Consider the following 101,931-nt stretch of genomic DNA (forward strand, 5'->3'; position numbering starts at 1 on the left):
TACTCTTTTTGTTTGGCGACATTAGAATACCACCAACAGGCAGTTGATCGTCTGTCACCTCTTAACCATGAGTGGTGCACTTATTATCTGAATTCGGGGATATTAAAATTTTCCGTTTATTCTTTAGGCCTTCATCATTGTCAATCTTGTTTCTAAACTCTTCTAATGTATTCAAAAGTCCCTCGATAGTTCAAAGACACATAACAGCTTATTAGCGTGCATTTCGGGTTAAGCCAAAACTCAAACAACAAAAAGTGAGTCGCACACTTTATATTTATAAGTAATTTCATAAAGTTACCAGAGTGAATTGGTAATGTCTAAGCTGTATTGGTTTGTTAAAAACGAGCATTGAGATATCCGAGCTTAAAATGGCACGATATATAAATATCGAACTTCAACACTTTCATAGGGTTAACTTTAGTTTCTACTTATTCGAGCCAAAAACTGGTGTATATAACGAGCCTTATTTTACACTCTTGGCCTATTTCCGCTCTGATGAGCAACCGCGTTATTTACACAAGGCAAGTAGCCTCTTTGATGATCGCTCATCGCATTTTATTGGGTGTGAATGATGGCCACTTACCACAATGGCGAGGTTCAGATGCGAGGCGGCTGATACACCGCCTCACACCTAATTAACCGGTATTGCGCATACCCGCTGCGATCCCAGCCATGGTGACCATTAAGGCTTTATCTAATGCCTGCGAGCTATTAGTGCGGGCTCGTTTCAATAGCTCTACCTGCAGGACATTAAGCGGATCTGTGTAGGGGTTGCGCAATGCAATAGACTCACGCACCCAAGGCTGATGCCCTAATAAAGTGTGCTCTGGGCTTAGTTCTTTGATCAGCGCCACTGATTGCGCTAACTCTTGGCGTAAACGTTCGCCAAAGTGCTGTAACTGCGGCGCCACTAAGTGCTGATCATAATGCGCACTAAGCCAACTATCCGCCTTACAGAATACCATTTCCAACATTTCTAATCGGGTGCGAAAGAACGGCCACTCCTGACTCATAAGTTGCAATGTATGTTCACCGTATTCACTAATCGCCGCTCCTAAACCTTGATAGGCCCCCAACCAAGCAGGCAGCATCAGACGGTTTTGCGACCAAGCAAAGATCCATGGAATGGCCCTTAAGCTTTCCACCCCACCATTAGGGTTGCGCTTAGAAGGCCGCGATCCCAATGGCAACTTACCCAACTCTTGCTCTGGTGTGGCACTGCGAAAGTAAGGTACAAATTCAGGGTTCTCGCGCACAGTCGCACGATAATGCTGACACGATGCATCGCTAATTTTAGCCATAACGTCACGCCACTTAGGCTCAGGCTCTGGGGGTGGCAGCAGATTCCCCTCAAGTACTGCGCTGGCATATAAATGCAGGCTTTGCTTTGCGACACTGGCCAGTCCGAACTTGAAGCGGATCATCTCACCTTGCTCAGTCACGCGCAGGCCATTTTTCAAACTCCCTGGCGGTTGCGAGCGCAACGCTTGCGCAGCTGGGGCTCCTCCCCTACCAACAGTACCGCCGCGCCCGTGAAATAGCACGAGCTCAACGCCCTGCTCCTCACTAAGCTGCACCAAGGACTCCATAGCGCTATATTGTGCCCAGCCTGCGGCCATCATCCCTGCGTCTTTGGCTGAATCTGAATAGCCAATCATCACATACTGATGAGTGCCTAGGTGTTGGCGATACACATCATCGCTATATAAAGCCTGCATCACTTCAGGTGCACGATTAAGGTCATCCAGAGTTTCAAACAAAGGTGCAACCGGCATGTTAAACTGACAGCCTGCTTCTTGTAGCAATAACTTAACCGCCAGCACATCTGATGCCTGACGAGCCATGGAAATAATGTAAATGCCAAAGTTCTCGGCGCGATTTTGGGCAATCACTTTAAAGGTGTCGAGAACCTCTTGGCTTTGTTCACTTGGTTGCCAATTGCGAGGTAATAACGGCCGCTTGCTGGCCAACTCTGCTTTGAGAAACTCTTGTTTGCCTTGCTCATCCCACTGGCAGTAATCACCTAGGCCTAGGTACTCGGTCAGCTCACCGAGCACCTGTGCGTGTCTGTCACTGTCTTGGCGGATATCCAATTGCGAGAGCTGCAAACCAAAACACCGACAGCGGATCAGCGTATCGCGCAGCTGCCCCTGGGCGATGATGGCCATATTATTGGCCTCTAACGAGCGCTCACAGGCCTTTAACACATCCGTTATCTGATTGATATCCGTGATGATGTTTTCGCCGCGTGGCGACTGCCCGGTTATTTTGGCCTCGAGATACTCATGAGTGAGCGTCAGCTTTTCACGTAGTTGCTTTAATACCGCACGATAGGGTTCATGGGCTCCTTCAGCCTGTTTAGCTAAAGCATCATCGCAGGCGAACATCGATAATTCACTGATCAACAGGTTGATGTCTTTAATATACAAGTCCAATGCCATCCACCGGCCATGGTCGAGTACGCTCTGTGTCACAGTCGACGTTACAAAAGGGTTGCCATCGCGGTCGCCGCCCATCCATGAGGTAAAACGCACCGGCTTTGCATCACTTGCTAAACCAACACCCAACTCTTGAGTCAGCGTGTCATCGAGCTCACGCACATATTCTGGCACCGCTTGCCACAGGCTATTTTCAATGACCGCGTAACCCCACTTCGCCTCATCCAAAGGCGTTGGCCGTTGTTGACGAATTTCATCGGTATGCCACGCCTGTGCTATTAGTTGACGCATGCGCGCGTGGAGTTTTTGTTGTTCCTGCGGCAGCAAGTCGCCCAGCTCTAACAGGTTTAAGCAATCACTTAATTGCACGTGTTTGTTAATCAGTGTGCGCCGTGTCACTTCCGTTGGGTGCGCAGTTAATACCAAGTTGATATCTAGCCGTGCGATGGCCTCTTTGATGGTGTGCTCTTGCACATGGCTTTGCTTGAGGCGCAGTAAAGTCTGCTTTAATGGGTCAAGTTCGCAAAAACCCTGGTTACCCGAGCGCGACACAGTATGGTACTGCTCAGCAACGTTAGCTAGGTTGAGGAATTGGTTGAACGCGCGCACAACAAGCAGTAACTCATCGTCGCTTAGGGATTGTAACTCGCTGATCAGCGCCTCACGCGCCTGCTCATCGCCACCGCGAGAAGTTTTTGCCAACTGACGAATTGATTCAACTTTGGCCAAAGCCGAATCACCCAATGCCTGGGCAATGGTTTGTCCTAGCATCTGCCCTAATAAACCCACATTACTGCGTAGTGCCGCGTATTGATCACTCATATCCTCACTCCTGTGTCTTTATTTTTATCTTTTGTAGCATGGAAGTGCCTCGCTTTGAAAGGCTAAGAAAAGGAGAAAAACTAATTTGATAATAATTCCTATTTGCACTTGACACATTAAGCTATGCTAGTAATAATCATTATCAACAAGACGAAACGGAGTCTTTTGCTTTCTCTAGGTCTTGTTCATACGCACTCAATGCGATGAAAACTTTACTTGCTACATTGCTCATATCGGTGACGGTAGATATGACCCCAAAAACCCAAGCCTTGCTTGGGTTTTTTTATGGCTAAGCTTTGGACCCATACCAATAAACAGGCTAGAATCATAAAGATACGAGCCATACGCGGAGAACACAGATGTTGCGATACACACTATGCGCACTGACACTGAGCAGTGCACTTGCACTCGCGCCCGCAGCACATGCGGGGTTAGAAGAAGGCATTGCTGCGGCCAATGTGGGAGATTTTGAAACCGCTCTCAGCGAGTTTCAATATTTAGCAGACATGGGCTATGCCCCTGGAATCTATCAACTGGCGCAAATGTACGAAAGCGGCCACGGTGTAGCGAAGAATCAACGTAAGGCTGCTCAGCTATATCAGCAGGCCGTGGATAAAGACTATGCAGACGCGATGTTTTCCTTAGCGGTCATGTACCAAGAAGGCCGAGGAGTGAAGCTAGACTTGCAACGGGCGGTCAGTTTATTCAAAGGGGCTGCCGAAAAAGGGCTGGCTGCTGCGCAATTTAACCTTGGCGTTATGTACACCAATGGCGAAGGCGTTATTAAAGATTACCAAAGCGCAATCGATTGGTATCGTAAAGCAGCAGCGCAAAATTATACCTTGGCTCAATTTAACCTTGCGCTAATGTACTATGAAGGCCTAGGTGTAGCTAAAAGTATCGAAAAGTCTTATATCTGGAACACCATCGCGGAATATAATGGCAATGACGATGCCAGTACCAGCCGCAAACTCGACGAGAAAAAATTGCAGCCTGAAGAAATTGAGCGGGCAAAGCAAAAAGCCGACGACATCTATGAAAAGATCCTCGCCGGCCGTTATGCTGGAGAAGGTCGTCGCCTATAAGTAAGCTGAGAGTGACTTGTTAATCGAGTCACTTCGCTCTATTAGCTTCTGCGCTGTACGATACATGCGCTTTTGCATTAATGCATGCGCCTTCGACAAATATGCAGAAGCGAGCGATTTCTTCAGTTTTACCATGGGCTGAAAATCTTCTGGCACTTTTTCTGCCAACGTGTTCACTTCTTCTTCCAGTGCAATCAGCTCTTTATGGTCATCCATATTAGTGATGGATACTTCCCAAGCATCAAACTGATCTTGGTAATACGCCGTGGCAGCCTCGTAAGGATACGGTGTATCCGGGTTACTCTCACGTTTATTGAAGTACTGTGCTAGCACCGTCATGGCTTCGCGTTTCGCTTCACCTTGTTGCAATAATTGCGCAATCTGTTGGTTTTGTGCAAATACGGCCTCACCGACTTCGGCTAAGGTATCTAAAGTCGCAACGTCGTCTGCTTCAACGGCTGCTTGGTATTGCTCAAGATATAAAGTAACCCCAGCTTCCATCGGTTGATAATTAAATTCAGGAGCAATGAAGGCTAGATCTTCAGAAAGCTTAACCAAAGAGTTGTCACCGCCCTCGGTTAAACGTCCTTGACTCAATAGCAAGTCAATTTTTTCAACCACACCGTCGAGCACCGATTGCTGCTCTGTTCGCGTATCTTGAATAAGTTCAGCCAACGCCAGTGAGTCAGGGAAACGAGGTTTGGCTTGATCGTACACGTTAATAATTGCAGTGAAGTTCTTGTATTCTTGCTCTTTATTCTGGCCTGCTAACTTCGCTTGTTGCTCCAACTGTGCCAGTAACTGGGGCTGGTTTTTAACCACCAAGCCTTGTTTTAGTACTTGGTACTGTGGCGGAATTTCACCTAGTTTACTGAATAGGTTACTTGGCCCCCATCCCATCCACTGGTTGAGTTGCTCGTTTTTGGCAACGGCATTGTCGTATTTAGCTTGCAACAAAGCGTAATCACTTTGCGCTTGGGTATGATAAGTAAATCCTAACCCAGCAACTACAGCCACAGTTGCCACCGCAGCCACTGCCGGCATGTGGTTGACAGTCAATAATTTCGACTTGAGTTCGCTAAAGCTTTTAAACCCTGGCTGCGAAATTGATAATGCTTTTTTCAGCGCGCCCCAACGTAGCATCGGCATCGACGCTGGCTTTTTCAGAGTATAAGTCGCTGGCACCTCATTGGCGGCAACACGGTCATAAGGGTGGTTACTCGAGATAAGTTCATAGGCGATACACGCGAACGAAAAAATATCATCTTGCGGTGTCGGCTCTTGGCCTTCTAATTGCGATGCGCTGGCGTAAGCTGGGGTGTACCCGGCAACACCATCTTCTGCCTGAGCGCCTTGATAAGCGTAAATATCATCGCCGCGATGGGCACGAGCAACACCAAAATCTAGAATTTTTACGTCACCTTGGCTGGTGACCATAACATTGGAAGGCTTCAGGTCGGTGTGCACAACACCGTGGGCGTGCGCATAAATTAGCGCATCAATCATTTGCGTGAGAATGGGTTTGGCGTTGGCAAATTTCATGCCCGTTGGCCGTGAACGCTTGATAATTTGCTCAAGTGTCTCGCCCTCAATCCACTCCATAACGATGTAGTGAATCCCAGCCACGCTTGCACAATCATAAACGCGGACAATATTTGGATGCGATAATTGCTGACAGCGCTGGGCTTCTTTTTTCAACAGCGCCAATGCTTGCTCTGATTCTGCAAACTGCGATTGTAACACTTTAATAACGACGTGATGTTCGCCATCACTGGTTGAGAGGTGTAGGTCTTTGGCGCGGTAGATATCACTCATACCACCTTGGCCGACAAGTTCCTCCAGCAGATACCGTGCACCTAATTTCAGGCCCTGAAGGTTGGCGCTTTGAGCATTCTTTTGTGGGGCGTTACCTGAGTTTGCGATACCAGCGATTTGCGTTTTATCTTGCTCGCTTGCATTTTGCGGCTTGTCATCCATATTGGCTGTCCTTTAATGCGTTCATCCATTCACTGAGCGTTAATATATTAGATTATTAAATAAAAGGCTATAACAGATTGCGGTTTAAATGACCTTTTATACGGTTCAATAGTATAACCATCAGTATAATTGCAAAAACCACCACAATCTCTTAAGGCCACTACAATGGTTACTTGAACTTATGCCACACCGGAGTAAATGTAGCGCTATTAGATACCGTCACTTTTATTGACAAAATCTAACTTAATATTTATCCTCGTGAGCTATTAACGTCGTCTTATGGAATAGAGTAAAGCAAATGGAAGCGACCTTTAACGTTATCAGCTACCACCGCCTATCCCCTGAAATAGAAACATCAAAGACTACCCAAGATAGCTTGGTATTTGGTCGTTCACAGGAGTGCGACTGGCACTTGCCAGATCCTGAGAAAATAATTTCCAGCACCCATGGCCGTATTGAACGTTCTGGGTCGAATTTCGTTGTTCATGATTTATCAACAAACGGCCTGTTTGTTAACCACAGCGTGACCCCTGTAGGCAAAGGCAATCAACAAGCATTGCAAGACGGTGATGTGCTCAGTATTGGCGATTATGAAATCGAATTTAAACTGGCGCAAAGCGCCGTCACCGCGCAAAGCGCACCAATAGCTCAGCCATCGCAGCCGAGTATACCTGCGCAGCAAGCTGCACCTGCTGCGAGCACGAATAACGATGATTTGTTTGCAACGCAGATGCAATCCGCAAACGAACTTGACCAATCTTTCCAGATGCCCGGTCTAGAAACACCAGCGAGCGCCCCAGCATCCGGCTCTCAATCCGCAGCCGAAACCATTCCCGAAGACTGGGGGTTAGACTTAGCATTCGGCCAACCTGAGAGCGCGTCCCCTGCGAGTCAGCCAGCGCCTGCGGCTCAACCAGAGCCACAACCAGCTCCTGCTCCTACGCCGGCACCAACAGCGCAAACGCAACATAGTATCGCTTCAACCCCAGAGCCAAAAGCGCCACAACAAACTGCACCACAAGCTTCGGCTGCGCCGCAGCCAGCTCAAGCTCCAGCAGCTGCAGGGCAAGGTGAATTGGCAGCTGCTTTTTTGCAAGGTTTGCAAGTTGACGCGCAGCTTGCGAATGAATTAAACAACGCACAAACGTGGCAACAGATGGGGGAGAGTTTACGACTTCTATTGTTGGGCTTAATTGAATCACTTAGACAACGCTCCTCGGTGAAACAACAACTGCGCTTGAATCACACTATGTTCCAAGCACAACAAAATAATCCACTGAAGTTTTCAGCAACTTTAGAAGATGTAATCCAGAACTTATACACCCGAAATAGCGCCAGCTTTTTAAATGCTGAGCAAGCTATTGCCGAGGCGTTTAAAGACACTCGCGACCACGATACGGCAATGATGGCCGGGACCGTGGGAGCCATTGAAGGATTACTCGATACACTTTCACCAGAGCGCCTGAAAAGCCAAGCAAACGAACAAGGCGGTCTGAAAAAGGTTTTACCATATCAATTAGAAGCGAAAAGCTGGCGTTTATTTAGCGCTATGCACCAAGACATGGAAAGTGAAATTGAGCGCAAAGGCAGTGGCGCGCTCGCTGATGATTTTGTTAAAGCTTACGATAGTAAATTAAAAACGCTTTAGATTAGTTATCCTAGAGGAAACAACATGAACAACAAATTATTGTCCGTATTGGTCGTAATTTTTACCTTAGCACTGAGTGCGTGTACTGCGGTGAACAAGATAGTACCGCCCTCCACTGACGTTACCTTTAATGTCGCGGCTGATATCAACCCAGATATTAATCAACGTCCTTCGCCTGTTGTGGTTAAAATCTTTGAGCTGAGTTCACGGACAGTATTTGATAATCAGGATTTCTTCACCCTTTATGAAGATCCTGAGTCGGTGTTGGGCCCTGATCTGTTAAAAAAGGACGAGTTAGAGCTGCAACCTGGAAGCAAACTTGAGTACCCGATGTCGCTAGATAGAAATACGCGCTATGTCGGCTTTGTTGTAGCCTATCGCGATATTGATCAAGCTCGTTGGCGTGCAGTGTTAGCGGCCGATCCAACTGGCTATGATGATGTAACTGTTAATGTTGAGGAAATTGCTGTTTACGCTAAAGACTAAACAGCACTAAGAGGGAATTTACATGAGCGACCACAGCGCAATCGCATGGACCGAGGGGATGTTCTTACGTCCCCAACATTTTCAGCAAGCTGAGCGCAGCATTCGTCGTGCGATCAACCACAGCAGCCAACATGTCCACCACTACCCGTGGGGGACTGTGTCGTTGGAAATAGACCAATCCTTGCTACCTTTAGGGCAAGTTCGTTTAAGCAAACTGACCGCCACTCTAGCTGATGGCACCGCCGTTGATATGCCTACGATCGACCCGCTACCACAAGCGCTGTCGTTAACCAGCGAAGTACGGGACGAAGTTATCTATTTGGCGATTGCCAGTGATAAAACCAATGGCACAAATATCAGCGCTGATGGTGACGGTATGATCACCCGATACCGTTTCGCTGACCATACTTGTGCTGATGTAAGCTTAGGCAGCGATGCTCAGGAATCAGTGCAAATTGCTGCGCTGCACAGCCAACTTAAACGCCATAACGATGATCGAGCTGGTTATATTTGTTTACCTATTGCACGGGTCATCGAAGTATCCGACGAGGGCAACATTAAACTTGATAGCAAGTTTATTGCTCCCACCTTGAATGCCAAAGCGGTTGCGCCATTAACCAGTGTGGTGCGCGAAATTCATGGCATGATAAAGCAGCGTGCAGAAGCACTTTCTGCGCGATTAACTCAAGGGCAAGCAGGTTCCACTTCGGTGGCTGACTTTATGATGCTGCAAGTGCTAAACAAGTACCAACCGGTGTTTAGTAACTTTGAAAATATGGATATGTTACATCCATTTATGCTTTATAACCGGGTGATTGAATTAGTCGGTGAGCTCAGTACCTTCAGTACCCGTGATAAACGAGTTCCCGAGCTGCCACATTACAACCACAGTGAGCTGACTGCTGTGTTTGGTAATTTAATGGTATTAATCAACCAAACGCTGAGCCAAGTACTTGAACAAACTGCACTGGAAATCCCCCTTGAGAAAAGCAAGTTTGGTATTTATTTTGGCGCAATTAATGATAAGTCTTTACTTGATAATGCTCACTTTATACTGGCTGTAAAAGCGAACCTACCTAACGAAGAAGTGCGTCAGCGTCTACCCGCACAGACGAAAATAGGTAGCGTCGAGACAATTCGCGACTTAGTGAATAACCAAATCCCAGGAATTACTCTTGCGACCTTGCCTGTCGCACCTAGGCAGGTGCCCTATCATGCTGGCTACCATTACTTCCAGCTGGAAAAAGGCAATGAGCACTGGCTTAAGTTAAGCAGTAGTGGTGGTATTGCACTGCACATTTCTGGCAACTACCCCGAACTACAAGTGGCACTTTGGGCCGTTAAGGGATAACTAACCAACAGGATACAATCATCATGGACAAGACGATTTTAAAGCCCCGTCCAGGAAGAAGAGGACTGGCACAAAATAATGGCGAGCCAGCTCCTGCAGGTGCTGGTGCTTCAGGCGCAGCAGCTAGTGCAGACACCTCTAGCGGGGATAAGACTGTAGTCAATGTGAACCAGTCAAAGCCTGTTGCTCGAGTGCAAGGGAACGCACCTATTTTTCAGTCCAAGCTAGTCGATTACGGTGCTGATATTTTTTCGCTGACAGTGGCAATCAATCGCATGAGTCATTGTGATGATGTCGATAAGCTTAAACAACAAAGCATTGATGCTGTTAAGAATTTTGAACAGTCTTTGCGTAATGAGCACCTCGATAGTCAACTTATTGAGTCCGCACGATATTGCGTATGCGCGCTGTTGGATGAGACCGTGCTCAATACGCCGTGGGGCAGCGAAAGTGTGTGGGTGAATGAAAGTCTCCTATCCATCTTTCATAAAGAAACCTTTGGTGGTGAGTACTTCTTCACTTTACTTGATGAGGCACTGCGCCAGTCGAGTCATAATATCGACCTACTCGAACTACAATATTATTGTTTGAATCTTGGGTTCCAAGGCAAGTATCGTGTCAGTGCACAGGGACAATCTGCGGTCGATGATTACCGTGATAAGTTGTATCGCGAGATAAGCCTGATCCGTGGCACTGGCTCAAGCCAGCTATCAATTAATTGGCGCAAACGCATTGCTAACGGCCTAGAGCTACGTCAGCAATTTCCACTCTGGGTTATATTAACCTTATTTGCTGCCCTCGCCCTGGTGGTTTACACCCTTTTTTCGTACCAACTGAATCGTTACTCCGATAATGTTTTCACAGAGCTTGATGCCTTAGTTCCCTATCAATTAGGCGAACAAACCACTGGTGATAGCATAGAAGCCAGTGTGCTGAACCAGTTGTTGCAAACAGAAATTCAACGTGGCGTGCTCAGTGTCACGTCACAATCTGACCGCGTACGTATTCGTATATCCAGTGAGTCGCTGTTTGATTCCGGCAGTAATATTGTTCGTGCGGATATGAAGCCGATTATTGCTAAAATTGCCCGTGCCCTTGAAGGCACGCAAGGTAAAGTGCTGATCACCGGCCATACCGACAACACGCCGATTTCAACGCCTGAATATCCCTCTAATTGGCACTTATCATTAGCGCGGGCAACGCAAGTTGCCAATGCAATGGCGCAAAATGCGTCGTTAAGTGGCCGCTTATGGCCAGAGGGGCGTGGCGAAGCGGAACCAGTTGAAAGTAATGATACCGCCGCACAGCGAGCCAAAAACCGCCGTATTGAAATTGATCTGCTGTTTTAAGTTTCAAGGAAGAGATTATGTCTATCAAAGAAAAAGCGAGGCTGCTCTCGTACAAACTTAAATCTCGAGTTGTAGTAACAACTTTGGGCTTTTTAGCGCTTGCCTTATTGATATGGTTTGGCGGCCCACTCATTGCCATCGCCGGTGCCGTTCCTTTGGCTTCAGCAGCATGGCGGTTAGTGTTAATTTTATCCATTGTCGTCGTGTGGTTGCTAGTGACTTGGTCGAAACGAGTCAAACAGAACAAACGCAATGAACAAATGGCCAATGAGCTCATTGATGGAGATGCCGACGCCAACAGTGATGTGAACGAGGAAATCGACACACTGAAAAAGCGTATGAGTGATGCCATTGATACGCTAAAAACGGCAAAGCTATACAAAAACCAAAATGTATACCAGCTGCCTTGGTATATTATGATTGGCCCTCCGGGTTCAGGTAAAACCACCGCTATTAACAACTCAGGCCTTGATTACCCACTGCGTGAATCCATGGGTATCGACATGATCCAAGGGGTTGGCGGTACTCGCAACTGTGATTGGTGGTTCACCAATAAAGCCGTGCTCATTGATACCGCTGGACGCTACACCACACAAGACAGTCATGCCCGACATGATGCTCGTGCATGGCAAGGTTTTTTGGGGTTATTGCGTAAAAACAGACCATTACGCCCCATCAACGGCGTAGTTATTTCCATGGGCATTAGCGAATTAATGCACCAGACCAAGACCGAACGAAATCTCCACGCGCGCGCCATTAAGCAGCGTTTGCAGGAACTGCAAAACCAGCTTGGTATGTCGTTTCCTGTGTATGTTATTTTGTCAAAAGCTGATTTGATTGCTGGCTTTAATGAATACTTTGAGTATTTAACTGAAGAAGAAGCAGAACAAGTTCTTGGTGTCACTTTTGAATTGAATACGGCGGATAATGAACAAGCACCGGTGAATCACTTTAACCGGGAATTCCATGCGCTTATTTCTAACCTTGCAGCCAAGCTCAACCAACGCTTGATGCATGAGCGCGACCCGAAACGTCGTGGCATTATTTTTGAATTTCCTCGTCAATTGCGTGTACTGCAAGGCATCGCCGACACCTTCCTAAAGGAAATTTTCACCCCTAACGCCTACGAGCAACTGCCTATTTTAAGGGGCGTTTACCTAACCAGTGCGACACAAGAAGGTGTACCTGAAGACTTACTGGCCCATAAGAAAGGTTACAGTGCTAACACAGGCGGTGAAAGTAGCCGTGCCTTCTTCATTAAGCGACTATTAGAGGAAGTGGTCTTTCCGGAGCAAAACTTAGCCTCAACTAACCGTCACCACGATAAACAGAACAAGTGGATGCGTATTGGTGCAATATCTACCGCTGCTTGTGCCACTTTAGCGCTGAGTATTAGCTGGTACCTTAGTTATTCATGGAACAAAGAACTCATCAAGTCAACGCAAGGCGCCATTGATGAGTACCAGCTGCTCACGGCTGGCGGGCTGAACGGACAAACTGATTTACTTACTCTCACAAAAGCGCTAAACCGCCTGCGTGATCTGCCTGCAGGATATAGCGACCATATTCCGCTTGCAGACCCATCAGCCGTAGGCTATGACAAAGGCAGCGATCTCAAGCAACCATCGGTTGAGGCCTATAAGCGCGCACTATTCGCACACCTCGCGCCTTATATGGGCGAGGCGATGACCACAGAGATGAGTGAGCACAAAGAACACTTAGGTTATCTGTATGAAACCTTACGCGCTTATCTTATGCTGTATATGCCAGAACGCTTTAAGGCCGAAGATATTCAAGCTTGGTTCGCCGCGTACATTGAACGTGAGATGCCGGGCGATGCGTACATTGCTGACCGACAAGCTCTTAACTCTCATATTGCAACGCTCTTAGCTGAAGGCTTTGAAGGTGTCGACCAAGACCTTGCTGCGGTTAAAAATGCCCGTGTAGAGCTGACTAAACTCCCCTTGGTTGATCGCGCCTACCAACGCCTAAAGACCGACTTTATCGACTCTAGCGTGGCCGACTTCAAACTCAGTGATGTGATCAGCTACAACAGTATGTATGCGTTTAGCTTTAAAAGTGGTCGCGACATAAACACAGGGATTCCGGGGCTCTATACCCACAGTGGTTTCCATGGCATTTTTAACATTGAGAAGAAGAAACTATTGAGCAACTTACTGCATGATAGTTGGGTGTATGGTGATAATCTCAGTGAAGTCGGTGACGATGCCAAAGCACGTATAGAGAAAGACTTGGAGTATCGTTATTTCCGCGACTATATCTACTATTGGGAAGAGTTTTTAGATGACTTAACGCTGCGCCCTTACAGCACCACAGAAGAAGGTGTGCGCGTTACAGAAATACTTTCTGGTCCAGAAGCGCCCATTAAGAATATTCTTGCTGCTGTGCAAAAAAATGTCGCGCTCACCAAAATGCCGGTGTCAAAAAACCAAAAAGCAGCTGCGGCTGTAGCGGCTAATGCCGCCGATGTGGCACTGCATAGTAAAACGTCGCGATTAAAGCGCCTACTGCCAAATGAAATGCCAGATATCGAGATGCAACTCCCTGGTGCTGAAGTGGAACAAGCCTTTGCAAAAATCCTCGAGGTTGACCCGGATTCGCTTGAAGATATCCAAACCAACCTGCGTAGCCTTAATCGCTATCTTGATAAGCTCGCCAATGGCGATCAGCAAAAGCTAAGCTTTAAAACTAAGGTCGCCAGTAATACCGATCCGAAATTTATTGCGACACTGCGCTCACAAAGCCGTTCTCTGCCCTACCCGTTTGATAACTGGCTAGAAGGCATGACTCATAATGCCGATCGCATTACCAAGGCAAGCGCTAATCAGCACTTAAATGAGATTTGGCGCTCGCAAGTGGTTCGTGAGTACCGAGTTGCCATTGCCGATCGCTATCCGTTTAACCCTATTTCTTCGCAAGAAGTACGGATGCGTGATTTCAGCCGCTTCTTCGGCCCAGATGGTACATTGGATAAATTCTTCAAGCGCTACCTAGCAGCTAATGTTGATACCAGTACCTCTCCGTGGCGCTTTGAGCGTGATATCGGGGTTAGTCAACGCAGCCTAGCGATGTTTGAGCAGGCCTCGAAAATTCGCCAAGCATTTTTCAGCGGTGGCAGTGATAAGCCCAGCCTACAGTTCGGGTTGAAACCTATCTCACTGGACAAAAAGGTCAGTAACTTCCGCTTAGAAATAGATGGGCAAGCGCTTAACTATCGTCATGGGCCGCTGCGTGTAGTCAATATGACCTGGCCAGGGGACAGTGCAGAAAGCGAAACACGCATCGTGTTTACGCCTCCAGAGGGCGGGCGCTCAACGAATACCACCTACTCGGGTGAATGGTCACTGTTCAGAATGCTTGATGATATGAGCCAGAAACGTCCAGAAACTAAGGATGATCATCAGTTACATATCGCTTTAAGCGGTAACGAAGCTAAAGTACAACTGCTACCAAGTAGCACCATTCACCCATTTTGGAGTGCCAACATAGAGAGTTTCAGATGTCCGACAAAGCTGTAAATATGGGCTATTGCGGAAAGGTCCCCTCCCGTGGGGACTTTATCGCACATCAACTTGAGCGTAGTTTTCAGGTACCTTGGAACGAGTGGTTACAATCAGTGGTGGCGGTAAGTAAAGAGCAGCTTGGTGATATGTGGACTGAGCGTTACCTCACCTCTCCAGTGTGGCACTTTGCCCTATCAAGCGGCGCCTGTGGTGCCAATGCTATGTGTGGCTCGTTTATTCCCAGTGTTGATGCGGTTGGGCGTCACTTCCCGTTTACCGTCGCTGCCATTACCAATAGTAAGCCGCTGGATTGTTATAACAATGACTTTGCAACGCAAGAGTACGAAGATGCGGTGCTCAATGTGCTAGAGGACTCGGTTGATTTGCCCAGTTGGTTTAAATCAGTTAGTGAGCAATATCAACAACCTAAAGCAGACATTGAAGAGCTTTTGCTGACACGCTCTGGCGATCCTAGCAAAGAGTCGTTAAGCGTCATGCTGGCTCCGGGTGCAGACGTTAACACCTTATTACACAATTTACTGAGCTCACGGTATGCGAACTATTGTCTATGGTGGACACATGGTTCCTGCTTGGTTGAGCCTTGCTTACTGGTTACGCCTGGATTACCGGCGATAAGCCAATTTTCCGCCATGCTTGATGGACGATGGCAGCACTGGGATTGGAACCATAGTCAAAAATTAGACAGGGAAACTGCATGAGTATTACCAGTTACGCGCAGAGCCATCGAGGTGTAGTGCGAGAGATAAATGAGGATGCGTTAGTTGAGCTTCCACAACATAATGTTTGGGTCGTCGCCGACGGTATGGGCGGCCACGCCGCTGGCGATTACGCCAGTCAGCTGGTTGTTGATGTGCTAAAGCGCCACCTCGATAGTGTGGGTAGTGGCAACGTCAATTGTAATGTCATCATCGCGGCATTAGAAGATGCCAATACTCAGTTGTACCAGCACAGCCAAGAAAATATGGATGGTAAAACCATGGGCTCGACAGCGGTGGTGCTATTTCTTCACGAACAAAGCTATTACTTCGTATGGGTGGGCGATAGTCGCGGCTACCTATTACGTCGCGATCGACTCGAGCAGCAAACACGTGACCACAGTCAAGTGAATGAGCTAGTCGATGAAGGTGTTATTACCGAAGAACAGGCTGCTGTGCACCCACTGTCGAATGTCATTACTCGCGCTGTAGGTGTAGCACCCGAAGTACAGCCAGAGGTTATGCAAGGCAAGTTGCAAGATAAAGATGTGTTCCTACTCTGTAGTGACGGGCTCACTGGAGAAGTCTCTGATCTCGAAATAGAGAGCTCCTTATCCCCACTGAACATTATTGATGCCGGCATGGCACTTATGCACTCTGCGCTGGTGCGAGGAGCGAAAGATAATGTCACCTGCATTTTAGTGAAAAATAATGAAAATCATGTACAAGAGACGAATCAGTGCGATCAGGGTGACAAAACCGTACCGCTCTTCTAACATTTAACTATTGCCAAAAGATAAATAATCACATTTGTGCTATATAACCTTGTTTTAGGCACATTTATTATTTATCATGCATAAGACGCAATTAAGTTAAGCAATCAAGGGATTTTGAGCGTATATGTCAGGGACCGATCTTTTCGATTTATCACCACTTGTTAACGCTATCAGCGACGAGCAACCAACCGGGGTGGACCCGCGTGAGGATGTATCGCCGACGTCGACGTACTACACGTTAAAAGACTTACGTAACACGCTGCGTGCGGATGAACGTAATGCTCTCATTGACGATGAAAGTATTATTGCTGTTGCGCGAGATTGGCGCCCCTTACTTGAGCAAATCCCAGACGTCCTTGCACAACAGTGTAAGGACTTAGAGCTAGTCGCTTGGTACATAGAAGGGCTTTGTCGCCTACATGGTTTTGCCGGTTTAAGTCATGGCTTTGAACTTGCCGCACAGCTTATTGAATTATATTGGGATACCCTCTACCCCACCCCTGATGAAGATGACATTGAAGAACGTGTAGCACCGATTATCGGTCTCAATGGTATCGACAGTGAAGGCGCACTCATCATCCCATTAAAGAGCATCGCCATGACCGAGGGAATGTCACAAGGTCCATTCTCGTTATGGGAATATGAGCGTGCTGTTGATTTAGAGCGTCTAGATGAAGAAAAGCGAGAGCGCCGAGTTGAAGAAGGTGCGGTATCGCTAGAGCAAATCACCACCGCCGTCAAAGAAACTCCAACCGAGTACTTTGTTGCTCTTGATAAAGAGATTGATGACTGTTTACAGGCTTTCACGCACCTAAGTGAGGCCATGGACGAGAAAGTAGGTTCGCCCCAACCTACCAGCTACATCACTAAGACTCTCGAACAATGTAGAGCCGCTATCAAGCACCTGGCTGGAGATCGTATCGAAGCCGCAAATGCTGTCGATGAACCGGCTGCTGATGATGAGCAAGCAAGCGATGGCGGCGCAGCCGATAGCGAAGAACAGAGCACTTCTGGCGGCAGCAAAGACGTTATTCAGGCGAGCATTAACTCACGCCAAGACGCCATAAAACAGCTACAAAAAATATCCGATTTTTTTCGTAAGACAGAGCCTCATTCGCCCATGTCTTACACCATAGAGCAAGTAATCCGCTGGAGTGAATTAACACTGCCGGAACTACTTAACGAACTGATATCTGACAATGATGCACGCACAGGTTACTTCAAGTTGTCAGGCATCAAAGTCGAAGATAGCGAAACCTAGAATAATCTGAAAGGAGTTCTCGATGAGTATCCATGATAAGTTGAAAAGAGTAAGGAAGCCTCGCGTCCACATTACCTATGATGTCGAAACTGAAGGTGCAGTGGTCAAAAAAGAGCTCCCTTTTGTTGTTGGTGTTGTCGGTGATTTTTCCGGCCACAATAAAGAGGCACTAAAGCCATTAAAAGATCGCCGTTTTATTCAAATTGACCGCGACAACTTTAACGATGTGTTGAAGCGCATGAGCCCAACGTTGAATCTTAAAGTTGATAACACTTTGGCCGATGATGGCTCCGAAATTGGTGTTGATCTAGAGTTTAAATCGCTGTCTGACTTTGAACCCGCAGCCATTGTGAACCAAGTTGACCCGCTGCGTAACCTTATGGACACGCGTAATAAATTACGTGACTTAATGACCAAGGTTGACCGCTCAGAGGAATTAGAAAACATCCTAGAAGACGTACTGAGCAACACTCAAAGCTTGGATAAACTTGCCAAAGAGTTAGACGTTGAGGAGAAAGAATAATGAGCACGGACGTTCAAGAACAACAACAGGAAGGCGTAGAAGAGCAAAGCTTTTCACTGCTAGAGCAGGCAATTGGCGCTACCAAGCAAACTGAAAGCTCACGCGCTCAGGAACTTATCAAAACCTTAACTGAAGAAGCGCTAAAAGGCACAGTACAGTGGAATAAAAACCTGACTGTCACCTTTAATGAAGCAATTAAAGTCATTGATGAAGCGATTTCTAAGCAGTTATCGGCCATTATGCACAATGATGAGTTTCAAAAGCTTGAAGGCTCTTGGCGTGGTTTGCACCACTTAGTGAGCAACTCAGAGACCAATGCCACACTCAAAATTCGTGTAATGAGCTTGAAGAAGAAAGAGCTACATAAAGATCTCTCTAAAGCTGTTGAATTTGACCAGTCGCAAACCTTTAAGAAAATTTACGAGTCTGAATTTGGCACCCCAGGTGGTGAGCCCTATGGTGCAATCGTAGGTGACTATGAGTTTACTAACCACCCAGAAGACATTGAAACTTTAAGCTTGATGTCAAACGTCTCTGCTGCTGGCTTCTGTCCATTTATTTCAGCGTCGTCACCTTCACTATTTGGTTTTGACTCATGGACAGAATTAAGCAAACCGCGCGACCTTGAGAAAGTATTTGAATCGCTAGAATACACCAAGTGGCGCTCATTCCGTGACAGTGATGACTCACGCTTTGTGACGCTTACCATGCCTCGTGTGCTAGCGCGTCTACCTTATGGCGAATCGACTAAACCAGTTGAAGAGTTTGGCTACGAAGAATTTGACGTCGATCCGTCGACTTCTCGCTCTGGTAATACTGAGCATGATAATTATTGCTGGACCAATGCTGCGTATGCAATGGCAACGAATATGACTCAGGCCTTCTCAAAATACGGCTTCTGTACTGCTATTCGTGGTGCTGAAGGTGGCGGTAAAGTTGAAGGCCTTCCTACGCATATTTTCACCAGCGATGACGGCGACCCAGATCTCAAGTGTCCGACAGAAATCGGTATTACCGACCGTCGTGAAGCTGAGCTAAGTAAGTTAGGCTTTTTGCCACTGTGTCACTATAAAAACACTGACTATGCAGTGTTCTTTGGTGGTCAAACTTGTCAAAAGCCAAAGGTTTACGATAACCCAGACGCAACCGCCAATGCGGCAATTTCTGCTCGCTTACCTTATATGATGGCAACCTCACGTTTTGCCCATTACCTCAAAGTCATGGCGCGCGACAAGATTGGTAGCTTCATGGAAGCAGAAGATGTGGAAATGTGGTTAAACCGTTGGATCCTGAGCTATGTCAATGCTTCAGAAGGGGGCGGTCAGGAAATTCGTGCTCGTTACCCACTTGCTGATGCAAAAGTAAGTGTTAAGGAAATTCCTGGTGCGCCAGGTTCTTATAATGCTGTGGCATGGCTCAAGCCATGGCTACAAATGGAAGAGCTAACCACCTCTTTACGTTTGGTAGCAAAAATTCCAGAGGTGGGCTAAGCCCTCCTCTTTATAAGCTCAGTATTTTTGCAAAGGATGATGTGAATGAGTGCTGGTGAGTTTTCATTTGTTAGTCAGGATGTGTTCGAGCAGCAGCAGGAATCTGCTTCTCGACGCCTGCCAAATGATGTCTTTATGGAGCGCTTCGTGCGCCAAAAAGATGCAACTCATGCACTGCTTTTGTGGCTTGAAAACGCCCCTGATGCTCCGTTGCAACGCAGCAATGAAAAAGTGGGGGCTTATTTAAGTCGCACTATCGCACTGATTGATGAGCTGTTACAAAAGCAGCTCAATATCATCCTTCATCACCCCAAATTTCAAGCGCTCGAGTCCAGTTGGCGTAATGTTAAATACCTCACAGAAGAGGCTGAGCAATACGACAAAGATGGTAAAGTCAAAATCAAGCTACTGAATTGTAGTTGGCAAACTCTGACCAAAGATGTCAGCAAAGCCATTGATTTCGACCAAAGCGACTTTTTTAAACAAATTTATTCCAACGAGTATGATAATCCAGGCGGTGAACCTTTTGGTGTCATCATCGGAGATTATCGTATTTCTCATAAGCCACGACCTGGCGTTGCTGGTAACGATATCGATACCTTGCAAGAAATTGTGCGCACGTGCGCAGCTGCTTTCTCGCCCTTCATTACCTCTGCAGAAGCAAATATGTTTGGCGTTGATAACTTTTCCGAACTCGGCTTTCACGTTGACCTGAGCTCCCAATTCGAGCAAATCGAATATATTAAGTGGCGAAAGCTGCGCAATATGGAAGATGCTCGGTTTTTAGGGATAGCCGTGCCTCGCGTGCTAATGCGTGCCCCTTATGTTGAAGATGGTCAGCGTAGTGAGGGATTCAAATTTCGTGAGGTCATTAATAACCCCGATGAAGATAACCTCTGGGGCAATGCCGCTTACCCGTTTGCAGCAACGCTTATTCGTGCGTTTTGCAATTCAGGTTGGTTCGGACAAATTCGTGGAATGCAGCCTGGTCAAACTAACCAGGGAGTTGTAACGAACCTAGCACAGAGCCCTTTTGAAACGGACTTGTATCAAAAACAGCCGAAGCCTCCCGTTGATTTACTGATTACTGACCGAGCCGAAAAAGCACTTTCTGATAGCGGCTTTATTCCGCTTTCGCCACTGAGTAAAAGCGGCAACTTGGTGTTTTTCAGTAATGCATCTGCCCAGCAACCGGCCAACTACGATAGCGTTGCTGCGCGTATTAACGCCAAGCTGTCCTCGATGATGCAATATATTTTATGTGTTTCGCGCTTTGCTCACTACATCAAGGTGATGGGCCGTGACCGAATTGGTTCTTATGCGACTCCACAAGCCTGTGAGCGAGACCTGCAGTCGTGGATAAATAATTACACCACCGCATCAGACTCTGCGTCTGATGAAGTGCGCTCTCGTTACCCGCTTTCGAGCGCCCGGGTCAATGTTAAGGAACACCAGGCCAAACCTGGACATTATTACTCAGTGATGCAGCTTCAGCCCCACTTTCAGCTAGACCAGATGGTGTCCAGCATCAAGTTAGTGACCGAGCTCTCACCCACTCACTACGAATAAGGCAAATAGACAGGATTACTATGAAGGAAATATTCGATTACATTCAACAAGGCAAGCTACTTGAAGCGATCAGCTACTGTGAGCAACAGTTGAAAGATGATCCCGTGAACTTTGATATACGCAGCCAATTCATAGAGTTGCTTTGCCTTAACAATGAGCTTGAGCGCGCTGATAAACAGCTTGACTACATGGTTCAGAAAAACCCTGATTTTGCTGTTGGCGCTATGAACTTGCGTCAATTAGTACGTGCTGAGCAAGCGCGTCAAGACTTCTATCAAGGTAAAGCTGCACCAAAACTATTTCATGATAACGATGACCTAGATGCTATTTTCTTGGAGCTACGTATCGCGTTAAACGAAGGCGATAGTGATACTGCACAGCGCCTAGCCAAACAGCTCGAAGAGCAGCGTGCCAACCCGACTCTTGCGATCAATGACGCTCCTTGTACTGATTTTAGAGATCTTGATGATAGCCTGAATAACTACATCGAACTGCTCGGCACCAATGGCGAGTTTTACCTCGCTCGCAGTGAAGAAATTCTTAGCATCGAGTTTAAACAACCCGAGTCACTGGTTGAGCATCTTTGGTTGCGCGTCGAAATTGATATTAAAGATGGTCCAAGCGGAGAAGCTCATATTCCTGCTATCTACGGTGGTGATAACAATGAAATCGAGCGTCTGGGACAAGCGACAGAATGGCAACAGTTAGGTGACGAGCTGTACATAGGTCGCGGTCTGAAAATGTGGTTTGTTGATGGTGAAGCCGTGGCTATTAATCAAATCACCACGGTGGCTCAACAATCTGAGCAAGCGGCCTAAAGGAATAAACGATGCGCGTTCGCAGTGACCATCAGCTACAAGCTTCTATTTTAGACAGACTCATCGATGATGAGCCTGATAATCAGCTGAGCACTAGCCGTGGAATGGCAATTAACCTAAAGACTCTGCGCGCTAGTGTGCGCCGAGACTTAGAAGCGTTGCTGAACGCGCGGATCCATTGGCATACGTGGCCAAGACAGTATGAAGAACTTGCCACCTCAGTGTTGACCTACGGCTTGCCTGATTTTTCAAACATGCCTGTTAGCAGCACCGAAGGCCGGGAGCTACTGTGCCAAAAAGTGCGCGACACGATTTTACGCTTCGAACCTCGCTTTATTGAGGTCGAAGTGAGCTGCCTAGAAGATGACTTGCCGCTGGATAGAATCATGCGTTTGCGCATCAATGCGCTGCTTTGGGCAGAGCCAGAACCAGAGCTCATTAGTTTTGACTCAGAAGTGGAACCGATTAATTTGGGAATGACAGTCCAAGAGACCAGCTTATGAATGACGAATTACTAAAGTATTATAATCGTGAACTGGCCTATATTCGTCATATGGGGGCCGACTTTGCCGACAAATATCCAAAGATTGCCGGGCGTTTAAAGCTTTCTGAAGAACAGATTGAAGACCCGCATGTATCGCGCTTGGTTGAGTCTTTTGCATTTATGACTGCACAGATCAGGCAAAAACTAGACGACAGCTTCCCAGAATTAACTGACGCCTTGATGGGTCAACTCTACCCTGATTATCAAGCCCCTATTCCGTCAATGTCTGTCATTAAGATGACCACTGAGAACCTTTCAACAACCGGGGTGGTGCTACCGCGCGACAGTGATGTTGAGTCTGATGTTGAAGGTATGAAAACCTGTCACTTTCGCACCTGCTATGACAGTTATTTATGGCCGGTCGAAGTTAATAACGCGCAGTTTAACAACGCCCCTTTTAGTGCTCCGCGCCCAATTTGGTCTACCACTGCCAAATCTGTAGTAAAAATTGAACTACAGGGTGAATACAAAGAGGTCGGCCTTAAAGAAACCGAATTAAACAAGCTACGGTTTTATATTAATGGTCAGTGGCACCATAGTTTGAGCATTTATGAATTACTCTTTAAAAGCGCGATTGGCTTTGCCATCGAGGCTGAGGGTCATGAAGCTAAATTCTTCTCAACGCGTCACCTGCAAGAGGTCGGTTTTAGCGACCAACACGCCACCATTCCCTACAGCGACAAATCAGCGACCGGCTATCGCCTGTTGGCAGAGAACTTTATTTTCCCTGAGAAGTTTCTATTCTTCGACTTAGAGGATATCAACCAGTTTCTACCTGAAGATAAAGCAAACTGTAATCTGTACATCTACTTCGATGAAAGCTCTCAAGAGCTTGAGAAACAACTCGGTAAGCAACATTTTCAACTCGGCTGCACGCCTATTGTTAACCTGTTTGAACAGGAACTAGAGCCTGTTCGCGTATCACTCAGCCAGTACGAGTACAAACTGGTACCGCGCTATATGGACGCGGATATCTCAGAAGTGATTCAAGTTGGTGAAGTCAACGCCTACGACCACAAAGATAACAGTTATCAGGTAACACCTTTTTATGGGCAAACTCACCCGGCTTATCGCGATCAAGATCGACTTTTTTGGCATATTCGCCGAGAGTCTGCATATTGGGCTGGCGGATTTACCGAGCAAGGAACCGACACCTTTTTCAGCTTGGTTGATAGAGAGTTTGAACATTTTGAGCCAGACAGCGAACATGAAAGTTGGTTAGTTACCATAAAAGCACTGTGCAGTAACCGCAACTTGCCGGCCAATTTGCCTTTCGGCGGTGATGAACCGCAGATGCTGGTACCAGAGCGTGCGGATATTATTAAGAAAGTCCGTTGTTTAGTTGCTCCCACGCATGCAGTTCGCCCTGAGCTTAGCGATGCTACACGGTGGCAGTTAGTGTCCCACTTGTCTTTGGACTATTTCTCTGGCCCTGATGCGCTTCGCAAGTTAAAAGAAACGTTACGCCTGTATGATTTTAAGAATGCACCTGAATCGAAAGCGCTTATCGACAATATCCATGGTGTCAGTATTGAGATGACCTCGGCGCGGCTTGTGCAAGGTGGGCGTACGTGTTTTGCCAGTGGCAGCGCTATTACGTTGACCTTTGCAAAGGATGACTTCTCCGGCAGCGGCATGTTCTTTTTTGCTTCGGTGTTAGATCATTTCTTCGCGCAATTTGCCGCCATTAATAGTTTTACTCAGTTGCGCATACGTTTTAAGGATCAAGACAGTATTTATCATAGCTGGCCACCTCGTTCGGGTAAGGTGCCGCTGTTATGAGTATCGATAGCTTATATAAAACCCCCGGCCAATTTGACTTCTATCAAGCGGTGTTTATGTTGCAAAACCGTGCTGGAAGTCGTGGTCAGAAAGTAGGAGCTGATGCCTTACCTAACCAAGAGTTAGTGCGGTTCAAGTCTGTACAGCACTTAGGCTTTCCCGGCTCCCCTGTTGCTAAAGTCAAACCAGTCGCTTGCGAACAAGGCGGACAGTATCATCAAGTGGATGTGACGTTTATGGGGCTCACAGGCCCAAGCGGAGCGCTGCCCCAGCACTACAGTGAACTGGTGCTTTCTCGTATTAAGCAAAAAGACACCACAATGGTGGACTTTTACGACATGTTTAATCATCGCTTAGTGTCTTTGTATTACCGCGCCTGGGAGAAATATCGCCAAGCAATCAATTATTCTACGCATAGTGAGCATTTTGACCCATTTACTCGCGTATTAGGTCACCTCAGTGGCGGCAATGCACCTTACCGTTTGCATATGGCGGGTTTATTTAGCCGCCGAGTGCGCAGCGCGGTACAGCTAGAGCGTTTGCTCACTCACTATTTAGAACTTGATGTCGACGTAAAACAATTTGTCGGTACCTGGCGACCGTTAGCGTCATCAGAGCAGACACGCTTAGGGACAAGAGAAAACCCCGAAGGGCAATTTGCTCGCCTTGGCTCTGAGGCTGCGGCCGGCAAATCCGTATGGGATGTAAATAGCGCCATTGATATTACCTTCTATTGTAAAGATAAAGCGAAAGCGCGCGCGCTGTTACCACAAGGCCCGTTAAATGGGTTACTCAAAGATATGCTCCATAGCTATTTAGGCTATGCCGTCAAAGCTAACATTAATGTAAAAACGCAATTAAAAAACCTACCTGTTATGAGGTTGGGACAACAGTCTTCAGCCTTGGGCCATGGGGGCGTAACCCTCGCTCGGGAACGGGTACTATCGCGTGATGTTTGTATTCAATTACGCGGACAATAAGGAAAAGGAAAACACCTATGTCATCTATGACCCTCAATAAACTCGTAGAGAAGCTCTCGCCAGAATGTCGAGGCTCCTTAGAAGCAGCGGCTGCGCTTTGCCATAGTCGCAGCCACTTTACTGTGGAGCTTGAGCACTGGTTGCATGCCATGCTGGATAAAAAACTTGATGATGTGCGTATCATATTGGCGAGTTTCAGTATCAATGCTGACAGATTAATGGCCGAGCTAAACCAAGCTTTGGAAAGCTTTAAAACCGGTAACGAGTCTGCACCCAGCTTATCACCACATGTGATCTCTTTATTGCGTCAAACCTGGCTTAACACCAGTATCGAGTTTAACGATACGCAAATACGCAGCGCTTATTTACTTTACACGCTGGTAAAAGACGACACGCTTGGCTCTTTAACAATGCGCCATGCACCGCAATTGGAAAAAATTGACCCTTCTCAATTACTGCATGCGTGGCCCGAATTGGCCGGTCAATCAAATGAGAGTAATCAGCTCGCTGCATCTACATCAAACTCTGACAAACCAGCAACGCAAGCTTCGGGTAAGACGCCAAGCTTAGATCAATTCACCATTGATCTTACTGCGCAAGCAAAGTCTGGCAAGATTGACCCTATTCTAGGGCGTGATGACGAAATTCGACAAATGATCGATATCCTGACACGTCGCCGTCAAAATAACCCTATTCTGACTGGTGAGGCAGGTGTGGGTAAAACTGCTGTTGTGGAAGGGCTTGCGCTTCGCATCGCCGAACAAGATGTGCCAGAAGCAATTAAGAATGTGCGTATTCATACGCTGGATCTCGCGCTCCTTCAAGCTGGCGCAGGAATGAAAGGTGAGTTCGAAAACCGCTTAAAGTCACTAATTAGTGAAGTGAAAAACTCGGCGCAGCCCATCATTTTATTTATTGATGAAGCCCACACTATGATCGGCAGTGGCGGTCAGGCAGGTCAAAATGATGCCGCCAACTTGCTGAAGCCCGCGTTAGCGCGCGGCGAGTTGCGCACGATTGCGGCAACGACATGGGCCGAGTATAAGAAATTCTTTGAAAAAGACGCCGCTCTAACTCGACGCTTCCAAGTCGTCAAAGTCGATGAGCCTGAGCCAAGCAAAGCCATCGCCATGTTGCGCGGACTTGTACCCGTCATGGAAAGCCACCATAGCGTCTTCATATCAGAACAGGCACTGGAAAGTGCAGTGAATCTATCGCACCGCTATGTAAGTGGCCGCCAACTCCCCGATAAAGCCGTTGGTTTGCTAGACACAGCCTGTGCTCGCGTTGCTATGAGCCAAGCTGCTACGCCTGGCCCGGTGGAAAACTTAAACCGCAAAGTGCAGCGCCTTGATGATCAAATGGCCATGTTGACGCGCGAAGCGAATGCGGGCTTAGACCATAGCGCTAAAATTTCCGAATTAGAACAACAAAAGACGGATATCGAAGCGCAGTTAGCCCCGCTCAAAGAGCAATGGCAGCAAGAACAACAAGCTATAGCCCGTGTTGGAGAAATTCTCAGTGAACTACAGCAAGAACAAGCGGATAAAGAGACGCTCGTTGCTGAGCTCAATGATATTAAGGCCAACCTAAGTGAATATGAGCAAAATATGGTTCACTGGCAGGTCGATGAAGCTCTCATTGCCCAAGTTATTGCTGATTGGACAGGTATTCCTGTCGGTAAAATGCATGAAGATGAGATCAATGCGGTACTTAACTTAGCCGACAGCATGAAAGAACGTGTGGTCGGCCAAGATCATGCGCTTGACCTTATTGCTAAAACCGTTCAAACATCACGCGCCCAACTTGCTGATGAGAACCGCCCCAATGGTATTTTCATGCTTACCGGCCCAAGCGGGGTAGGTAAAACTGAGACGGCGCTTACACTAGCAAGTGAGGTATATGGCTCAGAAGAAAACGTCACCGTTATTAATATGTCTGAGTTCAAAGAAGAGCATAAAGTGTCATTGCTATTAGGCTCACCGCCGGGCTACGTTGGCTATGGCGAAGGTGGTATTTTGACCGAGGCGGTGCGTCGCCAGCCATACAGTGTGGTACTACTTGATGAGATGGAAAAAGCACACCCTGGAGTACAGGATATTTTCTATCAAGTGTTTGATAAAGGGATGATCAAAGACGGTGAAGGCCGTGACATCGATTTTAAAAATACCATTATCATCATGACATCAAACGTCGGCACTGACACCACCATGAACTTGTTCGACGATCCGGAAACAGCTCCTTCTATCAAAGGACTGCAAAAGGCGCTACGTGATGATTTACTAGAAGCGTTTAAGCCTGCTTTCTTAGGAAGAATTAACATTGTTCCTTATGTACCTCTGACTGATGAAATGCTCATCGACATTGCCAAAATTCAGCTCGCGAAAGTCGAAAAACGCGTCGCCAAAAACTATGGCGCAGAGTTTAGCTTCGAAAAAGAGCTTACAGATTATATCGTACAACGCTGTCATGAGCCTGGTTCAGGTGCTAGGAACATTCATAATATTCTACAAAATGAAATATTGCCGAAACTGAGTGAAGAGTTACTCAACAGCATGACCAGTAAAAAGGACATTAATTCAGTATCATTGACTATCGAAGGTGATGAGTTAGTGATTGAGGTGGCTTAACCCACCTCAAATCGAATTGCAAAAATCAGAATAATATAATTTCTTATTAATTATATTCTTGTGTTAGATATCGCAATTAAATATAATTTACCCAGCGCATATAAAGATGCACTAGAGAAGGAATTATTTTTTGCTGACAAAGGGATTTATCAGTACCCACCCTTTACTTGCAGTTCAAAAGATAATGAAGTCGAAGCTATAAATTTCCGGTTCGCCGGGAAGTACCCTATCCATTTATGGATGTTAGTAAAATGCAAAAAGGAGCATAAGAAATGCAAGCAAATACTTACCTTAAGTATGGTTCAATCAAAGGCGAAACAACTGCTGAGTCTTTCAAGGATTTGATCACAGTACTATCTCTAGACTGGAATATCAGCCGTGAAATTTCAGCTCACACTGGTACCGCTATGGACCGTGAAGCAAGCGCGACTCGCCTAGGCGATGTGACTATCACTAAACTTCAAGATAAAGCGTCTCCGGACCTTTTCAAAGAAGCTACGATTGGTAAAGGTCAACCTGCGACTTTCCACATCACTAAGCAAGGCGACAAAGTAGAAGAAATCATGAAAATCGACCTAACTGATGCCATGATCTCTAGCTACAGCGTGTCTGTACAAAACGACCGTCCTATCGAGACAATCACCATCAGCTACACAGAAATGATGATGACTGTAACTCCAACAGACGACAAAAACAGCATCACTGCGCCGCTTGTATACGGCTACAGCGGTGTTAAAGGTCAACAAATGTAATTTATTTGTTGCCCAACTCAGCTTCGGCGCTCACGCGTCGGAGCTTACTGTATTTTGGATAACAATTGAGGCATGGAATGCAAAAAGCGACACAAGACAAGAATGTAATTAAAATCACCACAGCGGCTGGCAAGGATGCGTTTTATCTCACTAGCTTTAATGCTGCGGAGAGTATGTCCGAGCTGTTTGTTATCTCTGCCAATATGTTTACCATTGGCTCGCAAGTAAGCCATGATGCCGTAGTAGGTAAAGCGGCTGTTATTGAGTTACGCAATGCTAAAGGCGGCGGTGCGGCTCGCCACTTTCATGGTATTGTAAGTCAAATGGTGTCCTTGGGCACACGCACGGCTGATAAAGATGAACAAAAAAATTACATCGATTATCAGGTTACTATTGTGCCTGTTGCTGCGACTATGCAACATCGCCAAAATTATCGAATCTATCAGCAAAAGAAGGTTACGGAAATTGCCGCTGATTTATTTGGTCAACATGGCGTTGCTTTTAGCGATAAAACTAAAAAGAGTTATCCAAAGTACGAGTATTGTGTTCAATATCAAGAGAATGACTTGGAATTTATCCAACGCTTATTCCAGCAAGAAGGTATTTACTTCTATTTTGAACATTCACAAGGCAATCACACTTTAGTTTTTGCCGATGATGAAACCGTCTATGCTGATGTAGCGGATTCACCCGTAGCCCACTCCTCGGGCCATCTTAGTGAATCTCATATCAGTGCTTGGCAAGGTGGCCTCTCGCTGGCTCCGGGTAGTTATAAACGTTTAGGTTATGACTTTGAAAAGCCGAGCAAATACCCAGACGGTGAACAGAAAAAGCCTGAGCTGCCGACACAAAGTAGCGGCGAGGTATTCGAGTACACCGGGGAGGCAGAGTGCAACAAACGCGCCTCGGATCTCGCTTCAATTCAACTGCAAGCATTACAAAAAGACATGAACCTGAGTAGCGGTAAAAGTGACTGCCGCTCGTTTGTGCTCGGTGGTATCTTTGCGTTTAAAAAGCATGAAGACCCCCGCCTAGAAGGTAAAAAGTTTGTCGTTACAAAATTACGTACCTCTGCCAATGTTCCTAACCAATCAGGTGCTGGCCAAAGTGAAGGCTTAGTCTACTCCAACAGCTTTAGCTGCGTACCTAAAGATACTGTTTATCGCCCTACCCGCAGTTACCAAAAACCCTTAGTTCAAGGTATACAAACTGCACTCGTAACCGGTGATCCAGGTGATGAAATCCATATCGATAAGTATGGCCGTGTAAAGGTGCAATTTGATTGGGACCGCGAGGGTAAAAAAGACTCCAAGAGCTCGTGCTGGATCCGTGTAGCTCAAAACTGGGCGGGGAAAAAGTGGGGCGCGTTCTTCTTCCCTCGTGTTGGACAAGAAGTCTTAGTTGAATTTATTAATGGCGACCCTGATCAACCCATTATCAGTGGTGCGCTCTACAATGCCGACTTGATGCCTCCTTATGCATTGCCTGCGGATAAAACCCAAAGCGGTATTAAATCAAGGTCCACCAAAGAAGGTGGTGCCGATAACTTTAATGAAATACGCTTTGAAGATAAAAAAGGCAGTGAACTCCTCTACTTACAAGCAGAGAAAGACCATCACTTACATGTTAAAAACGATCAGAAAGACACCATACTCAATGACCGTTTAAGTGATATAACCAACAACGACACGATCAAAGTCGGCAAAGATCGCAGTACAGATATAGGTAAAAACGACACCCTGAAAGTAGGTGACGCACTTAATATTGAAGCTGGTAAAGAGATTAATATTAAAACCGGCGGCGCGTCTATCACCATGAAAAGTGATGGTAGCATTGATATTAAAGGTACCAATATCAAGATCAATGGCAGTCAAATTGCCCTTAAAGCTGGCGTGATTAAGTTGAATTAATATGAACGCTTACCTTGGCAGCCACAACCAAGAAGCCTTGTTTTCACAAGGTATCGTGGTGTACTGCTGTTTTGGCGAGCCTCACTTAATATGTCGTCCAGAGCATATCCCTGATGATCCTATGCTGGCGCCAGCAATGGCCGAGTTCAGTGCAGGGGTAGTGTTTGCAGAGCAGTTCCTTCAAGACTTGGACCCGTGGCGAAATAATCACCTTATCATTAGTGCGCTTTACGACTATTTAAACTTAACCTTACTAAATGGCGGGTCAAAGCCCTTGCATGTACAGTTGTGCGATGTGGCGCAGGCGATGACAGACGGCCGGCTAGTTGTTTATCCACTAGAAGATATTGCCCAGCATCCAAGCGTTTTAAAACGTCAGCTGCAAAAATCTGACAAGACTCGTTCACAGCAACCCAGCGTTGAGCAACCAAAACGTAGTAGTGGTGCAGATTTGGCCAGTCCTCAAGGTAAAAGCACGCCTTCTAGCTCCAAAGCTGCAGTTCCAGCCTCAAGCTCGGCCGGTGTAATAGACGGGCCTTCTACAAACACCCCATTACCCCAAGTGGCAGAGGCCCCTGAACAGTTTGATGCTGTCGCAGCTAGGCAACAACGTTATCAGCAAAGAAAGACTCTAATTGCCGATACCCGCTCGCTACCTGGAGCAGAGCCTGCAGCGCAGCGTCTTGACTTTAATAATGACAATGTCGTTCGTGCTGAGGCCGCTCAGTATGTTTATCGCGTTGATGAATACAACCGAGGACATATAGACACGCTGCCAGAACCGCCTGTGGGTTTAAAACACCTTAACGCAGAAAATACACCTAGTCTTGCGTCAGCAAGATTTACAGACAAGAAGTCGGGCTTTGGTGCTGCTTTATTTGAATCTGATATTACCGGCGAAAAAATGTTAACGTTCAGAGGAACGAATAATGGTGTAACCGGTGCTGCGGATTGGAAAACCAACTTTATGCAAGGCAGTGGTATGGAAACAAAGCAGTACAACCAAGCAATGAAATTAGCGCGCTCAGTCTCTAGGGTATACGAAGATGATGTTGTTATGGTTGGTCACTCTCTCGGTGGCGGGCTGGCGACATCCGGGGTGGCTGTATCGGGAAATAAAGGCTATACCTTTAACTCCTCAGGCTTACATCCAAAAACGTCGGCTCGTGAACAAGGGTTGCCTTTGGAAGAAGTATCAAAACTGATTGTTTCTCAAGCGGTTGATGGTGATGTTCTCACTATGGCGCAGAGCTTGCCAGTAAAAGGCATACTCACTGGCGCTGTGGGATATCTCGGGGGCCCTGTCGCGGGCCTTGCTACAGCTGCGGCAATTGCCGGTTTAGACCTAATCCCTAAAGCGTCTGGTGATATGCGCAGTCTGCCAAGCCTTCAAGGTGGCACACCCATAGACCGCCATGGAATGGACCAAGTTGTTGAGGGAATTGAATCGCAAAAGCAAGAAGATATAAACACCCTTAATACCATTAAAGACAATTACTTAGGCTAGGTGAACATGAAGCTTCTTTTTATTGCTGTGCCTTTGGCACTGATACTGTTAGCCTGCATGGCATTGCCTACTCAAGGAAAAAATATGAAAGCTGAACAATTTTTTGAGCCCTCCCATGTAAAGTTGCTCAACGCCATTAAAGCGGGTGACAAGCAATCCGCGCAAGCTATCATTGATAATGGCGTTGCACTGGATGTACGCGGTGAACATGGTATTACGCCACTATTTTGGCTCGCTATGGAGACGGACAAAGAATCACTGAGGCTTGCGCTAGAACTTGGCGCTGATCCTGACTTTCCAGCTTTTGTAACCTTAGATCGAAATGGACCGACTGAAGAGCAATTATTGGCAGCTCTAGCCGGTAGCGACAAAACCGATATGATGCAGGTTTTGCTTGAACATAATGCCTCTCCCAACGCAGTAGATGCAGGCTTAGAGCCGGCATTATTCAATGCGGTTGCTAATGACAAAGATGAGCAAGTAAATTTGTTATTAACTCATGGAGTTGATCTTAATGCCACAGACGCGATGAACAATAACGCCGCCAATTATTCAGCGCTTATGCTAAAGTATAAATACGCTTTACTATTTATTACCAAGGGAGGCGACTTCTCTGCGCCTTCAACCACAGGCGGCACGGTTGCCAATAGTATAGAGAGAGACTTGCGAAAGAAATTACTTCGCCCTGGAACGAGTAATTACGATTATGCGATGAAAGTGAAAGAACTATTAATAGAAAAAGGCGTTTCTTTTCCTCCACCCTCACCGAAAGAAGTTAGAGCGGCTAATTAAGGCTTTGTGTAGCTAAAGGCCGCAACCGTATCACCGCCCGCTCTACTTTGCTTGCTTCCGAAAAGGAGTGATAAATTAATGAGCTTATTAACCTTGTCACACTCATTGGCTCAGACTTCGCGTAAGACTGACATTGACGTTCTCCAACTTTAACTTGGCGCGCATATCGCTGTATGCAGCGCTGCTTATATTTATGGACATGTCCATATTAGCGCAAGGTATGAAAGCTGAACAATTTTTTGAGCCCTCCCATGTAAAGTTGCTCAACGCCATTAATGCGGGTGACAAGCAAGCCGCGCAAGCTATCATTGATAAAGGCGGTGCACTGGATGTACGCGGTGAACATGGTATTACGCCACTATTTTGGCTCGCCATGGAGACGGACAAAGAATCGTTACAGCTTGCGCTAGAACTCGGCGCGAATCCCGACTACCCGGCCCTAGTTAAAAAAGACCGTAACGAACCAAAGAAAGAACAGCTCCTCGCAGCTTTAGCGGGCAGCGACAAAACAGATATGATGCAGGTTTTATTAGAGCATAATGCCTCTCCCAACGGCGTTGATGCCCATAAAAAGCCAGCTCTTTTCAATGCTATTGCCAACGATAAAGACGACCAAATAGAGTTACTGCTAAAGCATGATGTTGATCTTAATGCCACAGATGCGATGAACACCAACGCCGCCAACTATGCGGCGCTCATGCTAAAGTATAAATACGCTTTACTATTTATTTCTAAAGGAGCCAACTACTCTGCGCCCTCAACCACTGGTGGCACGGTTGCCAACAGCATAGAAAAAGACTTGCGTAAAAAATTGGTTCGCCCTGGCACTGACAATTATGAGTATGTAATGGAAATCAAAGAACTGCTGATAGAAAAAGGCGTTTCTTTTCCTCCGCCCTCACCGAAAGAGGTCAGAGCAGCTAATTAATATAAACGAAACTTAAGTTATTGTCGCCTTAATGAAGCCTCACACCTAGATCGTGCGGTAAGATGAGTAGTGCAAATAGTCACATAATCACTTAATACCGTTTATTTTACTCTTTGTAAAAATACTGACGCTAGGTATTGATCCGCCCTCTATTTCACTTAATATGCTACCTTAGCAACCAAAACCATTATATAGGGACATAAGCTATGGGCATTGATATTAAATATTTACAACGAATCGTCGATGAGGTGCTAAAAGCGTCAGCACTAAAAGGCATTACTTGGTCAACCTTAGCTTTGGTTCTTACTCGAGAAGATAAGGGGTTTGCAAACGCTGGCTTCTACTACCAAGACGATGGTTCAGCCACGCCATTTTACGTCAACTCCAATGAGCATTTGGTTCTCTCAGATATGGTGCAGGATATGCAGCAGGAAATCACTCGCCAAGGCCCCTTGCAAATTCAGCAATTATTGGTACAAATTCAACAAAAAAGCGGCTTTTTCAAAGCAGACTTCGAATTTAAAAACCATCAGCGCTGGGACTTTAATACCACGGAGCTTGAGCCACTACAGGCCTTGTTGAAACCTGACTTTTCAGAATAATCAAGCTGGGCATTCAATATACTTGTCGACGCACTATTAATCGGCGATAATATAGCCTTTCAGCGATTAAAAGGATGTGATCATGGGAAAACCCGCTTCCACTTTGACTCATATGCATGTATGCCCCAAGACTAATCCCGGCCCAGTTCCCCATGTCGGTGGCCCTATAATCATGGGCTCAGGCAATGTATTGATTGGTGGCCTGCCAGCGGCCAGAAAAGGCGATAAACTTATTTGCGTAGGTCCGCCGGATACCATTAATTCAGGCTCAGGATCTGTAAAAATCAATGGTAAACCCGCCGCACGTATGGGCGATGGGACCGCTCACGGCGGGAAAATAGTAGTTGGTAATCCAACTGTATTGATTGGTGGCTAGGCTAAAGGATTGCACTCACGCATGGAAGCTTTGAATACCGCTCAACGTTTGCAAGAACTGGTGTGCTTACAATCACATCCTCTGGCTAATCGTGCCAGCTTTTTAAGCGCCGTTAACCGCTTCACCGTCGAATTGCGCCAGGCCAGCGCGGGTTTGCGAGATTTTTCTGATCCACATTGCCCTTTTTCACTGAGCATCGGCAGCAAAACGCTGCTCGATGCAGCTTTTATAGTTAGCGATGAAACCAGCTTTGAGCAACGAGTGCTTTTTTGCCAACTATTGATTAGGCTACAACGATTAAGTCTGAAATCTGCATTGAACCAGCTATTGCTTAGCGAATCACCAAAGCATCATGCCATCGCTTTAGAGCTGGCTTGGCGAGAGGGGGTGTTAACACATATTCCCGAGTCGGTGTTGCAGCAAATCGACACGACAGATTACAGCGACTATCGCGCGTTGCTCACGGGGCAAACCTTAAGTTGGCAAGCAAACGATAAACAAGACATATTGACTGCTTGCGAAGAAATACTGGCCCGTTATTCGCTCACGCACCCTTTAGCCCAACTATTTTTCTTGACCTGTTCCAATGATGGTATTCAGCGTATTGCCAATACCTGGTCAAAAAGCCACAGCCCACAAGACATTGCACACCTATTCATGCTCGCGGGGCTGACAAAGCAGCTTCCTTTGATTTACCAATTACTGTGTGAGGAGCCCAATAACGAGCTTATCAACACCTTCATGAACTGTTACGGCGAGCATGTAGAAACGCTATTTACGCAAGAGCAACTCACGGAAGCTTGGCTTGCTCCCGATACCTTGGGCGACTTTCAAGAGCAACTATCAACACAGTGGCCAACCTTTTGCGAGCAGGTCGATTTTGCCAATCGACTACTGGCAGGGAAAGACATCTACACGCATCCGCTTAAAGACTATCAGTTCGATGCTATTACGCCTTACTTGGTGGCGCAGCTGTTTAATTTAATGCACAAAAAAGAGAGCCATATAGTTCATCCACTCTCCTTGGGGGTCACATGGCAATAACACTCACAGAGTTCGATATCGCCCTTCCTGGGCTCGAAAGTACCGACGCGGCACTTCTTCTTAGCGAGCCTATGCCTGTAAGCGAGCAGTCGCAACAGAGCGAGGCAATGCCCTGGCCTATTTCTCTTATTGCACCACTAAACCAGTTTTTAGCCCGCTTTGAGTTTGACTCCGAGGAGCCTATTTTTTGGCTGCTGCCTAACCTCGCTTATGATGAGCAACGCCTAAATACGCTTATTTCAGCCTTAAACGAAGTGGCTCCCAATGGCCGAGCGCAACCAGGCCACTCCCACCCAGTAAACGAGTTTTTCGCGCATGGTGAATCGGCATTGCACTGCGCACTCATTAAAGCGATGCAGCTTGCTAAACATGTCACATTCATTGCTCTAGATGAGCAATTTTTACATCTAAATGAAGGTATCACACACAATAATGGCGCCGCATTCGCATTAGCACGAATACAGTTTAGTGAAACGGGGCTGCACGTGCCCTTTTGTCATGGTGAACCTTGCTTCGATATCGAACAACACAACCCCTTCCCTACTTTACTCAGCCAAGCGGTAAAAGAAGTGCCCGCCCCAATAGAGCACATTGTAGCCCCCGCCTTAGGGGAAGAGCCTTGGCCTAGTGCCTGGCTTGAGGGGTATTTACAACTAAACGGTAAAGTGGTTGAGCAACCAAAGGTGACTCAAAGTGAATACGTTCATGGTCAGCTCGGCGCAGTGTTTGGCCTTTATTCATTTATTGGTATCTATAATGACTACAATTCGAGCATGCATCGTGATATTATTTTACACCTTGGCAGCACGCCCAAGCTCTACCAAGCAGCTTCTGTGTATCAATGGATTGATTAAGGAATAACGTAAGAATATGGATATTCGTTCAATTGCCTTTCGCTCAAAACGCGGCTCAGTGTTAATTACCCTAGCCAATGATAAAGCCCCAGGTGGCTACGATCCGGTGGCGATAGACACCCCAGATGCGGCAGGCGCCCAAGTCAATCTATTGGCCGAAGATCTGGTCGGCGATATTCATAAACGAATTCAATGTGTGCATATGCTGCGCGCTGCGGGCGTGCATTCGGTTAACACCGCCACCGCGCGGGAAGTCGCCCATGGCCTAAGCTCGGCGTTAGCATCAGGCTCCTTACTTTGTTATAACCAAAAACCCAAGCGCAGCATTCAAGTTAGCGACAATACCAACTCGGCCAGCGCCAGTGGCGGCGCCAAAGCACAAAAAGATAAAAAGTCCCAACCCAGCGTGGTCAAAAAAGGCGGTCAATCCGAGGGCAACCCAAACAAGGCCCAAGTCAATGACACGGCCACTGAGCAAAGTGTAGATGAACAAGAGTGCCGCTCTGATCCTATCTCCATGCTAAGCGGTGAAGAAATTCTCCCATTGGTCGATTTTACCCTTAACGCCCCCATGCCTTTAAAGTGGCAACGGCTATACCGCTCCAGTAAAAGCGATGCCAATGTGGGCTTGGGTTTTGGCTGGCGCCATCATTTTGCTCTCAGCATTTTTGAGCGCTACGAAGCGCCACCCAAAGTTGGCCCGAAAACACCCGGGCGCTACTGGCTAGAACTTGTTGATGAGCAAGGCCGCATACATGAGTTTGAGAAGGTAAAACCAGGGCAAACCAGTTATCAGCTCAGCTCACAACTTGCTTTACACTACCAAAACGATGGCAAGCAAACCTTAGTACGCCCTGATGACAGCCATTACACGTTTTTTGCTGGTTCCAAGGCTTGGTTGCTCGAGAAAATCACCGACGCCAAGGGACAAACACTCAGCTTTTTCTACGATGCCAACGAACGCCTTAGCCGCATTGCTATTAATGATAAGCGCGGTGTAGTGCTGCAATATAACGGCGATGATTTATTAACTAAGATTGCCGCTTATCACATGGATGACAAAGATAAACGTCTCATCCATGAGCCGCTGCTTGCTTGTTATCAATACAACGACGCTAAACAACTAGTGGCAGTGACCGATAGCCAGGGCAATATCGAGCGTTACAGCTACCGTGGCGATAATGTTATTAGCAAGCGTACCCGCGCCAGTGGCTTTAGCCACCACTTTGAGTGGCAAGGTGCAGGCGTTGATGCAAAATGTATTCGCCAGTACGGTGATAACAACACCTACGAATACAGCTTTGAATACCCACGAGAGGGAGTGAGTAAAAGTACCGATAGTCGCGGTAATACCGAAACCTTTGTTCACAACAGCGACGGTAAGCTGGTTGAATACACCGACGCGCGGGGCCACAGCTGGCGATACCGCTATGATGCCTTCGGCAATCGTACTCACACCCAACATCCAGATGGCAGCGAAGAGCGCAGCGAATACAATGATCGTGGCCAAAAAGTGGCCCACTACGATGCTCAAGGCAATAAAACCACCTTTGCTTACAACCAACTGGGGCAGCATGTACTGACTCGCTATGCCGATGGCGGCGAACTCAAGCGCGCGTTTACTGCAATGGGTCTGCTGCAATCGCAAACTCTGCCCGATGGCCGCACCAGCCATTATCAATACAATGATAATAACCAACTGACCACGGTGGTGCATGACAATGGCCGCAGTGAACAATTTAGCTGGAGTGCCCAAGGCGAGCTCTTAGCACATCAACAAGGCGATGTCCTAACGCGCTTTAGTTACGACGAACTAGGCCGCGTTAATGCAACTCTAACCAACACCGGTCTATTAACCCAATTCGAGCGCAATGCCGCCGGCCAACTGAGCGCCAAAGTCATGCGCCAAGAAGGCGACGAGCACGCGGCGATTCGTATTGAGTACCATTACGATGCTGCTGGTCGCTTAACGGCGACCACCAACGGTAATGGCGAGCAAACCAGCGCTGATTACGCTGGATTAGCGCAGCCCGAACAAGTGCGTTTTGCCGATGGCAGCCACTTACGCTACCGCTATGATAAAGAGCGCAACCTGATCGGTATTACCCGCAGTGATGGTGCAGAATACCGCATTGATTACGATGCCAATGAAAATCCAATTCGCACCACGGGCTTTGACGGTCGCGTGCAGCGCTTTGAGTTTGATGCTCATAACCGTGTGGTCGCACTCAACGATGCCGACGAGCGCTTCATTAAATTAAAACGAAACGCGCTCGGCCAAGTCATAGAACAACAGGCTGCCCACCCCAATGCCAAAGACAGCACCCTGTGTAACCTGTCCAACTATTTTAGTTATGACAGTCAAGGACGCCTGCAGCGCGCCCATAACGGCGCCACCACTCTGACACAAGGGTTCGATCAAGCCGGTAAACTACTGGTAGCGACCCAGGGCCAACATACCCTTAACTACAGTTATGATGCCTTTGGCCGACGCAGCGCCTTAACTTTGGCCGACGGCCAAATTCTTAATTATCATTATGACGCCCAAGGCCAACTGGCGCGCATCGATCTCAATGGGCACACCCATGTTGAGCTCAGCCATCGACATGGTCAACTCAGTGAAATTCACTACGCCAATAACATCACCACCAAGCAAGAGTTTGATTGTTTTGGCCGTCTTTGCGAGCAAGAGTTATCGCACCCAGAAAATGCGCTCTATGCTAAACAAAGCTACCAATACGATGGCAACAACCAACTTATAGCCAGTCAGCGCGAGAGCTCAAACAGCGAGCTAAGTAGCGATAAGCAATATCAGTACAACGCCATCAATCAGCTTATTGAGGTCAACGGCGATCAATCGGCGCGCTACCACTGGGACAGCTTTGGCAACCCGGATCAAGCGACCGCATCGGATGAACCAGCACTGCGTCCAGTTGATAAAGAGCACACCTCCCCTGCCCTTAATAACAGCGCCGAGGATGTATTTACGGGCACAGCCTGTATTGATGACCGCCTGTACCACCTTGGTCAAGACGAGTTTGACTATGATGCCTGCGGCAACCAGGTGCACGTACTTGGCAAAGGGCAGCGCCAACGCTTGGAATACAACGCCTTAAACCAGCTCGCAAGCTTTTATCATAACGACCAGCTGACTCGTTATGAGTATGACCCACTCGGTCGACGCTGCGCCAAACTGACTGAGCAAGGTCGCATTGACTATATTTGGGACGGTAACCAACTGCTCGGCGAGTGCCAAAACGGCCAGTATACCTGGTATGTATCACTGCCCGGCGAGTATCAGCCATTACTGCTAATCAACAACAGTGGTGTGTATTATTACCATTTAGACCAACTCGATACCCCGCAGTTTGTGACCAACGCCCACGCCGAGGTGGTGTGGCAAAATAATACCGATGCCTTTGGTTACAGTGAGCAAATCGAGCTCAGCACAGAGCACATTACCCAACCCCTGCGTTTTCAGGGCCAGTACTTTGATGAAGAAAGCGGCTTGCACTACAATCGCTACCGCTATTACAGCCCCAAACAGCAGCGCTTTATTAACCAAGACCCAATTGGCTTGGTAGGCGGTATTAACCACTACCAATATGCACCCAACCCCATTAACTGGGTGGACCCACTGGGGTTGAGTTGTAAGGAAGAGGGCCCCAAAGGGTTTGGCCAATGGTTGTTAGAAGATGCGAATGAACAAATTAGTGCATCTGGTGGTTGGCAAGCTGAGGTTTGGAGCTTCTTCGCTGAAGATGGTATTAATGCAACAAATCAAGTTCTTGAAGGCGACTTTTCCGGTGCACTAACAAGTATCGCTTTGGCGGTAGTAAAGCCAGTGAAAGTTGCAGACAAGGTACTTGATAAGGTGCCCGACTCCGTCAGTAAACCGCTCGAGAAAACAACCAAAAAGGTTGTCAAAAAAATGAAGTTACACAAGGTAGCTTGCTTTAAGAAGAATAAAAAAGGCACCGATGCAGAGTACGACCGGCAATTGAAAGGCCAGCAAGATGGCATTAATGATATGACGGTCAAGGAATATTTAGATAATCGTGAGGCATACAAAAAAATTGGCCGTAAAGGAACGGGGGCTGCGCAGCAAAAAGCGAGAGATGATTTCAAAGAGAAATTAGTTAAAAAGTATGAAAAAGAGCTAGCAAGACGTGGAGAATACTTTGGTGAAGAAGCACACCAAAAAGCCCAAGAGCTTGCGAGTAATGAAATGAGCACTCTTAATGCTCTTCATAACCCTGACATGATTGCCGGTGGCTATGATAACGTAGTGGACTTGGGTGATGCGAGTGTGAACAAGTCAATCGGTTCGCAGTGGAAGTATAAAGGCGTAGATGCGGCAGGCAATAAATTAGATGGAAGCCGTGTCGCAAAAATGGATGCGCAGGCTGAACAAGCATTAGAAGAGTTAGGGCCAGATGCTAAGATGAATGTGGATTTACATAGGTGTAAATAGATGAATAAATATTTTGATAATTTTTACAATTTTAAAGGCTTTGGTCCCGCAATTAAAGCGACAATGCCAACACAAGAAACACTTGATTTTTTCAAAGGCAAATTGCCTGACCGTTTGTTGGAATACTGGCAAGAATACGGTTTTTGTGGGTGGGGTGATGGCATTTTTTGGTTAGTAAACCCACTAGATTACCATGATATTCTACAAACTTGGCTTGAAGGCACCGAATTCGCTGAACGCGAAAAAAATGAAATTGATAAATATTATGTAATTGGTCGCGGTGCTTTTGGGGATCTAGTGGTTTGGGGGAAAGCATCAGGGCAAAGTTTGGATATTAATTCAAATTTCGGAATGCTATTTCCAACTGATAGTACAGAAGACTTGGTTGAGGATGGAGAAACGCTAACCGTTGATTTGTTTTTTGCAACTATGAATAAAACTCCCCTAGATCAAAAAGATGTTGACGAAAAGCCTTTGTTTGAACAAGCACTTAAGAAGCTTGGGCCTTTAGAAGCTGATGAAATGTATGCGTTCGTTCCCGCGTTGGCGCTTGGTGGGGTAAATAAACTTGAGAATTTGAAAAAAGTAAAAGCGATTGAGCATTTGAACTTTCTAGCTGAGTTGGGCGAGAAACGTATAATGGCAGATATTGTCGCTATGTCTAATGAACTACATAAAGATTAATGCTTCAAGCGATTAATTACTCAAAAAAATTAATTATAAAATGAATATTTATCGAGGAAGTAAAAAAGCATTTCATTGAACGTTAATATGATATGGCTTTAAAATTATCGTTTAAACACAAATACATGAAAAGGAGTTTCATATGTCAGCAATGAGACTAAATCAATCCGTTGGGATTGGTGCAATGAATAACCCGAACGATGTGAAAGCAGTCCAGAATGCAATTAATTCCCTGATAAACTTAATTGCTCCAACGAGAACACTTGTCGTTGATGGCCGAGTTGGTGCAACACCAGAGAACTCTAAGACTGTTGCTGCTATCAAGGCATTTCAAAGCAAAGTAGCAGGCATGGTGCGCCCAGATGGAAGAATAGATGTTAATGGACGAACTCACCGTAAAATAAATGAGAAACTGCTCCAAGCACCAGGTCAAGTTAGCTTCAAGCTGCCAACAGCATCTTCTGATGTAATAAACTTATCAAACTCTGACTATGTAGATGTTGCCAACGAACTAAGCTGTAAAGTTGCCGCAATTAAAGCCGTTGCAGAAGTGGAGTCATCAACGGATGCTTTTCTACCTAACGGTAAGCCTAAAATCTTATATGAAGCACACATATTTTCTCGACTAACGGGGCATATTTATGATGCAAGCCACCCGTCCATTTCAAGTAGGGCTTGGAACCGAAGCTTATACATTGGCGGAGCTCAGGAGTACACTCGGCTGGAGCAAGCGATGGCATTGAATGTGACTGAAGCGCTCAAGTCTGCTTCATGGGGACGCTTCCAAATTATGGGCTTTAACCATCGAGCAGCCGGCTTTGCTAGTATAGAAAACTTCGTTAAAGCGATGTTTACGTCTGAAAGGAAGCAGCTCGATGCATTCGTTAGTTTTGTAAAAAGTAAGGGATTAGACCAGCACTTAACCACTTTGAATTGGGCTGCATTTGCTCGAGGTTATAATGGTTCTCAATACGCGAAAAACAAATATGATGTTAAATTACAACAGGCATTTGATAAGTATGACAACGAGTAAAGTCCTAACCACATTGCCACTATTTCTAATAGCTTCATGTCAAGCAACAGAAAGTGACACAAACACCGTATTTAAATGCTACGTAGATAACCCAGCCCCAATTTATGTCGTTGCAAGCAAAATGGGTAATACCTATGCACTCACCCAATTTGAGCACCCACAATTACAGCTCGATATCGGGTCTACTGCTGATAGCGTCAATAAGTCGAGTTACCACCGTGCGTTGGTTTCGGAGCACAGTATGCATTTTAGTTACGATGAAAATAAGGTTGTTATCAGCGACTATCACAGTGAAGAGCTTGGAACGCTAACCCAAGAGTACTCGGTGACATTCACCCAAGGTGATAACAAGCAATACTGGCTTTGCAACGACAAAAGTAAAAGTACACTGCCAGCAATTGAGGATTTTGATTAAACAATAACTAAAAGACCACAGAAAGTGCCAACCTTAAATTTACTTCAGGAAGGCATAAGTAAGTGATAACTATATAAGGAAATAGCATGAATAAAATAAACAAGGATGTAGATTACAGAAAGATGGCGGGTAATGCTCGATTAGTTTTACTTGCTGAATCTAGCCATAGCCCTATGTCCTACAAATATGAAGCTATAAAGGCTCTCAAGCAATTAAAGGCTATAGGCATCAACTACTTTGCTATGGAAATGCTTCCTATTAAATTAAAAGAGGAAATAGATCACTATCAGCGTACAGGTATAGGCTTGAAAAAAATTAAAAACTTTTTGGATAAAAACTGGAATTGGAATATAGCTTCTGTAACAGGTTATGTTGATCTCATAAAAACCGCTAACTCTTTAGGGATGAAAATTTTACCTCTAGATATTCCTTACGAATTAATGGACGAATACGATAAAAATTGCGAATGGGAAAAAGCCGCCGCAAATAAGTGTGATGACTCTCATATTCGCAGGAACGACTTGTGGGCAGATATTCTTGCTAACAAATTAAAGAGTGACAAAAATATTAAAATCGTCGCCTTCATGCATCGCTATCATGCTTTTAAAGCTAGCGATGCCCACTTAGGAATCGATGAGCTAATGCTTACTTTGAATATTAGCCAAATAAGAATTATCGATTATGTAGGGGGATTAACCTGTTCGACCCTGACTGCATGCGAGGGCGAATCAAGTGAGGAAGAACCATTATCACAAATGTACTTTGTCAGAAAAGGTGCTTATGTAGACTCGAGGGTTCCCTCTTTTACTGTACATATTCCAGAAAAACGCCTCACTGCCAATAGGGGGCTTACATGGTAAAAAAGCTAGTGTTGATACCTATTGTATTTTCTCTCAATGTAACAGCTGCGGGCCCTCGCTGGGATCACTCTATCAAGATTGACGACCCTGAGCTCACCGTCGAAGTGGCTGCGCAGCAGTGCCATAAAAGTTTAATAAATGCACCAGAACTCTTAGAAGCATGGTGTGAAACAGCCTATGAGATGGGTTACTGGTCAGCTTTGGTACCTATAAGTTTGCATACAGGTGACGGTACTAGGCTGGTAGCAGAGGCCAAAGAAAGGCTAAAAAATAAAGAGCCTAGCGCTTATACTACGTTAGCTTGGCTTTATGGGTCAGGCCAATTTGTGAAAAAGGATATCGCTAAAGCAATAGCACTTCGTGAGGAGTTATTGGTCTTAGATAAAAGTTTTACCCCTAACCAAATTGCTGCAAACCATATGAAGTTGGCAGATTTATATATACAAGAAAGAAACTGGAAGAAAGTAGCTATCCACGCTAAACATGTTCTAAAACATACCCAATCAAACTTTCAGAAAAAGTATGCTAAGAGACAGCTGGAATCTGCTGAGCAGCATTTGTCCTCAAACGAGCTCTAAACTTTTTATGAAGCACGTTCCCCTGCTAGTGTGGCGTGATAAACGCTTAGCTAGCAGGGTACACTTAGTTTAACAGCTAAAATAATACGCATTTCATTATTTCAGGCGCTAAATTAAGCATTCACAAAGAGATAACCTAAACACGACTTATCGCTGAGCGTTTATATAGTAGTCACCCAAATAGTAAATCTATAAGTCTGCTCTATCGTCATAAGTATATAGCTTGTATTTGCCCGTGCACTCAGAGCCAAACCTTACATTACCTCACCCATTATTTGCGCTAGATCAAAGTCTTTGCTGAGCAAAGTCTTCAGCGGGTCTGGACCTGATATAGATCAAATTTTTACTGGCTGTATTTGCTAAAGTTTGACCAATACATATAAGAACTCCAAGGACAGACAATGGCGCACTCAGACTTTCATACCCCAGTTGAACCTATGCCGCAGGCTACCGTAACTCCTATTGGCCAAAGTAGTGGCGAGCCTTCCCTGAGTGAGCAACTGCACCTTTACAAGCAACTGTTACAAGAAAAAGAGCGGCAAATTAAACAGCTAGAACAAGCTCATGCCCCTTTAGTTCAGCAGATAAACCAAGCGGAATCATTAAATAAAAAAGCCCTTGCGCACATGGATAAAATGGCAGAGCAGATGCAACAAGTGCAAATGCAGGCCAAACGCGATGTGCAAATTGAAATGGCCGAGCTTGAACAGCAACTTGAGGAAGCGAGCACCAGTAAGCATGTAATGAAGCATCATTGCCGTGACTTACAAGAGCGCAATAAAGAATTACATGAATTACTTAAAGCGTCGAACAGTCAAGTTGATGAACTACAAAGTCGATTAGATAGCCAAAGTATTGATGTAAAAAACCTGCGTGAAGAAAAAGTAAAACTGAGCATGCAAGTTATTGAACAAAGTGAACAACTTAAACGCTGCGAACGGCAATTAAATGAGGCACTGCACGGTTATTACTCGGGTGTAATGAATAAGAATAAAAAACTCAGTAAAAACTTACCAAGATAGCTAACACGCCCCCGATAAAGGCTCTTGCGGTCATTACCTACTTGATGGCTAAAAGAGCCTTTGCTATTTAAAGTACAGTTGCGCTAGTGCGATGGTGTTGTTTACAATAGTGGCTTAAGGATAAGTTCACTCCCGAACAAGGATATGTCATGCTAAACATTGAGCGCCCTACTACAATTTCTGAAATTGACGAGAAGATAAACACCAGCCGCAAAAAGTACCAAGACACCCTTAACTTCGTGCATGTGCAGCGCGATAACCTGATGTGGCTCGCTAATCACGCACTCACTTTAGCGCAGTACCTTTCATATGAGCAAAGCCCAGAGCACAACGCAGAGGCGAAGCAAGCCATTGCTCACTGTGCGCAGGCCTATGCACTATTATTTAGCCTCGCGAACGACCCTGAACGTATTGTGGAGCTAGAATTTAACGGTGAACAGCACGACACCCAGTACAACGGCGTCGGCCTAGTTGAACAAGGCCGGATCAATGCACAGAATTGGCAAGAAGCCATCTTTTGTGCGCTCACAGTACGCGACCACGATGCCCTTTCCTCACTGTTAGCGTTTGATTTGTCTCACTTAAGAGAGAGCCGTGCCGTGTGCCCGGAGGTTGAGCTTATGTTGGCCGAGCTGCTGCAAAAAGTGTTGTTGGGAGAAGAGGTCTCGCAACCAGAAATCATCGCTTTGAGCCAGCAAATTGCCGCCGACACTAACCCGCTAGTTCAACATTGCACCAATGCAAAATTAAGCCTGATTAATAATGCCTTGATCAGTAAAGCAACTGATCTAGATGAGACCTTCCTAGGTGCATTAAATCACTATTGGCAATACCAAGGTCAGCACCTTTACACCGACCATGCCCACACAAACTTCTACATGCCTATTGAGCTTTTAGGCACAGCCTGTTTAGTGCAAGACCAAGGCCGCAGTGTAGATATTGATACCGATTTTATGCCACGTTTTTATATTGTTAGTTAGCGTATATTTTTTTGGATTTATCTCAACTGCGTTGACTATATCGCTGTGAGTAAGCTACAGTGCGCAGCTGTATCTAAAATTAAACCATTAACGAAGAGATCCCTGAAAGTTCGTACGAACCTACTAGGAAGTGAAGCCACAGTTAAGGAAAATCCATGAAAAAGCTATCTGTCCTTGCCCTGAGTTTAATGCTTGCAGCGTGTCAAAATACCCAAGCGCCAGCACCTGCTGAGCCACAGACTAATACCGAGCCAAAAGAGCAAGTTGTTGAGGTAGTCAAGCCTGAGATCACGCAGTTAACCGTGAATACCACCCCTTCGGATTCACGCGTAAGAATTATGAATATTCGTCCGAAATACCACGATGGGATAGAGCTGCAACCTGGTGAATATGAGGTTGAAGTGAGTAAACCCGGCTACGAAACCTTCCGCGAATGGGTCATGGTAGAGAATAACACCGTGATTGATATCGAAATTAAACAGCTATAAATACGCTTAGGAGGGGTAACCCTCCTATTTTTTTAAGTAAAGCCAAGTCACTATTTTTAATAACCAAGGCGAGCGATGTAACAACAACTTCGCACGCGGCCACCAATGGGGTGTTTTGAGAACCGAGCGCGCATGGGAAAAAGTATAAAACCCCTCAATACCATGATACTGGCCAAATCCCGATGCTCCTACCCCGCCAAAAGGTAAATCAGTTGCACTGACTTGCATGAGGGTGTCATTCACCGCCAACGTACCACTTTGTACTTGCTCACTCACTTTTTGCCAATGGGCCCGCTTGGTCGCGAACAAATACAATGCCAATGGTTTGGGCTGCGCTTTTAACGCTGCACAGGCGTCTTCAACATGCTCATAAGTTTGGATAGGCAGTAACGGCCCAAAGATCTCCTCTTGGCAAACACGCATGCTATCATCGACATTTAAAAGCAGGGTTAACACATGTTGATCCCCCCCATTAATGAGCTCCAACGCCTTGGCTCCTTTGCTGATTGCATCCTCTTTTAACGCCTTTAGGCGATTAGCCTGAGCCTGATTAATCACCTTCGTTGGGCGGTGGCCTAACTGCGCCACCTCGGCTTTGATGCAAGTGATAAAAGAATCTAATTGTGAGGTATGTAAAAGGACAAAATCCGGAGCTACACATATCTGCCCAGCATTAGTCGATTTACCAAAGGCAATCTGGGTTGCCGCATGATTGACCTGCGCACAAGGCAACATCACCGCCGGCGACTTACCGCCGAGCTCTAGGGTTAACGGTGTGAGATTCTCAGCAGCGCTGCGCATTACCTTTTTGCCGATATGACCAGAGCCGGTAAACACAAGGTGATCCCAAGGCTTAGCGCTAAACGCGGCCCCTACTTGTGCATCTCCTTCAATGAATGCCACATATCGCTTCAACTCAGAGCTAAGCAATGTTTTTAATACTTGATTCACAGCAGGGGTATATTCGCTCAATTTCACTACCACTCGATTACCCGCTGCAAGGGCAAAAGCAAGGGGCGATAACGCCAAATTCACTGGATAATTCCAAGGCGATACAACGCCCACCACGCCTTTGGCCTCATAATGTACGTGTAATGACGAGGGAAAGTGCGCAAAACCACCCTGGCGCTTTTCCGGTTTAGCCCATTTAGCGAGGTTTTTACGGCAGTAGTCCAATACCTCTATCGTAGGAAGAATATCGCTCACCAAGGTGTCAAAACGCTCGCGATAGCCAAAATCTTCGCTGGCTGCTGCAATCAATGGCTCTTGTGCATCAAGTAGTGCATGCTTCAGCGCTAATAGCGCCTGCTTGCGTTGTACAAGACTCATTATTGGCTCTTGTTCATGGGCTTGTTTAAACTGCGAAAACACCTTATCAAGCACACACAACTGCTCGCTCACTAGAATATCCCTGCTCTTTAAAACTGATAAGTATAGGTTAGACTGGACTGACGTCCGTACCCGGGTACGCGGCCATCAAACACGCGCGCATCGAAGGTATCGTAATCTTTATCGGTAAGGTTTTCTACTTTTAAGCTCAGCCGTGTATGTTCATCCATCTGCCAATGCAGCGCTGCGCCGAGCAACACATACGCATCTTGATAAAAGCGCTTATCATTAGCACCGAATACTTCAACACTATCGCGCCACAGGGCATTCGCGCTAAGTGTCAATGTCTCAAGCTGCATATTCACCGCCACACTGGCAAAGCGCTTAAAGCTTGGGCTAATGGGATCATCAAATAGCTGGGTATAATTGATTTGCACATCACTATATTGGCCTAGCTGCGATTGAGCACTCATCTCAATACCCTGCATAGTGGTGCTGAATACATTCGCAAAGGTAAAAGCTTGCTGCTGCTCGTTGACCATCACCAAATCAATAAAATCCTCTAGGGCGTTATCAAACAGCACCACCTCACTTTTCCACTGTGTGCCTTGAGCTAACCACACCAACTCGGTTGTTTTGATCACTTCAGAGGATAAATTGGCATTACCTGAGGTGATATCATCGTTAGAGTAAAGCTCATTGGTGACCGGAGTACGAAACGACTCGCCGTATTGCGCTTTTAAAACATGGCGAATGTCGCCGCTGGGCAGCTCGTAAATAAGCGAGGCTCGTGGTGACCAACGTGCATCAATACCATTGACATGATCATAGCGCGCCCCGAAAAAGGCAGTGAGCCCAAAATCTGGAAGCTGTTGTTTCACTTGCACATAGCCTGCTTGAGCATCAAAGCGATGTTCTAAATCACTGAACTCACGATAGCGACTCAGTACTCGCGAAGGGTTTTCATAATACTCACTATTGAGCTCAATAAAGCCTGATTGGTCATTGAAATAGCTGGTCACAACGCCGGCTTGAGTTTGTTCGTCTCGGCGCAGCTCAACACCTGCAAATAACATACTGTTGGCATGAAGCTGATGCTGATAATCGCTGACAAACTTAAGCTCAGAGCTTTGCCAGTTAGGACCAACAAAATACGGCATGTTTTCAGGTAGATTAAGGCCCTCTACTAAGCCTTGCGCTTCAATATGATGCTCGGCATAACTCAACTGGGAGGACAAATCGTGGTCGCCTTGCAACCACTGATAGGCAACACTGGCGGCGTAATTATCACTGCGATGACGATTATCAGGGCTGTACCCGCCTAAATTCAAGAATTCATTCAGCTCAGTACGCTGATAGCGCGCATTGATGGTTAAGCGCTCGGTACTAAACTGGGTATTGGCAAAAACAGAATACAGTGGGTCACGAACATTATCGGCAACGTCGTAATCTTGACCATTGGTTTTTTCCACCGCGATATTAGCAGAGAATTGCCCTAGTGACGTCGCTTGATGCCACTGCCCTGTTAATTGCTGGCGAGCATTCTCACCTATGCCAACACTCAAGGCATTGTTATCGTCACTTAGGATAATATTCATCACCCCTAAAAACGCATTGCTGCCATACAATGCAGAGCCAGGACCGCGAATAAACTCTACTCTTTCAATTAACTGCGCCGGAATATAAGGTGTGTACACTGAGGCCTTACCGAAGGAAACTTCATTTAAGCGCTCACCGTTAATCATCACCAGAATATTGCCACTGTCCAAATGCACACCGCGTGCATGCTCTTTTGGCACGGCCCCGACCCAGTCGCCCCGAGTCAGCTGCATGCCGGGCACATAATTCATTAATTGATAAGCATTGTGGACACCCAACTGGGCAATTTGTTGGCGGGTAAATAAGGTCACCGAAGAAGGGGCCAGAGATTGGCTTTCTGCACTTTTTGATGCGATATCTACTTGAACATCAAGCAGTTGTTCAAAGCTTAGAGAAAAGAGCTCATCGCTGCTCGCTTGTTCAGCCAAGGCTGGAAAGACAAACGAGCCTACGAGCGTAAAATAGAAACAAAAACGGAACATCGCACATACGGTGTAAATCACTCATAAATTAAATAATTACACCATATTTACATAAAAACAAATGAAGTTTCACGCCAAGGTGTGTTTATGAGGCGGAATGCGCTGCTGAAAGCTTACTGGCTTTACGCGCTTTAATGTATTTATAGATACCAATGAGTGACGCCGCTATCCAGAAAATTTCGATAACGAAGCTGGCCAAGTTAAAGTTATAACAAAGGCTTATTAACAATAAAATGGCGCCTGATAGGTTCATTAGGTTGTAACCTAAGCCAGTTGCAGGCAGCTTATTCAACTGCAACAAAAAAAATGCACCTACCACTAAAAAGGTGCCCGACATGCCAATAACATCGAACAAAATATCCATTGTTTACTCCAGATGAAAACCAAACCGGGTGAGCTTAACAGTGGCCATTCATACACTTTAAGGACAAATGCCCGTATCTCTTGCAGGCTTATTTCATAAATACTTTTTGGCCGATCATTTTCAATGCGGGGGTGCCCCTGATCATAGTCTCTCGTGCGAAAACCTGCTGACATTGCGGACAGGTGGCGAGCTGCTCAGTGAAGTCCTCAGTTATGCGCTCGATAAAACATTTAATAAGCGCGCCCTTGCCGCCTTTGCGGTATTTGTAGAGTTTAGTGCGGCACTGCGAACAATGAATATTCACGGTGCGAACGGGGCCCTTTTTGTTCGGTTTAGCCATGCTCCCTCCCTTAAGACAACACAGCCTAGTCTACCATTGTCAGGCGCGATGCTCTAATGCCACAAGCCCAGAATAAGCCCCATCAAGGTAAACTGCACAGTATGGTATCCGGCATTAACTAAAAACAGCTTTAGAGGTCGCTGCTCGAAAACATAGCTAATCCCAAAGGACGTAGCCACCCACCCTAAACCCGCAGCAAAGCCTGCACCTACCGCAAACCCGAGCTCGGGCCGAGGGCCTAAAAATAACGCAAAGATAAAAGCAGCCAAAAGAGAGAGTATAAAGGCGATGGTAAAGACCCTTCCCATTGCCGCATTTTGCAAATCTATGTCCGTTAACCCGCACCCATCTAACCAAGCATTTTTAAACATCAGTGGTGAATACCACACGCCACCTAAGATAAACGTGACAAGGGCTGCAATTAGCACCGCGATAAAATTAAAATCTGCAAAATTCATAGCGTGGCTCACAAATAATACACCCTACTAAGCGTAGCTCGCGAACACCGTACCAGCAAAATTCGTGCGTTGATCACTGGAGTGCGACATATTGCCGCACTGTGTCGGTTTGTTATTGCACCTCGTCCCTAAGCAATTGAAAATTCAGACATGCTTTTCAATTCTCAGTGGATATTATGAAGATAAAATCAGCCCTTGGCGCAACCATCACCGCACTTCTCGCAGTCAATAGTCAAGCCATGGAAGTGATCACCGTGCACTCGCAACACCATGATACAGGTGCCCGTTTAATGCAAATACCGGCACAAAAGTTTGCAACCGACACGGCCGATTGGCTCGATGGTGTTGTTGGTGCGGGTGTAAACAAAAATGGCCCGATAACAGGGTTAGCGCAATACCGAGGTATGTTTGCCCAGCGCATTAATGTTGCCAGCAATGGCCTCAACTTTAGTGGTGCAGGCCCCAACTCAATGGATACACCGCTCAGTTACACCCCCGCCATCATCATTGCGAACATGGACATCTATCGCGGTATTGCCCCGGTCAGTGCCGGTATCGACACGCTTGGCGGGGCCATTGACGTAAACATGCGCCGCGCTGAGCTCGATAGCCCATTGACTGTAAATGGCCGCATCAATGCGCAAGATAATGGCTCAGGATTCAATGCTAGCCTCGCTGGGGGCGCTGGCAATAGCCAATTTGCTTGGCTTGCCTACGCAGATACGCGTAACAGTAATGAGCAAGACGCCAAGGAAGGTGCAATTCCGAACAGTGATTACCAGCGTCACCAGTATGGTGTGCTTACCAAGTCGGCCCTAAATCAAGGGCGCCTCTTCGCCAATATTCATCGTACCGATACCAAACAAAGCGGCACAGCCGCGCTGCCTATGGATATTGATTACATCGACACCACACGATTTGAGGTATCGGGTGAGCACGAAATCAGTGACACAACGCTATTATGGGGTGTGGGCTTTCAAGATGGCGAGCATGGTATGGATAACTACCAACAGCGCGCCCTCAGTACCGCACAAAAAGCACGTTATACCTTGGCTTTAGGGCGCAGTACCAGCCTCTTTGCCCACATACAAACAGGGGCTTGGCTATGGGGCTATGATGGCAGTATCAACCGTCATGATGCGGACATCAGTAATCCAAACAATGACGCGTTTTTCGTGGAAAACTTAAATAATGTTGCTGATGACCGCCATAGCCTATTCACCGAGTACACTTTTAGCCACCGCAAGCTCAACACAACAGTAGGCGCACGGTTGAAATACAATGTTGCCGATGCCGATAAGGTAAGCTCCACCATGGCCATGATGATGCCAGCGGTTGCAACCTTACAAACTCGTTTTAATGATGCAGACAAAAGCGTCAGTGATACCACTTTCGATGTGGTCATCAATAATCGCTATACGTTGAATTCACACTCAGACCTCAGTTACGGTGTCGCTATCAAAGAGCGGGCTGCAAGCTATCAAGCGCGTTATTTATGGCTTCCCATGCAAGCAACCGGGGGCCTTGCGGATGGTAAAACCTATGTCGGTAATATCAACCTTAAACCTGAAACGGCGTACCAGGCGAATTTAGGTTGGTCATACACCAATGAGCGGCTCTCGATAAAGCCTCAGCTATTTTATCAACGTATCGATAATTACATCCAAGGCACCCCCAGTGAAGACAGTGTGGTGAATATGGTGGCGATGATGATGTCTGGGCAAGGCGCGCTTCGCTTTAGTAATATTGATGCTCACCTTTACGGGGCTGATATGAGCGCCGAGTATCAACTCTCTCGTCAGTGGCAAGTTAATGCTCAGGTTAGTTATGTGCGTGGTAAACGCAGGGATGAGGTAAACGACGATCTCTATCGTATCAGCCCACTTAACGGCCAACTGAGTGCCCATTACTATGCCAATGATTACCAAGTGGCTGCGCGTTGGCGCTTCGCCCAGTCGCAAACGCATGTGTCGCACTATAACAACGAGCTGAGCTCACCCGGCTATGGTGTTGTTGATGTGAGTGTAGATTATGATATCAACAGCCATTGGCAGTTCAATGCAGCGGTTAACAACCTGTTCGATCATAGCTATGCGCCGCATCTTAACGGTATAAACCGTGTTGATGGCCGTGAGTTAGATAAAGGACAGCGTTTACAGGCACTGGGCCGCACTCTCCATCTGGGCATTAGTTTCTCTTTGTGATAGCTACCAAAGGCCACGTTGTTAATGGCCTTTTTTCTTTGCTAAAGCCTCCTCAGCAAGATTAATTTGCCACCGGTTTTTTCTGCAACTTACGTTGCAAGGTCCGTCGGTGCATGTTGAGTTGACGCGCTGTTTGCGAAATATTGCCATTGTTGCGCGTCAACACCGCTTGAATATGTTCCCACTCCAAACGCTCAGGAGACATGACCTCATCGTCGTGCGAAACGTGTGAATGCACAATATCATCCTCCAGAGTGGCCAGTAAAAGTGCCATAGACACAGGCTTAGCGAGGTAATCATCAGCGCCGAGCTTCACTGCTTTAACAGCAGTGGCAATACTGGCAAACCCAGTCAGCAATATGATGCGCGCACTCGGCAGCAAAGAGCGCAGCGGTGCAAGCAGCTGCAGTCCAGACTCATTATTTAAATTCATATCCAAAATAATGTGACTGGGGCGCAACTGTCGTGCTTGAAACAGGGCACTTTGCACACAATCAGCATGAGCCTGCGCTTGGGTGTGCGCTTCTAGGCGCCGCATGAGTGTTTGCGCAAAGGCCAGATCATCTTCAATCAGTAACAGCTTCATAGCGCCTCTTAGGAATAGTGATATCAATGCATGCACCGTGTTCATTGTTGGCCAATGCCAAAGTGCCACCAATGCGCTCTATCGTGGCGTTGGTTAGCCACAGCGCCACACCAAAACCATCGCTACTCGCTATCACTGCGCTGCCCAAGGAGGCCTGCATCTCAGCGCTAAACCCTCGGCCCTGGTCCTCAATTCGCCAATGCAGAGCAGAGTCAGAGTCGCGAATGGTAATAGTGATACGCTCTGCCCCAACCTCTTCGTTTGCCCGCACAGCATTGGCCAATACGTTAATCACAGCGGCGCTCAACAATGGGTCACTAATAATTTCAATATGTTCACCTTGATGTGGGAGCTGGCAATGCAGTTGCTGAGACGGATAATTCAGCGTGAAGGCTTGGCGGATCTCATCAACGAGCTGTAATAGCGGCTGGTAATGTGGCGCTCTTTCATGAGCATCACGCAGCTGCTGCGCCCGAGCACGAAACAAATCCAACTGCCGCTGACACTGTGCCAAAGGCACCGCCATATCATCAACCACAGGCTGTAACGTCGAACAGTCGGCGCTTAGCTCCCTTGCTTCATCATGCAACAACGCCAAATTTGCAAGCGGTGTGGCTAATTGGTGGGTCGCTTGCGCTGCAGCGCTGCCCAAAGACACAAGCTGCTCAGCGCGAAGCTGCTCTTCTCGGCTTTGGGCAATAGCGCGCTGTTGTTTTGCCAAAGTGCGAGATAATGCGCTGACTAAAGTGGCGACCACAACTGCACTGAGTACGAAGTTTATCCACATGGCGATAAAATGATGGCGCATTTGCATGCCATGCTCACCTTGATGATGCAATGGCATCATAATTACTAAGGCCGAGTAAGCAGCAATTGCAATCACGGTTAATAACACCGTTAAACGCCCAGGTAAGGTCACAGCAGCAATCATAACCGGCAACAGCAGCAACGACACAAAGGCATTGGTCGCCCCACCACTGTGCATAAGCAGCAAGGTTAAAAACAGGATATCAGCTAATAATTGCCACACTACGGTGGCGGCACCCACTGGTGCGCGACTGTGGATGCGTCGTCGTAGCACCACCACACTCAGCAGCTGAAATAGCGACTCCACGGCGATGATGCTCAACAGCGGCAAAAGTGCTAACGTAAAATCAAGCACATAGTAAGCAATGAGCACCGCCAGTAACTGCAGTGCAATGGCGACACTGCGTAGCAATAACACACGGCGAATACTGGATTGTAATAGCAGGTCCAAAATAACAGCGCTAAGAGGTGATGAATAACGAAAGTCTATCGTTATTCTGGCGCTGAGAAAAGCTCTGAGTGGGTGACTACGGCGACGTTACCGGCTTAACTGGAAGGCCTCACAAGGCGTGCCTTGGTGGTAAACTAAACGCCAATCTTGGTTGCTATTTAGACACCATATCGACATCCTTACAGAGTAGTGCCATTGCCCTCCTTTGATGCGTCTAAGCGCACCTCGGTAAGAAAGCTGGGCGACATCAGCGCACAGCATGCGCCCTTCAAAATCTTGATTGTGAAAGGTGGGTTTTCGTCCCTTGGCTTGCTCTTTTGGTAGCCGAGCCAGCACATTGTCCTTATCAAAGCGCCTGCCGTCGGACGACACCTCGATAAAACGTTCATCAAGCAACTCATTTAATCGCGAGGCATTGCTGCGCACCTCCTCACTCATTAAAGTTCTTTCTAACTCAATCAGTTGCGCCAACGTTTGCGCTTTAATCTTGCTCATGATGTTTGATGACTTTCCCTTCTTTCATGACAAAGGTCACTGCGCTTAGTTGCGAAATATCCTTTAATGGCGACTGCGCAACAGCAATTACATCAGCGTAGTATCCGTTTTGTAATTTGCCAACTTCCTTGCTCATATTCAATAGCTTAGGTGCTTGTTCTAAACTAGTCGCCAACGCTTCACGGGGCGACATACCATACTCGACTAACAACGCAAATTCGCGAGCATTATTTCCATGGCGGGATACCCCTGAGTCGGTACCAAATGCGATATTCACGCCTTCATCTAAAGCCCGTTGGAATGATGCTTTCACCACCGGGGCAACCTGCGTTATCTTGTCTACAATAGCCTTAGGAACCTTATGATTGTGCTTCACTTCCTCACTCACAGAGATCCCTGCTAACAATGTCGGCACTAAGTAAGCACCCGTACTTTTAAACAGCGCCACTGTTTCGTCACTGGCATAAGAGCCGTGTTCGATAGAGTCGACTCCGCTGCGAAGTGCAGCTGCAACCCCCTGGGCGCTGTGTGCGTGAGCTGTCACAGGGCGACCAAGATTATGAGCGGTATCAACAATCGCCTTCATTTCCTCATCGGTCAGTTGCTGATTGAGCCCCGCTTGAGTGTTACTCAATACCCCGCCAGTGGCCGTGATTTTGATAACTTGCGCCCCGGCTTTAACAATCTCGCGCACCGCCCGTGTGCAATCATCGGCACCATTGCACACGCCCATGCGTGGAGCAAACGCATCAAGCACCTCTTGTCTATACCCATGTAAATCACCGTGGCCACCTGTTGGAGTCACCGCCTCACCTGCAGCAATAATACGTGGCCCCTGTATTACGCCACTTTCTACTGCTCGTTGCAGCGGAAAAATCACCTCGTTATAACTGCCCAAATCACGTACGGTAGTGAACCCCGCGTTGAGGGTATTGCCAAGAAACTGCGTAGCACGTAACGCCTGATCGGCCTCGACCTCCTTCAACCACCTTTCAGGGTCAGCCTGGGGATCACGTTCAAAACTAATATGCACATGCAAATCTATCAGCCCCGGCATTACAAATTGCTCTTTAAGGTCAATAATATGCGCGTCGGCCAAGCCTAATGTCTGAGCACTAACATAGCCTTCATGAATGCCCTGGACACGTCCGTCTACTACTTCCAGGGTTTGCCGCTCAAGAACATCGGCATTGGCCGCTGGGAGTATTTTACCGGCATAAATCAATGTACTTTGCGCCCAAGCGCTTGCGCTTGATAACGCCAATAGTAAGCTTGCACATGTGATGAGTTTCATTGTTTTTCCTTGGTTATTATTTTCTTTTACCTGAACATACTTTGCCGGTGCAAACCAGTATAACTCGACCAAAACGCTGCATTTTGGTATAAAGTTGCCATAGCAAAGAGATCGGGCCAGATGAATAAACAAACGTCCGACGCAGCAACCTTAGGAATTTTTATGCACTATGCAGAGATCACTGGCTGGGGCAAATGTATCCCACCAGCACGCATTACTAACGATGACATTGCCACCGTGGTTGATACCTCAGATGAGTGGATCAGCTCTCGCACCGGTATTAAAGCCCGCCATATTAGCCACGTAAGCACTGCCGAGCTTGCAACCGTGGCCGCTCAACGCGCGTTAGATTGTGCTGGCGTTGACGCCGAGCAGCTTGATCTCGTGCTGGTTGCCACTTGCACACCGAGTACCATGGTCGCCAACACAGCCTCGGAAGTACAACAACGCCTAGGCGCCAAAGGGGCCGCTACCTGTGACAGTAACGCCGCCTGCTCTGGTTTTTTATATGCGCTGCAAATGGCCACGGCTCAAATCCAGGCCGGCATGATTAAAACCGCTGTTGTAGTCGCCGCCGAGCGCATGCTGTGGTATGTCAATTGGGCCCTGCGTGACAGTGCGGTGTTATTTGGCGATGGCGCCGGTGCGGTGGTACTGCAAGCCAGTGAGCAACCATTAGGGTTACTCGCGAGCAAAAGTGGCTGTGACAGCAGCGACCGTTCAATTTTGCATATTAGTAACTTTGGCACCAACGTGAATAAATACCAGACCATTGGCGGGTCTGATTTAAACTTTGTTGGCCCGGAAATCTTCAAACGTGCCGTCAAAGGCATGAGTGTAGCCTGCGACGATGTGTTGAGTCAGGCACAACTTAGCCTCGATGACATCGATGTATTAGTACCACACCAAGCGAACTTACGAATTATCCAATCAATTCAACAGCGCTTAAAAGTAGACGATGACAAAGTGATGGTTAATATCGATGAATACGGCAATACCTCCGCAGCAACCATTGCCATTGCCTTGTGTGAGGCTGTAGAAAGAGGGATGGTCAAACCTGGCGCGAATATCATGTCAGCCGCCTTCGGCGCTGGCCTGACATGGGCAGCCAGTTACATAAAGTGGGGTGAGCGTGTAACTCCAGTGCGTGACAGTCAAGCGGCGTTACCTGAGTGCTCGCAAACTGGGTTAGAGCTCATTGCCGAGGCGGTAACGGCCTGCCAACAAGGGTAACGCGACTATGGGCTGCAATGGTGGCCCAATTACTTTAAAACTTTCATAAATGCCGCTATGGTTACCTTGAGCGTAAGCTATATAGGAACAGTGTTATGGCTAAAGACGGTTTGAAAGTAGATATAGAGCGCCACCAACAGCGCATCTATATCGCCTTAGTACTGACCGGTACGTTGAATCATGAGCATTATCAACTACTGACGCCATTATTCGCTTCGGCCTTGGCTGATATTGACGAGCCCATTGTCGATGTTTTCATCGACGCCAGTCAGCTAGACGGTTTTACGACACGAGCTATGTGGGATGACTTCAAGTTAGGGGTTATTCATCGTAAGCAATTTAAACGCATAGCCTTGTACGGCCATAAACGGTGGCAAAGCTTCGCAGCAAGTGTTGCAAATTGGTTTGTCAGTGGCGAAGTTAAATATTTCGACGACCCCCGCGCGGCAATCGCCTGGTTATCTGAACATTAAAAAGGCCGCTTACGCGGCCTTTTGTGTAACTTTTTTGCTTAGCTACCAAAGCGCTGTTGCAACATGGTGTATGCAGCACGAATACCAAAGGCCTCACCACCAACCGGGCGACCAGGTAGTGCGCGCACATTCCACGCCATAACATCAAAGTGCACCCAAGGTGTTTCTTTAGCAACAAACTCTTGCAGGTAAAGCGCTGCGGTAATGGCGCCGCCAAATGGCCCTTGTGAGCAGTTGCTCATATCCGCCACATCGCTTTTCAACAAGTTTTTATACTGAGCAAACAGTGGCATACGCCATACTGGGTCTTGGCTTTGATAGCCAGCCTCTGTCAACGCCTGAGCGATGTCATCATCGCTACTGAAAAAACCGGGTAACTCGGTGCCAAGAGCAATTCGCATAGCGCCGGTGAGGGTGGCGAAATCCATAATAAGATCGGGGTTATCTTGCTGCGCTTCATCAAGCGCATCGCACAACACTAAGCGACCCTCGGCATCGGTATTGTCAATTTCAACGGTAATGCCTTTACGAGTTTTAACCACATCACCTGGGCGAAACGCATTACGTGATACCGCATTTTCGACTGCAGGAATTAACACCCGTAGCTGCACGTTCAACCCAGCTGCCATGATCATATTAGCAAGGCCCAATACATGTGCCGCACCGCCCATGTCTTTTTTCATTAATCGCATACCCGCCGCAGGCTTTAAATCTAGACCGCCGGAGTCAAAGCATACGCCTTTGCCTACTAAAGTGATTTTGGGCGCTTTTTTATCACCCCAGCGCAAATCAAGCAATCGCGGCTTGTTTTCACTCGCACGACCGACCAAATGAATGGTCGGATAGTTTTGCTCTAATAGCTCATCACCGATCCACTGTGAGAATTGGCCATCGTAACGCTCAGCTAAGTCGCTCATGACTTCACTCAAGTGTTGAGGCATCATATCCGCCGCAGGCGTATTAACAAGATCGCGCACTAAGTTTGTCGACTCAACACTGGCTACCAGCTCATTGAACAACGCCTTATCGGTTATGAGTAAACGCGCTTTCGGTGCATTCGTTTGTTTATAACCGGTGAATTGATAGCCACCGAGCGCAAAACCCAGGGCAATATCACGTTCGTTGGCGCAGTCAGTCAGTTGATAATCGCCCTCTGGCAACTTGTTCACACTGTCTCCAGCGGCCCACACACTTTGCTCATTATCGCTGACTAAGACTGCCAGTTTAGGTTCGCCATTGTCGGTATTTGGTACAACACATAGACCTTGACCTCCACCGAGTGAACGCAATACCCAAGTTCGGGTAAAGTCGTCCTGTTGCTCAGACCATGTCTCTAAGTTGTTTTGATTGATAACATAAAAAGGGATTGGCGCGTTATCCTTACGCGGCGTATTTACCAAAAGATTCATTGCAGACTCATCGTTGGTTGCTGATAATATTCAGCATATCAAGTTCGCCTTATAATTGGTATAGGATGAGTAATGGCGTCTTCACTTTCCAGCCGACGGTTGTTTTTTGCTCTGGGTTTAAGCAATGAGGCAAAGTCTTCACTCGCGCACTGGTTACAACACCATGTCATTGCCGATAAAGCCTTTACGCAACCACGAAACTGGCACTTAACCCTGTTATTTCTTGGCTGTACCTCTTTGAATACAGAGGCTGCGCTGATTAAAGAAGTGAGAGCCCTGCAGCTTAGGAAGTTTAACTTAAAGGTGGCTGACATCGATTGGTGGCCCAGTAATGGCATTTTTCACCTTCGCCCCATCTCACCACCTGATGCGTTATTCACACTGCACAATGACCTCAAAGAGATAGCACAAAAACATCATATTGAAGATCCGCACCGGCGCTATCGCCCCCACATCACCCTAGCAAGAAACTGCAAAGCGATGCCCACAGTTGCTCAACCGATGCCAGCTTTTGATATGCAAGTGCATAGTTTTACATTGTTTGAGTCGACCCGTGATGAGCAAGGCTTGGTCTATCGCCCGATTGAACATTTTACGCTGTATTAGCGTGCTTTTAAGCAAATACATTGAGACTCTAAGGATGGCACACTATGCTAAAGGTAACCGGTTCCCTACATCGCATTACCAGTCAGAACCTCGACTTTGAATTATCTATTTTCAAGGATCCATCATGACGCGATTTATTTACTTTCTTTTACTTTTTTCTTTCGTTGCCCACGCAGAAAATGTGCATGTCGGCGATTTCGGCGCCACAGCCGATGATCAACAAGATGACAGCGTAGCGATACAAAGCGCCCTCGACTCACTGGCCAAAGGTGACACGCTTATCTTTGCTGAGGGCACTTACGATGTGTGCTCCACCTTAGTGTTGCAACACAGTGAGCAAATCACTTTGCGCTCTTTTACACAGAGTAAATTAAAAAAGTGTGCAAACTTTTCTGGAGAATACTTGCTTTACGTTAAGCCAGCGCAAGACTTCACCTTGAGCTCGTTACATTTTCAAGGACTCCATAACGGTCACCAAGTTAGCACCTGGGGCAAACAAGGCGTGTATATCGCCTCAGCTACAAACGTAAAAATTATCGGCAATGAGTTTAACAACTTTGGTGATGCCGCTTTGCGCGTGACCTCCGGGCCTGAAGCCGATTATTTTACCACCAATACCCGTGAAGTCATGATCGCCAGCAACCGCTTTAGTCAGTGTCGGCAAGTGACAACAACACAAGCACAAACAAACTCTTACGTGGGAGGGGTGAATGATATTGTGGTGTTGGACAATGAATTTGAGAGTTGTACCCTTAAGCTTTCAACTCGTGCGCCAGCACAAACTGCGAATGTGTTGTTCAATACCTTTAGGGATATTAACAAGACCGCATTTGAGGTGAGCTACTACTCAGATTTGTGGGTCGCTCATAATCGCTTTATGAACATTGATGGGTTTGTAATGAACTTATACCCGAATTCTCAAGCTCCCCGACAAATTCCGTGGGATAACATTATGTTTGAGAAAAACTTTATTCATAACACTCGATTTGGTCTGCGCCTAAATAGCCTTGGCAGAGAGCAACTGCGCCCTGTGCACGCGTTGACCGTGCGCGATAACCGTTTTGAGCAAGTCCACTTCGCCGAGGAAACTAACTGGCGTGATATTGTGCGAACCTACAGCTACTCTGATCACGCTTCTTTCGATGGAGTACATATTTCTGGAAACGAATATGAACTCGCCCCGGACAGCGATTTTCTTTACATTGATCCCCTTAGTCGCAATGTGTATATCGACAACAACACAGCCCTGCCCACCCAACCGGGCAGTTAGCTGAGCGCCGCCTAGTTGGGCACGCCAGTGTCTAAACTAGTCCTGAGGAGGGGGACTGTCGTCGCAGCGGGATGAATTCTTAGATGGTGGTTTAGGGTGACTGAACGAGCTAGGTAACACCTCAACCCCTACCAGCTTGGCAATTTTAACAACAAGGGGGATGGTAATAGGTGCAAATGGCAGTATTGCAAACACGCCTAAACCCAGCCCCTTTAAAATATCTACAAACTGTTCATTCGCCACTTTGAGTTCATGCTTCGTGGCGTTACCACGCGTGTAGCGTCGGTAAATATCCAGCATCTCTTTTGTTTCTTGGCGTTCTTGCGCCAAGGCCCACTTCACCGTCACCATCGCGCGACGTAATTTCAATTTTTGTCGCCGCCGAGAAATAAGCAGCACGCGGATTGGAGCGCGATGGAATAAACGATAGATGCGCATAAGGTCTTCACTAAGTAGTTACTGAATGATTGTCACACAGATAACTCCTAGACGCTAGCACCATGGATTTTATCCCACTTAGGTCTAATATTTCGTAACAAAAGTTATTGTTGTGTTGAATCTATTGTAAACAACATGTATAGATACCTTATACACAATGACAACAAAGAATCATAAATCTGTATACTAACTGGGGGATACAATATGAAGTTGAAATACAGAACTCTGCAAGCAGCCGTTCGCTGCGCACTTCTTTCCACATCAACGGTAGCGCTGCTACACACCGGTAATGCACTTGCTGAAGACGAGAGCAACGCTGAAAAAACGAAAAATATTGAAAAAATCGCCGTCGTAGGGTCACGTGCTGCGCCACGCTCTATCGGTAGTTCTCCTGTTCCGGTTGACATCATCGGCGGTGAAGAGCTTAGTAAGGTGGGTAATTCCGATATGTTGGAAGTGCTTAAAGGCACTGTTCCATCATTCAATGTACATAGTAACCCTATCAGTGACGCAGCAACGCTTGTGCGCCCTGCCAACTTGCGAGGTCTCCCCTCAGATAGCACACTAGTCTTACTCAATGGTAAACGCCGCCATCGCGCCTCGGTCATCGCATTTTTAGGCGGTGGTATTAACGATGGTGCACAAGGCCCTGATATTTCAGTGATCCCAAGCATCGCGCTGAAACAAGTAGAGGTATTGCGCGATGGTGCTGCGGCGCAGTACGGGTCGGATGCAATTGCTGGGGTAATGAACTTCGTGCTGAAAGATGCCAGCGAAGGGGGTACGTTTGAAGTACGCCATGGGCAGTACTACGAAGGCGACGGTGATAGCACCCAAATTGCGGGTAACATTGGTTTACCTTTCACTGATAACGGCTTCGCTAACTTAAGCTTCCAATATAAAAATGCTGACGCGACAAGTCGCAGTACTCAGCGCGCTGACGCGATTGCGTTATCAGCGGCGGGCGTGCCGGATATTGACGACCCAGCACAAATTTGGGGTACCCCGGAGATTGAAGACGACATTTCCATTTTTGGTAATGTTGGCTTAGAGCTAACCAATGATGATGAGTTCTACATGTTCGGAAACTATTCTGAGCGTGATGTTCGTGGTGGCTTCTATTATCGTAACCCGCATACACGCCCAGGTGTGTACTCCAATGATGGCGGTGAAACGCTGCTGGTGGGTGATTTAACTGGCGATATGAGCGGCAACTGCCCAACCAATATCCAAATTGACGATAACGTACTGGACAACCCAGAGTACATTAATGGCGTTGCCAATAACCCTGATTGCTTTGCCTTTAATGAAATTCTTCCTGGTGGTTTTACGCCAAACTTCGGCGGTAATATCGTTGACACCTCATTCACGGCAGGTGTGAAAGGTGAGTTTAGCGATGGCTGGCTCAAAGGTTGGCTCTATGATGCCAGTGGCTCAGTGGGCTATAACGCCTCACGCTACTTCCTCTATGACACCGTAAATGCCTCTTTAGGTCCGCAAACACCGCGCGATTTCTCACCAGGTAAATACGAGCAGCTAGAGAAAACATTTAACTTCGATATCACCCGAACCTTTGATTGGGGCTTGTATTACGATGCCAACGTTGCCGGTGGTATTGAGTGGCGTGAAGAAACCTTCACCGTGATCGCTGGCGATGAAGATTCATTTGAAATCGGCCCGCTAACAGAGCAAGGCTTCAGTATTGGTTCTAACGGCTTCCCTGGCTTTAAGCCTTCACAAGCCGGTGAGTTCACACGCCGCAACTATGCTGCCTATATTGATATCGAAACACCATTTACTGAGAACTTTTTAATGGGTTGGGCGCTGCGCTATGAAGACTACGATAGCTTTGGTTCAACAACTAACTACAAAGTAACGGGTCATTACACTATTAACGACATGTTCTCATTGCGTGGTTCATTAAGCACTGGTTTCCGTGCGCCTACTGTGGGGCAAGCGAACGTTAGTAACGTGCAAACGAACCTAAGCAGTGGCGTGTTGGTTGATTCGGCGCTGTTACCACCAACTAACCCGATTGCGGTTCAGCTCGGTGGTGAAGAACTACAGCCGGAAGAGTCTGATAGCTATACCTTCGGTGCGGTTTACCAAAACGGTGATTTCTATCTAACCATGGATTACTACAACATCGATGTAGAAGACCGTATCAGTCAATCAGAAAAAATCGTGCTTAGCGATGAAGATAAAGACATCTTAAAACAAGCAGGTGTGCCGAATGTCGACCAACTTGCACAGGTCAGTTTCTTCACCAATGACTTTGACACCACCACTGAGGGTGTTGATATTGTAGCCAACTACAGCACTGATTTACTCGATGGTTTCTCAACCTTTAGCTTGGCGTACAACTGGAATGAAACTGAAGTGACCAGCTTCAGTGATATTACCGGTGACTTTAAAGTACAACGCCTAGAAGAAGACCTACCTAATCATCGTGGTACAGCAACTTGGTCACAACAATGGGATTCATTCTCTGGCTTTGTGCGCGTGAATTACTTCGGTGAGTACCAAGGTGTTCATGTTGACTTCGACCAAACAGCTAAAATGGCCGATGCCGCAGTAACAGTTGATGCGGAGGTGACTTACTACCCCACCGAAGCCATCGGTCTATCTGTGGGTGCACAAAACATCTTCGACCAAGAGGCAGAGCCTTTAGATTTCGAGGACCGTACAGGTATTCCTAATAACAATTGGGGTGGCTTGTACTATGAAACCTCGCCGTTTGGTTTCAATGGTGGCTATTACTACGTAAAAGCGACTTATAGCTTCTAATAGAAGCACATTAACCACATCACAGGCGGGCATAAAGCCCGCCTTTTTTATGCTTGCGTCGACACAGGCCGCACGGTATGTTGAATTAAAAACCTTTACCGAATCACTATGACTATTTTAGAGCGTGCTAATCAGCTGCTAAGTGAAAACAAACTGAAGGAAGCCGAGTTTCATTTTAAATCGGCGCTTGAAGCCGACCCGAATCAAGGCGAAGCACTGTTTGGTTTGGGTCGCATTGCCATCCGCTTAGAGAAGTACCCTCAGGCAGTCTATTTGCTACAAAAAGCCTGCCAAAGGCTTCCTAAAGTACTCGACCCTTTATTTGCGCTTGCCGATGCATTTGACGGCCTAGAGAAACGTAGTGATGCTTATGAAGTACTGCACTACTGCACCAAAATTGCTCCTCATAACGGCGAGTCCTTTTATCGCTTAGCCCTGCACCATCTTACCTATGGCTATATCAAAAAAGCTAAACAGGCTCTGCTCAATGGCTTGGGCTGCCCCGACCACCCGGTCACCCCATACATATACTATGAGTTAAGCCAACTGAAAGGTAATAATGTCACTTCTAAACAGATTGCTCATATGCACACTCTGCTTAGCGCAAGCCGTAGCACGCAAGCCAAAGTGGTGCTGCATTACAGCTTGGCAAAAAGCTATCATAACAGTGGCGACAAAGCTCAGGCCTTTGCTCACTATCGTTTAGCCAATGAAATGCAATATACCTTGTGTACGCCTTTAGGCGAGGGCTTCGAGCAGTACATCAACACGCTCATAGCGCAGTTTTCAACAACCTTCATTGCTGAGCAACAAGACACCTTAAAGGCCAGCTTTATTCCAGTGTTTATTGTTGGCATGCCACGGACGGGTTCCACCCTGTTAGAGCAAATGTTGTGTCAGCACCCAAGCATAGCAAGCCTAGGTGAAAACGACGTTATTAGCGCCAAACTGATGGCTTATTTGAGCGCGGCCAACGAAGCTCCTTTCCCACAATGCATGGCCAATACGAACACCGATATTCGTAACCGACTGCGGCAGATGTACGTTGATGAACTGACCAAGCATCAACTCGCTCACCGTGTCGTGATCAATAAACTCCCCGCTAACTTTCAGGCTCTCGGAGCTATTCAAGCACTGATGCCGAATGCCGTGTTTATCGATTTGAGACGTAATTTCCAGCCCATGGCTTGGTCGGTATTTTGTCATTACTTTGGCGCCAATGAGCCCTTTTTCTGCCATATGGACACCTTAGCTCGTTACTACGAAGGCTATGATATTTTGATGCAACACTGGCGAGACACGTTGGGTGAGAACCTAGTCACGATACATTACGAACAATTAGTGCAAGAACCTGAACAGTCGCTACGTAAAATATTCAGTAAATTGGAGTTAAGTTACACACAACAATGCTTGCGCTATTTTGAATCACATCACGCGGTGACGACCTTGAGTCGCCATCAAGTGCGTGAACCCGTCTATAAAGATGCGAACAAAGCTTACAAAGAATATGAGCAAGCCTTTAGCGAATGCTTTAGCCGTAGCGTGAAAACCAGGCCAGTACATCCTGAAACTGATCCCGCTGCGCTTGGGGATGAGTAAGCATGTCAATATGACCATAGTCATGGTGATGGCCATGACTGCGCCCGTACAACTTAAATTCTTGGATCCCACAACCTGACTCTTGCATAAACTTCTTTATATCTATGGGTTGTGCCAGCGCTTTATCCTTAACCCCTGCGATGTGCAACGTTGGCGGTAACGCTAAGCGTTTAATAGCATGGCCATAATCAAAACCATCGTCGCTATCAACCCAAGGCCTGACCTTTGCCCACTGCATACTTTGGTAATGTGATTTAACGGTTTCGTCATCACTGCCCCACTTCAGTTTACGCGCAGGCAAATAGCCATATTTTTTCGCTTTTTTTGGTGCCAACCAATACCACACCAAATTACCTTTAAGGAATTTACTAGGGTGACGGTTATACAATGAGCGCTTGGATCCAAAGTACGCACAGGCGCTGACTTTCTTTATATACTCAGGAAAGCGAGCAAAGACACTGTTGAATAACACGCCGCCCCAAGAGTGAGCGACCCAAAAGCGAGGGAATTCACCGGCATGCTCCGTAATTTTGCTCAAAAACGCTGGGATTTCATGACATATGGCCTCGGTTTGCCCATAACTGGCCCCAGGGCCTATTGATGGCTTACTTTCACCACGACCACATAAGTCGGCGACATAACATCGATATCCATGTTTAGCTAAAAAAGGCGCTAATCCTTTATTCGAATGCGTATAAAAAATCTTGCCATTTTCAACAGCACCATGCATAAAAAAGATGGCTGGACCTGTGGCGTTATCTTGCGCAATATAACGCAAATGCAGGGTTTGCTGCTCACTGTAATCAATATATACCGACTGTTGAATAATATCGCTCATACTTGATGTTGCTTATTCTTTTTTACTCATCGTACCAGCATCAAATGTTATCAACAAGTAACATAATTCAGTCACTATTTAGCCACAACAGCTATGCTCGCGTGATGAATAGGCCAGTGGTGTAAAGAAAAGCAATGAAACTAAAGATGAGCAATATGAGCGCATGTAGCGCTCTTCGTCAGTCATAAAGCACTACAGCAACAGAGTGATTTTCTCTATAATGGTGCTTTTAGCCGAATAGAGTTTGCCCTTGCATCCGAAGAACCGTCACGCCAACGGCTATGATTTCGACGCATTGTGTCGAAGCTTACCTAGCTTAGAGAACCACATTATTACTCGGCGCGATGGCCAGCCAAGTATCGATTTCAGCGATCCAAACGCGTTAAAAACACTTAATCAAGCACTGCTCAAGCACCATTATCACATTGATATATGGGATTTACCCAGCGGCTTTTTATGCCCCCCGGTTCCCGGGCGAGCCGATTATGTGCACCACTTACACGACCTACTTGCCAACGACAGCGGCTTAGATGTCGCGCATCATAAAGTAAGAGTATTGGATGTGGGGACCGGCGCATCGCTCATTTACCCTATCTTAGGTCATAAACTATTTAACTGGCAGTTTGTTGCCAGTGATATCGACCCCCAGTCTGTCAAGCTCGCTAAGCAGTTAGCACAACTCAATCAATTACCTATCAAGGTACAACAACAAAAACGTCCAAGTAGTTATTTTAACGGCATAGTTAAAGCCCAAGATACCTTAGTCGCCACCCTGTGTAATCCGCCTTTTCACGACAGCGAACAAAGCGCACAGGCTGGGAGTGAGCGCAAATGGCGTAACCTTAAAGGCCAAGCAAAAGGGGCACACCTCAACTTTGGCGGTCGTGCCAATGAGCTATGGTGCCATGGTGGCGAACTTGGCTTTGTGCGCGATATGATTTTAGAAAGCAGCCATTATGCCGAGCAGGTACTGTGGTTTAGCTCATTGATTTCAAAAAAAGACAACCTCAGGGCCCTCAAAAACACCTTGCGTAAGGCTGGGGCCATCAATATTGAGGTGGTGAATATGGCCCAAGGGCAAAAAGTCAGCCGCTTTCTTGCTTGGAGCTTTATGCCACAGAGTGAACGTCAAGCACGCTTAGAACAATTGCTTTGCTGAGTGGTACTCGGGTCATTGAGCGCTTGCTTATAATGTTTACGACACACGGAAACATAGCGCTCGTTACCACCAATTTGCACTTGGTCGCCACTGGCAACCACCGCACCTTCGCTGTCATAGCGCAATACGTGGTTGGCTTTACGGCCGCAGTGGCATACGGTTTTTAGCTCCACCAGCTTATCGGCCCAGGCTAATAAATATTGTGAACCGACAAAAAGTTCGCCAAGGAAGTCACTGCGTAGACCATAGCATAAAACGGGTATGCGCAACTGATCGACAACCTCGGTGAGCTGCCACACTTGTTGCTTAGACAAAAACTGACTTTCATCCACCAACACACAATTTACCGGCTGGATTTGGTGCTGCTGTTGGATAAGAGCAAACACATCAGACTCACCGTCAAAGACATAGGCATCGGCCTGCAAGCCAATTCGCGAGGCAACCTTACCAACACCTGATCGGTCGTCTATCGCGGCAGTCATAATCATAGGGCGCATACCGCGCTCACGATAGTTAAAAGCCGATTGCAGTAAGGTTGTGGACTTTCCAGCATTCATCGCCGAGTAGTAGAAATAGAGTTGAGCCATAGTGATTGTTATCCATTTTTTTCGCGCGCCAAGCTTACACTAAGGCTTTATGAAAGTCATATCTCCTCTCAGAGAGCTTTAAACAACACTAATCGCGAATTTGTAGATAGCGTCGGTAAATAGCAGTGGTATCCAAGCCTTTTAGCGCATCCCATATACGTTCCACTCTGTGAGGGTGTGCCTGGTAAAATTTTGGTGCGAAGATAAGATAGCCATAGTGCACATCGAAAGGCGGATAAAGTGGGCTCACCCCTTGGATATCGGCGGGCTCAACGTATAGGTTCTGATTACCGACTTGGCAAAAATCCATCACTGCGTGTACACGCCTGTTTGCCAGTAGCCGATAAGCGTCTTGCTGCGAAAAAACAAAATGCACAAAAACTGGCTGATCGTTTAAGCGCTGGGCAATAGCGTAACCATGCGGCAAGGCAATCGCCACACCTTGCTGTTGCAAATAGTGCCTTCTTGGCCAGAACTCATGAAATTCACGATTGCCAATAAAACAACTTCCCACTTTACTCAGTGCACGACCTGTATCAACGTCATTGTTAATCATAGGATAACGCAGCCGAGAGAGTCGTTGCTTTCGATAGCTGCCTATTAATGCTTGCGCTTCACCCTTTTCGACCATATCTAAACAGCGCTTCCAAGGTCTGCGAATAAATGCAAAACGCACGTTCTCTAGGTGTGACTGTAATTGTTGGATCACTTCGATATTAGCACCGGGGTTGTGGGTAGGCACCTCTCGGGTTTGTCCCATGTAAAACGGCACCACCTCTTTGTCCTCATAACAAAGGGTTATTCGCAGATTGCTGTTAGCTGCCAATGCGACGCGGCAACAAACAACTGTTATAACCACCATAAAAAGGAGAAACCGGACCATTTAAGACCACTTAGCTGGATTAATTGTGTTTTAGTTTAGCCGTCGCAGTGGGCCTGTTCAAACGCTAGCAACCATTGTTTCTTGTCCACCCCACCGGCATAGCCAGTCAACGTGCCGTTACTGCCGATAACACGGTGGCAAGGCACGATAATACTGATAGGGTTTTTGCCATTCGCCGCGCCCACGGCACGCACTGCGTTTGGGTTATCTAATAACTTGGCAATATCACCGTAGCTGCATGTGGTTGCATAACCTATGGTCATCAATGCATTCCACACTTGATTTTGAAAATCAGTGCCGGAAACATCAATAGCCACATCAAATGTTTGCCGAGCACCATCAAAGTACTGCTGTAGCTGATAGAGTGCTTGATTTAGCAAGTCGTTGTTGCAACTAAGGCCACTTTGAGCACGGCCCATATCAAAGCCGACATAACACAGGCCATGATCGGTGGCTTGGATTAACAAGGCGCCTATCGGCGTCTCTAGCGTTGTTTGGTACATAGTCATAATTGTTGCCATAGCTGAAAGGTTAAATAAGAACGAAACGGTGCGCAGGCCTCGGGGTTTAGGTTCGGCAAGTGTTGCAGCGCTTTTTTGACCCCCAAGTCCCCCCCTAAATAGATATCAGGGTCGCTCAGACCACGCATTTTCGCATAGTTTACAGTCCAAGGGCCGATACCTTTTATGGTTAACCAAGCGTCTATATCGTCAATACCATGGCTGCTCACATGCCGGGCTAAATCAATAATCGCCTGTTTACGCCTTGCTGGCATTTTAAAAAAGCTAAGCTCACTTTGCGCCACTTGGTGAGCCCTTGGAAAATAGCGCCCTTCATCACCGAGTGATGCCACCAAGGTTTTGCTTAACTGTCTTGCAGCACCAACGCTGACTTGTTGCCCTACCACCGCCCTGATGCCCGCTTCGAACGGCTCCCAAATGCCTGGCAGCCTGAGCCCTTGTTTAAGCGGCAGAGACTCCCCGAAAGCACGATGCAGTTGCTGATTTATCACCTCGGTATCGGCATCCAAATCTAAAACACGGCGAATGTTCGCCACTACAGCCTGTAAATGAGACCAATCCGTGAGGGTAATATCAACCCAAAAGCCTTGTTTGGCCCGGTCAAAAACAGCATTAAACTGGCCTTTACAGGATGCATACTCTAAGGTGCGACCATAGCTGTTAGAATCAACCCACTCTACAGGGTCGACCGCCCGCTTTGCTAAAAACTGTTGCATAGAAGGCCAGTCATAAGGCGGGCGAAAACTTAAAAACAAATTAATATGCTGCTGCGTAGGCGACTTTCGACTACGAATATCACTCGGAGTGAGCTTTAGAAGCTGTTTAAATGCATCATTGAAGCGCCGAACACTGTTAAAACCTGAAGCGAATGCAATGTCAGTAATTTTTAGCTGTGTTTGCTGCAATAGCTGTTTGGCAAACTGGCACTGAACAAACTGTGCGTATTGGCCAGGTGCGATACCATAATGTCGTTTGAATAATTGGCTTATATAACTTTGCGACACCCCTAGGCGCGCCGCCAGCGCGGGTAACCCTCCATCACGCCATTGCCCTTGATCAATTAACTTTTTGCCACGCAGTGCGGTTGTTTGCGCGCCCAGCCAAGGATAACTGCCTGGACTGGCATCGGGGCGACAGCGCAAACAGGGTCGAAAGCCGGCTAAGGCTGCCTGATGTGCATGCTGATAATACTGCACGTTATGCTCTTTTGCCGCAGGGGCTGGGCAAATAGGCCGACAATAAATGCCGGTACTACGCACTGCAACGTAAAAGAGCCCATCAAAGCGCTTGTCACGGCTCATCCGGGCTGTTTGGCAGATATCTGGGGGATACATGCTCTACACTCACTTTACTTTAAGTCTTGTGATCAGCTTATCGTAAAATGCGTGAATACCTAGCCAGATTTTACACTCAATATAAAATTAACTTAGCGCCCTGTCGCTTGATGAAAAAGCGCCTCCACCGCTGGCCAATCGATGACCTCATAAAAGGCTTCAATATATTCTGGTCGGCGGTTTTGGTACTGTAAGTAGTATGCATGCTCCCATACATCCAAACCTAGAATAGGCGTTAATCCATCCATTAGTGGGCTATCTTGATTGGCACTGTTGACCACTTGAAGTCGATGGCTACTATCAACCACCAGCCATGCCCAACCACTTCCAAACTGCGTTAATGCCGCCTGCGTAAACTGCTTCTTAAATGCCTCCCAGCTCCCTAAGTCACTTTTGATAGCCTGAGCTAACGCACCTTGTGGCTCAGTGCCACCTGAGGGGCTCATCACTTGCCAAAACAAACTGTGATTGGCATGCCCACCCACGTGATCACGGACCGCAGGTCTCAGTGCCTCATCTATCTTAGCGATGTTACGCAACAACCAATGTGCCCCTTTGCCCTCATATTCGCTGTCTTTCAAGGCGTCATTGGCCTTATTGATATAGGTTTGGTGATGTAAAGTATGATGAATTTCCATGGTACGGCCATCAATATGAGGCTCCAGTTCATCATAGCCGTAAGCTAATTCTGGAAGTTGAAATGCCATCGTCACTCCTTATTTAGTGAAAAGTGGGGTGTGTAACACTGTGCTGATTAAGCGCGTGTTGTAGTTGCTTATGAGTTTCGGGGTTGGGGCCATAGAGCTTGGCGAAGTGCATCAGTTGTGCATAGGTTTTATCACTATGGATAGCGCCAATGTGCATGACACTTGGGTCAGTGTGCTGACGCAACACCAGCATATTGGCATGCACTTGAGTAAGCGTGTGTGCAGCGCCACTTAGGTTACCAAGGCGAATGTACGTATCTGCGAGGTTATGGGCAGCCACTACCATAGCAGGGCTACATTGCGCCAATGCTTGGCAACGCACGCCCTCATCTTTTAACGTTAAAAATTGCGCCATCAAGCGGTAGCTAAGTTGGTAAGCAACAGTGTATTTATCTCTGGCGAGGTGCCACTGCTTAGCGTTGAATGCGTGATTACCGGCTTGAATATCGACTTGCCAAGGAGTGAGTGCGGATTGCACCCACGGCAAGTCAGTTAATGGAGATTGGCTCATACTGATTTACAGTCACGTCACTGTGGGTCATACCACTACCTTAAACACAGATAAACGTTAATGCAAATCATTTTTATTTATGAATTTAATTTACTAACCTCATTGCGCAAACTGGTGCAGCTGCTCACCATCTAAGCGATAGATAATCCACTCACCTTGTGCTTGCGCGCCGATACTCTCATAGAAGTCAATCGCTGGCTTGTTCCAATCGAGCACCACCCACTCAAAACGGCCACAGTCTTGTTCAATCGCGCGACGGGCAAGAAATTGCATCAATGCCTTGCCTGCACCTCGACCTCGCTTATCTTCGCTAACATATAAGTCCTCAAGGTACAGGCCATTGCGGCCCAACCAAGTAGAATAATTGAAAAAGTACACTGCAAAGCCGATTGGCTCAGCATCAGGCGCCTCACTATCAAAGCAAATCACACTATGGGCGGTCGCTCCTTCACCGAACAATGTGCGCTCAATGTCCTGCTCCGTGGCAGTGACCGCGTCCGGCTCTTTCTCATAAATAGCGAGTTGATTGATAAAATGATAGATAAGCGGCACATCATTGATCACCGCATCGCGGATAAACACTTGACTCATAAAGGTTCCTTGGGCTGTGAATACCCTTCCATCATACAAGTGCGAGCCCACCTTGCAAGTTATACACGTGCTCAAAACCTAAGGCTTTTAAGTTACTGATTGCCTGTCCAGAGCGATTCCCTGTACGACAGATCAATACATAGTGTTTACTTTTGTCCAGCTGTTGCGTCAGCAATGCATTCGCGAGCCGACTAAGTGGGATATTAATAAGCTGTTCTGGCGCTAGCGTAAATAGGCTGCGAATATCCGTTGCTCCGTGTTCATAGGGTTCACGTACATCAAGTACTACAGTACTGTCGCTGTGCTCATGCAGTAACTGCTGCAACTGCTGTGCGCTCAGCTGTGCCCCACTTGCCTTGACGGGGGCTAGGCTAAAGCCACATAAGGCGCCGCATTGCTCGCCTTGGCGCTGATCTAATTGATCTTTACGCAAAACGAACTGCTCATGGTCTACCTCCCCTTGTAATAAGGCCGCCAACAGCTCACTGGCTTGGCACTGTGCCTGCCAGGTCATGGCAAAGCACTGTTCGTAGTCGTGCGCTGGGCAAATAACCGTGTTTTGTTCAAGTAATTGACTGAGTAATTTCAGCGACTGCGCCATTTGCTCGCAACTGGCATCGTCGAATTGAGTACTGCCCAGCCCACCCCAAACAAGCAAATCGCCACAGAAACAGGCTTCAATATGCTCGTTTTGAGAAAGTAAATAACTGACGCTGTCACTGCTGTGCCCTGGCGTGGTAACACGGCTTAATTGGTGTGAACCAAGAGCAACAGCATCACCATGAGACCACCCAAGCTCGCCACTTGCATCGACTTCTAAGCGCTGCGCCAACAGCGAGCGAGCAGAATCTTTATCTTGATGTCGGTGAGTCTCTAGTACGGCTTTGACCCGCAGTTGCTGCTGCTTTACTAACCGAGTCAGGCGAGGCACCAATTCAACAATGGGGTCGACTATCACTGCGTCATTATTGTCAGCGACAAATAACCAACAACAACTGCCTTGATGGCGCAATTGTGTGAGCCCCAGTGCACAGACCTCTTGCTCTGGCTGATGAGCATCAGAGACAATGAGACAATGATTACTAAGCACTGGTTTTAACGCACAAATACGCTCACAGGCCAAAGCGATATCCGCAGCGCTGGCAGCTGGACCAAAGGACATGCGAATGGCATTTTCGCTTTGCCAGTCGCTAACACCCATGGCATCAAGTACGAAACTGCGCGATGCACCAGAGCTACAAGCTGAGCCACCACTAACGCGGATCCCCGCAGCATCGAACAAATCCATCACCTCTTTTGAGGTTAAGCTATTCACGCAAAAGTTCAGTGTCGTCGGCACCGTTGATGCTAAAGGCGCATTAAAGGTGATATCACCAAAGGTTTGCTCTAAGGCACTAATAAGTTGGTCACGGTATTGATGCAAGGTGCACACAGGTTTGAACACGGCTTGCTTGGAATCTAGCAGTAGTTCAAATAGTTCATACAAACCGGCGATACCGGGTAGGTTCTCTGTTCCTGAGCGCATACCACTTTCTTGACCCCCTCCGGCGATAAATGGGGTATAGGGGCTATTTTCGCGAATATACAAAAAGCCTATTCCCTTAGGTGCGTAGAGTTTATGCCCAGAAAAAGGGGCATAATCAATTGTGGTATCACTTAAGGCCAACGCCTGTTTACCAAGAGCTTGAACGCAGTCGACCATCCAAGATACTTGCGGATTATGCGCTCGGATCACTTTCTCGAGTGCACCTAAGTCTTGATATACGCCGGTTTCATTATTCACCGCCATGGTACATATCATTAATGCTTGGCCCACGTGCTCTGCAATAAAGTGGCTATCTAGCAAGCCATCCTTGTCCACCGGAATAGCCAAAACTTTTGCCCCAAGCCCTAATACTTCGTTCCAGTGTTTCAGGGTATTTGGCACGGCCTTGTGCTCAGTCGCCCCATACAGCAATACACTGTGCTCGGTGGCTTTATGACGGTTTGCCAGCAGCGTGGAGACCACTGCCGTTTGAATTCCCTCGGTCGCACCTGAGGTGAAAAGAATATCGCCACTTTGCGCACCTATCACCTGGCGTGCCTTATTGCGCGTTTGCTCCAATAAATATTTCGCTTGCACGCCGGTTATATGAGAGCTTGAAGGATTTCCAAAACACACTTGCATGGTATGTGACACCACATCGGCAATACACGGCAGCACCGGAGTGGTGGCATTAGCATCAAGATAAACCAGATCTTGGCTAGGCTGGGTGAAGAAACGCTGCGACATAAGACACTATATTACTATTAGCTATAACTTATAACCATTGTACACATAAGCACTCAACGCAGTAAGACTAATTTGTTCGAATAAACCGAGGTTTTATGAGTTTATCGTATAACTCATGCGGCAACAGGGGGAGCTTGAAAAGAGTAAAAGTAGATTGCTGCATAGAAGCAGCAATCTATCGGTATTTTTAATCCTTGTTCATTTCCTCGACTAACGCTTTGGGCATGCTTTGATGGGGTTCATCAGCACTGCTAGACCACGCATTAATAAGCGCACGTACCAGTGACGCCAGTGGGATTGCGAAAAAGACCCCCCAAAAACCCCATAGGCCACCAAAAAACAGTACCGCGACGATAATAAAGACCGGATTCAAGTCCACCGCTTCTGAAAAGAGTAAGGGCACCAACACGTTACCATCAAGTGCTTGAATAATGCCGTAGGCCACGAGCACTGACCAAAACTCGCTACCGAGTCCAAACTGAAACAACGCGACGGCAGCCACAGGAATAGTCACCAACGCCGCACCAATAAAGGGAATAAGAACTGAAAAGCCCACTAACACACCCAGCAGCGCCGCGTACCGCAGGTCGAAAATGGTAAACACCACAAACGACACACCACCAACAATCACAATCTCAAACACTTTACCTCGGATATAGTTCATAATTTGCTGGTTCATTTCTATCCACACCTGGTGGATTAAACGGCGTTGTTTTGGCAGCAGCGAACTCATGCTTTGGACCAGTTGCGCCTTATCCTTGAGCATGAAAAATATCAGTAGTGGCACTAATATCAGATAAATCAGCCATGCGGCCACATCCTTAAGTGAAGTTAAAGAAAATGACACCAAGGTTTGCCCAAGCTCCACCGCTTTGGACTCAACACTGCTGACGACCGAACGGACCTGTTCGGGCGAAATGAGAGTTGGGTAGTCTATGGGCAAGTGCAACAAATAATGTTTTCCTTGCTCAAGCATGGTTGGCGCCTCTTGTACGAGATTACTGGTTTGTTGCCACAGCACGGGCCCAATCCCAAATAAGCTGCCAATAACTAATGAGCAAAATAAGGCCATCACCACCACGGTGGCCAAGAGTCGTGATAGACCCAAGCGCTGCAAGCGCGCCACTGGCCAGTCTAAAAGGTACGCCACCACCACTGCAACCAACGCAGGCATCAACAAGTTACCGAAGAAGTAAAGAATGGCAAATGCTGCAACGAGCAACAGCAGTAAGGTGACAGAGTGAGGGTCAGAAAACTTTCTTTGATACCACGAACGCACGTATTCGAACACGAATTTAAATCTCCACTATGAGGCGGTGAAACGATGGTTGACGCTGCAACGCATAGCTCAGCCCTTGCTTTTTCAAGTACCGTTCAATATCGGTAAATTCTTGAGTGTTGGTATTCAACAATAATAATAAACGACGATGGTCACCCTGAGCACGCTTTAGCGCGAGTTTAAATTGCACAAACTGCTGCGGACACCGTAACGACCGTAAATCAACTTCCACCATTATATTCACATTACCTTGCTTGGCGCTTAACACTTGTTATCAATGCCAATATGTCGTTGAGATTAAGCGTAAAAAGAAATAGTTAGTCGATGATAGCGATTCCTTAATCATACCGTAAAAAAGCTTAAAAGGTTTACGACATTCGTTTATGCTTAATACTATAAGGCGAAAATGAAGGAAGCGTGTCATGGCGACGTCGCATAACAAAGCTAAGCTGCCTGCCAATCCGACCTTAAAGGAAATCAATTGGTATAAAAAACAGCTTAACTGGGGTGAACTGCCGCCTTTTTACCATATGGTGTCACAAAGCCTCAGTGAGTCCGAAAACCTGCTAGAGCACGGGTTTGATACAGCTATCAAGCGCTTACTCGATAAACGAAATTGGAACCTGAAGACACTCGGTGGGCAGGAAGATCATAATGGCATTATCCACTGCGATAACAAGCCGCATATCGGTTTACATCAAAGCTTTACCGAGCGAGGCTTTGAGCTCAGTGCCTATGCTTATGCTGGCGACGAAAAAATTCGTCATTACGTGCGTGATAATCCCAAAATGGAATTCGATGTGTGGGATCCGGCGACCATGGAGCATGTGATCCGTATCGGTCAGTTGCACAAATTCATCGCGTTTTTCTTTGACAGTGGAGATGATGCCGATAAGGCCCTGATTATTCACGCTCATAAAGTCGTGCATGATACGGTCGAATTATTACGTCGCGAATTGAACGTTCAAGCCTACAACGGAGTCTCAATAAAAGAATTCTATAAGGCGTGCGAAAAGCACCACAACACTGGCGGCAGTGAGTTTGCGCTGGCTAGGTTGATGGAGCCAGATGATTATAACCACAAGGAATAATATGCCTTTTAAACGTATCTTGTTGTCCTGTGCCTTAGTGAGCACAACGTTTATGCCAGTAAAGGCACAAAATACCTTTGAGTTGCCAGATTTAGGCACCTCGGCTTTGCAGGTGCTGCCCATTGAAAAAGAGCGGGCTATTGGCGATGTGATGATGATGCAAATTCGCGGTTCATCGCCGGTCATCGACGACCCCGTGCTTGATGAGTACCTCACTACGCTTGGCAATAAGCTTGTCTCCCACGCCGACGATGTGCGTTTTCCATTTTCTTTTTTCTGGATAAATAACAAAGATATTAACGCATTTGCTTTCTATGGCGGGCACGTTGGCGTTCATACCGGGCTAATCGCTCAAGCAGATAACGAAAGTCAATTGGCGTCTGTGCTCGGGCATGAAATTGCGCACGTGACTCAGCGCCACCTGGCAAGGCGTTTACAGCAACAAAAAGATAACTCTGGGGTCACTATTGCCGGGCTGATTGCCGGTATACTAGCGACCGTTGTTGCCCCCGATGCCGGCATGGCCATTATTTCCGGAACCCAGACACAAAGCGCACTGAGCCAACTCAGTCATAGCCGGGGGGCTGAGCAAGAGGCCGATCGAATCGGCATGCGCACGTTATACGAAGCTGGATTTGACCCTCATGCTTCTGGCGAGTTTTTAACAAAACTGGCCGCGCAAATTCGTTACCGCCAAAAGCCGCCGGTATTTATTCTTACCCACCCACTACCACAAAGCCGGATCAGTGATGTCCGCTTGCGTGCACAGCAATATGAAAAGCGTCAATATGGCCAAAGCTTAGAGTTCTACCTTGCGAAAAGCCGCATTCTGGCCCGCTACGGTTATGACTCACAACAAGCGCAAGAGCAGTTTAATAAACTACTGCGGGAAAACGCCTATGGCGACAAGTCAGCATTGCACTACGGGCTGGCGCTGACCTTAATCGACCAGAAAAAGTTCGACCAAGCATGGCAATACCTCGCGCCCTTGTTGGAACGCGCCCCGAGTAATCTTTTTTATTTGGATACACTAACCGATTACTATGTTGGCAAGGGCGAGCCCGACAAAGCCCTTGAGCATTTACGCCCATTTCATCAATTGCGGCCAAACAACCAAGTTATAACCTTAAACTACGCCCACGCTGCAATTGAAGCCGAGGACTATGCGCTGGCCACTGAACTGCTGCGTAGTTTTACCTTGGAAAAACCAGACCACTTTTTGGCTAAGCAGCTGCTTACCACTACCTACCGACGCCAAGACGACAAAGCAGCCTACCATGAGGCTAATGCGGATTTATTGGCTCAGGTGGGGGCGTATATGAAAGCCGCTGATGAAGTTCAAAAAGCCCTTAATCATATTGAACCGAATGAAGCGATTAAACATAAACGACTGAAAGCATTGTTAGGGCAGTACCGGCAAATGCAAAAAGAGCTCGCTCGTTTATAACGCATATGCCACCTCGGTGGCGCAAATTGAAGCAACAAGGTGTGCGCCTCTATCAACGGGCGCACGTATCTTTTACACTATAGGTATAAATTTATCGGCCCCGCCTGCACTGCCAAGGCCAATATGATTGTGGCCAGCTCACAGCAATCAAGGGCAAAACATCCGCAAGAGGAAGCTATGTCTATCGTTATTTATCACAATCCACGTTGTTCTAAATCACGCCAAACTTTGGCCCTAATCGAAGAAAAAGGCGTAGAGCCAGAAGTCATCAAGTATTTAGACGATACCCCCAGCGTAGAGCAACTAAACACACTAGTACAACAATTAGGCTTTAGCTCTGCCCGCGAATTAATGCGTACCAAAGAAGACACGTACAAAGAGCTTGATTTAAAAAACCAGCATGACGAGCAGGCGCTGTTAAATGCCATGCATCACAACCCAAAGCTTATCGAACGTCCTATTGTTGTAAATGGCAATAAAGCCGTTCTTGGACGTCCTCCTGAAAATGTCTTGGAGCTGCTGTAAATGGCACCTATTTTAGTGCTGTACCATTCTCGAGGTGGCAGTGTTCGCGCATTGGCCGAGGAACTTGCCGACAGCATTGAAGCACAAGGCGTTGATACGCTGATACGCTGCGTCAGTGAGGATGGGTCGCACCCTCAAGTAGACTTAGTCGAGCTGAGCCAATGTTCTGCATTGGCTTTTGGCACGCCGACTCGCTTTGGCATGATGGCCTCGCAAGCAAAAGCGATGTGGGAGCAAACCAGCGAGATGTGGCTTAAAGGCGAACTCATTGATAAGCCAGCCTGTGTGTTTACTTCTTCAAGTAGCATGCACGGAGGCAATGAGGCGACCTTGCTTAACCTGGCCACGCCGCTACTGCACCATGGCATGTTATTGGTGGGGGTGCCTTATGACGTCCCGGCATTGAGTAGCACCACCTCAGGGGGCGCGCCTTATGGGGCAAGCCATGTATCTGGGGCACACAATAACGCTCAATTGAGCAACGATGAAAAACAGATATGCCAAGCTCTGGGCAAGCGCTTAGCTACATTAACGAGAAAGCTTAATGACTGATATTGCAAAAAAACCGATCACTAAACGCTACCAACTTTTGGCGTTGACCGGCTACATTGGCCTGCTAATTCTAATGCCGCTGTGGATGTTTGTCTTGGTACCACGCACTGACTATTCACTGGCATTTACGTTTGGTTTGTATATTCTGCCATTGTTACTGCCATTGAAAGGCATTATTCAAGACAAACCTTACACCTATGCTTGGGCCAACTTTGTGGTCATGATTTATTTTATTCATGGTTTTACCTTGTTGTGGGTCAGCCCCGACGAGCGCCTTTGGGTCATTCTTGAGTTAATACTCTCAAGCATGATGTTTGTAGGTTGTACTTACTATGCCCGACATCGCGGTCAAGAATTGGGTCTAAAAGTAGGTAAGCTTAAAGATGACCTAGCCCAGGAGAAGGCCGCACAAGAATATCATCGCCAAAACCACCACAAAGATAGTTAGTAAGCTCGCAAACATGCCAGAGCACAGCGCTTCGGCATGTTTGCATAAGAACGACCTAAAAGTGCCTCTATCCCGCCAGCTGGCTTAAAAACGCCAACGCAACGACCGACAAAAGGCCTAATTGGGCCACCAAGGATAATACCGAGCCCATGCGAATGACCCCTAAACCAAAGGGGTGTTTTAGCTGTGGATACAACGCACAGCGCTTCAAGCTGATAGCAAAAAATATCGCCACCATGGAAAACATCGTCAACGCGATGGTGAGCTCGCTTTTATGCTCAATGCTCTCATCAAAAAAGAAAAACAGCTGCAGCGGTAGCAACATCACCACCAAAGCGTGCAATACATGCACCTTGGCAACACGCATGTACTGCCCCTGTGGTGAGAGCTCTTTAATTCCAAATTCACGCTCCATTAGGCGCACCAGCTCTTTGCGGTTGCGCTCTACGGCGTAACGATAACAACTGAGTCCAGCGTTATTTTTAGCGTGAAAGTTAGCCCCGGCGCGCAACAACAACTTCAAACATGCGCTGTTATCGGCTGCCACAGCATAGTGCAAAGCAGTATTTCCCTGCTCATCTTTAGCATCCATCGAGGCATCGCCGAGGATGGCTTCAAGCACCGCTACAAAGCCTTTCTCAGCGGCCAGCATCAGTGCGCTTTGTCCTTGCTCGTTATATTCGCTGCCTTTCGCACCTTGCTCAACAAAGCGCATAGCCAAGCTTTGTTTAGCATGCTCACTTTGTAAGTGTGCCAGTAGCGCTTGCTCGAGCAGATGCTGCAAATTATCGTCGGTCGATAGGTGCTGCAATAAGGTGAAGAAGTCTTTACCTTGCACCAATTCGGCTTTGGCGGCATCGAGCACGGTGTCTTTATCCGCTGCGCACTGTGGTAAAAACGCTGAGAACTTAGCTCGAAAGTCTACTTCCTGCCAGACCAGCATAATGTCCGCACTGGAGAGCAGCGCGCCGCGAGCCAGCAACTGCTCCAACAGCGAAAAATAGCGCTGTTCAAATAACAATTGCGCCAATGACATCGGCGACTCTAGTGCCAATTGAGCGTTTACATCGGCATATTGGCTCAAACGTTCAAGCAAAAACTCGCTTATTTGCTCGTTGGTGTATTCATTATTTAGAAAATACTCTCGCGCGGCGTTAATATATTGATGGGCCTGCTCATCAAAGTCACTGATATGCTGGAAAGTACACTCGTCAAATGGGTCTCTTGGCGCCAACCATACCAAGTAATAAATAGGCGGTAACACCGTGGTGCTGACATTGGCTTCGATTTTAGTACTACACGCCGGCCACGCCTCAAGGGCGTCTAAAATAAATGCGCCGTTTTGCTCAATAAGCCCCTTGAGTAATAACGGATAGTGTTCAGGCCAAATTAGTACCTTTTCCATTGCTTGGGAAAACTCCACTAAATGTTTGTTAATGTTGCATGGCAACGGTGGTGTCAGTTATAAAGGGCACAGCCTTACCCTTCACTTAATACATGAGCGAACAGTGCAATGCAAACTTGGCAAGTTATTCTAATTATCGTCGCCGTTTTTGGCTTCGTCGGGAGCAATATAGCGCTGCTCAAATACTCCGCCAAACTGGATATGAAACGCCTAAATCAAGACCCTGTTGAGAAAGCGAGACAGCGCCTGAAAGAAAAACAGCGCAGTGCCCAAGATGAGCACTGCGACAAAGACTAAGCCACTAGCCAGTTTGCCATTAGCGTGATCACCGGTAAGGTGATCAGCGTTCGCAATATAAAAATAATAAATAGCTCAACTATATTCACCGGTATTTTACTACCCAATAGTAAGGCCCCCACCTCTGACATGTAAATCAGCTGCGTGACACTCATGGCGGCTATGATAAAACGCGTCACTTCACTGTCAATATTCGATGCCGCTAGAATCGACGGTATAAACATATCTGCAAAGCCAACAACGATGGTTTCCGATGCTTTGACGGCCTCGGGGATCCCCAATAACTCGAGGTAAGGAATAAAAGGTTTACCTAGCCACGTAAAAACTGGGGTATATTCAGAAATGATCAAAGCAAACGTACCCACCGCCATCACCACAGGCAACACGGCAAAAACCATGTCTAATGCGTTGTGCACACCTTCTTGTACCGTGCCCTTAACCCCTTTGGCATGGCGCGCCTTGTGCAAGGCCATATCCAAAGACTGACGCCAAAGGTTTTTCTGCGCCGAGTGCGACTCATCATCTTGATTTTGAGTGCTGCCGTCCACGTAGGTGTTCTTTTTCAAACTCAGTGGTGGAATACGTGGGAGAATGAGCGCGCATACCACACCAGCAACACATACCGTCAGGTAAAACGGCGCAAATAAGTGCTCTAATCGTACCTGCCCAATCACCACAAAACAGAAGGTAATCGACACTGCTGAGAACGTAGTGCCAATAATAGCTGCCTCACGCTGGGTGTAATGCTTGTCCTCGTATTGGCGCGCAGTCATCAAAATACCGACACTGCCATCCCCTAACCAAGATGCCGCGCAGTTTACCGCGCTGCGCCCTGGCACGCCAAAGAGCGGCTGCATAATTTTCGTAAACAGCGTGCCCACCAATTCTAATAATCCAAAATTAAGTAGCAATGGCAACAAAAAACCAGCCAAGATAAACACCGTGAGCAATAGCGGCAGCAGCTCATTCATAACAAATGCGCCGGTGTTCTCGGAATGAATCGCCACTGGACCTAATTCAAAATAGGTCATAACAATAAACACCATGCCAAGAAGGCGTACCACTAGCCACACGGGCGTCACAACAAACAGATGCCGGATTAATGTGTTATCAAACAACGACCGAGGTTGCACGGTACTCATAAGTAAAGAGAGCAACCCGGTTCCACAGATAATTATTAGCAATAAGGTACTGGCTATTGGCGCTAACCACACACGCAGCATATCAGCCAATATCGCCACAGTGATTTTTATCTCCCCTTCCCAAGGAATAGGCACCATAAACAAAAATACCCCTATCAAAGAGGGGATAATGAAGGTCAGCAAAGTGCTGGCCATTGAGCGGGGTTGGCTTGTTGTCATAATCGTTACTTGTTCATTGTTATTATTAGCCCATTTACTGGGCTCTATACATGAAAAAAGGAAAAGAGCACGACACTCTTTTCCTTCATGGCCTGCTTATCAGGCGTTATATTTGAATTCCTCGGGTTCGCAGCGCTTGCACCAACGCTTGTTGCAAATCGTTCATGGTGCCGGGTTGCAACACTTCACCCTCTTTATCCATCCAGGTAATGCTGGTGCCACCCTCGCGCGTAGTGCTCATCAAAATTTGATACTGCCCATCTTCAAGCGGTAGCTGCATGGCTTCCTCGCCCCAGATAGAGTCCCAAACGCTGGCTTCTGGCTTGGTGTAATCTGCAATGATTCGCCCTGAATCTACATCTACCTCGACAATGGTGAATTGCAACCGCTCCAAGAAACCTGCAAAGCGTTCAAACACGACATTGTAAGCTTGCTCTGTGACCAGAGCCGCATTGCCTTTGTTGTCAAAACCCATATCCAGAGAAATGATCCCTTGGCGCTGACGCAACTCTACTTTCAATTGACGATAGCGATAATCAAACTCCGAAATGACCGCGTTGAGCGCGCGGGTTTCAAGACGCTGTTGTAATAGTGGCGTCAGGGGTACATCGTCTGAGCGATAGTCCACCATTTCTGCGCGCAAAGCGGCAGTGCGCTGATGGTCTTTCTCCTCGATGATGAACTTGTAACGCTGCTCTGCGACTATCTCGTCATCCCATAACCACCCTTCTTCAACTCGCACGATTGAAAACCAATCGGTTTCCACGGTGCCGATTAACTTATCCGCACTCACTGCTTGCGTGTTGTAGTCAGATAAAACACCTTCAATTGCGTGCCAAATAAATTCATCAAGATCTTCGATGCCTTCGTTTTTATCGAAATATACACGGGCCAGCTTTTCGTTTTCATCCAGCCAACTGCCCTCAGCAAGCGGCATTATTTGCATCGGCGGCTTTGTTGCTTTGGCTTGTTCGCTATTATCGTAACGGGCAACATCCATTTTATAGGTTGGGTCTTGGCGCGGTGCATCAAGCCCTTCAGGGGCCACCACCGGTTCATTAGTACGGTAATTACGTGGATGATGTGCTTCGCTGGTAAAAATACCGCATCCGCTTAAACTGACTAAGGCACTTAACATCAATGCTTTAGGGATCCAATACTGCACGTTGTCTATCTCCTATGCTCACCTTTTTTTATTCTACGGACTTTGAGTCGGTGAGACGTAATTGGTTCAGTGTCAGGTTAAAACTTGGTGCACTTACAACTGATCCATTGACCATTGCAAGCGGTATTAAGCAGAGTATCGACACTCGCCACCGCTCATCTAAATCAGCGGTATGGCAAAAATTTTCACTATGGTACTTTTACATTGCTGTAAAAACAAGAAAGACGCCGTGCAAATGCGAATAAACTCGGTCACGGCTAAAAGTTGCGCGTAACACCGCTGGTTGTGCTAAACTGCGCGGCCATCTAAAGGTTTTCGTTTTCTCTTAGCAAGGGTCGAACAACATGGCTGAATTAGCCAAACAACAACTAGTGATCACCGCCATAGGTGAAGATCAACCCGGTGTAGTCAGCGCACTAACGCAATTAGTCAGTGACTGTAACTGTAATATCACCGATAGCCGAATCGCTATTTTAGGCAATGAGCTTACTTTCATTATGTTGCTGTGCGGCGACATGGCGGCCATCAGTCGCGTAGAGCATACCCTGCCAGCCACGGGCATGGAGCTGGGCTTATTAACAATGATGAAGCGCACTTCAAGTCATAATGCAGAGCAATATGGTGGCGGTTACAACCTCGAATATCACGGCGTTGATACCCCAGGTACGCTGAGCCAAGTAACAGGCTATTTTGCCGAGTACGGTATTAGCATCTGTTCATTAAAATCAGACACCTTCGATAAAGAAGAGCAGGCATACATGCGCTGCGAGCTTGAATTTAACGTACCGCAAGAATTAGATATAGACGCGTTTAAAGTATCATTTGAGGCGTTATCGCAACGCCTTGAAATTGATTACATTTTCAGACGAATAAGATAAGGAATCACTATGAATACCTTACAAGCAGGCGATAAAGCCCCTCTTTTCAACCTTCAAGACCAAGACGGCAACCCTGTCAGCTTAGAAGCACTCCTAAAAGAGCATCAGGTGTTAGTTTATTTTTACCCTAAAGCGCTTACTCCTGGGTGTACTGTGCAGGCCGAGCAGTTGCGCGACCACAAAGCGGCTCTTAGCGAGCACAATACGGTTGCAGTAGGGATCAGCCCCGACCCGGTCAAAAAGCTGAAAAACTTTGAAACTAAAAAAGAGCTAAACTTCCAGTTGCTCAGCGATGAAGACCACAAAGTTGCCGAGGATTTCGGGGTGTGGGGTTTGAAAAAGTTTATGGGCAAGGAATACGACGGTATCCATCGTATCAGCTTCCTTATTGGCCAAGATGGCAATATCAAACACGTATTCAACAAGTTTAAAACGAAAGAACACCACCAAGTGGTGCTCGATTATTTGCAAGAGCATAATGCGTAACGCAAAAAGCCCACGGTATGTGGGCTTTTTCATAACCTCAGTATGCTGCAGCACTCAGCTCGTGAGGGAAGTTAATTAATACCAATATATTTATGGACTTGTACTGATAAACGCCAGTTTTTCTGAATGCAGGTATCAATCGCCAGCTTGGTAGCTTTCGCTTTTTGGCTAATTGGCTGAAGGTACACAAGCTTAGGTGCCACACCTGTTTGCGCAAATAGGGCCTCAAGCTCATCCACGTGTTTTTGCATCGCTACTGGGTGCTTAATTTCATCGGCGCGTTGCATGGCGCTGGCCAGCACATCGTACCCACCACGCATATTAATTTTCGGCGACACTGTCACCCAAGTTTGCGCCGGCGCCTTTATGGCAAAGGTACCGCTAGTTTCTATTTGCGTGGAATACCCATGTTCATGCAATAGCTCACACAGCGGGTTTAAATCAAATAAGCAAGGTTCGCCGCCGGTGATCACCACATGTTTGGCAAGATAACCGCGCTGTTGAAATAACGCCAGTACGTCTTCGGCGCTGGCATGGGCCCAATGTTGAGAATCTGCTTTTTTCTCCACTGTTTGTTCAAGGCTTACAACGTAGCTATCACTTGCATCCCATGTCTGTTTGGTATCACACCACGCACACCCTACAGGACACCCTTGCAAGCGCACAAAAATAGACGGTGTACCAGTGTAACTGGCTTCCCCTTGGATGGTTTCAAAAATCTCATTAATTTGGTACAAAAAACTTACCTACTGCTCATACTTTACATTAGCGTGTGACATTTACAGCCCCGTATTCGGGAATAATTGTGATCCACTCTCAAACCCTGTAGTATACCGCGCCCGAATGCAAACCTCTATGATAAAAGGCTAGAAGGCACCATGGCAGAAAAAGTTGTAGTTATTTATTCCGGCGGCATGGACTCATTCACTGTGCTGAATAAGGCACGCATGCAGGGGCACGAAGTGTATGCGCTCTCCTTTAACTATGGTCAGCGCCATGTTAAAGAGCTAGAGGTTGCAAAAGCAGTCTGTGAGCGCCTTGGAGTGGATCATAAAATCGTTGATATTTCTGCCATAAATCAATTGATTGGTGGCTCGTCTTTGACCGACGACATCGATGTTCCCGAAGGCCATTATGAAGAAGAAAGCATGAAAAGCACGATAGTGCCGAACCGCAATATGATTTTGTTGTCGCTCGCTGTCGGTTATGCTGTCTCACTTAAGGCCAATAAAGTCTATTATGGCGCTCACTCGGGCGACCATGCCATTTATCCAGATTGTCGTCCTGAATTTGTGAAGAAAATGGATGATGTGTGCCGTATTGCTAATTACGACGAAGTCGAAATTGTCTGCCCATACTTAGATAGCAGTAAGATTGATATTCTCCGTGACGGCTTGGCCATGGATTTAGACTACAGTCAAACATGGACCTGCTACAACGGCCGTGAACAAGCCTGTGGCAAATGCGGTGCTTGCCAGGAGCGCTTAGAAGCCTTTGCGGAAAATAACGCAACGGATCCTCTCCCCTACGAGTCTTAATCCTGCCTGCTGACCACTGATGATTGTAAAATTGTCAGTGGTCATACTGAATTTTCCCGTTATACTGAACAGTAGATCAAATTAATAGGGAATTATTTCATGTACATAGCGCTGATGTTGGTGGTAGCCGCCCTTGTTATTGTCGCCACGGTGATGGTGGTGGATGTTCGTAATAAACAAAAAGCGCTGAACGCACGTGCTGGCCGCGAAAATGAGCAGCTCACAACCATGAACAAGGAGCTTTCCCAACTCAAAGAACGTGTACAAATATTAGAAAAAGTCGTGACAGATAAGGGATTTAGCGTCGAACAAGAAATAAATAACCTATAATGCACCCAGTTGTGTGCTATTTGTGGCTGCCGCTACCATGAGCGTCAAGCGTTTATACCTTTATATCTTTGCGAGCCTAGCGTATTTTTGCATGGCTGGCTTTGGTATTCACCTACTCACTTCAGCGTATTACGAAAAACAAAAAGCAGAGAGTGAGCAACACCTGCGCGAGCAAACCGCACTTGTCCGCAACAAAATAGAAACCACCATTTTCAAAGATGTATTCGCCGCTGAGAGCTTGGCGACCGTGGTCGCTCTAAACCCTGAGCTGGCCATTGCTAATTGGCATACCATCGCCGCTAAGACCCTAGAACAATCGCAATTGGTGCGCAATTTAGGGCTTGCTCCCAATGACACCATCAGCCACGTATTCCCATTAGAAGGAAATCAACGCGCCATTGGTTTTAACTTCAAATCCAGTCCTGAGCAATACGCCACCGTGGTTAAAGCGCGACAAAGTAAAAAGGTGGTCATTGCAGGCCCTTTAGAGCTAGTGCAAGGCGGCCAAGCGATCATCGCACGGTTCCCTCTTTTTGATGACTACCCCATCAACGCCCATTATTGGGGCACTCTCAGTGTGGTTATGGATTTAGCCACACTGTATAAACAGGTCGGTATCAAAGATACTGAGCATTTGCATATCGCTTTGCGTGGGGTAAATGCATCGGGTGCCGAGGGCCAGGTATTTTATGGCGATGCGAGCATCTTCAGTAATCCTGACAGCACCGCCAGCATCCAACTTCCTAATGGCCGCTGGCAACTTGCGGCCCGCTATAGCATCCCCAGCAACCACGATGATAATGCCCAACTACTCGGCGCCATCAGTATCGCTGCTGCCATTATACTGTATTTTTCTGTCGCGATACTGGTGCGGGCATACCACCTCACTAAAACAATGTCTTTGCAGGATGAGCTAACCAAGCTGGCAAATCGGCGATATATCATGCAACGCCTTAATGCCTTGGTAAATGACCCACAGCAAGAAAAGAAGTTTGCCATCATCAGTATTGATTTAAATGAGTTTAAACAAGTAAACGATAACTTCGGTCATGCGGTGGGAGATGCGCTGCTAGTTCACGTTGCCCGAGAACTAGAAACTGCACTACGCGACGCCGATGTGGTTGCCCGCCTTGGCGGCGACGAGTTTTTAGTGCTTTTATATCGTATTAATGATCCGGATACGGTCGCACAAATTGTCGAAAAAGTGCGCCGCTATATAGAAAGTGCTCCCCTCGCCCATGGCGATTTATTTATCTACCCTTCACTAAGCTGCGGTTACAGTTGCCATACCGACCAAACACTGGATATTGAAGCTCTGCTAAACGAAGCAGATCAACGTATGTACAGCGACAAAGCGCAGAAAAAATAATCAGTGGTTGATGAGCTCAGCCAAAGCCGCATCCATTTTCGCTATAAAATCATATTTAAAAGGGTAGTTGCCGCGTTCGTCCCGCGCATAGCCAATATGGGCTGAGCGTGTCATTAACACATGCTGCACAGTCAAATTCTGCGCCTTTATAACAAGTTCAGGGTGTCGCTGCACTATGAGTTCTAATTCATACTCGCTTGAACGGCGGTCATTCACATAGCACTCAATTCGTTGCTTTAGTAGCTTAAACAAATTTGAACGGGTATTGGCATTACGCCATACTCGCACGTCGCCACGCTGCTGGGCTGCACGCACGGCATGGTCAAAAATCAAGTACCCAGCGTTGACACCAATATTAACCGCTGGGCCCGGTTTACCAGCTAATGCTGACGGTAAATCAGTGTCACTGTGGCACAGTGCGACCACTGTTTCTTGCTCCAGTGGCAGCGAATACATATCGATAAAGGGACGTTTTTCATGGTGCTTATAGGGCGGTAATATCGCAAACGCAGCGCCCTGCTCAAGCTGCTGCAGTGCCCGTTTCCAAGGCATTGGCTTTAATACCACCTCATAGTCTGTCAGTGATTTAGCAGCGCTTTGCACCAATACAACGTAATCGCCTTGCAAAGTACCTTGGCGAACATAAGTGTAAGGCGGATAGCTTTGATCAACCAGTATTTCAACACGTTGCGGCTGCGCAAAAACCGGCGCCACCCAGCACATAACAGCGCAGCCGAGAAGTGAAAAACACGCTTTTAAAATCAACGTGCGCCAACCGCCTTTGCAGGATTAATATCCTTAGTTTATAGTCCCCAACGAACTAATATGCAAGGAGCCGATGGCCACTAGCTATGAATAAGCTGCTGCTGCAGTTCGTGCACTTGGTCGCGTACTTTGGCCGCTTTTTCAAACTCCAAATCACGAGCAAATTCGTGCATTTGTGCTTCTAGGCGACTAATCTCTTTGGCTATTTCACTGGCATCCATTGTCGTGCTGGCCTTTTTCGATGCCGGTTTAAGACGTGCCTGCGCCGCTTTGTTTTGTACCTCTTCGCCGGTATCCATCACATCGGTAATGCGTTTTTTCAGCGCTTGCGGGGTGATCCCATGCGCTTCGTTATGGGCTATTTGTTTTTCTCTACGGCGGTTGGTTTCGTCCATGGCTTGACGCATTGAACGAGTGACCACATCACCATATAAAATAGCACGGCCGTTAATATGGCGGGCTGCACGGCCAATGGTCTGAATAAGCGAGCGCGCTGAGCGTAAAAAGCCTTCTTTATCGGCATCTAAAATAGCGACCAATGACACTTCCGGCATGTCTAACCCCTCTCGCAGCAGGTTGATGCCAACGAGCACATCAAATACCCCTGCCCGTAAATCGCGAATGATTTCCATGCGCTCTACGGTATCAATATCGGAGTGTAAATAGCGCACCTTCACATCATGATCGCTAAGATAATCAGTGAGGTCTTCCGCCATTCGTTTAGTTAGGGTGGTCACTAAAACCCGCTCGTTCACTTCGACACGTTTATATATTTCAGAGAGCAAATCGTCCACCTGAGTGGCCACGGGACGCACTTCTATTTGCGGGTCGACCAAGCCAGTAGGACGGATCACCTGTTCAGCAACTTCGCCTGCGGATTTGTCTAGCTCATAATCCCCTGGGGTGGCAGATACATAGATAGTCTGGGGCATAATGGCCTCAAACTCTTCAAACTTGAGCGGTCGATTGTCCATTGCCGAGGGCAATCTAAAGCCATACTCGACAAGGTTTTCTTTGCGCGAGCGGTCGCCGCGATACATAGCCCCCACTTGTGACACGGTAACGTGAGACTCATCGATGATCATCAAAGCATCATCCGGGAGGTAGTCCAGTAAGGTTGGCGGTGGCTCGCCTGGCGCCCGACCCGACAAGTAACGGCTGTAGTTTTCAATGCCACTGCAATAGCCAAGCTCTTGCATCATTTCAATATCGTACTGGGTGCGTTGCGCAATTCGCTGCTCTTCAATCAGCCGGTTGTCATCAAGCAAGCGTTGGCGGCGGCTTTTCAATTCGGTTTTGATATTCTCAATAGCCGCTAATATTTTCTCACGGGGTGTAACATAGTGTGTTTTTGGGTAGATGGTGGCGCGCACAAGGTTTTTTTCCACATGACCGGTGAGCGGGTCAAATAAGCTTAAGCGCTCTATTTCATCATCAAACATCTCGACGCGTACGGCAATATCATCGGACTCAGCGGGGAAAATATCAATCACCTCGCCACGCACGCGATAGGTGCCCCGGCTGAAATCCATATCATTACGGGTGTATTGCAACTCAGCTAAACGCCGCAACATATCACGTTGGTCTATGGTATCTCCGACTTTCAATAGCAGCATCATTTTCATGTAGGAATCAGGATCGCCAAGACCGTAAATGGCGGAAACGGAAGCCACAATCACCACATCGCGCCGCTCTAATAAGGCTTTGGTGGCCGACAACCGCATTTGCTCAATATGCTCATTAATGGAGGCGTCTTTTTCGATAAAGGTGTCGCTTGCAACTACATAAGCTTCTGGCTGGTAGTAGTCGTAGTATGAGACGAAATATTCCACAGCATTATTGGGAAAGAACTCTTTCATTTCGCCATACAGCTGCGCCGCCAGCGTTTTATTGTGTGCCATGATAATAGTCGGGCGATTAAGCTCGGCCATAATATTAGCCATGGTAAAGGTCTTGCCGGTTCCTGTTGCGCCGAGCAAAGTTTGGTGAGCCAGTCCCGCTTCTAACCCTTCGACCAACTGGGCAATGGCACTAGGTTGGTCGCCACTTGGCGAGTAACCTGATACCAATTCGAACATATCTTTCACTAACAAGACTCCTTATTGTTGGCTGTGGCGTTTAAGCTCGTGTGTGAACCATAAGTACGCAACGACGGCAGTAAACAGATTACCTATTGCCGCGCCAATAAATAAACCGGTTAAGTCGGCGATTAAACTGCCGACATAGGCAATCGGCACATAAAAGACAAACAACCGAATTACGCTCAAAACGAGTGCATTCATTGGCCTGTGCAAGGCATTGAACGAGGAGTTAGTTAAAATAATAACGCCTTGTAGGCCATACGATAGCGGTAAAATGTAAATAAATAAGCTGATCAGCTCCCGCACTTGGCTCTCACTGGCAAAAGCAAGCGCTATCCAATGACCCACAGCTAACAGTAATAAGTAGATGAGAAATTGCCAAATAAGGACAAACTGCAAGGTCTTTTGGTATGCCTCACGCACCCGCTCTATTTTTCCGGCTCCAAAGTTTTGGCTGATAAACGGCGGTAATGTCATTGACAACGCCAACACTACCAACGATGCTATCGACTCTATCCGGCTGCCGACACCGAACGCAGCCACCGCTGGTGCTCCAAAGGTAGCGACGATAGCAGTCATAACGGCCATCGCTAAAGGCGTTAGCATATTCGCACCCGCTGCAGGAAAGCCTATTTTTAAAATCTTCCGTGTTGCCCCATAAAAACTCTGACTGCGGCACTGACTGCTCAGTAGTTTACGACGCACAATGAGAATATGCAGCACCAAAATAACGCCAACAACCCAAGAGATCGCACTGGCAATGGCCGCGCCTTGGACACCTAGTGCCGGAATTGGGCCCCAGCCGAAAATCAACACAGGATCAAGTATGGCATTGATAAGTCCAGAGCCGCCCATGATCAGGCTAGGCGTCTTAGTATCGCCATTCGCGCGCAAAATAGCATTGCCAATCATGGGTGTGACTAATAGCACACTGGCTAAAAACCAAATATGCATATATTGGTCGATGATGGGTAGCAACTGTGCTTGGGCCCCTAGAAGCTTAAACAACGGCTCGCTAAAGAGATAACCTGCTACCGATAGTAAGAGCACGAGTATTGCTGAAACAATGAGCGCAACGGTGCCATCAAAACGAGCTTGAGCATGCTCACCCGCTCCCAATGCTTTAGCTATCACCGCTGAGGTCCCAATCCCTAGACCAATAGCGAGGCTAATAACAGTGAATGTCACAGGGAAGGTAAAGCTAATTGCCGCTAAAGGTTGTGTACCTAGCATACTAATAAAAAATGTATCAACTAGGTTAAACATCATTAAAAAAATCATGCCAAAAATCATCGGCACAGTCATTTTCGTTAAAGTCGGTACAATGGCAGCATGAAGAAGCTGAGAGGGTTGCGCATGATCAGAAGAATGAGTTTCGGCTGTAGCCATATCGACGCTTATTGCTGCTAATTCCAAATCCCCATTCTAAAGCATCAAAGCATCCCTCGCTACGCCTAAATGGTGCATAAAAAATGATCTTTTTCTAAATTTGGCTGACTTGTTTGTGCAAAAGCATGTAAAAAACAAATTATTTACAGCATGTATACATTTTGGGGATGAAATGACTTTTTTTTACACAGTAAGATGAATACATCGTCAATTCAGATTATAACAAATGCTCTTTAAGTAACGCCAAAGAATATAAGAGCAAATCATTGATTTTAAATGAAAATATTTTTTACCCTTTTCCCCTTGCATTCTTACTCGCTCTCTGTCGATACCGATAGCTACTGCCCTTGCCCTATTCATAAACAGACTTATCCACAGATTTCGTGGATAAGTTACGCCACCCCTTTAATTATAAGGGGTTAAGCTAATTTGCTCGTTTTTTACTGAGTTTACGCTCATCTTCGGGTTGTTTGCGCTATGAGTCATGAAAGTATAAGTTACTGACAGGCTCGATTATTTCCCTTTGTCAGTGTAATTACTGATGAAATCGCTCTGCGACAGGCGCAACGCAGCCCCAAATAGAGGCTGTTTTGCGCGCTAAGCAGTCAATTTGAGTGAAAAAGCGCCGAACAGTCTACTTTTTTTATTTTTAGAGTTTTTATTGGTTGACACTTTAAGGCGCGGTCATTAATATTTCGCCCCGTTGAAAGGCAGGCGCTTCCCCCTTAGCTCAGTTGGTTAGAGCGACGGACTGTTAATCCGCAGGTCCCCCGTTCGAGTCGGGGAGGGGGAGCCAAATCTTTCAGCAATAAGGTAATTGTTCCCCCTTAGCTCAGTTGGTTAGAGCGACGGACTGTTAATCCGCAGGTCCCCCGTTCGAGTCGGGGAGGGGGAGCCACTACTTATCTTTTGAAATTGTTCCCCCTTAGCTCAGTTGGTTAGAGCGACGGACTGTTAATCCGCAGGTCCCCCGTTCGAGTCGGGGAGGGGGAGCCAATTTTCAATCATCTCCTCTTTCTAGACAAACTCATCTTTGTAAACTACTCTTTGTACTGTGTTTTTTCTCAAGCCGTGCTATATTATTGCGCCATTAGTCAATGATTTATAACAACTCATTGCACCAAGGTTGTATGTAATAACGGTTAAATTACACTAGTAGAGATTAGGCCGCTGTGATAATTCGCCGTCTCACATGGCACGCTCGCGCATGTGAATGGACTCTTTGCCAAAGTTCAGTCGCGATTAGGATTTATCGTTTAGCTGGTTAAATAAAAAGGATAAAGCTAAGTTGAAACGGTTCACCCTCTTACAATTTTCTTTATGGCTACTGGCACTGTGTGCCGGTATTATCGCTAATGTGATGGTTTTTCACTCTTACAGTGTGGAAAAACAAGAACACATGCAAGTAAGCTTGCAGCGGTATTTAGATAGCCATCCGCAAATTACCGTCACCGATGCTCCCGCTATGGCAGAGCAATTGTTTGCCACCATGAACTTGAAAAACCTATGGCTGAGAGATGCTGAGGGTGAAGTATTGGCAAACAAAACACATCGCCAGAACAGCGCACTACTTTCACAAGTTGCTCAGTCTCAGTTCAACAGTGTCCGCAGCCAGTACGCGGTCAGCAGTAATGGTGAGCTGCGCATAGAGTTTATTGCCGATCTAGACGATGTAGCGAAAACATTTGAAGTTGGGTTACTTTATTTTGTATTAGTCATATCCCTGCTCGCACTGTTGCCTATTGCTAGTTTAAAAACGGCGTTTGTAGGATACCGCCGGCATGTGGCTGATATGATTTCAGCGATAATCGACCAATTCGTCAGCAATGGCGTGGTGCCAGATACCAGCAGCCGTGCATTCTCTGACGATAGCCAAAAGCAACGATTAGCCAGTCAAATCTCCCCTGCCCTCAATCGCTTATCAACATACTTAGGCTCGCAACTCGACAATATTGCCAGCTCGGCAGTGGAAATAAAAAAAGAGGCCTATAAAGACGTAGTCACCGAACTGGGTAATCGCAACATGTTCGTAGAGTATTACGAACGTCACATTGAACACGTTCAAGGTGATTGTTTTGGTTGTATCGCCCTGGTACGAGGCACCGAATTGCAGCACATCAACCAGCGCAGCGGTTATCAGCAAGGCGATGAGTACATTCGCAGTATTGCTGAGATGCTCAGCGCTGTGGTCGGCAGTTATCGTGGCAGCAGCGTATTTCGCCTTAACAGCTCAGATTTTGCCGTGGTGTTACCTAATATCCCGCTAAAAGAAGCGGAGCGCTTTGCTAATAATGTTCAGTCTAAGCTAAACCAGTATCAGAAAATCCATGATCTAACCTCTGTCGCTTACACCGGCATTGTGCCCTACGAGCAAAATAAACCCTTAGGCGAGCTACTGGCGAATGTTGATGTGGCGATGAATATTGCTCAGAGCAAACAAAATAACGCTTGGCACATTCAACGCCAAGAGGATATGAGTGCCAGCAGCAATCAAGGGTCGCAAAATTGGCGTAAAATGATCAACGACTTGCTCGATAAGCAAAGTGTGACCTTAGTGATCCAAGCCATTATGCCGCTAGGTAAAAGCAACAATGCCTACTCAGAGATTCAGGCGCGATTTCGCGATGAGGAAGAGCATATCTTACCGACCTCTTCGTTTATGGCGATGGCCGATCAGTTAGGAAAATCGGTTGAACTGGATCAGATGATCATCGAACATGCTTTTCGGGCGATGAAAAGTAAAAACCTCAACGCGCAGTATTTTGGGCTCAACGTGTCAGCCGCAAGCGCCCATGATGATAAATTTGTGATCTGGCTTGAGCGTCGACTGATGAAAGAAGGCGAATTGGCAGCTCGTCTCATCTTTGAGATTTCAGAGCTGGGACTGCAACAAAACATCGGCGCAAGCAAACGTTTTATTACCATGCTGCATCGCGCAGGCGCCCGTATTACCGTAGAGAAATTTGGCGTAGGGCTAACGTCATTCAAGTTTTTCCGAGAGTTAAAACCAGACTTTATCAAAATGGATGCCAGCTACACGCGCGGCCTAGAAGACGATAAGAATAACCAGTACTTCATGCGATTAATGGTTGATTTAGCGCACCGTATTGGCGTTAAAGTATTCGCCGAAGGCGTTGAGAGCCAAGAAGAGAAGCATATTATCGAGCAGCTTTGTCTTGATGGTGCACAAGGCTACTACATTGAAAAACCTCGGGAGCTGTAACACAGCTCCTTTCCTACACTTACCCCAGCCTCTAAGAGCAGACATGCAACATCGCGTGTTAAAGCAGGTTTGCTCTGCCCGCTGTGTACAAGTTACCGCGACTTAATGCATATGGTCGGATGACATCTTTCCACCTTGTTATCATTAGTGATATTAATTATCATTCGCCCCTCCATTTTAGTACAACAAGGACAATACGTGCGCTTTCCCTTTTCTCTAATTATGCTTGCTCTCAGTGGCAACGTCATCGCCAAGCAAAATAACAATGAAAACTTAGAACATATTATTGTGACTGGTAGCCGTGTCATAGAAAATATTGATGAAGTGCCAGCATCGGTGACGGTGATCACTCGAGAACAAATTGAGGCCCAGCTTAAGGTTAATCCAGAATTACAAAACCTTTTGCAAATGATGGTGCCAGGTATGGCGCCAAGCACAAATAGCTCAAGTAACACCGGGCAAACGTTGCGCGGCAGAGCGCCCTTAGTGATGATTGACGGTGTCCCTCAGTCTACGCCGCTGCGTAATGGCTCTTTAGGCATACGCACACTCGACCCAAGCGTTATTGAACGCATTGAAGTCATCAAAGGGGCCACCTCAGTATATGGCAATGGCGCTGCAGGCGGAGTGATCAATTACATTACCAAAAAGCCGACAACGGCTGATGATTTTAGCGCAGAGCTTGATGTGTCAACACGATTCAGTGCCGTCAAAGCGGATGAAACCTTAGGTGCACGCATCGAGGGCTCGGTCAGTGGCCGGGCAGACAAGTTTTCTTATTTAGCGACCATCAGCTATGAAGAAAATGGCGTACAGCGCGACGCCGAAGGCGATATTCTCGGCTTGCAATACGGACTCAGCGACGTACAAACGCACAATTACTTCACCAAATTAGGTTACGACTTTGATGCAGATAAGGCCCTCGCCTTCACTTACAACTACTATAAGTCGCAACAAAAAACAGATTTAGGCGATGTCTTTGGTAACGTCAATTCTGGCGATAAATCCTACGCGATTCATGTGCCGCCAGCACAGCAAAAGCAAGGCCGTCCGCAAGGTCCAAGTGGCAACACCAATGCCATGCTTAAGTACACCGATAACGCTATCTTCGCGCGCACCGCACTGACGCTAGACTTATATGCGCAAGATATTGAAAACGTGTTTTTCTTCTCTCCAAATCTTGCCAACCCAGATGAGGGTTATGATGGCGGTCAGTCGATCATTGCCTCGCAGAAGCAGGGCCTGCGCGCCACGTTGAATACCTTGATAGATTTTGACAACACCGAAGCCACCTTTATTTATGGTATTGATGCGCTGCAAGACACCACATCTCAACCCTTAGTTGATGGCCGTGAGTGGGTCCCGGAAATGGACATGAGCAACCTTGCTGGCTTTTTTCAAAGTAAATGGGTGATGTTTGATGACTATGTTATCAAAGCCGGTGTACGCCATGAGGACATCGACCTCGAAGTTGATGATTATCGCACCCTTAAACTGTGCCGCAACGCCCAGCAATGCTCTGTGGCGTTCGAAGTGCGTGGTGATACCCTCAATTACACAGCCACCACCTACAATGTCGGGCTAAAATATAATGCGTATGAGCAATTTAGTCCGTTTTTTAGCTACTCTCAAGGTGCAGATATCTCGGATATTGGCCGCTTGCTGCGTAGCGCAACTGTGGATGATATTGCTCTGATCCGCACTGAAGCCGCACTTATCGACAATTACGAGGTGGGCTTTACGTCGGTGCTTGATAGCCTGCGAATTGAAGCGTCCTTATATCGCAGCACATCTGATTTGGGAACCACTAACCGTTTTGATGAAGCCACTGGCGTATACATGCCTGTACGTGCTCCACAGGAGATTTGGGGGTATGAAGCACTAGTGGATTACCGCTTTCACCCTGCTTGGCGCGCCACTGCCACCTATTCTTATGTCGAAGGCAAAAACACGGCTGAAGATATTTATCTCGGAGGCAAACAAATTAGTCCACCCAAGGCGACTTTGAACCTACAATGGCAAGCTACAGATGATGCCGCGCTCACGTTATCAACCTTATACGTGGGAAGCCGCAAACGGTTTACCGCCAACGATGCTGGCAAGTATGTTGGCGATCAAGGGCCGATTGACGATTATTTTGTCATCAACCTCAGCGGTAACTGGCAATTCAATCCAAGCGCCAATGCCTATTTCGGCATCGAAAACCTTCTTAACCGCGATTACTACCCAGCAAGAGCGCAAGCTTACACCTATGGCGGCTACAATATAAAAGGTTTAGGCACCATAATCACCGCCGGTTTCCATTACCAATTCTAAGGCGGTAATAAGCAATCCAGATGTATCAACAGTGCAAAGCCGGTTTACCGGCTTTTTTTATTCGGCTTGTCTCACTGCAGTTAAAAAAGAATCACTCACAAGCATTAATCGAAACTTGAATGCGAATACTTTTTAATTATAACCCTATGATTTATATGTAAAAATTTGATTTATTCATAAGATCGACTACACTAGGGCTACATCTTTCTAAGGAGATTATGGCAAATGCAAGGTAAACAACGAGTTATAGACGCATTCAATAAGCTGCTTGCAAATGAGCTGGCCGCAATTGACCAATATTTCATTCATTCGCGCATGTACGAAGATTGGGGTTTAAATAAACTTTATGAGCGTTTGGAGCACGAGCGCGACGAGGAGACGCAACACGCTGACTGGCTTATCAAGCGTATTTTATTTTTAGAAGGCGTGCCCGATTTAACTAAACGTCGAGCTCTGCTTGTTGGTGGCAACGTCAAAGAGATGATGGCCAACGACCTTAAGCTTGAGCTTGAGGTTGTACAGTGTGTTAAAGAAACCATCAAAATTTGCGAAGAAGAACAAGACTATCAATCTCGCGAAGTACTTGAGAAGCTCTTGTTTGATACCGAAGAGGACCATGTTTATTGGCTTGAACAGCAACTGGGTCTTATTGAGAAGATCGGTATTCAAAATTATCAACAATCGCAAATGGGTGAGTCTGAGGCTTAATTATGAAAGGTGATAAAGACGTCATTGCAGCCTTAAACCAAGTGCTTGCAAATGAGCTAGTAGGCATTAATCAATATTTTTTGCATGCGCGCATGTTTAAAGATTTTGGTTTTAGCAAGCTAGATAAAGCAGATTACAAGGTGTCTATCCAGAAAATGAAAAACGCCGATAGACTTATCGAGCGCATTCTGTTTTTAGAGGGGCTTCCTAACCTACAGGATTTAGGGCGCCTGCGCATTGGTGAAAATGTTGAAGAGATGATAGCTGCCAACGTGCATTTTGAGCTGGAGTCATTAAAAGACTTGCAGGCAGCGGTAAAGCTTGCCGAAGAGCGTTTAGATTACATCAGCCGTGAGGCGCTAGATGCAATTCAAAATGAGCAGGAAGAGCAAATAGATTGGCTGGAAACGCAGCAACATCTAATCAAGGCCACGGGCCTCGAAAACTATCTGCAATCGCAGATGTAATCCTTGCCGCGCCTGATCTTTGACTAGTCCTGAAATAAGTTGACACTTATTTTGATTAAAACGCCTGATGTACTTCATCGGGCGTTTTGTATTTTAGAGCCAGGTGTGGGCGTCTC

General features: G+C 46.9%; 89 protein-coding genes and 3 tRNA genes. 61 read left to right on the forward strand and 31 right to left on the reverse strand.

Features of this window, described 5'->3' with window-relative positions; genetic code table 11:
* Window positions 1-635: 635 nt before the first annotated feature.
* Window positions 636-3,260, reverse strand: a complete 2,625-nt coding sequence (gene ppc, locus MHM93_RS12145; protein WP_239449289.1) for a phosphoenolpyruvate carboxylase — start codon at window positions 3,258-3,260, stop codon at window positions 636-638.
* Between the two features lie 359 nt (window positions 3,261-3,619).
* On the opposite strand from ppc, the gene MHM93_RS12150 reads away from it, so the two are divergent.
* Window positions 3,620-4,345, forward strand: coding sequence for a tetratricopeptide repeat protein (locus tag MHM93_RS12150; RefSeq protein ID WP_022944412.1), 726 nt, complete (start codon window positions 3,620-3,622; stop codon window positions 4,343-4,345).
* Here MHM93_RS12150 and MHM93_RS12155 read toward each other — a convergent pair.
* A complete protein-coding gene (locus tag MHM93_RS12155; protein WP_239449290.1) occupies window positions 4,340-6,322 on the reverse strand; it encodes a serine/threonine-protein kinase in 1,983 nt (660 codons plus the stop codon). The genes MHM93_RS12150 and MHM93_RS12155 overlap by 6 nt on opposite strands.
* 298 nt (window positions 6,323-6,620) lie before the next feature.
* On the opposite strand from MHM93_RS12155, the gene tagH reads away from it, so the two are divergent.
* From tagH to MHM93_RS12325, 34 genes are all read left to right on the forward strand, one after another.
* A complete protein-coding gene (tagH, locus tag MHM93_RS12160; protein ID WP_239449291.1) occupies window positions 6,621-7,970 on the forward strand; it encodes a type VI secretion system-associated FHA domain protein TagH in 1,350 nt (449 codons plus the stop codon).
* A gap of 24 nt (window positions 7,971-7,994) precedes the next feature.
* On the forward strand, window positions 7,995-8,456 hold the full coding sequence (tssJ, locus tag MHM93_RS12165) for a type VI secretion system lipoprotein TssJ (RefSeq protein ID WP_045980643.1): 462 nt from the start codon (window positions 7,995-7,997) through the stop codon (window positions 8,454-8,456).
* A gap of 22 nt (window positions 8,457-8,478) precedes the next feature.
* On the forward strand, window positions 8,479-9,807 hold the full coding sequence (gene tssK, locus MHM93_RS12170) for a type VI secretion system baseplate subunit TssK (protein ID WP_045980642.1): 1,329 nt from the start codon (window positions 8,479-8,481) through the stop codon (window positions 9,805-9,807).
* Between the two features lie 23 nt (window positions 9,808-9,830).
* Window positions 9,831-11,156: a type VI secretion system protein TssL, long form gene (gene tssL, locus MHM93_RS12175; RefSeq protein ID WP_239449292.1), complete on the forward strand. Its 1,326-nt coding sequence runs from the start codon at window positions 9,831-9,833 to the stop codon at window positions 11,154-11,156.
* A 17-nt stretch (window positions 11,157-11,173) separates the two neighbouring features.
* Complete coding sequence (gene tssM / locus MHM93_RS12180) at window positions 11,174-14,695, forward strand: type VI secretion system membrane subunit TssM (RefSeq protein ID WP_045980640.1); 3,522 nt, start codon at window positions 11,174-11,176, stop codon at window positions 14,693-14,695.
* The gene (gene tagF / locus MHM93_RS12185) at window positions 14,677-15,399 is read left to right on the forward strand and encodes a type VI secretion system-associated protein TagF (RefSeq protein ID WP_239449293.1); all 723 of its coding nucleotides are present in this window, start codon (window positions 14,677-14,679) and stop codon (window positions 15,397-15,399) included. Before tssM ends, tagF begins: the two co-directional genes overlap by 19 nt.
* Complete coding sequence (locus tag MHM93_RS12190) at window positions 15,396-16,172, forward strand: Stp1/IreP family PP2C-type Ser/Thr phosphatase (RefSeq protein ID WP_022944420.1); 777 nt, start codon at window positions 15,396-15,398, stop codon at window positions 16,170-16,172. Before tagF ends, MHM93_RS12190 begins: the two co-directional genes overlap by 4 nt.
* 124 nt (window positions 16,173-16,296) lie before the next feature.
* Window positions 16,297-17,433, forward strand: a complete 1,137-nt coding sequence (gene tssA / locus MHM93_RS12195; RefSeq protein WP_239449294.1) for a type VI secretion system protein TssA — start codon at window positions 16,297-16,299, stop codon at window positions 17,431-17,433.
* 22 nt (window positions 17,434-17,455) lie between these two features.
* Window positions 17,456-17,956: a type VI secretion system contractile sheath small subunit gene (tssB, locus tag MHM93_RS12200; RefSeq protein WP_138509746.1), complete on the forward strand. Its 501-nt coding sequence runs from the start codon at window positions 17,456-17,458 to the stop codon at window positions 17,954-17,956.
* Window positions 17,956-19,446 carry a type VI secretion system contractile sheath large subunit gene (gene tssC, locus MHM93_RS12205; protein ID WP_138587493.1) on the forward strand — a complete coding sequence of 497 codons (1,491 nt, stop codon included), beginning with the start codon at window positions 17,956-17,958 and terminating at the stop codon, window positions 19,444-19,446. The genes tssB and tssC (MHM93_RS12205) overlap by 1 nt, the downstream gene beginning before the upstream one ends.
* Before the next feature lie 45 nt (window positions 19,447-19,491).
* Window positions 19,492-21,015: a type VI secretion system contractile sheath large subunit gene (gene tssC / locus MHM93_RS12210; protein ID WP_138509744.1), complete on the forward strand. Its 1,524-nt coding sequence runs from the start codon at window positions 19,492-19,494 to the stop codon at window positions 21,013-21,015.
* A gap of 20 nt (window positions 21,016-21,035) precedes the next feature.
* Window positions 21,036-21,833 carry a type VI secretion system accessory protein TagJ gene (locus MHM93_RS12215; protein WP_022944425.1) on the forward strand — a complete coding sequence of 266 codons (798 nt, stop codon included), beginning with the start codon at window positions 21,036-21,038 and terminating at the stop codon, window positions 21,831-21,833.
* An 11-nt stretch (window positions 21,834-21,844) separates the two neighbouring features.
* Window positions 21,845-22,336 (forward strand): type VI secretion system baseplate subunit TssE, encoded by a 492-nt coding sequence (gene tssE / locus MHM93_RS12220; RefSeq protein WP_045980635.1) that lies wholly within the window; start codon window positions 21,845-21,847, stop codon window positions 22,334-22,336.
* Window positions 22,333-24,159 carry a type VI secretion system baseplate subunit TssF gene (tssF, locus tag MHM93_RS12225; protein ID WP_239449295.1) on the forward strand — a complete coding sequence of 609 codons (1,827 nt, stop codon included), beginning with the start codon at window positions 22,333-22,335 and terminating at the stop codon, window positions 24,157-24,159. The genes tssE and tssF overlap by 4 nt, the downstream gene beginning before the upstream one ends.
* Window positions 24,156-25,139 carry a type VI secretion system baseplate subunit TssG gene (gene tssG / locus MHM93_RS12230; protein ID WP_239449296.1) on the forward strand — a complete coding sequence of 328 codons (984 nt, stop codon included), beginning with the start codon at window positions 24,156-24,158 and terminating at the stop codon, window positions 25,137-25,139. Before tssF ends, tssG begins: the two co-directional genes overlap by 4 nt.
* A 17-nt stretch (window positions 25,140-25,156) precedes the next feature.
* Window positions 25,157-27,769: a type VI secretion system ATPase TssH gene (gene tssH / locus MHM93_RS12235; RefSeq protein ID WP_053910769.1), complete on the forward strand. Its 2,613-nt coding sequence runs from the start codon at window positions 25,157-25,159 to the stop codon at window positions 27,767-27,769.
* A gap of 272 nt (window positions 27,770-28,041) precedes the next feature.
* Window positions 28,042-28,521, forward strand: a complete 480-nt coding sequence (locus tag MHM93_RS12240; RefSeq protein WP_045980632.1) for a type VI secretion system tube protein Hcp — start codon at window positions 28,042-28,044, stop codon at window positions 28,519-28,521.
* Window positions 28,522-28,598: 77 nt separating this feature from the next.
* Window positions 28,599-30,431, forward strand: coding sequence for a type VI secretion system tip protein TssI/VgrG (gene tssI, locus MHM93_RS12245; protein WP_053910770.1), 1,833 nt, complete (start codon window positions 28,599-28,601; stop codon window positions 30,429-30,431).
* Window position 30,432: 1 nt separating this feature from the next.
* Window positions 30,433-31,938: an Mbeg1-like protein gene (locus tag MHM93_RS12250; RefSeq protein WP_239449297.1), complete on the forward strand. Its 1,506-nt coding sequence runs from the start codon at window positions 30,433-30,435 to the stop codon at window positions 31,936-31,938.
* Window positions 31,939-32,022: 84 nt separating this feature from the next.
* Window positions 32,023-32,730, forward strand: coding sequence for a hypothetical protein (locus tag MHM93_RS12255; protein WP_239449298.1), 708 nt, complete (start codon window positions 32,023-32,025; stop codon window positions 32,728-32,730).
* 220 nt (window positions 32,731-32,950) lie between these two features.
* The gene (locus MHM93_RS12260; RefSeq protein WP_239449299.1) at window positions 32,951-33,658 is read left to right on the forward strand and encodes an ankyrin repeat domain-containing protein; all 708 of its coding nucleotides are present in this window, start codon (window positions 32,951-32,953) and stop codon (window positions 33,656-33,658) included.
* A 206-nt stretch (window positions 33,659-33,864) separates the two neighbouring features.
* Window positions 33,865-34,260 (forward strand): hypothetical protein, encoded by a 396-nt coding sequence (locus tag MHM93_RS12265; RefSeq protein WP_239449300.1) that lies wholly within the window; start codon window positions 33,865-33,867, stop codon window positions 34,258-34,260.
* Between the two features lie 82 nt (window positions 34,261-34,342).
* Window positions 34,343-34,636: a PAAR domain-containing protein gene (locus MHM93_RS12270; protein WP_026111034.1), complete on the forward strand. Its 294-nt coding sequence runs from the start codon at window positions 34,343-34,345 to the stop codon at window positions 34,634-34,636.
* A 21-nt stretch (window positions 34,637-34,657) separates the two neighbouring features.
* Window positions 34,658-35,680: a hypothetical protein gene (locus tag MHM93_RS12275; protein WP_239449301.1), complete on the forward strand. Its 1,023-nt coding sequence runs from the start codon at window positions 34,658-34,660 to the stop codon at window positions 35,678-35,680.
* Window positions 35,671-36,534 (forward strand): hypothetical protein, encoded by an 864-nt coding sequence (locus tag MHM93_RS12280; RefSeq protein ID WP_239449302.1) that lies wholly within the window; start codon window positions 35,671-35,673, stop codon window positions 36,532-36,534. Before MHM93_RS12275 ends, MHM93_RS12280 begins: the two co-directional genes overlap by 10 nt.
* A gap of 16 nt (window positions 36,535-36,550) precedes the next feature.
* The gene (locus MHM93_RS12285; protein WP_239449303.1) at window positions 36,551-41,008 is read left to right on the forward strand and encodes a polymorphic toxin type 15 domain-containing protein; all 4,458 of its coding nucleotides are present in this window, start codon (window positions 36,551-36,553) and stop codon (window positions 41,006-41,008) included.
* Entirely contained in the window at window positions 41,009-41,692 is a 684-nt protein-coding gene (locus MHM93_RS12290; RefSeq protein ID WP_239449304.1) for a GAD-like domain-containing protein, read from the forward strand.
* 142 nt (window positions 41,693-41,834) lie between these two features.
* Window positions 41,835-42,725, forward strand: a complete 891-nt coding sequence (locus MHM93_RS12295; RefSeq protein WP_239449305.1) for an N-acetylmuramidase family protein — start codon at window positions 41,835-41,837, stop codon at window positions 42,723-42,725.
* A 121-nt stretch (window positions 42,726-42,846) separates the two neighbouring features.
* Window positions 42,847-43,140 (forward strand): hypothetical protein, encoded by a 294-nt coding sequence (locus MHM93_RS12300; RefSeq protein ID WP_239449306.1) that lies wholly within the window; start codon window positions 42,847-42,849, stop codon window positions 43,138-43,140.
* An 86-nt stretch (window positions 43,141-43,226) separates the two neighbouring features.
* Window positions 43,227-44,000 (forward strand): ChaN family lipoprotein, encoded by a 774-nt coding sequence (locus MHM93_RS12305; protein ID WP_239449307.1) that lies wholly within the window; start codon window positions 43,227-43,229, stop codon window positions 43,998-44,000.
* Complete coding sequence (locus MHM93_RS12310; protein ID WP_239449308.1) at window positions 43,994-44,578, forward strand: hypothetical protein; 585 nt, start codon at window positions 43,994-43,996, stop codon at window positions 44,576-44,578. The genes MHM93_RS12305 and MHM93_RS12310 overlap by 7 nt, the downstream gene beginning before the upstream one ends.
* A gap of 401 nt (window positions 44,579-44,979) precedes the next feature.
* Window positions 44,980-45,600: a hypothetical protein gene (locus MHM93_RS12315; RefSeq protein ID WP_022944450.1), complete on the forward strand. Its 621-nt coding sequence runs from the start codon at window positions 44,980-44,982 to the stop codon at window positions 45,598-45,600.
* A gap of 149 nt (window positions 45,601-45,749) precedes the next feature.
* On the forward strand, window positions 45,750-46,580 hold the full coding sequence (locus tag MHM93_RS12320) for an immunity 49 family protein (protein ID WP_239449309.1): 831 nt from the start codon (window positions 45,750-45,752) through the stop codon (window positions 46,578-46,580).
* 155 nt (window positions 46,581-46,735) lie between these two features.
* Window positions 46,736-47,068: a carboxypeptidase-like regulatory domain-containing protein gene (locus tag MHM93_RS12325; RefSeq protein WP_022944452.1), complete on the forward strand. Its 333-nt coding sequence runs from the start codon at window positions 46,736-46,738 to the stop codon at window positions 47,066-47,068.
* A 24-nt stretch (window positions 47,069-47,092) separates the two neighbouring features.
* Here the strand turns inward: MHM93_RS12325 and MHM93_RS12330 are convergent, their stop codons facing one another.
* From MHM93_RS12330 to MHM93_RS12350, 5 genes are all read right to left on the reverse strand, one after another.
* Complete coding sequence (locus MHM93_RS12330; RefSeq protein ID WP_239449310.1) at window positions 47,093-48,469, reverse strand: aldehyde dehydrogenase family protein; 1,377 nt, start codon at window positions 48,467-48,469, stop codon at window positions 47,093-47,095.
* Window positions 48,470-48,486: 17 nt separating this feature from the next.
* A complete protein-coding gene (locus MHM93_RS12335) occupies window positions 48,487-50,478 on the reverse strand; it encodes a TonB-dependent receptor (protein WP_239449311.1) in 1,992 nt (663 codons plus the stop codon).
* 85 nt (window positions 50,479-50,563) lie between these two features.
* Window positions 50,564-50,842, reverse strand: a complete 279-nt coding sequence (locus MHM93_RS12340; protein WP_022944455.1) for a hypothetical protein — start codon at window positions 50,840-50,842, stop codon at window positions 50,564-50,566.
* 88 nt (window positions 50,843-50,930) lie between these two features.
* The gene (locus tag MHM93_RS12345; RefSeq protein WP_022944456.1) at window positions 50,931-51,182 is read right to left on the reverse strand and encodes a hypothetical protein; all 252 of its coding nucleotides are present in this window, start codon (window positions 51,180-51,182) and stop codon (window positions 50,931-50,933) included.
* 53 nt (window positions 51,183-51,235) lie between these two features.
* A complete protein-coding gene (locus MHM93_RS12350) occupies window positions 51,236-51,640 on the reverse strand; it encodes a DUF1761 domain-containing protein (protein WP_239449312.1) in 405 nt (134 codons plus the stop codon).
* 176 nt (window positions 51,641-51,816) lie between these two features.
* On the opposite strand from MHM93_RS12350, the gene MHM93_RS12355 reads away from it, so the two are divergent.
* The gene (locus MHM93_RS12355) at window positions 51,817-53,844 is read left to right on the forward strand and encodes a TonB-dependent receptor (RefSeq protein ID WP_239449313.1); all 2,028 of its coding nucleotides are present in this window, start codon (window positions 51,817-51,819) and stop codon (window positions 53,842-53,844) included.
* Window positions 53,845-53,905: 61 nt separating this feature from the next.
* Here MHM93_RS12355 and MHM93_RS12360 read toward each other — a convergent pair whose 3' ends face one another.
* The 4 genes from MHM93_RS12360 to MHM93_RS12375 all read right to left on the reverse strand — a co-directional run bounded on the left by MHM93_RS12360 (window position 53,906) and on the right by MHM93_RS12375 (window position 57,477).
* Window positions 53,906-54,430 (reverse strand): response regulator, encoded by a 525-nt coding sequence (locus tag MHM93_RS12360; RefSeq protein WP_239449314.1) that lies wholly within the window; start codon window positions 54,428-54,430, stop codon window positions 53,906-53,908.
* Window positions 54,411-55,688: an ATP-binding protein gene (locus MHM93_RS12365; RefSeq protein WP_239449315.1), complete on the reverse strand. Its 1,278-nt coding sequence runs from the start codon at window positions 55,686-55,688 to the stop codon at window positions 54,411-54,413. Before MHM93_RS12365 ends, MHM93_RS12360 begins: the two co-directional genes overlap by 20 nt.
* Before the next feature lie 87 nt (window positions 55,689-55,775).
* The gene (locus MHM93_RS12370; RefSeq protein ID WP_239449316.1) at window positions 55,776-56,183 is read right to left on the reverse strand and encodes a nuclear transport factor 2 family protein; all 408 of its coding nucleotides are present in this window, start codon (window positions 56,181-56,183) and stop codon (window positions 55,776-55,778) included.
* Window positions 56,170-57,477 carry an amidohydrolase family protein gene (locus tag MHM93_RS12375; protein ID WP_239449317.1) on the reverse strand — a complete coding sequence of 436 codons (1,308 nt, stop codon included), beginning with the start codon at window positions 57,475-57,477 and terminating at the stop codon, window positions 56,170-56,172. The genes MHM93_RS12370 and MHM93_RS12375 overlap by 14 nt, the downstream gene beginning before the upstream one ends.
* A 162-nt stretch (window positions 57,478-57,639) precedes the next feature.
* Here MHM93_RS12375 and MHM93_RS12380 point away from each other — a divergent pair, with 162 nt between their 5' ends.
* Window positions 57,640-58,710 (forward strand): ketoacyl-ACP synthase III, encoded by a 1,071-nt coding sequence (locus MHM93_RS12380; RefSeq protein ID WP_026111037.1) that lies wholly within the window; start codon window positions 57,640-57,642, stop codon window positions 58,708-58,710.
* A gap of 95 nt (window positions 58,711-58,805) precedes the next feature.
* Window positions 58,806-59,183 (forward strand): STAS/SEC14 domain-containing protein, encoded by a 378-nt coding sequence (locus tag MHM93_RS12385; protein WP_053910792.1) that lies wholly within the window; start codon window positions 58,806-58,808, stop codon window positions 59,181-59,183.
* A gap of 38 nt (window positions 59,184-59,221) precedes the next feature.
* Here the strand turns inward: MHM93_RS12385 and MHM93_RS12390 are convergent, their stop codons facing one another.
* Window positions 59,222-60,592, reverse strand: a complete 1,371-nt coding sequence (locus MHM93_RS12390; protein ID WP_239449318.1) for a leucyl aminopeptidase family protein — start codon at window positions 60,590-60,592, stop codon at window positions 59,222-59,224.
* 72 nt (window positions 60,593-60,664) lie between these two features.
* On the opposite strand from MHM93_RS12390, the gene thpR reads away from it, so the two are divergent.
* Together thpR and MHM93_RS12400 are read left to right on the forward strand one after the other, a co-directional pair.
* Complete coding sequence (gene thpR / locus MHM93_RS12395; protein ID WP_239449319.1) at window positions 60,665-61,198, forward strand: RNA 2',3'-cyclic phosphodiesterase; 534 nt, start codon at window positions 60,665-60,667, stop codon at window positions 61,196-61,198.
* Between the two features lie 124 nt (window positions 61,199-61,322).
* The gene (locus tag MHM93_RS12400) at window positions 61,323-62,468 is read left to right on the forward strand and encodes a glycosyl hydrolase family 28-related protein (RefSeq protein WP_239449320.1); all 1,146 of its coding nucleotides are present in this window, start codon (window positions 61,323-61,325) and stop codon (window positions 62,466-62,468) included.
* Between the two features lie 36 nt (window positions 62,469-62,504).
* Here the strand turns inward: MHM93_RS12400 and MHM93_RS12405 are convergent, their stop codons facing one another.
* A complete protein-coding gene (locus MHM93_RS12405; protein WP_239449321.1) occupies window positions 62,505-62,906 on the reverse strand; it encodes a hypothetical protein in 402 nt (133 codons plus the stop codon).
* A 204-nt stretch (window positions 62,907-63,110) separates the two neighbouring features.
* Here MHM93_RS12405 and MHM93_RS12410 point away from each other — a divergent pair, with 204 nt between their 5' ends.
* Window positions 63,111-65,693 (forward strand): TonB-dependent receptor, encoded by a 2,583-nt coding sequence (locus MHM93_RS12410; protein WP_239449322.1) that lies wholly within the window; start codon window positions 63,111-63,113, stop codon window positions 65,691-65,693.
* A 108-nt stretch (window positions 65,694-65,801) separates the two neighbouring features.
* Window positions 65,802-67,292: a sulfotransferase gene (locus tag MHM93_RS12415; RefSeq protein WP_239449323.1), complete on the forward strand. Its 1,491-nt coding sequence runs from the start codon at window positions 65,802-65,804 to the stop codon at window positions 67,290-67,292.
* On the opposite strand, the gene MHM93_RS12420 is transcribed toward MHM93_RS12415, so the two are convergent.
* Window positions 67,225-68,130, reverse strand: a complete 906-nt coding sequence (locus MHM93_RS12420; protein WP_239449324.1) for an alpha/beta fold hydrolase — start codon at window positions 68,128-68,130, stop codon at window positions 67,225-67,227. The two genes, MHM93_RS12415 and MHM93_RS12420, sit on opposite strands and share 68 nt — an antisense overlap.
* 250 nt (window positions 68,131-68,380) lie before the next feature.
* On the opposite strand from MHM93_RS12420, the gene rlmF reads away from it, so the two are divergent.
* Window positions 68,381-69,289, forward strand: a complete 909-nt coding sequence (gene rlmF, locus MHM93_RS12425) for a 23S rRNA (adenine(1618)-N(6))-methyltransferase RlmF (protein WP_239449325.1) — start codon at window positions 68,381-68,383, stop codon at window positions 69,287-69,289.
* On the opposite strand, the gene MHM93_RS12430 is transcribed toward rlmF, so the two are convergent.
* From MHM93_RS12430 to MHM93_RS12475, 10 genes are all read right to left on the reverse strand, one after another.
* Window positions 69,259-69,876, reverse strand: coding sequence for a thymidine kinase (locus tag MHM93_RS12430; protein WP_053910801.1), 618 nt, complete (start codon window positions 69,874-69,876; stop codon window positions 69,259-69,261). The two genes, rlmF and MHM93_RS12430, sit on opposite strands and share 31 nt — an antisense overlap.
* A gap of 88 nt (window positions 69,877-69,964) precedes the next feature.
* Window positions 69,965-70,651 carry a hypothetical protein gene (locus tag MHM93_RS12435; RefSeq protein ID WP_239449326.1) on the reverse strand — a complete coding sequence of 229 codons (687 nt, stop codon included), beginning with the start codon at window positions 70,649-70,651 and terminating at the stop codon, window positions 69,965-69,967.
* A 143-nt stretch (window positions 70,652-70,794) separates the two neighbouring features.
* Window positions 70,795-71,262, reverse strand: coding sequence for a methylated-DNA--[protein]-cysteine S-methyltransferase (locus MHM93_RS12440; protein WP_239449341.1), 468 nt, complete (start codon window positions 71,260-71,262; stop codon window positions 70,795-70,797).
* A 2-nt stretch (window positions 71,263-71,264) separates the two neighbouring features.
* The gene (locus tag MHM93_RS12445; protein ID WP_239449327.1) at window positions 71,265-72,614 is read right to left on the reverse strand and encodes an AlkA N-terminal domain-containing protein; all 1,350 of its coding nucleotides are present in this window, start codon (window positions 72,612-72,614) and stop codon (window positions 71,265-71,267) included.
* A gap of 92 nt (window positions 72,615-72,706) precedes the next feature.
* Entirely contained in the window at window positions 72,707-73,321 is a 615-nt protein-coding gene (locus MHM93_RS12450; protein ID WP_239449328.1) for a superoxide dismutase, read from the reverse strand.
* Between the two features lie 13 nt (window positions 73,322-73,334).
* Entirely contained in the window at window positions 73,335-73,832 is a 498-nt protein-coding gene (locus MHM93_RS12455; RefSeq protein ID WP_239449329.1) for a hypothetical protein, read from the reverse strand.
* Between the two features lie 99 nt (window positions 73,833-73,931).
* Window positions 73,932-74,423: a GNAT family N-acetyltransferase gene (locus MHM93_RS12460; RefSeq protein WP_239449330.1), complete on the reverse strand. Its 492-nt coding sequence runs from the start codon at window positions 74,421-74,423 to the stop codon at window positions 73,932-73,934.
* Window positions 74,424-74,454: 31 nt separating this feature from the next.
* Window positions 74,455-76,695 carry an aminotransferase class V-fold PLP-dependent enzyme gene (locus MHM93_RS12465; RefSeq protein ID WP_239449331.1) on the reverse strand — a complete coding sequence of 747 codons (2,241 nt, stop codon included), beginning with the start codon at window positions 76,693-76,695 and terminating at the stop codon, window positions 74,455-74,457.
* 187 nt (window positions 76,696-76,882) lie between these two features.
* Entirely contained in the window at window positions 76,883-77,986 is a 1,104-nt protein-coding gene (locus MHM93_RS12470; protein WP_138548336.1) for an AI-2E family transporter, read from the reverse strand.
* A gap of 4 nt (window positions 77,987-77,990) precedes the next feature.
* On the reverse strand, window positions 77,991-78,209 hold the full coding sequence (locus MHM93_RS12475; protein WP_239449342.1) for a sulfurtransferase TusA family protein: 219 nt from the start codon (window positions 78,207-78,209) through the stop codon (window positions 77,991-77,993).
* Between the two features lie 187 nt (window positions 78,210-78,396).
* Between MHM93_RS12475 and MHM93_RS12480 the strand changes: the two genes are divergently transcribed.
* The 5 genes from MHM93_RS12480 to MHM93_RS12500 all read left to right on the forward strand — a co-directional run bounded on the left by MHM93_RS12480 (window position 78,397) and on the right by MHM93_RS12500 (window position 82,037).
* A complete protein-coding gene (locus MHM93_RS12480; protein WP_239449332.1) occupies window positions 78,397-79,065 on the forward strand; it encodes a hypothetical protein in 669 nt (222 codons plus the stop codon).
* 1 nt (window position 79,066) lies between these two features.
* A complete protein-coding gene (locus MHM93_RS12485; RefSeq protein WP_239449333.1) occupies window positions 79,067-80,512 on the forward strand; it encodes a M48 family metalloprotease in 1,446 nt (481 codons plus the stop codon).
* A gap of 177 nt (window positions 80,513-80,689) precedes the next feature.
* On the forward strand, window positions 80,690-81,037 hold the full coding sequence (gene arsC, locus MHM93_RS12490) for an arsenate reductase (glutaredoxin) (protein ID WP_045979065.1): 348 nt from the start codon (window positions 80,690-80,692) through the stop codon (window positions 81,035-81,037).
* A complete protein-coding gene (gene wrbA, locus MHM93_RS12495; RefSeq protein ID WP_022944483.1) occupies window positions 81,038-81,589 on the forward strand; it encodes an NAD(P)H:quinone oxidoreductase in 552 nt (183 codons plus the stop codon). It abuts the gene before it with no gap.
* A complete protein-coding gene (locus MHM93_RS12500; protein WP_045978995.1) occupies window positions 81,582-82,037 on the forward strand; it encodes a DUF2069 domain-containing protein in 456 nt (151 codons plus the stop codon). The genes wrbA and MHM93_RS12500 overlap by 8 nt, the downstream gene beginning before the upstream one ends.
* A gap of 67 nt (window positions 82,038-82,104) precedes the next feature.
* Here the strand turns inward: MHM93_RS12500 and MHM93_RS12505 are convergent, their stop codons facing one another.
* Entirely contained in the window at window positions 82,105-83,442 is a 1,338-nt protein-coding gene (locus MHM93_RS12505; RefSeq protein WP_239449334.1) for an ankyrin repeat domain-containing protein, read from the reverse strand.
* Window positions 83,443-83,550: 108 nt separating this feature from the next.
* Between MHM93_RS12505 and MHM93_RS12510 the strand changes: the two genes are divergently transcribed.
* Window positions 83,551-83,739, forward strand: a complete 189-nt coding sequence (locus MHM93_RS12510) for a DUF2897 family protein (protein ID WP_022944486.1) — start codon at window positions 83,551-83,553, stop codon at window positions 83,737-83,739.
* Here MHM93_RS12510 and MHM93_RS12515 read toward each other — a convergent pair.
* Both MHM93_RS12515 and bamC read right to left on the reverse strand, forming a co-directional pair.
* Window positions 83,736-85,100 carry a YjiH family protein gene (locus MHM93_RS12515; RefSeq protein ID WP_026111042.1) on the reverse strand — a complete coding sequence of 455 codons (1,365 nt, stop codon included), beginning with the start codon at window positions 85,098-85,100 and terminating at the stop codon, window positions 83,736-83,738. The two genes, MHM93_RS12510 and MHM93_RS12515, sit on opposite strands and share 4 nt — an antisense overlap.
* Window positions 85,101-85,206: 106 nt before the next feature.
* Window positions 85,207-86,265, reverse strand: coding sequence for an outer membrane protein assembly factor BamC (gene bamC / locus MHM93_RS12520; protein WP_053910813.1), 1,059 nt, complete (start codon window positions 86,263-86,265; stop codon window positions 85,207-85,209).
* A gap of 344 nt (window positions 86,266-86,609) precedes the next feature.
* On the opposite strand from bamC, the gene MHM93_RS12525 reads away from it, so the two are divergent.
* Both MHM93_RS12525 and bcp read left to right on the forward strand, forming a co-directional pair.
* Window positions 86,610-87,143, forward strand: a complete 534-nt coding sequence (locus MHM93_RS12525; RefSeq protein WP_045978992.1) for an ACT domain-containing protein — start codon at window positions 86,610-86,612, stop codon at window positions 87,141-87,143.
* A gap of 9 nt (window positions 87,144-87,152) precedes the next feature.
* Window positions 87,153-87,629 (forward strand): thioredoxin-dependent thiol peroxidase, encoded by a 477-nt coding sequence (bcp, locus tag MHM93_RS12530; RefSeq protein WP_022944490.1) that lies wholly within the window; start codon window positions 87,153-87,155, stop codon window positions 87,627-87,629.
* A 71-nt stretch (window positions 87,630-87,700) separates the two neighbouring features.
* Here the strand turns inward: bcp and queE are convergent, their stop codons facing one another.
* On the reverse strand, window positions 87,701-88,366 hold the full coding sequence (gene queE, locus MHM93_RS12535; RefSeq protein WP_022944491.1) for a 7-carboxy-7-deazaguanine synthase QueE: 666 nt from the start codon (window positions 88,364-88,366) through the stop codon (window positions 87,701-87,703).
* A 93-nt stretch (window positions 88,367-88,459) separates the two neighbouring features.
* On the opposite strand from queE, the gene queC reads away from it, so the two are divergent.
* The 3 genes from queC (at window position 88,460) to MHM93_RS12550 (ending at window position 90,866) form a co-directional block, all read left to right on the forward strand.
* Window positions 88,460-89,167: a 7-cyano-7-deazaguanine synthase QueC gene (gene queC, locus MHM93_RS12540; protein WP_268743718.1), complete on the forward strand. Its 708-nt coding sequence runs from the start codon at window positions 88,460-88,462 to the stop codon at window positions 89,165-89,167.
* Window positions 89,168-89,266: 99 nt separating this feature from the next.
* Complete coding sequence (locus tag MHM93_RS12545) at window positions 89,267-89,497, forward strand: hypothetical protein (RefSeq protein ID WP_239449335.1); 231 nt, start codon at window positions 89,267-89,269, stop codon at window positions 89,495-89,497.
* Between the two features lie 37 nt (window positions 89,498-89,534).
* Window positions 89,535-90,866, forward strand: a complete 1,332-nt coding sequence (locus tag MHM93_RS12550; RefSeq protein WP_239449336.1) for a diguanylate cyclase — start codon at window positions 89,535-89,537, stop codon at window positions 90,864-90,866.
* Here MHM93_RS12550 and MHM93_RS12555 read toward each other — a convergent pair whose 3' ends face one another.
* From MHM93_RS12555 to MHM93_RS12565, 3 genes are all read right to left on the reverse strand, one after another.
* Window positions 90,867-91,580, reverse strand: coding sequence for a transporter substrate-binding domain-containing protein (locus MHM93_RS12555; protein ID WP_239449337.1), 714 nt, complete (start codon window positions 91,578-91,580; stop codon window positions 90,867-90,869).
* Between the two features lie 131 nt (window positions 91,581-91,711).
* The gene (gene uvrB / locus MHM93_RS12560) at window positions 91,712-93,718 is read right to left on the reverse strand and encodes an excinuclease ABC subunit UvrB (protein WP_239449338.1); all 2,007 of its coding nucleotides are present in this window, start codon (window positions 93,716-93,718) and stop codon (window positions 91,712-91,714) included.
* Window positions 93,719-93,730: 12 nt separating this feature from the next.
* Window positions 93,731-95,101: an MATE family efflux transporter gene (locus MHM93_RS12565; protein ID WP_239449339.1), complete on the reverse strand. Its 1,371-nt coding sequence runs from the start codon at window positions 95,099-95,101 to the stop codon at window positions 93,731-93,733.
* A 719-nt stretch (window positions 95,102-95,820) separates the two neighbouring features.
* On the opposite strand from MHM93_RS12565, the gene MHM93_RS12570 reads away from it, so the two are divergent.
* The 7 genes from MHM93_RS12570 to bfr (MHM93_RS12600) all read left to right on the forward strand — a co-directional run bounded on the left by MHM93_RS12570 (window position 95,821) and on the right by bfr (MHM93_RS12600) (window position 101,815).
* A tRNA-Asn gene (locus tag MHM93_RS12570) sits at window positions 95,821-95,897 on the forward strand.
* Between the two features lie 25 nt (window positions 95,898-95,922).
* A tRNA-Asn gene (locus MHM93_RS12575) sits at window positions 95,923-95,999 on the forward strand.
* Between the two features lie 21 nt (window positions 96,000-96,020).
* Window positions 96,021-96,097: transfer RNA gene (locus MHM93_RS12580), tRNA-Asn, on the forward strand.
* Between the two features lie 292 nt (window positions 96,098-96,389).
* A complete protein-coding gene (locus tag MHM93_RS12585) occupies window positions 96,390-98,324 on the forward strand; it encodes an EAL domain-containing protein (protein WP_130145763.1) in 1,935 nt (644 codons plus the stop codon).
* A gap of 222 nt (window positions 98,325-98,546) precedes the next feature.
* Window positions 98,547-100,640: a TonB-dependent receptor gene (locus MHM93_RS12590; protein WP_239449343.1), complete on the forward strand. Its 2,094-nt coding sequence runs from the start codon at window positions 98,547-98,549 to the stop codon at window positions 100,638-100,640.
* A 225-nt stretch (window positions 100,641-100,865) separates the two neighbouring features.
* A complete protein-coding gene (gene bfr / locus MHM93_RS12595; protein WP_045978988.1) occupies window positions 100,866-101,348 on the forward strand; it encodes a bacterioferritin in 483 nt (160 codons plus the stop codon).
* Between the two features lie 2 nt (window positions 101,349-101,350).
* Complete coding sequence (gene bfr, locus MHM93_RS12600; RefSeq protein ID WP_239449340.1) at window positions 101,351-101,815, forward strand: bacterioferritin; 465 nt, start codon at window positions 101,351-101,353, stop codon at window positions 101,813-101,815.
* Window positions 101,816-101,931 lie beyond the last annotated feature (116 nt).

The organism is Pseudoalteromonas sp. MM17-2, from assembly GCF_022347945.1.
Classification (GTDB): Bacteria; Pseudomonadota; Gammaproteobacteria; order Enterobacterales; family Alteromonadaceae; genus Pseudoalteromonas; species Pseudoalteromonas ruthenica.

Bases quoted from the DNA above. Each gene is read 5' to 3' on its own strand.
- MHM93_RS12590 (WP_239449343.1), top strand. From the start codon at position 98,547: ATGCTTGCTCTCAGTGGCAACGTCATCGCCAAGCAAAATAACAATGAA.
- MHM93_RS12315 (WP_022944450.1), top strand. From the start codon at position 44,980: ATGGCGCACTCAGACTTTCATACCCCAGTTGAACCTATGCCGCAGGCT.
- tssA (WP_239449294.1), top strand. From the start codon at position 16,297: ATGTCAGGGACCGATCTTTTCGATTTATCACCACTTGTTAACGCTATC.
- tssE (WP_045980635.1), top strand. From the start codon at position 21,845: ATGCGCGTTCGCAGTGACCATCAGCTACAAGCTTCTATTTTAGACAGA.
- bcp (WP_022944490.1), top strand. From the start codon at position 87,153: ATGAATACCTTACAAGCAGGCGATAAAGCCCCTCTTTTCAACCTTCAA.
- MHM93_RS12150 (WP_022944412.1), top strand. From the start codon at position 3,620: ATGTTGCGATACACACTATGCGCACTGACACTGAGCAGTGCACTTGCA.
- MHM93_RS12190 (WP_022944420.1), top strand. From the start codon at position 15,396: ATGAGTATTACCAGTTACGCGCAGAGCCATCGAGGTGTAGTGCGAGAG.
- MHM93_RS12415 (WP_239449323.1), top strand. From the start codon at position 65,802: ATGACTATTTTAGAGCGTGCTAATCAGCTGCTAAGTGAAAACAAACTG.
- MHM93_RS12215 (WP_022944425.1), top strand. From the start codon at position 21,036: ATGAAGGAAATATTCGATTACATTCAACAAGGCAAGCTACTTGAAGCG.
- tssJ (WP_045980643.1), top strand. From the start codon at position 7,995: ATGAACAACAAATTATTGTCCGTATTGGTCGTAATTTTTACCTTAGCA.
- MHM93_RS12310 (WP_239449308.1), top strand. From the start codon at position 43,994: ATGGTAAAAAAGCTAGTGTTGATACCTATTGTATTTTCTCTCAATGTA.
- MHM93_RS12355 (WP_239449313.1), top strand. From the start codon at position 51,817: ATGAAGATAAAATCAGCCCTTGGCGCAACCATCACCGCACTTCTCGCA.
- MHM93_RS12300 (WP_239449306.1), top strand. From the start codon at position 42,847: ATGGGTAATACCTATGCACTCACCCAATTTGAGCACCCACAATTACAG.
- MHM93_RS12550 (WP_239449336.1), top strand. From the start codon at position 89,535: ATGAGCGTCAAGCGTTTATACCTTTATATCTTTGCGAGCCTAGCGTAT.
- MHM93_RS12335 (WP_239449311.1), bottom strand. From the start codon at position 50,478: ATGTTCCGTTTTTGTTTCTATTTTACGCTCGTAGGCTCGTTTGTCTTT.
- MHM93_RS12480 (WP_239449332.1), top strand. From the start codon at position 78,397: ATGGCGACGTCGCATAACAAAGCTAAGCTGCCTGCCAATCCGACCTTA.
- MHM93_RS12285 (WP_239449303.1), top strand. From the start codon at position 36,551: ATGGATATTCGTTCAATTGCCTTTCGCTCAAAACGCGGCTCAGTGTTA.
- MHM93_RS12455 (WP_239449329.1), bottom strand. From the start codon at position 73,832: ATGAGCCAATCTCCATTAACTGACTTGCCGTGGGTGCAATCCGCACTC.
- MHM93_RS12305 (WP_239449307.1), top strand. From the start codon at position 43,227: ATGAATAAAATAAACAAGGATGTAGATTACAGAAAGATGGCGGGTAAT.
- tssC (WP_138509744.1), top strand. From the start codon at position 19,492: ATGAGTGCTGGTGAGTTTTCATTTGTTAGTCAGGATGTGTTCGAGCAG.
- tssF (WP_239449295.1), top strand. From the start codon at position 22,333: ATGAATGACGAATTACTAAAGTATTATAATCGTGAACTGGCCTATATT.
- MHM93_RS12155 (WP_239449290.1), bottom strand. From the start codon at position 6,322: ATGGATGACAAGCCGCAAAATGCAAGCGAGCAAGATAAAACGCAAATC.
- tssK (WP_045980642.1), top strand. From the start codon at position 8,479: ATGAGCGACCACAGCGCAATCGCATGGACCGAGGGGATGTTCTTACGT.
- MHM93_RS12500 (WP_045978995.1), top strand. From the start codon at position 81,582: ATGACTGATATTGCAAAAAAACCGATCACTAAACGCTACCAACTTTTG.
- MHM93_RS12565 (WP_239449339.1), bottom strand. From the start codon at position 95,101: ATGGCTACAGCCGAAACTCATTCTTCTGATCATGCGCAACCCTCTCAG.
- MHM93_RS12255 (WP_239449298.1), top strand. From the start codon at position 32,023: ATGAAAGCTGAACAATTTTTTGAGCCCTCCCATGTAAAGTTGCTCAAC.
- MHM93_RS12385 (WP_053910792.1), top strand. From the start codon at position 58,806: ATGGCTAAAGACGGTTTGAAAGTAGATATAGAGCGCCACCAACAGCGC.
- MHM93_RS12380 (WP_026111037.1), top strand. From the start codon at position 57,640: ATGCACTATGCAGAGATCACTGGCTGGGGCAAATGTATCCCACCAGCA.
- MHM93_RS12290 (WP_239449304.1), top strand. From the start codon at position 41,009: ATGAATAAATATTTTGATAATTTTTACAATTTTAAAGGCTTTGGTCCC.
- MHM93_RS12325 (WP_022944452.1), top strand. From the start codon at position 46,736: ATGAAAAAGCTATCTGTCCTTGCCCTGAGTTTAATGCTTGCAGCGTGT.
- MHM93_RS12420 (WP_239449324.1), bottom strand. From the start codon at position 68,130: ATGAGCGATATTATTCAACAGTCGGTATATATTGATTACAGTGAGCAG.
- tagH (WP_239449291.1), top strand. From the start codon at position 6,621: ATGGAAGCGACCTTTAACGTTATCAGCTACCACCGCCTATCCCCTGAA.
- MHM93_RS12275 (WP_239449301.1), top strand. From the start codon at position 34,658: ATGGAAGCTTTGAATACCGCTCAACGTTTGCAAGAACTGGTGTGCTTA.
- ppc (WP_239449289.1), bottom strand. From the start codon at position 3,260: ATGAGTGATCAATACGCGGCACTACGCAGTAATGTGGGTTTATTAGGG.
- thpR (WP_239449319.1), top strand. From the start codon at position 60,665: ATGGCGTCTTCACTTTCCAGCCGACGGTTGTTTTTTGCTCTGGGTTTA.
- MHM93_RS12320 (WP_239449309.1), top strand. From the start codon at position 45,750: ATGCTAAACATTGAGCGCCCTACTACAATTTCTGAAATTGACGAGAAG.
- MHM93_RS12250 (WP_239449297.1), top strand. From the start codon at position 30,433: ATGAACGCTTACCTTGGCAGCCACAACCAAGAAGCCTTGTTTTCACAA.
- bfr (WP_045978988.1), top strand. From the start codon at position 100,866: ATGCAAGGTAAACAACGAGTTATAGACGCATTCAATAAGCTGCTTGCA.
- tssI (WP_053910770.1), top strand. From the start codon at position 28,599: ATGCAAAAAGCGACACAAGACAAGAATGTAATTAAAATCACCACAGCG.
- wrbA (WP_022944483.1), top strand. From the start codon at position 81,038: ATGGCACCTATTTTAGTGCTGTACCATTCTCGAGGTGGCAGTGTTCGC.
- tssM (WP_045980640.1), top strand. From the start codon at position 11,174: ATGTCTATCAAAGAAAAAGCGAGGCTGCTCTCGTACAAACTTAAATCT.
- MHM93_RS12410 (WP_239449322.1), top strand. From the start codon at position 63,111: ATGAAGTTGAAATACAGAACTCTGCAAGCAGCCGTTCGCTGCGCACTT.
- MHM93_RS12265 (WP_239449300.1), top strand. From the start codon at position 33,865: ATGGGCATTGATATTAAATATTTACAACGAATCGTCGATGAGGTGCTA.
- MHM93_RS12510 (WP_022944486.1), top strand. From the start codon at position 83,551: ATGCAAACTTGGCAAGTTATTCTAATTATCGTCGCCGTTTTTGGCTTC.
- MHM93_RS12350 (WP_239449312.1), bottom strand. From the start codon at position 51,640: ATGAATTTTGCAGATTTTAATTTTATCGCGGTGCTAATTGCAGCCCTT.
- MHM93_RS12465 (WP_239449331.1), bottom strand. From the start codon at position 76,695: ATGTCGCAGCGTTTCTTCACCCAGCCTAGCCAAGATCTGGTTTATCTT.
- bfr (WP_239449340.1), top strand. From the start codon at position 101,351: ATGAAAGGTGATAAAGACGTCATTGCAGCCTTAAACCAAGTGCTTGCA.
- MHM93_RS12440 (WP_239449341.1), bottom strand. From the start codon at position 71,262: ATGTACCAAACAACGCTAGAGACGCCGATAGGCGCCTTGTTAATCCAA.
- MHM93_RS12475 (WP_239449342.1), bottom strand. From the start codon at position 78,209: ATGGTGGAAGTTGATTTACGGTCGTTACGGTGTCCGCAGCAGTTTGTG.
- MHM93_RS12240 (WP_045980632.1), top strand. From the start codon at position 28,042: ATGCAAGCAAATACTTACCTTAAGTATGGTTCAATCAAAGGCGAAACA.
- tssC (WP_138587493.1), top strand. From the start codon at position 17,956: ATGAGCACGGACGTTCAAGAACAACAACAGGAAGGCGTAGAAGAGCAA.
- MHM93_RS12445 (WP_239449327.1), bottom strand. From the start codon at position 72,614: ATGTATCCCCCAGATATCTGCCAAACAGCCCGGATGAGCCGTGACAAG.
- tssH (WP_053910769.1), top strand. From the start codon at position 25,157: ATGTCATCTATGACCCTCAATAAACTCGTAGAGAAGCTCTCGCCAGAA.
- MHM93_RS12505 (WP_239449334.1), bottom strand. From the start codon at position 83,442: ATGGAAAAGGTACTAATTTGGCCTGAACACTATCCGTTATTACTCAAG.
- tagF (WP_239449293.1), top strand. From the start codon at position 14,677: ATGTCCGACAAAGCTGTAAATATGGGCTATTGCGGAAAGGTCCCCTCC.
- tssB (WP_138509746.1), top strand. From the start codon at position 17,456: ATGAGTATCCATGATAAGTTGAAAAGAGTAAGGAAGCCTCGCGTCCAC.
- MHM93_RS12360 (WP_239449314.1), bottom strand. From the start codon at position 54,430: ATGAAGCTGTTACTGATTGAAGATGATCTGGCCTTTGCGCAAACACTC.
- MHM93_RS12370 (WP_239449316.1), bottom strand. From the start codon at position 56,183: ATGAGCAAGATTAAAGCGCAAACGTTGGCGCAACTGATTGAGTTAGAA.
- MHM93_RS12295 (WP_239449305.1), top strand. From the start codon at position 41,835: ATGTCAGCAATGAGACTAAATCAATCCGTTGGGATTGGTGCAATGAAT.
- MHM93_RS12405 (WP_239449321.1), bottom strand. From the start codon at position 62,906: ATGCGCATCTATCGTTTATTCCATCGCGCTCCAATCCGCGTGCTGCTT.
- MHM93_RS12375 (WP_239449317.1), bottom strand. From the start codon at position 57,477: ATGAAACTCATCACATGTGCAAGCTTACTATTGGCGTTATCAAGCGCA.
- MHM93_RS12270 (WP_026111034.1), top strand. From the start codon at position 34,343: ATGGGAAAACCCGCTTCCACTTTGACTCATATGCATGTATGCCCCAAG.
- MHM93_RS12515 (WP_026111042.1), bottom strand. From the start codon at position 85,100: ATGACAACAAGCCAACCCCGCTCAATGGCCAGCACTTTGCTGACCTTC.
- tssG (WP_239449296.1), top strand. From the start codon at position 24,156: ATGAGTATCGATAGCTTATATAAAACCCCCGGCCAATTTGACTTCTAT.
- MHM93_RS12390 (WP_239449318.1), bottom strand. From the start codon at position 60,592: ATGAATCTTTTGGTAAATACGCCGCGTAAGGATAACGCGCCAATCCCT.
- MHM93_RS12400 (WP_239449320.1), top strand. From the start codon at position 61,323: ATGACGCGATTTATTTACTTTCTTTTACTTTTTTCTTTCGTTGCCCAC.
- MHM93_RS12485 (WP_239449333.1), top strand. From the start codon at position 79,067: ATGCCTTTTAAACGTATCTTGTTGTCCTGTGCCTTAGTGAGCACAACG.
- MHM93_RS12260 (WP_239449299.1), top strand. From the start codon at position 32,951: ATGAAAGCTGAACAATTTTTTGAGCCCTCCCATGTAAAGTTGCTCAAC.
- tssL (WP_239449292.1), top strand. From the start codon at position 9,831: ATGGACAAGACGATTTTAAAGCCCCGTCCAGGAAGAAGAGGACTGGCA.
- MHM93_RS12430 (WP_053910801.1), bottom strand. From the start codon at position 69,876: ATGGCTCAACTCTATTTCTACTACTCGGCGATGAATGCTGGAAAGTCC.
- arsC (WP_045979065.1), top strand. From the start codon at position 80,690: ATGTCTATCGTTATTTATCACAATCCACGTTGTTCTAAATCACGCCAA.
- MHM93_RS12450 (WP_239449328.1), bottom strand. From the start codon at position 73,321: ATGGCATTTCAACTTCCAGAATTAGCTTACGGCTATGATGAACTGGAG.
- MHM93_RS12280 (WP_239449302.1), top strand. From the start codon at position 35,671: ATGGCAATAACACTCACAGAGTTCGATATCGCCCTTCCTGGGCTCGAA.
- MHM93_RS12340 (WP_022944455.1), bottom strand. From the start codon at position 50,842: ATGGATATTTTGTTCGATGTTATTGGCATGTCGGGCACCTTTTTAGTG.
- MHM93_RS12525 (WP_045978992.1), top strand. From the start codon at position 86,610: ATGGCTGAATTAGCCAAACAACAACTAGTGATCACCGCCATAGGTGAA.
- MHM93_RS12545 (WP_239449335.1), top strand. From the start codon at position 89,267: ATGTACATAGCGCTGATGTTGGTGGTAGCCGCCCTTGTTATTGTCGCC.
- MHM93_RS12345 (WP_022944456.1), bottom strand. From the start codon at position 51,182: ATGGCTAAACCGAACAAAAAGGGCCCCGTTCGCACCGTGAATATTCAT.
- MHM93_RS12460 (WP_239449330.1), bottom strand. From the start codon at position 74,423: ATGAGTCAAGTGTTTATCCGCGATGCGGTGATCAATGATGTGCCGCTT.